The sequence below is a fragment of the Microbispora sp. NBRC 16548 genome, assembly GCF_030268985.1.
Lineage (GTDB): Bacteria > Actinomycetota > Actinomycetes > Streptosporangiales > Streptosporangiaceae > Microbispora > Microbispora catharanthi.
Map to the genome: position 1 here is coordinate 56,050 of NZ_BSSF01000017.1, position 105,294 is coordinate 161,343.

A 105,294-nucleotide genomic window follows, 5' to 3' on the forward strand; every position below is an offset into this window, starting at 1 on the left:
CGGGCCCTGATACCAGTACAGGTGGTCGGTCTGCCGCCCGTTGCCGTTGAACGCGCTGACCACCCGCGCCCACCGGTCCACGCTGTCGAAGATCACCGCGTACGGCAGGTAGCGGGAGAACAGCTCCACGCGCTGGCCGGCGGGGACGTCGTCGATGCTCGCCCCGGAGAGGTACTCCCGGAACCCGAGCGTGTGCGCCAGGGCCGCGGCGCCCTTGGCCGTCTTGGCCGGCATGTACTGGGCGCCGAAGGCCAGCGCGGCTCCGGCGATGATCAGGGCGAGTCCCAGCAGGCCGTACGTCGTGAGCCAGGCGAGCAGGACGGTGGCGATCACTCCGAGCGCGACCACGGCCAGACCGAGGGTCGTCCAGCGCGACCGGGTGGAGTCGGGCCGCCGGGCGAACCAGCCCTGCGCCACGACGTCCTGATACAACGCGTCGCGCACGCCGGCCAGGCGGGCGGCGAATGACCCGTGCAGCTCCGACAGCAGCACCCTGTCGCGGCCGTCGAAGATCGCGTCGTAGACGGCGCGCTCGTACGGCAGCAGCTGGCCGACCGGGGCGCCGGGCAGTTTGACCAGGCACCAGTCGGGGGTGTCGTAGGTCTGGCGCGGCCGCTCGTCGATCCGCAGGAAGTTGCGCACGGCGAGGTCCACAATGGTCGCGGTCACGTCGACCACATCGGCCTGCTCGTCGAACAGCGTGCCGATCTGTCCCGGGCGCACGCCGTCCGGCGGGCTGAAGTGCCCGTCGCGGTGGCCGCTGACCGGGCCGGACTCGCTGCCGACCATGCGGGCGTCGCGGCCCCGCGTCCAGTAGAGCAGCCCCACGCCGCCCAGCAGCAGCACCAGCAGCGCCGCCAGCGAGCCGCCGGTCACCGCGTTCAGCGTGAACGCGGTGGACAGCTCGAACCTGCGCTCCAGGATCGGCCGGGCCCCCGTGGCGCCCTTCGGGTAGCCGACGACGACCGTGAGCGTCTGGCCCTCCCCGAGGCCCTGCTGTTCGAAGGTGGAGGTGGTGCCGGTCTCCTCGGTCGAGGCGCTGGTGCAGGCGATGGCCGCGCTCAGCTCGCCGGCGAAGCAGGACAGGTTCTGCACCCGGCCCGGGCCGGTCACGGTGACGACCGCGTCCTGCACGGGGCCGGACACCGCGAACCACCGCAGTTCCTCGCCCGACGCCGTGGGCGTCACGGCGCCCGTCACGTCGTACTCCACCGTGCCCTTGAACGTCAGGGTCTCCCCGTCGTACGAGCCGCCCTTGACGTTGGAGATGCGGTAGACGCGGTCGTGGCCGTCGTCGAAGCGGGTCCGGGTGGGCGGCGTGCGCCTGACCGTCTCGCCCGCGGGGGCGATCGTCTCCTTCACATGGAGCACGCCGTTCCCGCGGAGCTCCATCGTCACCTCGTCCTTCGCCGGAGGCGCGGAAGCCGCGGTGACGGCGTGCGCGGGGGAGGCGGCGAGGACGGCGAGCGCGGGGGAGGCGGCGAGGACGGCGAGCAGGGCCGCCAGTCCGAGCCGGCGCGCGAGATCCACCATGAGCCGCAACTCTATCGGTCCCGGTGCTCCAACCGGGGATCGGATGCGGGCCCCCGGACCGGTCAGGAATCGAGAAGCGCGGGGAACACCGCCGGCCGTAGCGTCATCGGCATGGAACTCACCCTTCACTACTGCTACATCACGGTCGACGACGGCGACGCGGCGCTCGCCTTCTACCGGGACGTGCTCGGCCTCGAACTGCGCAACGACGTCGGGTACGGAGGCGCCCGCTGGCTGACCATGGGCCCGTCGTCGCAGCCGGACGTCAACATCGTCCTCGAGACCGTCAACGCCGACCCGAGTATCTCGCCGGAGGACCTCGCGGCGCTGACCGACCTGCTCGGAAAGGGCAGGATCCGCGCCGTCGTCTTCGCCACCCCGGACTGCGACGCCACCTTCGAGAAGATCCGCGAGTCCGGCGCCGAGGTCCTGCAGGAGCCGATCGACCAGCCGTACGGCGTCCGCGACTGCGCCTTCCGCGACCCGGCGGGCAACATGGTCCGCTTCCAGCAGCTCGGCAAGGGCTGATGCGGCGGCGCCGCCGGTGGCCGGTGCCGTGCGAGACGGGGGCGTCCTCCTGGGTAGGCCCGGGAGGGCGCCCCCTTCGGCGGCGTCCGCCGGATCGGTAGGGTTGCCGTCCATGGGACACACCCGGTTGTACCGGAACGGAACCCTGGAGGCCGAGGGCTTTCCGGTCGCCGACGTCTCCGAGCTCGTCGAGGACCCGTCGGCGGTGGTGTGGTTCGACATGTGCGCCCCCACCGAGGAGGACCTCCACGCCATCAGCGAGGAGCTGGGACTGCACGCCCTGGCGGTGGAGGACGCGCTGCAGCACCGGCAGCGGCCCAAGCTCGACGTCTACGACAGCCACATGTTCCTCAGCGTCTACGCGGCGGCCTTCGACAGCGAGTCGGGCCAGGTGCGGATCGCCCCCGCCGCCGCCTTCATCACGAAGAACGCGCTGGTCACCGTGCGCCAGTCGGACGACTTCTCCATCAAGGAGGTGATCCGGCGCTGGGACGAGGGGGCGGCCCTGTCCCGGCACGGCGTCGCGTTCCTGCTGCACGGCCTGCTCGACTACGTGGTGGACAGCCACTTCGAGACCGTCGAGGCGATGGACGAGCAGGTCGAGGACCTGGAGGGGACGGTGTTCGGCGACCGGCCGGTCAGCCCTGAGGACCAGCGGCGCACGTTCGAGTTGCGCAAGAGCCTGGTCACGCTGCGCCGGATCGTGATGCCCATGCGGGAGGCCGTGAACACGCTCCTGCGCCGCAACGGCCTGAGTGACGACGGTGAGATGACGCCGTACTTCCAGGACGTGTACGACCAGGTGCTGCGGGCCACGGAGTGGACGGAGTCGCTGCGCGACCTGGTCAGCAACATCCGCGAGACGCACCTGACCATGCAGAGCAACCGGATGAACCTCATCATGAAGCGGGTGACGAGCTGGGCCGCGATCATCGCGGTGCCCACGCTGATCACCGGCTTCTACGGCCAGAACATCCCGTTCCCCGGCTTCGGGCACTCTTCGGGCTTCTGGACGTCCATCGTGCTGATCGTCGTCGCCTCGGCCGCGCTCTACCGGGTGTTCCGAGCCCGCGACTGGCTCTGACGGCAGGTCACCAGGGCCCGTACGGCCCCTGGTTGCCGCCACCCCGGTAACCGTTGACCGCGGGCTTCACGTCGGCGAGGTAGATGCCCGCCGCGATGACGGCGGCGATCGTGAAGATGTTGGGCAGCCCCATGCCCATGCCCAGGTAGTTGATCGCGGCGGCGAAGGTGAACAGCGTCGCCAGGCCGAGGATGATCAGCCAGAGCCGCTTGGTCTGCTTGCCGGCCGCGGGGAAGGCGCCTGCGGGGATCCGCAGGGCGTGCACCAGCGCCCAGCCGGACAAAACGAAGGCCCCGACGGAAAGCAGCCAAAAGACGATGTCGAGGATGCCGTACAGCCCGAACATGGACTCTCCCACACGGTCACAGTCACTGACGCCCCCAGACTAATGGGCGGTGCCGACAGGTGGCGCGGGCGCCGAGGGCCGGTCTCGGTGAACATCCCGACCGGCAGCCGCGAACGTCCGTGAAACGGCGGCGGCCCGCCTCCCCCGGAGGGAAGGCGGGCCGCCGCCGTTTCGTTCGCGTGGGCCGCGGATCAGCCCTGGCTTGTGGTGGCGCGGGCGCGCCCGGTCCGCTTGGAGGTGGTCTCGGCCGCGATCGCCGGCTCGGCGGTCTCCGAGACCTCCGTCAGCTCCAGCGCGGCCTCGCCGCTCACCCGGCTGACGACCTTGCGGCCACGGCTGGCCAGGTCGTCGTACAGCCGGTTGAACCGGGCGGTGGCGGCGTCGGCGTAGCCCTTCGCCTTCTCCGGCAGCTCGCGCGCGACGACCTCCGCCTTGTCCTGCACGGTGGAGGCGTAGGCGCGGGCCTTCTCCACGGCGTAGTCGCCGGCGCCCGTGAGCGCGTAGAACGGCTTGGACTCCGTGATCTTCTTGGCCTGGGTCGTGATGGTCATGGGCTATCCTTCCCTCGAATCCGGTGTAATGCCGTCGCGTGGGAGAACCGGGTCGTCCCCGAGATGCTCAGCCGATTGCGGCGGCTGGGCGGTGTCGGCCCGGTTCTCCTTACGGAACGACTCGTAGATGTCGATCAGCACCTGGCGTTGCCGCCCGGTGAGTGTGACGTCGGCCCGGATCGCGGCCAGCACGTCGCTGTGCGGCTCGCGGTCCTCGATGAGACCGGCCTGGACGTAGAGCGCCTGGGCGGAGATGTGCAGACCCTTCGCGATCTGGTTCAGGATCTCCGCGCTCGGCTTGCGCAGGCCCCGTTCCACCTGGCTCAGGTAAGGGTTGGACACACCTGCCTGCGCGGCGAGCTGACGAAGCGAGATCTTCGCCTGCTGCCGCTGCTGGCGGATGTACTCACCGAGCGAGGCGACCTTGGGCAGTTCCATATCCCCAGTCTGCATCGCACTGCTTGCAATTGCAAACTCGACGGATAATTCCAGCTAGCACCCATGGTTCATCCAGGAAGCAGCCAAAGCAGCGGGGCGCTGGTGGCGAGCACCACCGAACCGGTCAGGATCAGGAAGCGGTGGGCGGCCGGAAGCGCGACCTCGGGCCGTACGAGCCGGTCGACCCGGGCCATCACGCTGGACGGCGCGGACACGCCGAGCGCGCCCTGCGGCGTGGGCAGCGCGGCCGAGGTGCCGAAGCGCAGCAGGGCGGTGGCGAGCCTGCGGGGGCAGCACCGCTGCAGGGCGCGGTCGTCGGCGGCCATCTCGACCAGCAGCTCGACCGACGCCTGCGCGTCACGGACCAGCTTCGACCACGGCAGCGCGCGGCGCAGCGCGGCGAACGGCAGCAGCACCAGGTCGTGGCGCTCCCTCACGTGGGCGGCCTCGTGCGCCAGCACGGCCTCCAGCTCCGCGGACGACAGCAGGTGCAGCGTCCCGTCGCTGATGACGACCTGCGACTTGAGCCCCGGCAGGCAGTAGGCGGCGGCCCCGGGGAAGTCGACCACCCGCACGCCGGGCACGGCCGGCTCGTCCCTGGCGACCAGCGCGAGCAGGAGCCGGTGCCGGCGGCGGGCACGCAGCGTCTGCGCCCCGGCCGCGAGGGGCAGGGCCACCAGCACCGCGAGCAGCGACAGGCCCGCGATCAGCGCGGCCAGCCGGAGGTAGTCGTACGGCTGGCGCGTTCCGAACTCCACGCTCAGCAGGAACTCCGCGAGCCCGTGCACGACGCCCTTGCGGTAGGGGTCGAGCGCGAAGGCGAGCAGGGCGCCGATGGAGGCGAGTCCCCAGGTCAGCCCGAGCGACTGCCACAGCAGGATCGCCGTGCGCGGGGCACGCCAGGTCCAGCGCGCGAACGTCAGCCGCCACGCGGCCACCGCGCAGATCATCGCGAGCGCCGCTAAGACCGCCGCCGCGATCACTCTTCCTCCAGCTCCGTGAGGGCTTTCAGCAGGATCTCGGCCTCCGACCCGGAGACGGCGCGGGCGAAGCGGGTCAGCGCCGCGTCGCGGTCGCCGGTCAGGTCCAGGGCTTCGAGCATCAGCTCGGCGACGTACGCGTCACGGCTCGCGGCGGGCTGGTAGCGCCAGGCGCGGCCGTCGCGGGTGCGGGTGAGGAAGCCCTTGCGGGCCAGCCGGTCGAGCACGGTCATCACGGTCGTCGGCGCGAGGTCGCGGTCCTCGATGAGGCGTCCTACCTCGCGAGCCGTGAGCGGGGTGTTCTCCGCCCAGAGGATGTCCATGATGCTGCGTTCAAGCTCTCCCAGTCCCTTCACGTCTTTCAGCCTACCCGGGGTAGTACTACGTCCTGTAGAGAGGTGGGCGGCATGAAAATCGTTCTGGTCGAAGGCGACATCACCGAGCAGCGGGTGGACGCGATCGTCAACGCGGCCAACTCGTCCCTCATGGGCGGCGGAGGGGTGGACGGCGCCATCCACCGGCGCGGCGGCCCCGAGATCCTCGAGGAGTGCCGGGCGCTGCGCGCGTCCCGGTACGGCAGGGGACTGCCGACCGGTCAGGCCGTCGCGACCACCGCGGGGCGCCTGCCCGCGCGATGGGTGATCCACACGGTCGGGCCCGTGTACTCGCGGAGCGAGGACCGATCCCATCTGCTGGCCTCCTGCTATCGGGAGTCGCTCGTCGTCGCCGACGCGCTGGGCGCCGGCACGGTGGCGTTCCCCGCGATCTCCACGGGGATCTACCGGTGGCCGGTCGAGGACGCCGCCCGTATCGCGATCACCGCGATACGGCAGGCCGCCCCGACCGTGGTGGAAGAGGTGCGCTTCGTGCTGTTCAGTACCGCAGCCTATTCGGTGTTCGATTCGGCCCTACGGGACATCGGATAAGCATTAGGCCAAAACTTTCAGAGCCACTTGAGCATGTAGATCTCGTCGCGGTCGTCACCGGGGGCCACCCGGATCGAGCGGGGCACCCGGCCGACCTCCCGGTAGCCCACGCTCGCGTAGAAGCGGTCGACCCCGGTGCCGCCGCGGCAGGTGAGCTGCAACGCCTCCAGGCCGAGCGACCTGGCGGCGTCGTCGGCGGCGAGCAGCAGCGCCCTGCCGTACCCCTTGCCCTGGTGCTTGGGGTGGACCATGACCCGCAGCAGCCATCGCCAGTGCGCCCGCAGGCCCGAGCCGTTGTCGCCCAGGATGAGCCAGGCACCCGCGGCGCCGTCGTCACCGAACCCGACGAGGAGGCTGTCGGGGGCCTCCGGCCCGGCGGCCGCGCGCGTGCGGGCGAACGCCTTGTCCGCCGTCGGCTTGACGTCGTCCGGCGTCACGGGAGGGACGAAACCCACCGCGCCGCCCGCGTTGGTCACCTCCGCCCAGCAGCTCAGGAGCTCCTCGAAGAGCTCGGGGGTCAACTCCGGGTCGAGGACGAAACGCATGGGCGGGACGTTATCAACCGCCGGACTCATCGATCGCGGGGGGAGACGCCGCTCCAGGGCAGGGTCAGTTCGCCGAGCCGCCAGCGGCCGGGGCCGCCGGTCGGCGGGGTCGCCTCCACCGGCCAGTCCCGCGCCAGCAGCTCGGCCGCCCTGATCCAGCGCTGCCGCGTGCCGTACGCGCCGAAGGAGGCGCAGGTCGCCCAGGCGCGGTCCCAGTCCGTCAGGAACGCGTGGATGCGCTCGCCCGGGACGTTGCGGTGGATCAGCGTCTTGGGCAGGCGCTCGGCCAGGTCGGAAGGGCGTTCGAAGCCGGTGAACCGGGCCGCGAAGGTGAGCGTGCGCGGCCCCTCGGCGCCGAGCGCCACCCAGGTCGCCCGGTGGCCGACCTCCGAGCAGGTGCCCTCCACGAGCACACCCGAAGGGTGCAGACCGCCCCGCAGCCGGTCCCAGTGCTCCCACGCCTCGGCCTCGCCGTACTGCCGCAGCACGTTGAAGGCGCGCACGATCATCGGCGGGCGGGGGACCGGCAGTTCGAAGCCGCCCCTGACGAACGACAGCCCCTCCCGCTCGTACGGCTTGGCCGCCGCGACCCGCTCGGGGGCGATCTCCACGCCCACCACCTCGACTGTGGGGCAGACCCGGCGCAGCCGCGTGAACAGCTCGGTCGTCGTGGTGTGGGACGCGCCGTAGCCGAGGTCCACCACCAGCGGCGCCGCCCCCGCCCGGGCCGAGCGCAGCAGCGGGCCGTACACGGCGGCGATCCAGCGGTCGCAGCGGCGCAGCCGGTTGTGCCCGGTGGTGCCGCGCGTGACCGTCCCCACGGGACGGCCGGGCCGGACCGGCCTCATGTCCCCGCGCTCATGTCCCCGCGCTCATCTACCCGCGCTCATCTACTCGGCGCGACCCGGTGCACCTTGTGCTGGGCGGCCTGCGCGCGCGGCCGGACGACCAGCCTGTCGATGTTCACGTGCGACGGGCGGGTCACGGCGAAGGCGATCACGTCGGCGACGTCGTCGGCGCTCAGCGGGTCGGCGACGCCCTCGTACACCTTGGCGGCACGCTCGGCGTCGCCGCGAAAGCGGGTCACGGCGAACTCCTCGGTCATCACCATGCCCGGCGCGATCTCGACGACCCGCACCGGGTCGCCGCACAGCTCCAGGCGGAGGGTCTCGGTCATCGAGGTCTGGGCGTGCTTGGCCGCGCAGTAGCCGCCGCCCCCCTCGTACGACACGAGCCCGGCCGTCGAGGTGAGCATCACCAGCACGCCGTCCCCCGACTCGATGAGCTTCGGCAGCAGGGCCCTGGTCATGCGCAGGGACCCGAGCACGTTCACGTCGTACATCCGCTGCCAGTCGTCCACCCGGCCCTCGGCCACCGGCTCGAGCCCGAACGCGCCGCCCGCGTTGTTCACCAGGACGTCGCAGCGGTCCAGCGAGGCGGCCAGCGCGTCCACCGACGCCTGGTCGGTCACGTCCAGCGTCACCGGGCGCACGCCGGGCACCTCGGCCGCGAGCTTGTCGAGCCGGTCCCGCCGTCGCGCCGCCGCCACGATCCGGTATCCCTCCGCGGCGAGCCGGCGGGCCGTCGCCTCGCCGATGCCGCTGCTCGCGCCGGTCACCACCGCGGTCTTGACCACGGTCTCGGTCGCCGCGGGATTGGTCATCGTCACCGCCATCGTCCTTCCACATCGCCTCGATCGGCAGGCGACATCCTCTCAGGACCCCCGGTTCTCACCGATGTCGGGGAATCCAGTGATGATTTTGGTGGTTATAACGCTTTCGGAGGTGGTTCGGGTGTCGGTGTTACGGCGTCGGGTCAACCGCGTCGCGACCATCAGCGTGCACACGTCCCCGCTGGACCAGCCGGGTACCGGCGACGCGGGTGGCATGAACGTCTACATCCTCGAGGTCGCCAAACGTCTCGCGGCGTTGGGCATCGAGGTGGAGATCTTCACCCGCCGCACCGCCCGTGACCTGCCTCCGGTCGCCGAGCTGAGTCCGGGGGTGCTCGTGCGCCACGTCACCGCCGGGCCGTACGAGGAGCTCGACCGCGCCGATCTCCCCGGGCAGCTGTGCGGCTTCCTGTCCGGTGTGCTGCGCACCGAGGCGATGTACGACCCCGGCCGGTACGACGTGATCCACTCGCACTACTGGCTGTCGGGCCAGGTGGGCTGGCTGGCCAAGGAACGCTGGGGCGTGCCGCTCGTGCACACCATGCACACCATGGCCAAGGTGAAGAACGCGCTGCTCGCCGAGGGCGACAAGCCCGAGCCGGCGATGCGCGTGCTCGGCGAGGAGCAGGTCGTGGAGGTCGCCGACCGCCTGGTCGCCAACACCGCCGCCGAGGCCGAGGAGCTGATCAGCCTGTACGGCGCGCCGCGCGAGCGGGTGGCGGTCGTCAACCCCGGCGTGAACCTCGCCGTCTTCCAGCCCGAGTCCAAGGGCGCCGCGCGCCGCCGCCTCGGCCTGCCGCAGGACGCCCACGTGCTGCTGTTCGTGGGCCGCATCCAGCCGCTCAAGGCCCCCGACGTGCTGCTCAGGGCCGCCGCCCGGATGCTCGTGGAGGACCCCTCGCTGCGGTCGCGGCTCGTCGTGGCCTGCGTGGGCGGGCCCAGCGGCAACGGTCTCGCCCATCCCTCCCTGCTCAGCGACCTCGCGGCCGAGCTGGGCATCGCCGACGTCGTACGGCTCGCGCCGCCCGCGCCGCAGCCGGAGCTGGCCGACTGGTATCGGGCCGCCGACGTGACCGTGGTGCCCTCGTACAACGAGTCGTTCGGGCTGGTCGCGCTGGAGTCGCAGGCGTGCGGCACGCCCGTCGTCGCGGCGGCGGTCGGCGGCCTGCGCACGGCCGTCAAGGACGGCGTGTCCGGCGTGCTGGTGGCGGGACACGACCCGCACGACTGGGCGCGCGAGCTCGCCGTGCTGGCCAGGCGCCCGGACCGGCTCGCCGAGCTGGCCGCCAGCGCCGTGCAGCACGCCACGGGCTTCGGCTGGTCGGCGACCGCCGCCCGGCTGGCCGACGTGTACGCCGGCGCCATGGCCCAGCTCCACCGGACCCCCATCGCGGTCAACTCATAGGGTGGTCGGCATGAGACCGGATCTGGAAGCCGTCATCGCGTCGGCGCTGGAGTCCGCCGAGCTGTCCTACGAGCGGCCGAAGCCGGGCGCGTTCCTGGTCAGGCTGCCGGGCCAGCACAAGCTCGCCACGCTGACCTGGCTCGTCGTCGGCGACCAGGCGCTCAACATCGAGGCGTTCTTCTGCCGGCAGCCCGACGAGAACCACGCCGAGTTCTACCGCTGGCTGCTTCACAAGAACGGCTCGATGTACGGCGTCCACTTCGCCGTCGACGCCACGGGCGACGTGCACCTGGTCGGCCGGCTGCCGCTGGACGCGGTGACCGAGGAGGAGATCGACCGGGTCCTCGGCTGCGTCCTCACCTACTCGGACGAGTCGTTCGACCGCGCGCTCGAGCTGGGCTTCGCGACGTCCATCAGGCGCGAGTGGGAGTGGCGGGTCAAGCGCGGCGAGTCGCTGGCCAACCTCCGGGCCTTCGCGCGGGTGGTCGAGTCCTGACCAACGGGACGTCTGCCGCACGCCGATAGGATTGGCCGCATGGCGACTTTGGTGCTGCTGCGGCACGGCGAGAGCGAATGGAATGTCAAAGGCCTGTTCACCGGCTGGGTGGACGTCACACTCTCGCCGACCGGCGAGGAGGAGGCGCGGCGCGGCGGTCAGCTGCTCCTGGAGGCCGGCATCCGGCCCGACGTGGTGCACACCTCGGTGCTCACCCGGGCCATCAGGACCGCCAACATCGCGCTTGAGGCGGCCGACCTGCTGTGGCTCCCGGTCAAGCGCTCCTGGCGGCTGAACGAGCGCCACTACGGCGCGCTCCAGGGCAAGGACAAGGCCCAGACCCGCGCGGAGTTCGGCGACGAGCAGTTCATGCTGTGGCGCCGGTCCTACGACGTGCCGCCGCCGCCGATCGCCGACGACGACGAGTACTCCCAGCTCGGCGACGGCCGCTACTCCCTGCTGCCGTCGGAGCTGGTGCCGCGCACCGAGTGCCTCAAGGACGTCGTCGGGCGCATGCTGCCGTACTGGTACGACGAGATCGTCCCCGACCTGGCGGCCGGCCGCGACGTGCTGGTGGTGGCGCACGGCAACTCCCTGCGCGCGCTGGTCAAGCACCTGGAGGGCATCAGCGACGCCGAGATCGCGGGCCTGAACATCCCCACCGGCATCCCGCTGCGCTACGAGCTGGACGCCGACTTCCGCCCGGTGGGCAAGGGCGAGTACCTCGACCCCGAGGCCGCCAAGGCCGCCATCGAGGCCGTCGCCAACCAGGGCAAGAAGTAACCCTCACGTCTCTCACGAAGGCCGCGTCCCACAGCGGGGGCGCGGCCTTCGGTCATTTATGGACGACGGGCTTCTTCGCCGTGCCGGGGAAGACCATGACCAGGAGTTCGGCGGCCCGCGATGAAACGCGGAAAGCCCCGGCCCCCCGAGGACCGGGGCTTTCGCGCCCCCCGTACGCCGCTGCGTCAGCCGGCGAGGGCGTCCGCGTCGCGCGTACCCGTGACGAGGTACACGACGTCGCGGGCGACGCGTACGGCGTGGTCGGCGTACCGCTCGTAGTAGCGGCCGGCCAGCGTGATGTCGATGGCGGCCTCGATGCCGTGCTCCCAGTCCTTGGAGAGCAGGACGCGGAACAGCCGCCGGTGACGGCGGTCCATCGCGTCGTCGTCCGCCTCCAGCTCCTTGGCGAGGTCGACGTCGCGGGAGGCGATGCAGCTGCCCGCCTTGGTGATCAGGTTCTCGGCGATGGCGCCCATCTCGACGAACGTGTCACGCAGCTCGGCCGGGATGGCGGACTCGGGGTGGCGCATCCGCGCGAGCTTGGCGATGTGCTCGGCCAGGTCGCCCATACGCTCCAGATCGGCGGCCATCCGCAGGGCGGTGATGACGGTACGCAGGTCGACCGCCACCGGCTGCTGCGTGGCCATCAGCTCGAAGATCGAGGCCTCGAGTTCCTGGTGCAGTCGGTCGACCTCGGCGTCCTGGGAGATGACGCTCTCCGCCAGCTGCAGGTCGGCGTCGAGCAGGGCGGTCGTCCCCCTCGACATGGCCGACCGCACCAGGCGGGTCATCTCCACCAGGCGGTCGGTCAGGGCCGCAAGCTCTTCGTGATAGGCGTCGCGCATGGCCGCCACGCTACGCGCGCGTCGATGAACGAATCCCGACCGCCGGATGAACTTTTCCGGAAACAGGGCCGTCGTGCCAGGTAGGACAGGTGGAAGAACCAGAAATGCCGCCTAGGCTGCTGAATGTGAACGAGTTGCTGGCGAGCCTGGCGGCGATGGGCGGATTCGTCCTCGGCTCCTTCGTCATGCTCGCGATCCGACGGCAGACGGACAAGCCCCGCACACCGGAACCGGTGGACGACGGCCTGCCTCCGGGGGTGGCGTCGGTGCTCGCCGTGCTGCCCTCCTCGGCGGTCGTCCTCGACCGCGAGGACCGGGTGCTGCGCGCCAGTTCGGCCGCGCGCGCCTTCGGCCTCGTACGCGGTGAGTCCCTCATGGCCGCCGAACTGCTCGCGCTGGCCAGGAAGGTCCGCAGGGACGGCGAGATCCGCGAGAGCGAGATAGAGACCGCCGGCCGCAAGTTCGGGCAGGAGTCCACGTCGTTCGCGGTGCGGGTGGCTCCGCTCGGCTCCCACGGACAGGTGCTCGTGCTCGCCGAGGACCAGACCGAGCGGCAGCGGGTCGAGGCGGTGCGCAGGGACTTCGTCGCCAACGTCAGCCACGAGCTCAAGACGCCGGTCGGCGCGCTGAGCCTGCTCGCCGAGACCGTCCAGGACGCGGCCGACGACCCCGAGGCCGTGAAGCGGTTCGCCGGCCGGATGCAGCACGAGGCCGCCCGCCTGACCTACCTGGTGCAGGACCTGATCACGCTGTCGCGGATCCAGGGCGGCGAGCCCATCCCGGCGCCCGCGCAGGTGCCCGTGGACGAGACCGTCCACGAGGCCATCGACCGGTGCAACACGAAGGCGTCGGCGAAGGACATCGCGCTCGTCGCGGGCGGCGCGGAGGGCTTGAAGGTCTGGGGCGACGAGGAGCTTCTCGTCACCGCGCTGCGCAACCTCATCGACAACGCCGTCGCCTACAGCCCCGAGCACACCCGCGTCGTGATCAGCGCCAGGCCGGCCGGGAACGCCGTCGAGGTGAGCGTCAGCGATCAGGGCATCGGCATCCCGGAAAGCGCCCAGGAGCGCATCTTCGAGCGGTTCTTCCGCGTCGACGCGGCCAGGTCCCGGGCCACCGGCGGCACCGGGCTCGGCCTCGCGATAGTCAAACACGTGGCCGTCGCCCACGGCGGCGAGGTCGCGGTGTGGAGCAAAGAGGGCTCCGGTTCGACCTTCACTCTTCGCCTTCCCGCGTTCGGCGGTCAGGCGGTCCCCGTACCAAGCACGACCATCCCCCAGGAGGCCGCTAAGTGACTCGGGTACTCGTCGTCGAGGACGAGGAGTCGTTCTCGGATGCCTTGTCGTACATGCTCAGGAAAGAGGGATACGAGGTCGCGGTGGCGGCCACCGGCCCCGACGCGCTGGACGCGTTCGACCGCAACGGCGCCGACCTCGTCCTGCTCGACCTGATGCTCCCTGGCCTGCCCGGAGCCGAGGTGTGCCGCTCGCTCAGGCAGCGTTCGAAGGTGCCGGTGATCATGCTGACCGCGAAGGACAGCGAGATCGACAAGGTCGTCGGCCTCGAGCTGGGGGCCGACGACTACGTGACCAAGCCGTTCTCGTCCCGCGAGCTGGTGGCGCGCATCCGCGCGGTGCTGCGCAGGCAGGGCGACATCGAGGAGGTGGAGTCGGCCGTCCTGACCGGGGGACCGGTCCGCATGGACGTCGACCGGCACATCGTGGCCGTGCGCGGCCAGCAGGTGCAGCTCCCGTTGAAGGAGTTCGAGCTGCTCGAGGTGCTGCTGCGCAACGCCGGGCGGGTGCTCACCCGCGGCCAGCTCATCGACCGGGTCTGGGGCGCCGACTACGTGGGCGACACAAAGACACTCGACGTGCACGTGAAGCGGCTGCGGGCCAAGGTCGAGGCCGACCCGTCCAATCCCCGCTGCATCCTCACCGTGCGCGGCCTCGGCTACAAGTTCGACCCCGCCGACGAGTGAGCCCGTAGGGGCGCGTACGGCTCGCGCGGCCCCGTCCGCATGAAAGGAGCCCCTGTCCGGCCGGACAGGGGCTCCTGCGCGTCTACACGGCCGCTAGCCGGCGTTCGCGGCGGGCGACTCGGAGGGAGCGGCCCCGGTGGTCTCCGGGGTGGCGGTGTCCGACGGCGCCGGGCTTCCGGTGGCGAGCGGCGCGGCCGTCGGAAGGGCCGTCGGCGCGGGCGGCAGCGTCGCGAACTCGCGGCTGCGGGCGACGACCGGGACGGTGAGCGCGACGTCGCCGGCGTTCTTGAACTGGAGCGTGAGCTTGATGCTCTCGCCTCCGCGCAGCGCCGTCTTCAGTCCCTCGACCGTGACCCCGGGGGTCTTGGCGAGCGTGCCCGGCTGGAGGTCGATGGGGCTCTGCACCTTGACCGAGGTGGCCTTCTGCTCCTCGGGGACGATGCTGGTGAGCTGGTCGGCGGTCCCCGTGCTGTTCAGGAGAGTCAGGTAGAGCGGCGCCGACCCGCCGGCGGCGAGCTGCTGGCCGGAATCCGGCCCGAGGATGAACGCCTGCGGGATCATGACGCCGTTCTTGCCGTAGGCCTTGCCGGCGCCGTCGCCGTCGTAGAGGACGCCCGCCTCGTTCGGGGCGTACGGCACATTGGTGTTGGCGTCGAAACCGGCGCCACACGCGGCCAGTGCAGGGATGGCGGCGGCGAGGAGCGCGGCAATGGCGATCGCCCTGCGACGGCTGCTGCTGGTCACGGTTCCAGGTCTCCTTGGTACGCACGTGTATGGGCAGCAATCACCTTATCCGCGCCGGTCACCGGTCCGGCGTCGGCTCCCGGTCCATACGCCGCAGCAGCGCAGGTCATCCGGTATGTCCCATATGCCGATTCACAGAGTGAGCGGCTTGTCAAGTCCCAAAACGAGGCTTTGACCTGCAGTTATGTTCATTTCACTGTTCCGGGAGGCGGTAACCGCGTGGTACTCTGGAGTACAGCGGAAGGGGTACTCGTCACATGACTTTCCAGGTCGGCGACACTGTCGTCTACCCCCACCATGGGGCTGCTCGGATCGAGGCCATCACGACCCGAACCATCAAGGGTGAGGAAAAGACCTACCTGGTGCTGAAGGTCGACAAGGGCGACCTGACCGTACAGGTACCAGCGGAAAATGCCGAGCTCGTCGGTGTGCGCGACGTCGTCGGCCAAGAGGGGCTCGAGCGGGTGTTCGACGTGCTGCGTATGCCGCACACGGAGGAGCCCACCAACTGGTCCCGCCGCTACAAGGCCAACCTTGAGAAGCTGGCGTCGGGGGACGTCAACAAGGTTGCCGAAGTGGTGCGCGACCTGTGGCGGCGCGACAAGGAGCGCGGCCTGTCCGCCGGTGAGAAGCGCATGCTCGCCAAGGCACGCCAGATCCTCGTCAGCGAGCTCGCGCTGGCCGAGAAGACCAACGAGGACAAGGCGGAGGCCCTGCTCGACGAGGTGCTGAACTCCTGAACATCACATCGCCAAGGGTGGGCGTCGGGGTCGACGTCCACCCTTTCGCGTCTGACAGGGAGCTTCACCTCGCCGGACTGTTCTGGCCGGGCGAGACCGGGCTGGCCGGCCATTCCGACGGCGACGCGGCGGCACACGCGTGCTGTGACGCGCTGCTGTCGGCCGCCGGGCTCGGAGACGTGGGCGCGCTCTTCGGCACCTCCGATCCCCGCTGGGCGGGCGCCGCGGGCGTGACTCTCCTGGAAGAGGCGGCCCGCCAGGTGCGGGCGGCCGGATTCGAGATCGGCAACCTGGCCGTCCAGATCATCGGGAACCGCCCGAAGGTCGCACCTCGCCGCGCGGAGGCGGAGAAGGCCCTCGGGGCCGCCGCAGGGGCGCCGGTGAGCGTCAGCGCGACCACGACCGACGGCCTCGGGCTCACCGGCCGCGGTGAGGGCGTGGCGGCCATCGCGACCGCCCTGATCCTCCCGGCATGAATGTTCCGTTCCAATCGGACATGCCAACCTGAATGAGACCCGGAGCGTCTCACTAGCACGTGGGCGGCGGCTCGAACCAAGGCGCGGAATCGAGCCGCCGCCCTCTTTTTTCTATCATGGGACGCATATTTCCCTTCCGTGGGGTATCCCACAGTCCGAGGATGAAAGGGTCACCCTCATCGGGAGGTCGATATGACAATCGAGTCCATTCTCGGCGCCATCGTCATCGGTGCGGTCATCGGCGCTCTGGGCCGCCTGTTCCTGCCGGGCCGGCAGCCGATCGGCTGGCTGCTGACGATCGTCGTCGGTATCGTGGCGGCGCTCATCGGTACCGCGATCGCCCAGGTCATGGGCGTGGCCACGACGGATGGCATCGACTGGATCGAACTGGTCATGCAGGTCGTACTGGCCGTCGTGGGTGTCGGCATCGTCGCCGGCCTCAAGCGAGGGTCGCGGGTGTAAGGCACTCGCTCGGTGGGGCGGCCCCCGCCCTCACCCCATAGCGCGCAGGCCCGTCCGGCTCCCCAGCCGGGCGGGCCTGCGCGTGTACGTACGGCGCGGCGCATCGGATCGCACCTCGGCCGGTGGCCCCACGGGGGGCTTCCGCGGGCGCTGTCAGGCGGGCGGGCGGGGCGTGCTGCGCATCCGGCCCGACGGAGGCGGCATCGGCACAGTTCCCTCCCCGGCGCCCTCCTCCGCGCCCCCGGATTCCGGCGCACCCCGATGGCCGTCTTCCGTGGCGTGCGGCCCGCGCTTTCCGTCCTGCTCGACCGGGTCGGCGCAGTCCGACGTGTGGGCGGGGTCGGGCACGTCCCTGATCTGACGGAGCGGCTGGGTGTCGACGCCCGCCTCGTCTTCGGGCCGCTCCGGCTCGTCGTCGGCGGGCTCGTCCGGTCTGGGGCGGGGGTGCACGAGGACGTCGCCGGTGTGCGGCCGTACGAGGTCGCCCCAGCGCACGGGACGGTTGCGGCGGGGCTGCGCCGGGCGGTCATCCGTCTCGGCGGGAGCAGGCGCCTCCGGGGTGGGCTGGGCGGCCGTCCCGGCGACCGACTCTGCCACGGCCGGTTCTGTGACGGCCGGTTCTGTGACGGCCGGTTCTGTGGCGACCGGATCGGCCTGCTCCGTGACGGGCGGGGTGCGAGGCGCCGCCGTCGGAGGTACGACCGGCAGGACCTCGGGCTCGTCCGGCGTCTCGTCCGGCGTCTGGTCCGGTATCGCCTCGGACCCGGTCTCGGGCGTGGCTTCGGGGACGGTTTCCGGGACCGCCTCGGGCGGTAGCCGTACGCCGTCCTCGTCGGTGTCGGGCGTGATGCCGCGGGGGGCGGCCTCGTCCTCGGCCTGCGGAGGGGTGACGGGCAGCGGCGGGGCGTACTCGGGTGGCGCGACGGTCTCGGAGACCGGGCTGACCGGCAGCGGGGGGACGTAGCCGGGGGGCGCCACGGCCTCGGGAACCGGCTGCAGGGGCGGCGCGCCGTGCTCTTCGGTGACGGCGTGCGCGGGCGCGGGGCGCTCCTGCGCGGCCACCGGATAGGGGGCGGTGACGGCGGCCCGGGGTTCGCGCGCGCCGTCGAAGGGCACCAGGTCGTCGTCGGAGTCGTCGTCGTCGTCGTCCAGGTCGGCCCGATTGGTGCGCACGTGCTTCATCAGGAGCAGCAGCAGCCACAGCCCGATGGCGAGCATCACCCAGGGCGACAACGCGACGACGAGAGCGGAGGCCTCGGGGTCGAAGGAGACGCCGATGGCGGTCGAGGCGTTCGCGGCGGCGGCCGACGCCAGGAGCAGGAGCAGGACGAAGCCCGCCTGTAACCGGACCAGGAAACGCGCGCCCCGCAGCAACGGCACGCTGACCAGGGCGACGACCAGCAGAACGTCGAACGCCGCGGGATACAGGTAGGCGAGCCGCGGCTCGGCGCGCCCGGAGACGGCCAGAGCCCGCAGGTCGTCGAAGGACAGCGCGCAGGCGACCCCCGCGAGCACCGCGAGGGCGGCGCCCGCGAGGCCGATGGCCAGGCGGCGCAGCACCAGCGGGATTCCGGAGGGGGTGTTTCGGGACGGGCGGGAGGCCGTGCCTGCCGCGCCGGGGGGAGTCACGTCCATGGCGTTTCGAGCCTACAGAATCGGAGTGACGATCGATCACACCTGCGTGATCACCTGTTTGGTGTCGGAAGCGGAGAGTCCGCCGGGAACCTCCGGCGGGGTCCCGGCCCGGTGCGTCCCCATCGATCGTCTCCGGTCGCGCCCGGGGCGGCCCGGCGACGCCGCGTGTCCGGCCGGGCCCTGCGGGAGGCGGGCGAAGCCCGCGCGGACCGCTGTACAGATCGTTACGGGTTTTGTTTCGGGTTATATCGGGACTTATGTGTCGCAAGTTTCCATGATCGGCCACACCATGCCGTTCACAGGCGCCCAAGTAGCCCTGTGCCATGCTGTCAGGCGTTAGCCTTGCCTTCGTGAGCCTGCACCTCTACGACACCAGCACGCGTACGGTCCGTGAATTCGTACCGGTCGAGCCCGGCCGGGTTTCGATGTATCTGTGTGGTGCGACCGTTCAGGCTCCGCCACACATCGGGCACATCAGGTCCGGAGTGAACTTCGACGTCCTGCGCCGGTGGCTGCTGCGGCAGGGCTTCGAGGTGACCTTCTGCCGCAACGTCACCGACCTCGACGACAAGATCATCAGAGTCGCCGCGAACGAGGGCGTGCCCTGGTTCGTCGTGTCCGAGCGCAACCAGCGTGCCTTCACCTGGGCGTACGACCAGCTCGGCTGCCTGCCGCCCACCGTCGAGCCCCGGGCCATGGGCCACGTGCCCGAGATGGTCGAGCTGATGCGGCGGCTGATCGACAAGGGGCACGCGTACGCGTCGGGCGGCGACGTCTACTTCGACGTGGTCTCCTACGCCGACCGGTACGGCAAGCTCTCCAACCAGAAGCTGGAGAACATGCGGGCGGCCGCCGACACCGAGACCGACTCGCGCAAGCGCGACCCGCGCGACTTCGCGCTGTGGAAGGGCGCCAAGCCCGGTGAGCCCACGTGGCCGACGCCGTGGGGCAAGGGCCGTCCCGGCTGGCACCTGGAGTGCTCGGCCATGGCGACCAAGTACCTCGGCGGCACGTTCGACATCCACGGCGGCGGGGTCGACCTGATCTTCCCGCACCACGAGAACGAGATCGCCCAGTCGCAGGCGGCGGGCGACGGCTTCGCGCGTTACTGGCTGCACAACGGCATGCTCAAGCTCGGCGGCGAGAAGATGAGCAAGTCGCTCGGCAACTCGCTGCTGATTCCCGACATGCTCCGCAAGGTGCGCGCGGTCGAGCTCCGCTACTACCTGGTCGCGGCGCACTACCGCTCGGCGATCGACTACTCCGACGAGGCGCTCCAGGAGGCGGCGGCCGGATACCGCCGCATCGAGGGCTTCGTCACGCGGGCCGCCGAGGTGATCCACGACGTGGACGCCGCCGCGCCGCTGCCCCAGGCGTTCGTGGACGCGATGGACGACGACCTGAACGTCTCGCAGGCACTCGCTGTGATCCACGAGGTCGTCCGCGAGGGCAACGTCGCGCTGGCCCAGGGCAACAAGGAGCAGGTCGCCAGGCTGCTGGCCGAGACGCAGAACATGCTCGACGTGCTGGGCCTCGACCCCAGGTCGGAGCAGTGGCGTACGACCGGCGACTCGGGCCTCCGGGAGGTCGTGGACGCGCTCGTGGCCGTGGCGCTGGAGCAGCGGCAGGCCGCGCGTGCCCGCAAGGACTACGCGGCGGCCGACGCGATCCGCGACCAGCTCGCGGCGGCCGGCATCGTGGTCGAGGACACCCCGCAGGGTCCGCGGTGGGAGCTGGCACAGTAGGCGTGGCCCTACGCTAGAGACCATGGCGGGTAGGGCTTCAGGGAAGCCGTCGAAGAAGCAGGGGCCGACCAAGGGCACGGGCGGCAAGGTCAGGCGCTCCCTGGAGGGCAAGGGAGCGACGCCGCCCGCGCACATGCGGCACTGGTACAAGGACAAGGCGCGCGCCGAGCGGATCGAGCGCGAGTCGCGGGGCGGTGGGAGTTCGGCCTCCCGCGCGCCGAGCCGTACGCGCCGGGAGGACGCCCCCGAGGTCATCGGCGGCCGCAACCCCGTGGTCGAGGCGCTGCGTGCCCACGTGCCCGCCACCGCGCTGTACGTGGCGCAGCGGGTCGAAAGCGACGACCGCGTCCGCGAGGCCATCAAGATCGCGGCTGACCGTGGCATCGCGCTGCTTGAGGTCAGCAGGGACAAGCTCGACCGGCTGACCGAGAGCACCGTCCACCAGGGCATCGGCCTGCAGGTCCCGCCGTACGACTACGCGCATCCTGAGCAGCTTGTGGAGCGGGCCAGGGACGCCGCCGAGGTGCCGTTGATCGTCGCCCTGGACGGCGTGACCGATCCGCGCAACCTCGGTGCCATCGCGCGCTCGGCGACCGCCTTCGGCGCGCACGGGCTGCTCGTCCCCTCTCGCCGCTCGGCGGGCGTCACCGCCGGCGCCTGGAAGACCTCGGCCGGCACGCTCGCGACCCTCCCCGTCGCCCGCGCGTCGAACCTCACCCAGACCCTCCAGGCGTACCGGGAGGAGGGCCTGTTCGTGGTCGGCCTCGACGGCACCGCCACCGTGGACATCGCCGACGTCGAACTCGCGGCAGAACCGCTCGTCGTGGTCGTCGGTTCGGAGGGCAAGGGCCTGTCCCGCCTGGTCAGGGAGGCGTGCGACCAGATCGCCCGCATCCCCATGAACGCCGCCGCCGAGTCGCTGAACGCCGGTGTGGCCGCCGGGATCGCCCTCTACGAGGTCGCCCGTCACCGTCGCCGGTGATTTCACCGTGACGGTACGGCCCTCGGCCCACTAAACTCGTCTGGGTAACAGGCCGCCTTAGCTCAATCGGCAGAGCATCTGTCTTGTAAACAGAAGGTCTGGGGTTCGATTCCCCAAGGCGGCTCCAGCTCAGAGGCCCCCTCCCATCATCGGGTGGGGGCCTTTCTGAAGTCCGCCCGCACTGGTGACCTCCTGAGCTGAGCGAAGGGCCGTCAGGGACAGCGCATCCACTCGTAATGAGCTGATCACTCGTTGGTCAGTGCCGCTCGCCAGTCGTTGAACCGTGACCGGAGCAGACGGACTTCGGGCTCAGCCAAGCCATAGGCGAGAAATTCGCTGTCCGGGTAGAGCTCCAGGGCGGAGAGCATTTGGGCGAAGATGCTCGGTCGAAGCCAAGATCGCGGGACGCAGCGAGGTCGAGCAGTTGTTCGCGGGTGAACCGGCCGGTGGACAGGAAGGCGTCGACGTCTATGAAGTCGCGGACCTCGGCTCGGGTGAACAAGGCTTCGACCTTCCCTCCCGCGACATCATCGAGGTGGACGACCGGGCCGATCTCCATGGTGACCGGTGGGTGCGAGCGGAGATCCGCGGCCAGTTCCACCTTGCTGGTCCGGCCCGTTGCGGGCTCGGAGACGCTGAGCCGTACGAACTGGGGACTGTCGACGTCAACCTTGATCGCCAGGCCGTGTTCGATATAGGCGTCGCAGATCTTCGCGACTCCTTCGGAGAAGTCGTCGCGCAGGCTGGAGGTGAACAGGTCGATGTCCTCGCTGGGCCGTTCGAGCACGCCGTGAGCCTGTACGGCGTGAGCCTGTACGGCGTAGCCGCCTGCCAGAGCGAACCCGTGATCGGCAGCTGCCGCCAGGGCGATGCCAGCCAGACGACGGTGGAAGTCGTCCATCAGGCGGCTTGACGCTGCAGTTCGGGGAATCGGTCGAGCCACAGAGCGCGGACGCGAGGGGGTAGGACCAATTCAGGCCAGAGCTTGCGCAGGAGCGAGGCGTTGAGGAAGCGTCGCAGGTCCTCAGGAGTGGCGCTTTCCCGGATCACCCGCATGTACAACAGTCGTGCATCGGAGATCTGGTCCAAGTGGTAGCGGCGCTCCGGCCCCCAATCGAGATGTCTGGGCAGCACGATGACGCCCTCTGCCGGCCCGGTGAGCTCTTCCAGAGTCACGGGAACGACGTAAGGGCGGAGCGCCCCGTATCCCTTGGCGTCCATGCATCCAGTGTGACCGATTCGGCGCTGATCGTCAGGTCGATCTTGCTAACGCGGTTGCTAACAACAGCCCTGGACCGGCATGGACGGTGCCGGAACGACGCACCTTTGAAAGGGGGCAGCGACGGAGGCATAGTGACAGCTGTGGACGGCGGTGGACGACCTTGATCCTGCTTGTAAACAGAAGGTCTGGGGTTCGATTCCCCAAGGCGGCTCCAGCTCAGAGGCCCCTTTCCATGATCGGAAAGGGGCCTCTGGTGTCGGTACAGCACCGTCCTTCGTCGCTACCAGCGCTCCTCTGGGCTCGATGGGTGGCAGAAGGCCAACGAGGAGCATGCTGTCAGCTTCGGGGATCGCAAAGGACTGACCTAGCCTCTGCTGGCGAGTTTGTTCATGGTCCGACTGATCGCCCTGGCCGGTCTCAGCAACTGGCCTGGGCGAAAGGGGCGGGTTTCCCCTGATGGACCGGAGTCACGACGCCTATCGCGGTGGCCCGGACGACAGAAGGGCCCTGGCCGCCTATCTGCTGAAGAACTCGCCAGTCAGTGCACCAGCGGCGACCGGGTCACCGTCCGATGAGCATCACGTGAACGAGTCGGTCGCCGGGTGGAATCTCTTCTGCCCGGCGACCAGTGAACCCGATCCGGTTGGGTCCGGTCGCGGCCGTGGAGGAACTTTAAGGGACGCTGTAAAGGAACCAGAGGTTGTACTGGTAATCACAGTGATACCAGTTCCAGAGGTGGTTCTGGACGCCGTAGTCCCCGTACCGATAGCAGTCGGACGAGGAGTAGTAGACGTTACGAAGCGTATCGGCATGCGCGGGGACGGCGTTCGCGATGACTGCCAGCCCACTGACCAAAGCGCCGGCGACGGCTAAAGCTCTGATTTTCCGCACTTACTCTCCTTGCAGTGGATGTCGCGCCGAACTTCCACTGCGAAGCATTGCAGCGCGGGCGATATCAGTACAGGTCACGTTACCCGCCATCATTCCCCTACAAGGTGACCTGCGACTATGCCGGACAAGGGCTGAAACTTTCCCTGCGGATCTTCCACGCTGACACCCGGTTTGGGAGACCCCGGAACATGGCCCGACCATGAGTGCCAGGCTGACCAGGTTGTTGTCGACGTGCTCCAGGCGGGGGAGGCTCTCAGCCAGGCCGGTGATCTTGCTAACGCGGGATCGAAGCAGGCTGGCCACGAGCGGTGGGGGCGGCAGACCTGTGGGGTGCCGTTCTTGCTGGGGCCGCGGTGGGCCGTCCGCCTCTTGTCGTCATCTCCGGGCTTGGTCGGCACCGGGTTAGGTTGGTCGGGTGGGGACCTATGAGGATCTACCGGCGGAGCTGGCGACCGAGCGGCTGCGGTTGCGGCGGTGGGCGCCGTCGGATGCCGAGGAATTCCGCGGGTTATGGCTTGAGCGGGATCCACGAGCGGTACGTCGGATTGACGCCGAGGGACGCCCGACGGTCGAGGACATCCGCGGCTGGCTCCGCAACAATCCGCTGATGGCGGATCCAGGGCTCGGGTTGCTGCCGATCGAGCTGCGAGACACCGGTGAGTTCATCGGGTACTGCGGATTGACCGTCGGCCAGGGATCTTTCGACGAACCTGAGATCGCGTACGAGCTGGCACGACGAGCTCACGGCCATGGTTACGCGACAGAAGCCGCCCGTGCGGTCATCGAAGCCGCGACGCGAACAGGACGTCGACGACTCTGGGCGACCGTGCGGGAGTGGAACGCACCCTCGTTCCGCGTCCTCGAGAAGCTCGATTTCCACCGAAGCGACCGCGTCACCGAGGACGCCGAACGCGGCAACACGATCTGGATGACGCGCGTACTCGATCCGAGGGAGAGACGTTAGCACCGGCCGCGATCCACTCCCCGAAGAGCACCCATTAGGTGATCTTGCTAAAGCGTGGCCGTAGACGTCACGAGCCTCTCGCAAATCGGTAGAGACAAGTGCACATAGATCACTAAGGTGGCGTTTTGGTCACTCGTAGAGATCTTGAAGGTGCATATGGCCCCGCGTCCGAATCGGCTTCTGAGGTTCTTTGTCGCGTTTTCGTGTGTGGCGGTAGCGGCCGGTTGCGGCACACGTGAAGAACCTGTTGTGGCTCCGACTGTCGCCGCGCGCGCCGGTGCCGTCGTCGACGACTTGGTCGAACTGGAGTGGGATGGCACCGTCCGCATAGCTCAGCTTGATGTGGCAGGCCCGACGTTGGAGATCTACGAGGACTACCAGTGCCCGGTCTGCCTGGAGTTCGAGCAGGGCGACAACAACGCGCTCGTGCGAGAAATGGTTGTCAAAGGGGCGATAGCCGTCATGATCCACCCGTTGACCATCTTCCGGGATGACAAGCCGATCACTCGGGAGAACTCGCGACGGGCTCTGATCGCCTCACTTTGCGTTCGGGATCCGCGCAAGTGGCTGAGGTATCACGATGAGCTGTACGCCCATCAGCCGGACGAGTTCCAGAAGGGCGGATTCCCCAATGAGCAGCTTGTGCAGCTCGCAAGGAAGGTCGGCATTCCGGTCGCGGAGTTCACAGCGTGTCTCAAATCTCCAGAAACCGCGGAGCGGGCCGACGCCGTCACCGCGCTGGCCCTCAGCCGAGGAGTGACAGGTACCCCCACGATCCGATATCAGGGCCAAGACCTCGATTGGACGTCAAGCTGGCGTGAAGCGGGGCAAGGATGACGTGCCGCTCGCGTCAGAGCGAATAGGCGTCCTCCAGTTCGTGGGGGAGGACCAGGTCCACGGAGCTTGGCGACGCTCGTGCGGCCGGGTGCTTTGCCCGAGCGGTAGGGGCTGTGGAAGACGCCCACCGGCCGGTAGGGTCGTCCGCGTGGATCTTGACGATACCGCCGCCCGGCTCGGGGTACCCGTCGAGGACGTCGAGCGCGTGCATCGGCTCGCCGGCGACCGGCCGTCGGCGCCGCTGCCCGCCAAGGCCGACGCGCCCGCGATCCTCGATCGGCTCGCGGTGCGGCCGGACGACGCCGCCGAAATCATGGCGGGCTGGCCCGACCCCGACTCCCCGCTGTGGACTTCGGAGCTGCGCTGGTTGCTCGACCGATCGATCGCCCTGGTCCGCGCCGATCTCGGGGGCCATGACTGGCTGCCGCCCGGTCCGGAGCTGCCGCGCGAACGGGGCCCCGCCTGGCGGCATCTCTACGTGTACGCGTACCTGGCCCTGGTCGACGTCGTCATGGGGTACCACCGCGACCACGGCATCCCCGATGCCGTGTCGTGGGTGACCCTCGCGGACCTGGGCCGCAACCTCGCGATCGACCGGCGGATGCACCGCGAGGGCTGGCCGGTCATGCAGAGCTGGCTGACGCTGCACGCGCGCGGTGGCGTCTACGAGCTGGGCCGGCTGCAGTATCAGCGCGGCGACACCGCCATCGGCCTGCACATCCCCGAGTCGGGGCCGATGACCCCGGAGGCGATCGCGGCGTCGCTCGACGAAGCCCGCGCGTTCTTCCCGCGCCACTTTCCCGACGAGCGCTACACGGCGTTCTCCTGTGGTTCGTGGCTGCTCGACCCGCAGCTGCTGGAGTACCTGCCCAAGGACTCCAACATCGTCCGGTTCCAGCGAAGGTTCGAGCTGGAGCCCTACGAGGAACCGGAAGGGATAGACGCCGACGTCGAGGTGCTGCGATTCGTGTTCCGCACCCTGACCACGCCGCTCGACCAGTTGCCGCGCCGCACCGTGCTCCAGCGCGCGATCGTCGACCACCTTAAGGCCGGCCGCCACTGGTACTGGCGCCGCGGCCGCTTCCCGATCTAGCCACGCCCCTAGGTTCTGTCTCGCGGATATCCCGCCGCATCCTGGCCGAGCAGGGCCGCGACGATGTGGACCGGGACGCCGGTGAGTCGCGGATGTGCCGGAGATCGTGCAGCCGGGCGCGGATGAGCGGTGCGATCGGTGCAGCAGTCAGGTATTTCAGTCGTGATCCAGTCACGCGATCAATAGCGTATCCCCATGCCAGGTCGAAGCGGGAGAAGTAGGAAGGCGGGCGTTGCGAGGCTGCGCCACCATGCGGACTTGGTTGCACCATTCGAGGGTGCGGAGCTGGTGAGGGCGGCGGCAGGTCCCGAGGGAGAGCTGGTTGTCGTGTGGGCGTCGCGGGAGAACGCCGATGCCCTGACGGCACGGACCGTCCGACCAGATGGGGGGTCTTTTCCTCATTCACGTACGGCCGCGCCCGTCCCGGTACATGTCGCAACGTACAGCCCCCACCAGACGACGATGGTGTCCGTCGCCGGGCAACCACTCGCGCACAGCCATGTCCAGCCGCTGCCGGACGGGGGCGTGCTCCTGGTGGGCGCGCGATGCCGCTGGCGCAACGGGACGGCCGAGTCCAACGCCGCCGTCTACGATGCCGACGGGAAGCTCCTGCGGAAGGGCGTGCTGGGAGACGGGATCGCCGACGTGCAGGTGACACCTTCCGGCGAGATATGGGTGAGCTATTTCGACGAAGGCGTGTACGGCAACTTCGGATGGGGAGAGGCGGACAGTCCTGAACCTATCGGCTCTCCTGGGTTGATCCGCTTTCGGCCGGACCTCGGCATCGCGTGGCGTTACCCGTATGACGGCGAGTTCGGTGCGATCTCCGACTGCTACGCGTTGAATGTGGCGGGTGAGGAGGCTTGGGCCTACTACTACACCGACTTCCCGATCGTGCGGATCCGAGCTGCTGCGGTCGCCGGATGGTCCACGGAGGTGCATGGCGCTAAAGCGCTTGTGGTCGCCGATGACCGAGTCGTTCTCGTCGGCGGCTATGGCGGGGACCGGCATCGGCTGGTGACCGGGCGCATTCAAGGAGAAGCCTTTTCGGTGGGTCGTCCCGCACGGCTGGTGATGCCCGATGGGCGACCGGTCCCCAGGACGGCGACTGTGCTGGGGCGAGGCGGCGAGCTTCATGTCGTCGTGGGGCAGAGCTGGCTGAAGCTGGGCTTCGAGGATCTCGACACAAGATGAGCGATCGCCGGCGAGCGTCCTCATCGCCCGCGAAGCCGGAGCCATCGTCACCGCCGGCGGCGGCTCGGGCCGCTTCCACCTACGAGCCATGATCTACCATCGCCGAATGCTCGTCGTGCTCGTGAACGGCCTGCCCGGCTCGGGTAAGACAACCCTCGCCAAGGGCCTCGCCAACATTCTCGGTCTCCCTCTCCTCAGCAAGGACCGCATCAAGGAAACCCTCGCCGACACACTTGGCATCACCGCACCACAAGGCTTGACCGCTCGGCAATGGAGCCAGAGACTCGGTGCCACAGCAGGCGAAACCCTCTGGGCACTCCTCGCCGACGCCAGGTGCGGTGCAGTGCTCGAAAGCCCATGGCTTGCGAATATGCGGCCAATCGTCGTCGTCGGCCTGCAGAAAGCCGACGTCACCGCCATCCAGGAGGTGTGGTGCGACATCCCCGCACATCTCGCTCGCCGGCGATACGAGGAACGATCCGCTGACCGGCATCCCATCCACCATGACTCCCAGGCTGATGATCAGCAGTGGAAGGAATGGGCGCGCCAAGCCAGACCACTCGCCCTCGGCTTCGTCCACCGTGTGAACACCACCGAGGTCGTGGACATAGCCGAACTGGCAGAACAGATACGCCGAAGATCAATGAACAACGCCTCCGGCGGTAGCGCCCGGGGTGATCACCAAGGGCCTGCTCAGCACGCGGTCGCAATGCTCGAATGGCTCCTGGAGCACGACGTCAACGCCCTGCTCAGGGTCGACGCCGAGCGCGGAGGCGCCCGGTCATGGACGTTCCACGCGAGCGGTGGAGGGCAGAGCCAGGAGAGATGGACTGTCCGAGCCGACGCAGGCTCCGCGGAAGAATGTGTCCACCGAGCTCGCAAAGCGCTGAAGGCGCATGGCCTCGATCTGCCCGACTAGGACTCGGTTGCGAGGACCGACCCGTCCGACATCGCCGTTACGATCGCCTGGCGGCGGCTGGTGCGAAGACGGCTGCTGACCAGTTCCGGACCGGCGTCACGTCACGGTTGAGGCCGCAGCAGGGCTACCGTTCTGGTCCCGATTTTGAAGGACGCGCACGTACGCAGGCGGTCGGCGCGCGGTGCCTTGCGTCCGCGGACCGCCACCGCGATCACCGCGTTGTCGCCGAGCACCGAGCCCAGGGTGTTGAGCATGCCCGCGGCCCCGTCGGCGCCGTTGGGCCCGTGCCAGGACGTCTGCTCGCCGTAGGGCACGTCCGCGATCACCACGTCCGGCGGGCGTCCGTCGAGGATCTGGCGGAGCCGGTCGGCGTCGAACACGTCGGCCTGATACACGGCGTTGGGCACGTCACCGCCGTCGGCGCTCAGAGTGGTCGCGATCCGGTGTGCCGCCTCGGCCGCCGCTGCGTGGGAAGCGCGGCCCCAGCGCTCGGCCTGCTCGGCGAGATGGACGGCACGAGCCGCAAGCCCGGCTCGCGTCAGCAGGGCCAGATTCCGTTCCGCGAGCCCGACGGCAGCCGGATCGATGTCAGAGGCCAGCACGGCCGAGATCCGGCGACGATGCAGCAGGCCGATCACGGTCAGCAGGTAGCCGCTGCCGCAGCACGGATCCCACACGGTGGCCCGGCCGCCGCCCCGCAGCTCCATCGCGCGCAGGAACATCTCGCTGGCCAGCCGGACGGGAAAGGCGGGAAACCCCGGAGCCGAGTGCAGCACCGCGCCGCTGGCCAGATCGGCGTAGTCGCCCCGGACCGTCGCGTGCCGATAGGTCACGACGCGGGGCCGTTCTCGTGACGCCTCACCAGCACGCCGCCCGCACCACCGGTTGCGTCCAGTCCGACGGGTCGTCCGGCGACAACCCGCTTCGCCGCCGCAGCAGCTCCCTGGTGGCGTCGCCGGCCTCGCGCGGGACCACCGCCTCCACCTTGGCGAATCCGTCTGCGACGAACCGGTCAACGTCGAGGATTGTCACATCTTGGGACGATATCGGCGCTGTCCACCGATTTTCGTGGCTCCTCGCGCGGCGTCCCTCAGGCTCAGCGGTCGCGGCGGCGACGGAACCTGCCGCTCACTCCGCCGAACAGCGCCAGGCCCTTGATCACGACCACCGGTGCCGACGGGTCGACGTCCGGGCTGTTGTGCACGTCGTAGCCGCCGAAGACGCCGACGCCCTGGCAGCGCACCTCGACGCCCTCCGGGAGGATGATCTCGGCCCCGCCGAAGATGGCGTTGATCGTGATCTCGACCTCTTTCGCCTCGAACTCGGCTTCGGTCAGGTCGAACCGCACGCCGCCGAAGACGGCCAGCGCCTTGGTCTGCCGTCGTACCCGCCAGCGGCCCCTGCGGTCGGCGCCGCCGAAGACGGCGATGATGTTGTCGGGCTCGGTGCTCGCGCTCGGCGCATAGGACACCGGGCTCGCGGCCGGTCGCTGCCGCTCCACCTGGAGGTCGTGGGTGAGGACCTCGAGCTCTCCCACGGTCTTGGCCTGGTAGAGGCTGTCCAGCCGCTCGGAGTACTCCTCGTGGCTCAGCTGGCCCGTGCTCAGGGCTTCCCCGAGCAGGGCGGCGACCTGGTCCCTGTTGCTGTCCGAGGCGCGCAGGTGGGACGTCGGGGAGTCCCGGCGCTGAGGGGGATTTTCCATGCTGGTCACGATAGTTCTCATTCGACCCGACAGGGAGTTCGTCCCGCCTCGAAATGTTCTTGTAGCCGGTGGTCGAGGAACCGGGTGATGCCGCGGACGCGGTCGCCGCTCAGCGTGAGCACGATGACCCCGGTGGGTTCGCCGTCGAGGGAGCAGGTGAACGCCGGTTGCCCGTTGGCGCGGGTGGGTCCCAACTCGAGGCGCCGGCCCGCCCGCCACGCGGCGCTCGCCCGCAGGAACGAGGCGATCGCCACCACACCGTGGTATTCGTGCGGCGCGGGCGGCATGGACAGCCACGCGTCGTCGGTGAGCAGGGCGACCAGAGCGTCGATGTCGTCGCCGGTGAAGGCCTCGGCGAAGCGGCGGACCAGATGCCGCTCCTGCGCCGACCCCCGCTCCGACCCCCGCGCCGGTGGCTCGGCACGGTGATGGCCGAGCGAGGCCCGTGCCCGCTGCAGCAGACCCTTGACGGCGGTCGAGCTGGTGCCGAGCATCGGCGCGACCTCGCTCAGCGGATAACCGAGCACGTCGCAGAGCACCAGGACCGCGGCCTGCCGCGGCGGGATCCGCTGGAGCGCGGCGACGAAGGCCAGCTCGACCGCCTCCCGTGCCGTGTAGCGCGCCTCGGGACCGGGGGCGGCGTCCGGCACGAACTCGAGCAGGGCGTCCGGGTACGGCTGCAGCCACCGTACGTCGCCGTGGCGGCTGGGCTCGGGCGGCTGGAACGGCGGGCTGGGCGCGGGCGGCATCCGCCTGCCGCGGTCGCGTAAAGCGTTGAGGCACCGGTTGGTGGCGATGCGGTAGAGCCACGACCGCGACGACGCACGGCCCTGGAAGCCGTCCAGGCCACGCCAGGCCGCCAGCAACGTCTCCTGCAGCACGTCTTCCGCGTCGGTCAGCGAGCCCAGCAGGCGATAGCAGTGCAGCAGCAGTTCCTGCCGGTACGCCGTGAGCTCTTCGAACGCGATTTCCGCCACGACCGTTCCGTTCCGCGGGTCTTCGGTGTCGTACAAGGCAGCACCAGAAGGAGACATGATGACCAGCTCAGCATTGCAGATCGCGCTCGCCTACCACCGCGCGTGGACCGGGGGGGACCTCGACCTCGCGACCGGCTACATCGCCGACGACGTCGTGCTCGACGCCCCGGCGGGACGGCTCGTCGGGATCCAGGCGTACCGGGACTTCCTGGCGCCTTTCGCCGAACGGTTCCTCGTCAGGGCGGAGATGATCGCGGCGTTCGGTGACGACGACAGGGCCCTGATGATGTACGACGCGGAGACGATCCCGGCGAAGAGCGCGCCCGCGGCCGAATGCGTCACGGTCCGTGACGGGAAGATCGTCTACAACCGGTTCGTCTTCGACCGCACGCCGTTCGACGAGTTCCGCCGCCGGCAGGCCCAGGCCGGCGCCGTTCAGGGCTAGGGAGTGTCTGACAAATGCTGCCCGTCGCGAGCGTGGATCCAGGTGGATGCATCGCAAGGCGGAGGAGGAGCCGATAACAGCGTTATCGGCGACGACGACCCCGGGCCCCGCGGAAATTCTGAGCCTGCGAGGAATTTTCGTGGGTGGGGCAACGCAGCGAGGCGCCGCCTGGGCCACGCGCAGCAGGGCCATGATTTGTCAGACACGACCTAGTGCCAACGCAGGTGATTCCGCCGATTACCCGGCCGGGCGGGGCGGGCGACACTGTGCCTCCCCGACATTCGTCTCACGGAGGTAACCCGTGCGCGTACCCGTCCGGTCCCCCCGGCGGCGGATCACCGCCGCTGCGCTGGGGGCGGCGCTCGCCGCCGCCCTCCTCGGCGCCCCGCCGGCCGCCCAGGCCGCGGCAGCGAGCCCTGCCATCAGCGTCCCGGCCGCCGGCGACCACGGCTTCCCGTTCCTCGCCGCGGCGGAGGACCTCGGCTCGTTCGGCTTCACGGAAAGCGAGTACTTCATCGAGGGCACCGCCACCTCCTACGCCAAGTCCGGCATCTGGACCTCGGACGGCCGGTGGAACGTCCGGGCGGCCGGCCGCGCCGCGTACAAGACCCGGCTCCTGGTCCGCCGGCCTGTCGACCCGGCGAGGTTCAACGGAACGGTCGTGGTCGAGTGGCTCAACGTCAGCGGCCAGATCGACCTGTCCCCGGACTACTGGTTCGAACGCGACGAACTGCTGCGCAAGGGCTACGCGTGGGTGGGCGTCTCGGCGCAGGAGGTCGGCGTCAACGGCGGCCTCGGCGAGATCAGCGGTCTCAAGGGCTGGGACCCGGCGCGGTACGGCAGCCTCGTCCACCCCGGCGACGCCTACGCGTACGACATCTTCTCCCAGGCCGGGCAGGCGCTGCGCACGCCGAACGGGCCCGATCCGCTCGGCGGCCTGCACGTCACGACGCTGCTCGCCGACGGCGAGTCGCAGTCGGCCGGCTTCATGACGACGTACGTCAATGCGGTGCAGCCCGTGTCGAAGATCTACGACGGCTTCATGATCCACAGCAACGGCGCGGTCGGCTCCCCGATCAGCGGCAGCCTGATCGACGTGGTGGCGATGCCGAACCCGAGCAGGATCCGTACGGACCTGCCAGTGCCGACGTTCGTCGTGCTCACCGAGACCGACGTCCCGACGGCGTTCGCGGCCCGGCAGCCGGACACCGACCGGGTGGTGCACTGGGAGCTGGCCGGTACGGCCCACGGCGACCAGTGGGCGTACGACCTCGGTGACCCGACGGTGCAGAAGTCGGCGGGCTCCGCCGCGCCGCGGGCCGACTGCGCCGCCGGGTCGGCGCCGTTCAACGACGGACCCGGCCACTACTCCATGAACGCCGCGCTGCGTCACCTGGCCGCCTGGGCGAGAGGCGGGCCCCGGCCGCCGAGCGGGGCGTTGCTGCACCCCGATCTGCGCGACCCGGCCACGGGCCTGGCCACAGGCGGCGTCCGGCTCCCCGACGTGGCGGTGCCGACCCGCACGCTCACGGGGGAGCGGGACACCAGCGGCAGTGGCGTCTTCTGCGGCCTCTACGGCGCCCGCGACCCGTGGAACGGCGACGCCGATCCATGGGACCGGCACAACCTGGGCGACCCGTCCGACCCGTTCCTGCCGCGTACGGCCGAGCCGGTGCTGGCCCGGCTCTACCCGACGCACGCCGACTACGTGAGCAAGGTGCGGGCGGCCGCACAGGCGTCGGTGAGCGCCGGATACCTCCTGCCGGAGGACGCGACCACGATCGTCACCACCGCGGAGAACTCCGGCGTCGGCGGCTGACGCGGCCACCGGGGCGAAGGCCCCTTCCCTTGACGGCGCAGGCCCCTTCCCGCGCCCGGGAAGGGGCCTGCGCAGTCCGGATGCCGGCTTCCGCCGGGCTCCCTCACGCGACGGCGGCGGCAGCCCAGAGACCGTCGATCGCCTGCTCCGCCGCCGCGAGGCTCTTGTCGGCCAGCGGAATCAGCTCGGTCATCGACGGTGTGACGTAGGCGAGGGTGAGCTCGGCCGTGATGAAGCGGGGCCGCAGGCCCGTCATGGAGAGGCCGTGCGGCAGCCACGGCTCCGCGTGGTCCCATCCCTCGCGGGGTGTCCCCGCCCCGTAGCCGCCGCCGCGACTCGCGAGGACCAGGAGGTCACGCCCTCCCAGCAGGCCCTCGCCCGTCGCGGGGTCGTACGACAGTCCGGGGGCGATGAGGTGGTCGACCCAGGACTTGACGGCGCTGGGCGCCCCGAAGTTGTAGAGCGGGAGCCCGAGCACGATCGTGTCGGCCTGCCTCACCTCGCCGACCAACTGTTCCGTCAACCTCCACGATGCCGCCTGGGCCGCGGTGTGCTGCTCCCGCGGGACCATCCGGGCCAGGCCACTGTCCTGGTCGAGATGCGGGAGCGGGGTGCTGCCCAGGTCGCGGTAGGTGACGGTGCCCCCGGGATGCGTGGCGCGCCAGGCGGCGACGGCCCTCGCGGTGAGCTTGCGGCTGACGGAACGCTCGCCCTGGATGCTCGTGTCGATGTGCAGCAGATGGGACATTTCCTCGCCTTCCACAGATAGTTTGTGTTGGGTCAATGATTAGCCTCCCGTCTATCGCAGGTCAAGTCGGCTAGAGTTGGACCATGGCGTCCCTGCCCGTCGTCAACCAGCCGGTGCACCGGTGCGGCGCGCTGCTCGACCACCTCGCGCGCCGTCTGCGTCTACGTTCCGAGTCGGTGCTCGCGCCGCTCGGCCTGCGTCCCCGCCACCTCGTCGCCCTCACGGTGCTGCGGGACCGCGGCGGCAGCACCCAGCAGGCGCTCGCGAGCACGCTGGAAATGGACGGGACCAATGTCGTCGGGCTGCTCAACGACCTGGAGGCCGAGAAGCTGATCGAGCGGCGGCGGTCGCCGGAGGATCGCCGCAGGCACCTCGTCGAACTCACCGAAGCCGGCGCGAAGCGGCTCGCGAAGGCCGAGTTCGCGCTGGCGGCGGTCGAGGACGAGGTGCTCGGTGCGCTCGACCACGACCAGCGTGAGACTCTCTACGGCCTGCTCCAGCAGGTGGCCGGCGGCAGCGCGGAGGCCTGCGCCGAAGTGGCCGCCTGCGACGAAGTCCCACCCTGCTGAGGGCGGCAGGGCCGCCTGCCTCCAGCAAAAGATCGCAAGATCTGGAAGTACGTACTAATCTATGTTCTTACTATGAAGGACGTAGATACCTATGAGAACGATCCGGACGGCTTCCTTTACGACCCGCGAGCCAGGGCGGCGATGGCGTGGATCGCCGGTGACGACGGTGATCTGCCCGCGTTCGAGGCGAGCGCGGCCGTCCGCACCGCCTATCACGCCGTCGAGCGCCTCCGCTCCCACGGCTCCGAGGGCAGAGGAGTCAGCGCGGGCGCTCTCGACCTGCTGATCCGGCTCGCCGCGAGCGAGCGGGGGATCAGCATCGGCGAGCTCGCCCGGGCCGCCGGGGTCAGCTCCCGCAACGTCACCGGCCTGGTGGACACCCTCGAACGCGACGGGCTGGTCCGCCGGGTCCCCGACCCGAGTGACCGGCGTTCGGTCCTCGCCGAGATCACCCCGGCCGGCCGGGCGTGGATCGACGACTTCCGCAAGCCGTCGAGGCTCGCCATGAAGGCGCTGTTCCAGGGGTTCGCGCCCGAAGAACTGGTCGTCCTGCGCGACCTGTGCCTGCGCCTGGCCGCCAACCAGCAGCGCCTCTCCGCCCACCTCCGTCAGATCGGATCCCAGCCGTGAACGCCACGCAGGAACAGACGCGCCGCGCCGTACGCGGGTATCACGAGGCCCGTTTTCGCGGGGACGCGACCGCCGCCGCGGCACATCTGGGGGAGCCCTTCCGGTTCCAGAGCCCGTTCTTCAGTTCCGACGACAGGGCCGGGCATCTGGCGACGTTGCCGGGGTTCGTGTCGATCGTGACCGGGGTGGACCTCATCAGCGAGCTGTACGGCGAAGCCGAGGCGACGCTCGTGTACGACGTGCACACCGCGACGCCGGCCGGCACGCAGCGCACGGCCGAGCACTTCCGCCTGGACGACGGCACAATCGTCTCGATCATGCTGGTGTTCGACGCCTCGCCCTGGCAATCGATGCGCGCCGAGATCGAGCCGTGACCACCAGGTCGCCTGTGGTGAACCCGCGGGGCCCCGGGCACGAAGGACCCCGCGGGAGTACGGGTCAGCCGTTGACCTCCAGGGCCACGCGTACGGCCGACTCCAGCGCGCCCTCGATCCAGGAGTGCTTGAGCGAGGTGTGCTCGCCGGCGAAGTGCAGCGGGCCCTCGGGGACGGCGATGGCGGGGTGGACCTCGGTCATCTGGCCGGGCGTGAAGACCGCGGCCTCGCCGAAGGCGTAGCGGTTGCGCATCCAGCTCTGGGTCTGGCCGCGGCCGGTGTAGAACTCCGCGATGCGGTCTCCGTACACCTCCTGGAGCCCGCGCAGCGCGTAGCCGTACCGTTCCTCGTCGTCCATCGAGTCCCAGCGGGTCGCGTCGTCGGCCCACGAGTAGCTGGCCAGCACGACGCCGCCCTCGCTGCCAGGCACGGGGTGCGAGGGGAAGTAGATGAACCGGTTGGCGTTGTCGCAGACCGACCCGCCGCCCATCGTGTGCGCCACGGGCCCGGGCCGGTAGCGGCCGCCGAGCTCGCGCTTCCAGTCCTCCTCGGTGAACTCCCACCAGCGCCTGCGGAACTCCAGCAGCACCTTCGTCGCGGAGTCGTAGTGCAGTTCCATGATCGAGCGGCGCTTACGGTAGGACATGGCCGGCGCGATCTCGACGTGGCGCAGCGCGGAGAACGGGACCGTGATGATCGCCACGTCTCCCTCGAACGTCTCCCGCGGCGTCTGCCGGGTGAACTCCGACTCCGTGCTGCCCGCCTCGCTGACCGTCGAGATGCGCACGCGCCGTCCGGACGTCTCGATCCGTACGGCCCTGCGGTCCATGCGGATCTCGTCGCGCAGGCCCGGCTCCAGCGCGTACGGCAGCTCCCTGCTGCCACCGGTCATCTCCCAGTAGGTCACGGCCGGGTTCACGAGGCTGCGGGTGAGGAACGTGTGCATGAACGACAGCGGCAGCCGGGAGGTGAGGTTCTCCAGTGTGCCGATGGCGTCGATCGCCTCGTCGCCGAGCTTCGCGTGCTCCTTGAGGTAGGCGTACATCGAGTAGCCGTCGAAGTCGTACAGCAGCCGGGCCCATCCCTCGATCTGCTCGGGCAGCGGCTTGTCGATCCGCTTGTCGCCTCTGCGTACGGAGAAGTAGTCTCTCGCCGGGTCCAGGGCGGTGTCGAGGATCTCGGCAGCGGTCCGGTCGTCCCTGAGGCCGAACGACGCGTTGATCCTGCGCGGATCCCTCGCGTACTCGTCACGCCGCTGGGTGATGCCGTTGACGTGGATGAACGTGTGGTTCACGCGCGGGGGCGCCGTGAAGGCGCCCTTGGACGGGCCGGAACGCCACTCCTGTCCGGTGTACGAGGTGTATACGACCGGCGGCACCGGTCCGCGGGGGACGGCGCCGGGCGGCACGTCGACGTTGTAGAAGGGCCGGCGCGTGATCCCCAGCTTGTCGATGAGCGCCAGCGTCAGCGGGTGGAAGTCCGGGATGCGCATGGCCCCCGCTTCGGCGTACTGCCGCCTGTCCCGGAAGCCTGTCTGGAAGGTCTTGATCCGGCCGCCGATCCGGTTGCCGTTGGCCTCGATGACGGTGACGTGGTGCCCGGCCCGCTTCAGCAGCGTCGCCGCCACCAGGCCGGAGATCCCGGCCCCGACGATCAGGACCTTCTTGGGCGCGCGGGTCCTGGGCAGGCCGTTGTCGATGAGCACCTGCAGGTATCGGTGCTTGAGGTCGTTGCCGTCCCTGTCGACGAGCAGGTGGTCGCGCGCCACCTGAAGACAGGTCTGCCAGCGCTCTCCCGCGTACGGCGCGCGCGCCGCCGAGGCGGGGGCCGTGCCCAGGGACGGACTCATGACCGATCCCACCGCGCCCAGCCCGGCCAGCTTGGCGAATCCCCGACGGTCGATTGAGACCACGAACTCCTCCTCCGCGAGTCGATTACGGAGAGTGAGTTTCGGGGTCAAGGTCATACGACGGCACGCGACGCGCCGGGGTCGGGCAACTGGTGTCCCAGGCAATGGTCAAGACGAGGGCGTGTCGTCCAGCATTCGTTCCCAGAACACCTCGTCATGCCATGCGCCGTCGAGGAAGATGTGGGCGTGGGCGATCCCCCAGGGGCGGAAGCCGTTGGCGCGCAGCACCCGCTGCGAGGCCAGGTTGTCCATCCGGGTGTGCGCCTCGGCGCGGTGCAGCCCGAGCTCCTCGGTCATCACGGTGAGTATCTGACTGACCGCCCGGGTCGCGTGCCCCCGGCTGTCGAAGGCCGAGGCGACCCAGTAGCCCAGGAAGCCCTTCCGGAAGGGGCCGCGCAGGATCGTGCTCACGGTCACCTGACCGACGACCTCGCCGCCCGCGAGGATGACCGCCGGCCAGCGCTCGCCCCGGTCGTGCTCGGCGAGCAGCGTCTCGATGCGCCGGCGCTGCCCGGCCGCCGTGTAGAACTCGTCCGGCTGGGCCGGTTCCCAGGCGGCGTACGCCCGCCTGTCGCGGGCGCGGTGCGCCGCGATCACCTCGGCGTCGTCCACCCGGATGAGCCGGATCGTGGTGTCCTGGTCCGCCATGCGGTCGTTGCCTCCGCTCGTGTACCGTCCGCGCTGCCGGGCGATCGTATCCCTGCCGGTGTCGTCCGGTGGGCCGGGAAAGTCACGGCTGGACCGGTTCAAGCCGTCTCTCTAGCATTGGCCCGTGCGGCTGAACGTCCTCGGTCCCATGGAACTCGTCGTGGCCGGGCAGGCCGTGCCAGCCGGTCCGCCCAAGCAGCGAGCGCTCCTGGCCCTCCTCGTGATGAACGCCGATCGGGTGCTCCCGGCGGACGTGCTGGCCGACCGGCTCTGGGGCGGCAGCCCGCCCGCGAGCGCCCAGGGCAGCCTTCAGGTGTACGTCTCCAACCTGCGCCGCCGCCTGGAGCCCGGCCGGAAGGCGGGGGCGCCGGCCACGGTCCTGGTCAGCGCGGCGGACGGGTACGGCCTGATGACCGGCGAGATCGGCCTCGACACGCGGGACTTCGACGCGCTCGTGTCCACGGGGTCGGGACACCTGGACGAGGGGCGGCACGAGCAGGCGGCGGCCGTGCTCACCGAGGCGCTCGCCCTGTGGCGGGGCGACGCGTACGCCGACGCGCGGTCCGAGGAGTGGGCGCGGCCGGAGATCGCCCGCCTGGAGCAGCTCCGGCTCGACGCGGTCGAAGGGCTGGCGGGGGCACTGCTGGAGCTGGGCCGCCACACGGACGTGGTCGCGCGGCTCGAACCGTTCGTGCACGACCACCCGCTGCGGGAGCGGGCCTGGGAACTGCTCGCGCTGGCGCACTATCGGTCGGGCCGTCAGGCGGCGGCGCTGGAGTGCTTGCGCAGGGTGCGCGAGGTGCTGGCGGGCGAGCTGGGCATCGATCCGGGGCCCCGGCTGCGCGAGCTGGAGACCGCCGTGCTGCGCCAGGACGCCGCGCTGACCGCGGCGGCACGGCCCGCGGCGGCGAGACCCGCCGCGCCGCCCCCACGACGGCCCGGCCCCGCGCGACGCGCGGACGACGGGCCGTTCGTGGGACGTGAGAGCGCGCTGGAGTTCCTGGCCGGCGCCGTGAAGGCGGCAGCCACGGCCCGGCAGGTCGTGCTCGTGGACGGCGAGCCGGGTGTGGGCAAGACCAGCCTGCTCAGGAGGTTCCGCGCGACCGCCGGCGTCCCGGTGGGATGGGGATCGAGCCCCGACCACGAGACGGCGCCGGCCCTGTGGCCGTGGGAGCAGGTGCTGCGCGACCTCGCGGACGCGGCACCCGGCGCCGTCCTGCCCGAGGAGGTCCGCACGTTCCTGTCGGGCGGGGTGGAGGCGATCCCGGCGTACGACGCGCAGGGGGCGCGGCTGCGGTTCTTCGAGGCGGTCGGGGCGTTCCTGGCCGATCTCGGCCCGGTGGCCGTCGTCCTGGAGGACGTCCACGCAGCCGACGACGCGACGCTGCGCCTGCTGGTCCACGTCGCGTCCACCGCGCGGCCGGGCCTGCTTGTCGTGGCCAGCTTCCGGCGGCACGAGGCGTCGGTGCTGACCGCCACCCTGTCGGCGCTGTCCCGGCTCGGCGCGCGCAGGCTGGGGCTCGACGGGCTCGCGACCGAGGAGGTGCGCGCGCTCGTGCGGGAGCTGTCCGGCCGCGACCCGGGCAGCAGGAAGGCCGGGGAACTGCGCGGCCGCACCGGGGGGAACCCGTTCTTCCTCGCCGAGCTGGCCCGGGCGGGCGAGGAGCTGCCGCAGGGTGTGCTCGACGTCGTGCTGCATCGGGTGGCCGGGCTGGGGGAGGAGACGGCCGCCCTGCTGGAGCTGGCCGCGGTCGCGGGCGACGAGTTCGAGGCGCGGGTCATGGCCGAGGTCGCCGGGCGCGACCTGGGCGACCTGGTGCCGTCGCTGGACGCGGCGCTGGCGGCCGGTCTGATCCGAGAGTCGGGCGCCAGACTGGGTGGGTACGTGTTCGCGCACGCCCTGGTGACCGACGCGTTGCTGTCGCGCCGCTCCCGCCTCTGGCGGGCGGGCGTGCACGCGCGGCTGGCCGGCGTGCTCACCCGCGCGTACGGCGATCGGGACGACCAGGCGGCGACCATCGCGCGGCACTGGCTGGCGGCGGCCGAGCTGGGCCCGCAGCCGGCCCGCATGGCGATGGACTATGCCGCCCGTGCCGCGCGTGCGGCCATGCGCAGGCACGCGCTCGACGACGCGGCCACCTCATGGCAGGAGGCGCTGGCGGCGGCCGAGCTCGCCGGGGCGGAGGCGGCCGAGCGGTTCGAGCTCGCGGTCGGCCTGGCGGACAGCCGCTACGCCGCCGGGCGGTACGACGAGGGCTACGAGGCGATCGAACAGGCGCTGGCCCTCGCCGGAGACGACCTGGAGCAGGCCGTCAGGGCCGCCGACATCGCGATGGGGCACGGTGTCTGGGTTCCCTTCCGGCATGGCCTGGACGTGCGCGTCCTGCGCGAGTCGATGGACCGCGCCGTGCGCGAGCTGCCGCGAAACGCCTCCGCCTGGGCGTCCGCGCAGGCCGTGCGGGCCGTCGTGCTGGCCCAGACCGGCGGCGAGGACCAGGTCGACCGGGTCTCGTCGCAGGCCGTGGCGGCGGCGGAGCGACTGGGCGACCCCATGCTGCTGCGGCGCGTGCTCCACCTGCGGTTGCTCGCCATGCAGGGGCAGGACTTCATCGACCAGCTGGCCGAGACCTCGCGGCGGCTGCTGGCGGAGCCGGATCTGTCGTCCCAGTTGCAGGTGATCGCACAGCTCCACCTCGTCGCTCATCTCGTCGAGTACGGCCGGGTGGCGGAGGCGCGCGAGTTGCTGACGGAGACCGACGCGCTGCTGCGCGGCCTGCACAACCCGACGCTGGCGCTGCAGGCGGCGATCGCGCACGTGGGGCTCGACCTGTTCCAGGGCGTGCCGGAGCCGACCCGCCACTTCGAGCCCGTCAGGGCGACGTTGTCCTTCTCCGACCTCGCGTACTTCGAGGTGGGCATGCTCGCCGTGCGGGCCGAGACGCTCCTGCAGGAGGACCGCCTCGGCGCGGAAGTGGAATGGATCGAGGAGATGTTCCGGCGTACGGGCCTGGCGGGGCTCGCCTACGTCCTGGCGTACGCGCTCGCGGACCTGGGCGAGCGTGAGCGTGCTCTGCGGCTGCTGCGTGAGACCCCTCCCCCGCCGCGCGACTACCACTGGGCGATGGCCACCATGTGCCGGCTGCACGCGGCGATCCGGCTCGGCGAGCTGGACGTCGTGCGGGAGGTCTACGACGCGTTCCGTCCCTTCGCCGGCCTGCTGCACGTGAACGGCACCTGCACCACTGTCGACGGGGCGTACGACGGCCACTTGGGCGAGGCGCTGCTGGCGCTGGGGGACCGTGCGGGAGCGCGGGCCCATCTGCGGGAGGCGGTGCGCGTCCTGGAGGAGGCGGGCGCGGGCTACTGGCTGTCAAGGGCCCGACAAGCCCTCGACAAGTGCTCATAAGGGCAGGAAACGCACGCTGTTCCCACACAAGTGAGGGAGCAGATGATCACACAAGAACACCTCGCCGGTTTCCTGCTGATGCACGCCGGCTTCCGGGCGGAGTTCGGCCGCCTCGCCGAGGCGTGCCGCGCCCCCCGGGACCGCGAGCACGAGGAACTCCTGGAGGAGCAGCTCGCACTCCTGCTGGAGATGCTCCACGCCCACCACACCCACGAGGACACCACGCTGTGGCCCACGCTCGTCGCCCACGCCCCCGAGGCGGGGGACGCGCTGGCCGAGCTGGAGTCCGAGCACGCCGTGCTCGACCCGCTCGTGGCGGTCGCCGCCGACCGCGCGGCGCCCCTGCCGGAGCGCGTTCCCGCTCTGCGGCGGCTGCACGAGCTGCTCAACGAGCACCTCGACCACGAGGAGCGCACGGCCGTGCCGCTGATGCTGCGGCACCTCACACCCGACGACATCGAGGCGGACAAGCGCAAGGCGATGGCCGACTTCGGCCGCCGCGTCCCGACCGTCTTCGGGTGGCTCGTCTCCAGCGCCGACCCCGCCCTGCTCACGGCCGCGTTCGCGGACCTGCCGGTCGTGGCCCGGCTGATGTTCCGCCTGTTCTGGTGGCCCGCCTACCAGCGGCGGTTCGCCCGGCTGTACGGCGCGTCCATCTCTCTGCCCGCACCCCTGGAGTCATGATGACCACCCTGACCACCTGGCCGCGCGAGGCCGCCGAGCTGTTCGGCCGCGCCGTCGTCTGCGAGTACGCCTCGCTCACCCGGGACGGGCGGCCCGTCACCTGGCCGGTGACGCCGTACGTCGGCGCGGGCGGCACGCTCGACGTGAGCACCGGCCTCACTTATCCCGACAAGGCGGAGCGGGCCCGCCGCGACCCGCGCGTCGCCCTGCTGTACTCCTCCGCCGAAGGCAGCGGCCTCGACCGGCCGCCCGTCGTCCTCGTGCAGGGCCGGGCCGCCGTACGCGACGCCGATCTGCAGGCCAACACCGACAGGTATGTCCGGGAGTCCCTGGCCAAGGCGGGCTCCGGGTTCGCCGGGATGCCGTGGTTCCTGACGAAGCGGCTGGCGTGGTACTTCGCCCGCGTCTACGTGGAGGTGACCCCGGAGCGGATCGTCTGGTGGCCCGAGGGCGACCTGTCCGGGACACCGGAGGTGTGGACCCGGCCCGGTGAGGCGGCCGCGCCCGTCTCCGACCCCGCTCCGAACGGCCCCCGGCTGCCGAGCCGGTCCGTCGCGCCGGCCGACTGGCGGCCCTTCGCCGGTCGCGCGGCCCGCCTGGGCGAGCCCGTCGTCACCCTGGTCGACGCCGGCGGCATGCCGCTGGCCGTGCGCACCCGCTCGGCCGTACGCACCGAGGCGGGGTTCGACCTGCTGCTGCCCGCGGGTGTCGAAGCCGTCGCGGGGCCGGTGTGCCTCACCTTCCATCGGCACGGCCCGGGCGTGGAGTGGCAGGAGAACGTGGTGCTCGTCGGCACCGCGACGGGGGAGGGCGACCGGCTGAGCGTACGGGTCGAGCGGGCCCTGAACGACTGGAGCCTCGCCGGGAGCAGTCGCGAGCGGTTCCGGTCGTTCCTCGGACACGGCAGCCTGCTCAGGAAGCGCCTGAAGGCCGAGGCCGCCCGCCGCGGCCAGCCCGTCCCCAGCGTCCGCCGCCCCCGCACCTGATCTACGTACGGCAGCATGGTGAGGTGGCAGAAGGATCGCAGCTGTGGCGTAACCGGGATTTCTCCGTGTTCTGGGCGTCCCAGACGCTGTCGGTCGCGGGGGACTCGTTCGCCCTCATCGCCGTTCCCCTGCTCGTGCTGCACGTGACCGGGTCGGTCGCGCAGATGGGCCTGCTGACCGGCCTGGCGAGCGCCGCGTCGGTGGCGGCGGGGGTCTTCGCCGGGGTCCTGGTCGACCGGCTCGACCGCAGGCGCCTGCTGATCTGGTGCGATGTGGCGAGGATGGCGCTGTATGGCATCGTCCCGGTCGCCTGGGCCTTCGGGCCGAAGGTCTGGCTGCTCTACGTGGTCCTGCCGCTCAGCGAGGCGATCGGCATGGTCTTCCAGGTCGCGTACGTCACGGCGGTGCGGGGCCTGGTCGACGCGGACCGGATCACCGAGGCCAACGGGCGGCTGGGCGCCACCGCCGCTGCGGCGGGGGTCGGCGGGCCGCTGCTGGCCGGGGTGGTGGCGGGCTGGTTCGGCCCCACGGCCGCCGTCGCGATCAACGCGGCCAGCTTCGGGGTCTCCGCGCTGGGCGTCCTGCTGATCCGGCTCAGGCGGCAGCCGGTGCCCTCGCCCTCGCCGGAGGAAGCACGGGGGCCCTGGCACGAGCTGCTCGCCGGGGCCCGCTTCCTGTGGCGGCAGCCGGTGCTGCGTGCCCTGACCGTCCTGCTGTCGTTCTTCATCTTCCTGACCCTCGGGCTGACCGACGTGCTGATCTATCACCTCAAGCACGACCTCGGCCAGTCCGACGGCGCCGTGGGGGTGGTGCTCGCGGTCGCCGCGCTGGGCACCGTCGCCGGCTCGCTCCTCGTCGGTCCCGTACGCCGCAGGCTGGGGTTCGGCGCCTCCTGGATCGGGGCGATCGCGGTCGCCGGGCTCGCCGTCATGGGGCTCGGCGTGTCCACCGGTGTCCCCGTCGCCGGGGCGACGGCCGCCGCCTACCTCGCCTGCGTCAGCGTGGCCGGGATCTGCTCGATGTCGCTGCGCCAGCAGGTCACCCCCGACCACCTGCTGGGCAGGGTCACCTCGGCCTTCTGGACGATCCACTTCTCGCTGGGCCCGGCGGGGGCGGCCGTGCTGACCTGGGGCGCGCAGCGCCACGGGGTCGAGGTGGTCTGCCTGCTGGCCGGGGCGGCCTGCCTGCTGATCGCGGTCGCCGCGTTCTTCACGCCCATCCGCCAGCAGAACCCGGAGCTGTCCGGCGCCACCGGCTGACGGCTCACGTCCTGCGGCCCGGCCCGGACGGCTCCCAGTCGACCAGGCGGCGGACCAGGTCCACCGCGCCCGCCAGCGTCTCCCGCTCGGCGGGGGACAGCGTGTCCTCGATCGCCTCCGCGAGCCAGTCGGCCCGCCGGGCGCGCACCTGTTCCAGGGCGTCGAGCCCGGCGGCGGTCAGCGAGACGGGGGCCTTGCGGCCGTCGACGGGATGCGTGCCGCGCTCGGCGAGCCCCTGGTCGATCAGCTGGCCGACGGTGCGGGCCATCGACTGCGGGCGCACCCGCCGGGCGGCGGCCAGTTCGCTGGTGGTCATCGGGCCCTGCCGGCCGAGCAGGCCGATCACCGCGGTGATCCCGGGAGGCATCGGGTCGTCCTCGCGCACCCGCCTGACCAGTTGCCCGACCACGAGCCGCAGCTCGGCGGCGACCTCGGACGCGTCCCTCATGGGCTCAGCGTAGCCGAGATGTACAGCCTTGCTGGCAATCTATTCAGCATGGCTGTACAGTTCGGCTGTCTATCTATGAAGGAGCTCGCATGCCCGTCACGCTGCTCGACGACCGTACGGCCGTCGTCCTGATCGACCTGCAGAAGGGGATCACCGCTCTGCCCACCGCGCATCCGGCGGCCGAGGTCGTCGCCAACGCCGCCCGGCTCGCGGGGGCCGCCCGCGAGCGGGGCCTTCCGGTCGTGCGGGTGCGGGTGGCGTTCTCCCCCGACGGCGGTGACGTGCTGCGGGCCCGGACGGACGCGCCCGGGCCCGCGATCGCACCCGCGCCGGACTTCGCCGAGTATGACGAGCGCGTGCCGGACGGGCCGACCGACATCGCGATCACCAAGCGCGGCTGGGACGCCTTCCACGGCACCGAGCTCGACCTGCAACTGCGCCGCCGGAAGATCGCGGGGATCGTGCTGGCGGGGATCTCCACCAGCATCGGCGTGGAGTCCACCGCGCGCGGCGCCCGGGAGCGGGGCTACGAGATCGCGGTGGCCTCCGACGCGGTCACCGACCTGGTCGCCTCGGCCCACGAGAACGCTCTCGGGGTGATCCTGCCGCGGATCGCGCAGATCGACACGACCGAGTCGATCATCGCCGCCTTCGTCTGATCCGCCCAGCGCGGAGCGCGCCGAAAGACTCAGCGCGGAGCGCGCCGAAAGACTCAGCGCGGAGCGCGCCGAAAGACTCAGCGCGGAGCGCGCCGAAAGACTCAGCGGGCCGGGCCGAAGGCGGAGGCCAGGGCAGTACGCAGGGTGTCGCGCTCCTTCGCGTCCGGGTTGGGGGAGTCCGACGCCCAGGCCACGTAGCAGTCCGGGCGCACCAGCAGCGCGGTGGGGAGGCCTTCCCGGCCCGTCTTCGCGGTGACGAGGTCCACCCGGTCGCGCCGGCCGTCGAGGGCCCCGGCGAGCGCGGCGTCCGGCGTCAGGTCGATGAGCAGCGGCCGGGCGGTCCTGGTCAGCTCGGCCAGCCGTACGGAGCCGGTCTCCGTCTCCAGCACCAGGTCGGGGGCCGGGCGCCCGGTGAGGGGGTGGGTTCCCTCGAGGTCATACCTGATGTCCGCCCCGGACATCATGTCCGCGATGTGCTTGGTGGTCCGCTCGTCGCGCAGCAACTCGGTGAACAGCACGCGCAGCGCCGTGACCTCAGGCCCGGGGGCGATGAGCGCCGACTGCGCCTGCGTGTGCATGACCACGCGTTCGGCTGCCGGCCGCCGCTCGGTCTCGTACGTGTCGAGCAGGCCGGGCGGGGCCCAGCCGTGGATCTCGGCGGCCAGCTTCCAGCCCAGGTTGACCGCGTCCTGGAGGCCCAGGTTGAGGCCCGGACCGCCGATCGCGCTGTGGACGTGCGCGGCGTCGCCAAGCAGCAGCACCCGGCCGTTCCTGAAGCGCTCGGCGAGGCGGGTGTTGCCGCCGCTCAGGCGGCGCAACTGGTGCGGGCCAGGGCTCTCGGGCGGGCCGAACGGCAGGTCGACGCCGAGCACCCGGCGCACGCTCTCCCTCAGCTCGTCCAGGGTCATCGGCTCGTCGCCGCCGTCCTGGTTCCACTCGGTGGCGTTCACGAGCGTTCCGGTGGGGAATGGCGCGTACACGAACATGCCGTGGTCGGTGCGGTGGTGCATGAACGGGGGGATCGGTCCGTAGCCGGGCACGTTCAGCCCGCCGGTGACCGGGTCGATCAGCTCGGCGGGCAGGGTGACGTGCGCGCCGCGGGAGACCGAGTCGTCCCTGGTCACCCCGGGAAAGCCGATGCCGCACAGCTTGCGGGTGACGCTGCGCCCGCCGTCCGCGCCGACGAGGTGGCGGGTTCGCAGCCGATAGGGCCCCTCGGGCCCGGCGATCTCCGCGGTGACGCCGTCCTCGTCCTGGGAGAGCCCGGTCAGCTCGTGTCCCCGGCGGATCTCCACGCCGAGTTCGAGGGCACGCTCCTCCAGCACCTGCTCGATCCGGCGCTGCGGCACCTGCAGGCCGTACATCGGATTGTCGTCGAGCCTGCTCAGGTCGAGGGGCATCGCGCCGAACACGAAGGCAGGGGCCGGCCGGGGCGGCTCGGAGCTGCCGCTCAGTCGTTCGTACAGGCCGCGCCGGTCGAGGGCGCGTACGACCTGGCCGACCAGTCCGTTGGCCCGGTTCTCCTCCGTACGCCCGGGCAGGCGTTCCAGCACGATCGGCCGCACTCCGGCCAGGCTCAGCTCGCAGGCGAGCATCAGCCCGTTCGGTCCGGCTCCGGCGATCACGACGTCGGCGGTCATGGCGGTCCTCCTTGGGGATTCGGCGGTCATGGCGAATGGAAGGCGTGGCGAATGGAAGGCGTGGCGAATGGAAGGCGTGGCGAATGGAAGGCGTGGCGAATGGAAGGCGTGGCGGGCGGAAGGCATGGCGGGTGGAAGGCATGGCGAATTCGCGGCATGGCGGATGACGGGACGGCGCGGGTGCTTACCGCGCCTCGTGTCAGGGCGTGAAAGGCCGAGCGGCGTGCCGGCGTGGCACGTCACCTCGCGAGTTCGGGAACGCCCCCGCGGGAGCGTCCATCCGTCAGGGCTCGGGCAGTCCGGCGGAGAGCCGGTCGAGCGCGTCCTCGATGAGCGGTCTGACGGGCACCGGCGGATCGGCCCGCAACCACTGGTCCATCGCCACGCGGATCGCTGCCCCGGCCGCGCCCGCCACCAGGCGCGGGTAGAGATCGCGGGCGACGTCGGTGCCGGTCCGCTCGGCGATGGCCGCGGCCAGCTCGTCCTCGGCGATGGCGTTGGCCTTGAGCATCTCGCCCTGCAGCGAGGGCTCGCTGACCATGAGCCGGATGCCGGTCTGCCACTGCTGGTCCGGCTGCCTGGCGTCGTAGCTCGCGCCCATCGCGAGCTGGGTGACTACGGCGATCTTGATGGCCTCCCACAGGGGCTCCGACGCCGGACGGCGGCGCAGCTCCTGTGCGATCAGGCGGGCGCGTTCGAGGTGCCTGGCGGCGATCGCCTCGCCCTTGCTGGAGAAGTAGTTGTTGAAGGTGCGCGGAGCCACGCGCGCCTCCGCGGCGATGTCCTCCACGCGTACGTTCTCCAGCCCGCGCTCCACGGCGAGCCGGATCGCCGCCCAGCTCAGCGCGATGCGCGTCTCCTGCTTCTTGCGCTCGCGCAGCCCCGGACGCTCGCCTTCCCTGCTCATATGGACCACCATACAACTACGTGCGTGCGACGCAAAGATGCGTGACCCGTAAATTTGCGTAAGGCGCACTTTTTCTGCGCCCGGTGGGCGGGGGCTCTAGTCGCCGGCGCCGGTCAGGCGGATGAACTCCTCCAGGGAGAACCGGCCGTCGGCGTCCACGTCGGCGTCCCGGTCGAGCGCGCCGATCGCCTCCGGCGGCAGGTCGGGAAAGTACGACCGCAGCTCCGCCTCGGTGATGAAGCCGTCGCCGTCGCCGTCGATCGCCTCGAATTCACGCTTGAGGGTCTCGAACCGCTCGTGGCTGAGATCTTGAGTCACAAGGACCTGCCTTCGCACCGGGGGAGGACACCAGACAACCTATGCCGTACGGCGCGAAAGATCGATGGCAGGCCAGCTTTGCGAACGGCGGCCTCAGCGGCTCACGGCGGTCTCCCGCTCCACATGCGACAGCTTCTCGGGATTGCGCACGTGGTACACGCCGGTGACGTAGCCATTCTCGAGCAGCCCCGGGCCGCCGTTGATCTGTACCGGCTCGACCGACCTGTCGGCGTCGCGCCGCCACCAGCCGACGGCCAGCAAGCGAGCCACCTGGCCGACCCCCACGAGGGGCCGAAGCAGGGCGTGTTTGATTCCGCCGCCGTCCCTCAGGGCGACGACGTCCGGCGCGAGGATGTCGAGCAGGCTCTGCAGGTCGCCGGTTTCGACCGCTCGCTGGAAGGCCTGGAGTGCGGCTCGGGTCTCGGCCGGAGAGGCCATGCCGCGTGGCCGGCGCGCGGCGACGTGCGCCCGTGCCCGGTGGGCGATCTGGCGGACCGCGGCCTGGCTCTTACCGACGGCATTGGCGATCTCGTCGTAGTTCAGGTCGAAGACCTCACGCAGCACGAACACCGCCCGCTCGGTCGGTGCGAGCGTCTCCAGCACCAGCAGCATCGCCATCGAGACGCTGTCGGCCAGCTCGACGTCCTCGGCCACGTCGGGCGTGGTGAGCAGCGGCTCGGGCAGCCAGGGGCCGGCGTAGGACTCCCTGCGGCGGCTGAGCGTACGCAGCCGGTCCAGCGCCTGCCGAGTGACGATCCGCACCAGAAAGGCGCGTTCCTCCCGCACGGTGTCCAGATCGACGCCCGCCCATCGGAGCCAGGTCTCCTGCAGGACGTCCTCGGCGTCGGCTGCCGAGCCGAGCATCTCGTAGGCGACGGTGAACAGCAGGTTGCGGTGGGCGACGAACGCCTCGGTGGCGGAATCCACGGCGTCCACGGGGCTGGGACGCCACGTCGTCGACGTCCTCGCTGAACGGGGCTACCAGGTCGTTCCGATGTCCCGAGCCACCGGCGTGGACGTCATCACCGGTGAAGGCCTCGCCGAGGCGCTCACGGGGGTCGACGTCATCATCGACGTCGCGTCGTGGCACGCCTCAGAACAGGAGGCGGCGACGGAGTTCTTCCGCACGTCTGCCCGCAACCTGCACGAGACCGGCCGGAAGGCGGGAGTCCGCCGGATCGTCATCGCATCCATCATCGGCATGGACAAGGCCACCGCCGGTTTCGGCGTCGCCAAGCAGGTGCACGAGGAGCTCAACCTGTCCGGCCCGCTGCCCGCTCGCATTCTGCGGGCCGCGCAGTTCCACGAATTCGTCGGTCAGCTCCTGGACTGGCAGCAGGGCGAGGTCGCCTACATCCCGAACTGGCCCAGCCAGCTCGTGGCCTGCCGCACCGTGGCCGAGGAGCTGGTCGACCTGGCCGCCGACCCGGACGCCCCCGCCCAGCCCGCTCCCGGAACGCCGATCCCCGAGATCGCCGGGCCGCGCAAGGAGATCGTGTCCGAGGCGGCCGGGCTCCTCGGCGCCCGCCGGGGCATCGAGGTCGTCGGCGTCGACAACCCCGGCCTGCCCGATGCCGAGTACGCCGCCGGCGGCGGCCTCCTGCCCAGCCCTCACGCCAAGCTCGCCGGCCCCACCTTCCAGGAGTGGCTCGACACCCAACCCTGACACGGACGGAGCCGTCCGGGCATCCAGCGCTCCCCAGGCAGCGGTCCCGCCCGCGAGGGTCAGGTCGTGGCGCGGACCACCAGGCGCGTGGGGAGGACGACGGAGCTGGTGTGGCGGCCGTCGAGGCGGGACAGGAGCAGTCGCGCCAGGGCCAGGGCCTGGTCCGCGGCGGGCACCCGGACGGTGGTGAGCGCCGGGGTCGTGCAGGAGGCGGCGTGGATGTCGCCGAAGCCGACGACCGCCAGGTCTTCCGGCACCCGCAGCCCCTTCTCACGCGCCGCTTCCATCGCGCCGATCGCCAGCTCGTCCGAGGTGGCGAACACGGCGTCCAGGTCCTGGTCGCCGGACAGCAGCTCGCGGGCCGCGGCGGCGCCCGACCCGCTGTCCAGGCCGGCGAGCGCGATCACCGGCCGCAGTCCGTCCTCGTGGAGCGTGGCCAGGTGCCCGGCGAGGCGGTCCTGTACGGCGACGAGGTCCATGGGGCCGCAGATCACCCCGATGCGGCGGCGGCCCCGGTCGAGAAGGTGCCGGGTGGCCTCCCTCGCGCCGCCCGCGTTGTCCACGTCCACGTGCGGCACAAGGGAGGCGATCGCGGGCTTGCCGAGCAGCACGACCGGCACCCCGGTGCGGGCGAGCCGCTCGGTGAGCGTGTCCGGGCCGTCCGGGGGGACGAGCACGACCCCGTCGACCTGCCGCGCCTCCACGTGCCGGATGATGCGCCGATGGCTCTCGGCCGTGTCGGCGAGCATGAGGGTGATCTGCTTGCCGGCTCCTTCCAGGACGCTGGTGACGTACTGAACCACGGCGGAGGTCAGCGCCTCGCCGCCGTGCCGGGGGACCGACAGGACGAGCGCGACCGAGTCGGTCCGCCGGGTGACGAGGCTCCTGGCGGCGGCGTTGGGCACGTAGCCCAGCTCCTGTACGGCGCGCAGCACCGCGGCGCGTACATCGGGGCTGACCCGCGCCTCCCCGTTCACGACCCGTGAGACCGTGGCCCGGGAGACGCCCGAGCGGGCGGCGACGGTCTCGAGGGTGGGCCGCTTCGGCCGCTCCGCGCCGAGCCCGTTGCGCTTGATGACGTCGCGATACCACAGCGCGCTGTCCTTGAGCAGCCGCCGCTGGGTGGTGAAGTCGACGTGGACGATGCCGAACTTGCGCCGGTAGCCGTCCGCCCATTCGACGCAGTCGAGCAGCGACCACAGCAGGTAGCCGCGGACCCGGGCGCCCTCGTCGATCGAGGTCCGCAGGGCCCGCAGGTGCTCCTCGACGAAGCTGATCCGGTCGACGTCGTGGATGCCGTCGCCGGTCACGACGTCCTCGAAGTCGGCGCCGTTCTCGGTGATCATCAGTTCGGTCTCGGGATACTCCTCGGACAGGCGCCGCAGGAGCAGGGACAGGCCGCTCGGCATGATGGGCCAGCCCATCGCGGTGACGGCCGTGGGCACGCTGCAGAACAGGACGCCCTCGCTGCCCGGGAAGGCCGGGTCGGCCGGGGCGCTGGGCTGGGCCTGCACCGCGATGGGGGTGTAGTAGTTGACCCCCAGCAGGTCGATGGGCCGCCCGATGACGTCGAGGTCCCCGTCGCGGATGTGGCCGAGCCCGGCGGTCTTCTCGATCAGGGGCAGCAGCTCGGCGGGGTAGCGGCCACGCAGCAGCGGCTCCAGGAACTGCCGGTTGTGCAGGGCGTCGATCCTCGCCACCGCCTCGGCGTCCTCTTCGGGGATGCCGGTGGACATGTCCCCGAGCTGCGCGGGGGTGAGGACGGGGGAGAGGTTCAGCACGACGCCGGCCCTGGCGGCGCCCTGCGCGCGCAGCGCCTCCAGGCCGAGCCCGTGCGCGAGCAGCATGTGGTGGGCGCTGACGAAGGCGTCGGCCGCCGACCGCAGGCCCGGGGCGTGCACCCCCGAGCCGTGGCCGAGGAAGGCGGCGACCCACGGCTCGTTGAACGTGAACCAGGTGTCCACGCGGTCGCCGATCCTGTCGTACACGACGCGGGCGTAGTCGGCGAAGCGGCGGGGCACATCGCGCGAGGTCCACCCCCCGCCGTTCTGCAGCGCCTGCGGCAGGTCCCAGTGGTACAGCGTCGCGTACGGCGCGATGCCCGCCTCCAGCAACTCGTCCACGAGCCTGTCGTAGAAGTCGAGCCCCGCGCCGTTGACGCGGCCGTGGCCCTCCGGCAGCACCCGTGGCCAGCTGACCGAGAACCGGTAGGCGGCGATGCCCAGGTCCTGCATCAGCCGGACGTCCTCCGGGTGGCGCGCGTAGTGGTCGCAGGCCGGGTCGCCGTACGCCCCACCCGCGAAGGCGTCCCAGATGGAGGGGCCCCGGCCGTCGCGGTCGGTGGCGCCCTCGATCTGGAACGCGGACGTGGACACTCCCCAGACGAAACCCTCTGGGAACAACGCGGTGCGCATCTACGCGAAACCCCCGGTGACTCGGTGAGCGCTCAGTCTGCCGCGTCGCGCGCCGGACCCGCCACTCAGACGGCCGCCGCCGGTCCCGGCCGGTGAGACGCGCCCGGCGCGGCGAAGGCGGGGTTGGGGCGGGTCGTCGGCACATAATGAAGGGCGATGGATACGGAGAGTGACCAGCGCGCCGATCGGGGGATCGACGTCAGCGTCGTCGTCCCGGCGTACAACCGCCGGGCGTCACTCGACCGTTGCCTCACCTCGCTGCTCGTGCAGCGGGTCGCCAAGGAGATCATCGTGGTCGACGGCGGCTCGCGGGACGGAACCCGCGCGCTGCTCGGCCTCTACGCCGCGCACCACCCCCGGCTGATCACCGTGATCCGGGACGCCCAGCCCGGCACGCCCGGTGGCGCCCGCAACCGCGGACTGGAACGAGCGGCCGGCAGATACGTCTTCTTCTGCGACGCGGGGGACCACCTCGCCCCCGACGCGCTGGCCCGCCTGGTCGCCGCGGCCGACGGGAACGGCGCCGACGTCGTCGTGGGGAAGGTCGCCGGGGCGCGCCAGGGATTGCGGGAGAGCGCCGGCAGGGCCTCCTTAACGGCCGTCTACGATGACCTGTCCTGCTTCAAGCTCTTCCGCCGGGACTTCCTGGAACGGCACGCCATCCGCTTCGACGAGACGCAGCGGCGCGGAGAGGACATGACCTTCGCCGTCCACGCGTACTGCCACGCGCGGGTGATCTCGGTGGTCGCGGACGGCGACTGCTACCACGCGGAGGGCGGGGGTGAGGCGTCCGCGCGGGATCCGCTCGGCTGGCTGCGTGTGGTCCGCACGCCCATCGAGGTCATGGCGCGGCACGTGCCGCCCGGCGCGCTGCGCGACCGCCTGCTCCTGCGGCACCTGCGCCGCGACGTGCTGGCTCAGCTCGGGGTGCCGTTCCTGGCGGCCGGTGAGGCCGAACGCGAGAAGATCGCCGTCGAGGTGGCCGACATCTGCGGCCAGTGGCTGACGCCGGGCGTGCGCGCCGGTCTCGACGGCGTGGACGCCGCCCGCGTCGCCGCGCTCGACGACCCCGACCGGCTCGTACGGCTCGCGCTCGTCGAGGCGGCGCCGCTGCGGCATCGGCTGACCGGGATCGAGTGGCGGGGCGACCGCCTGGTGATCGAAGGGTGGGCCGCCCTCGCCCGGACGGACGGCGTAGCGGACAGCACGGGGGTGACCGGCGCCGCGCTGACCGGCGCCGCGCTGACCGGCGCCGCGCTGACCGGCACTGTGGGCCTGGTGTTGCGCGAGCGCATGTCGCGTGAGGAGCGCGTGCCCTCCGTGACCCGTGGCGGGACCGGCGCCGCCGGATCCTTCACCGCCGTGCTCGACGTGGCCGCGCTGCCGCCCGGAGTGTGGGACGTCCACGTGGCCGTCGAGTGCGAGGGCGCGCGCAGGCTCGCCCGGCTCGGCTCCCGCCGCGAACCCGGCGCCGGCGTTCCACCCGCCCATCTGGTGGGCGGGGTCGTCGCGGTGCCCTTCCTCACCCGGTCGCACGGCCACCTCGGCCTCGACGCCGGGGGGCACGTCGTCCGGGTTCCCGCCGTCGTACGGCTGACGCGGGCGTGGTGGCGGGGCAGGCGGCTGCGGGTCGAGGGACAGGCGCTGGTGGGCGAGGAGGCCGCCGCCGCGGCCGTACGGCATCTGATCTGGCGCGAGCGGGCGTCGGGGCGGGAACACCGTGCGCGGGCGGTGGCGGTCGGGCCACGGGAGTTCGCGGCCGAGACGGCCGGCCTGCGGCCCGGCACCTGGGACGCCTACCTCGAACTCGTCCTCGGCGGTCCTCCGGTGCGCTTCCCGGTCAAGGTCGCCGACGCGGACGCGCTGGGCCGGCCCCTGCGGTGGTGGTGCGGCGCGCTGAGATGGGGAGTGGCGCAGTGGACCGTCCGGCCGTACGCCACGGCGGTCAACCGGCGGCTCAGCGTGTCGGTGCGGGTGGCGACCCCGTTGACCGTGGTCAGGCGGATGGTCAGGATCCTACGGCAGCACTAATTGCGAATCATTTGCAACTACAACCCGGTGCTCTAAAGTGGGAGGAGATTCGCCCGTTTCGAAGGGGTTATAGCCGTGCACGTGCCCGATGGGTTCTTTGACGTCCCCGTGTCCGTCGGTGCCGGGGTTTTCGCGGCCGCCGGGGTGGCGGTCTGCCTGCGGGGCGCCAAACGGGAGCTCGACGACCGGACCGCCCCCATGGCGGGCCTGGTGGCCGCGTTCATCTTCGCGGCGCAGATGCTCAACTTCCCCGTGGCGGCCGGCACCAGCGGTCACCTGCTCGGCGGGGCCCTGGCGGCGATACTCGTCGGGCCGTACACCGCCGTGTTGTGCGTCGCGGTCGTGCTGCTCGTCCAGGGATTCTTCTTCGCCGACGGCGGGCTGACCGCGCTGGGCGTCAACATCACGCTGATGGCGATCGTGACCGCGGTCGTCGGCTGGGCGGTGTTCCGGCTGATCGCCCGGGGCGGGCCGCGCGGGCGGGCGACGCTGGTGGCCGCGTCGTTCGTGGCGGCGCTGGTCTCCGTCCCGGCGGCGGCGCTCGTGTTCACGGCCCTGTTCTGGCTCGGCGGCACCGCGCCGATCGAGGTGGGCTCGGTGGCCGCCGCGATGGGCGGTGTGCACCTGCTCATCGGGCTCGGCGAGGGCTTCATCACCGCGCTCACCGTGAGCAGCGTGCTGGCCGTGCGTCCCGATCTCGTGTACGGCGCGCGCGGGATGACCAGGGCGCTGACGCTGCGCACCGCCGATGGGGAGGTTCAGGTCGGGCCGGCGGCTCGGGAGGCTCCCTCGGCCGGGATCGGCCTGCGTCCGGTCCTGGTAGGCGGTGCGCTCGTGGCCGTGCTGCTGGCCGGCGTCGTCTCGTTCTACGCCTCCAGCGCCCCCGACGGGCTGGAGAAGGTGGCGGCCGACAAGGGCCTGAGCGCGCAGGAGAAGCCGCACGCGGCGGAGGGCGGCCCGCTGGCCGGATACAGCGTCAAGGGCGTGGAGAACCAGCGGATGTCCGGCGGCCTGGCCGGGGTGGCGGGTGTCGCGCTGACGGTCGTGGCCGGAGGCGGTGTGTTCTACGTCATCCGCAGGCGCCGGCGCGCGGCCGACGCGATGACGCCCGCGAGTGCCCAGTGAGTCCCCTGAGTGTGCTGAGTTCGATGAGCACCGCGCCGATGAGGCCGTGAGCGCCCTGCCCGCATGCTGGGCGGGGCGGGTCGGCGATGATGAGACTGTGAGTGCGAAGTGAGCGCCGGGCACCATCACCCGATCTACCGGCCCGCCGACACGCCCGTCCACCGGCTGCCGCCCCAGTGCAAGCTGGCGGCGGTCGTCGCCTTCGCGGTGTTCGTGGTCGCCACGCCGCGCGAGCGCTTCTGGGCGTTCGCCGTCGACGCGCTGCTGCTGGCCGCCGTGGCGGCCGCCGCCCGGGTGCCGGCGGGCGCGATCGTGCGGCGCATGGCGATCGAGGTGCCGTTCGTGCTGTTCGCGCTGGCGATTCCGCTGATCGGCACGGGTGAGCGGATCCAGGTGGCCGGCCTGTCGTTGAGCGCCCCTGGCCTGTGGGCGGCCTGGAACATCCTGGCCAAGGCCTCGCTGGGCGTGGTCGCCTCGATCCTGCTGGCGGCCACGACCGAGCCCCGGATGATGCTGCTCGGTGCCGAGCGGTTGCGGCTGCCCCGGCTGCTCGTGCAGATCGCGACGTTCATGCTGCGCTACCTGGACGTGATCCTCGACCAGATGCGGCGCATGCGGATCGCCAGGGAGTCGCGGGGATTCGTCGCCCGGGACCTCAGGCAGGCCCCCGTGCTGGCGAAGTCGGCGGGCGCCCTGTTCATCCGCTCGTACGAGCGGGGGGAGCGGGTCCACCTCGCCATGCTGAGCCGCGGCTACACGGGCGAGATGCCGACGATTAGGGATATATCGGCGACTGGGCGAGACTGGGCGGTGGCGGGCATGCTGCCTTGCCTCGCCGCGGTGACGGCCCTACTGGCGTGGAGCACGACATGACCTCCGGCAGCACCTCGCTCACGGTGAGCAGGCTCGCGTACGCCTACCCCGACGGGACGCAGGCGTTGTACGGCGTGGACCTGACGATCGAGCGGGGGGAGCGGGTCGCCCTGCTCGGCCCGAACGGCGCGGGCAAGACCACGCTCGTCATGCACCTCAACGGCATCCTCGCGGCCGGGCACGGGACGGTGGAGGTGGCCGGGCTTCCCGTGCGCGCGGACACCCTGCGGGAGATCCGCCGCCGGGTCGGGCTGGTGTTCCAGGATCCGGACGACCAGCTCTTCATGCCGACCGTACGGGAGGACGTCGCCTTCGGCCCGGCCAACCTCGGGCTGCGCGGCGCGGAACTCGACCGCCGCGTGCGCGACGCGCTGGAGCGGGTCGGCATGCTGGACGCGATCGACCGGCCGCCGCACCACCTGTCCTTCGGCCAGCGCCGCCGGGTGGCCGTGGCCACGGTGCTGGCGATGGAGCCGGAGATCCTCGTCCTCGACGAGCCGTCGTCCAATCTCGACCCGGCGTCCCGCCGTGAGCTGGCCGAGATCCTGAAGAGCCTGGACGTGACCGTGCTGATGGTCACCCACGATCTGCCGTACGCGCTGGAGCTGTGCGAGCGTTCGCTCATCATGTCCGAGGGGGTGATCGCCGCCGACGGGACGACGCACGCGCTGCTCGCCGACGAGCGGTTGCTCGCCGCGCACCGGCTGGAACTCCCCTACGGCTTCGCCGTCCCTGCTCAGCAGGGGTGATGGATAAGTAAAGTGGGCCGGAGCTGAGGAGGTCCCGAGGATGAAGCTGCGGCTCGCACGCCAATCGCTTTCCAATGCCGTGGTGGTGGCCGTGGAGGGGGAGCTCGACCTGTTCACGGCCCCGTTCCTGCGTGACGAGATACGAGACGCCATACGCGACGACGGCCCGACGCTCGTGCTGGACCTCGGCGCGCTGTCGTTCATGGACTCCAGCGGGCTCAGCGTGCTCATCGAGGCATGGCGGCTCGCCACGAGCGAGGGCGGCGGGGTGTGCCTCGCCTCACCGCAGCCTCCGGTGGCCCGCATCCTGCGCACGACCGGCCTGGACCGGCGGATCAAGGTCTACCCCGACGTCGATACCGCGATTTTGCAGCACCCCGAGTAGAACTTCATTCGGTTCGCGCGTTAAGGTCCGGCTATGGATCTGAACGGAGCAGCAGCAATCATCTCGGGCGGTGCCAGCGGCCTCGGCGAGGCCTCGGCCCGCGAGCTGGCCCGTGTCGGCGCGACCGTGGTCGTGGCCGACCTGAACGCGGAGCGCGGCAAGGCGCTGGCCGACGAGATCGGCGGCGTGTTCGCCCACACCGACGTGTCCGACGAGGCGTCGGTGCAGGCCGCGGTGGAGGCGGCGGTCGCCACCGGCAAGCCGTTGCGCGCCGTGATCAGCAGCGCCGGCATCGGCTGGGCGCAGCGCACCGTCGGACGGGACGGCTCGCCGCACGACCTGGCGTCCTACCGCAAGGTGATCGACGTCAACCTGATCGGCACCTTCAATCTCATGCGCATCGGCGCGGCGGCCATGGCCAAGACCGAGCCGGTGGACGAGGACGGCGCCCGCGGCGTCGTCATCAACACCGCGTCGGTCGCCGGCATCGAGGGCCAGACGGGCCAGGTGGCGTACTCCGCGTCCAAGGGCGGCATCATCGGCATGACCCTCCCCGCGGCCCGCGACCTCGCGGCCATCGGCGTCCGCGTGCTGACCATCGCCCCGGGCATCATCGACACCCCGATCTACGGGAAGATCGGCGACAAGAACGCCGAGGAGTTCAAGGCCAAGCTCATCGGGCCGGTGGCGTTCCCCAAGCGGCTCGGCAAGGCCGCCGAATTCGGCCACCTGGTGCGTGCGCTGATCGAGAACGACTACATGAACGGCGAGGTCATCCGTTTCGACGGCGGCATCCGCTTCCAGCCCAAGTAAGCCGAGTGAGGTCAGGTGTCCGAGGTGAACTCCGGGCCGGCCGCTGAGCCGGACGAGGTACTCGTAGAGATCGTCGACGGCGGCGTGGCCGTCGTCACCATCAACCGGCCCAAGGCCAGGAACGCCGTGAACGGCGCGGTGGCGCGCGGCATCGCGGCCGCCCTGGACGAGCTGGACGAAAGCCCCGACGTGTCCGCGATCGTCCTCACCGGGGCCGGCGGCACGTTCTCGGCAGGCATGGACCTGAAGGGCTTCCTCACCGGGGACATGCCGGTGGTCGAGGGCCGGGGCTTCGGCGGCATCACCGAGGCGCCGCCGAAGAAGCCGATCCTCGCCGCGGTCGAGGGGTACGCGCTGGCCGGCGGGTTCGAGCTGGCGCTGTCGTGCGACATCATCGTGGCGTCCGAGGAGGCCAAGTTCGGCCTGCCGGAGCCCAAGCGCGGCCTGGTGGCCGGCGCGGGCGGGATCATGCGGCTGCCGCGCCGGATCCCCTACCACGTCGCCATGGAGATCGCCCTGACCGGCGATCACTACCCGGCCGCCCGGCTGTACGAGCTGGGGCTGGTCAACCGGATCACGTACCCGGGCGAGGCGCTCAACGGCGCGCTCGAACTGGCCCGCACGATCGCCGCGAACGCGCCGCTGGCGCTCGCCGCGACCAAGCGGGTCATCGTCGAGTCGGCCGACTGGTCGCTCGACGAGATGTTCCGCAAGCAGGGTGAGATCGTGAGCCCGGTCTTCATCTCGAAGGACGCGATGGAGGGCGCGGCGGCCTTCGCCGAGAAGCGCGCCCCCGTCTGGAAGGGCGAGTAACCCTCGCGTCGTAAGGCCGCTCGGGGCGCTCCGCGCAGTGCCCGCTCGGGGCGCTCCGCGCAGGGGCGCCCCAAGTCATGTCCGGGGGCGTCGGCGGCGTCGCCGTGCGGACTCGGGACGGTTCCCGGGACCGGTGTCCCCTGCGTGTCCCCGCCGGGGGGCGGGACCTCGGGGTAGTGTCCGGGTCCGGTTGGGCCGCTGTCCTAACCCGCATGACGGACGGCGCATCGGCCGCTCTGGTGACGCGGAGCCCGGGTCCGCCCGCCTACCTTCTCTCGTGAAGATCATCACGAAGGGGAGACAGATGAATCTGCGAACAGGGCGTGGGACCTGGCTGGCGGCCGGGGCGGTGGCGGGGCTGCTCGTGGGCGGCGGGGGAATCGCCGTGGCCACGACGGCGGCGACGACCTCGTCGATCGTCGCCTGCGTGGGAGCCGACGGCGTGATGCGAATGGCCGGGGAACTGGAGTCGGCCCAGGCCGGGGCAGCGGGGCTTGCCGCGCCCACTCCCTCCGCCACGGCGCCCGCGTCGGTGTGCCGCGTCGGCGAGCGGACGGTCACCTGGAACGTCGCCGGCCCTGAAGGCCCTCAGGGCCCGCAGGGCGCGACCGGCCCCCAGGGCGCGACCGGCCCCCAGGGCCCCAAGGGGGACAAGGGCGAGCCGGGCGCCGCCTACGGGCAGACCTACATCGCCCAGAAGAGCCCCACCTACGAGAGGGGAACGCGGGTCGAGGTGGTGCGGATCCCCCAGGTGCCCGCGGGAGACTACGTAATACAGACCAGCGTCAACACCAAGATCGTCGCCCCGTCTCCCGGGAGCCAGACCGCCACCTGCGAGGTCAGCACACCCACGGGCGTAACCTCCGCGCTGCCGCGGCAGTCCGGCTCAAGCAAGTCGGACGGCGGCATCCTGCTCGCCTTCTTCGTCACAGCCAAGCTGGACACGCCCGGCCCGGTGGTTCTCACATGTGAGCTCTCTTCGGAGTACTCCGTAAGGGTCACCTCCGAGAGCAGGCTGATGGCGACCAGCGTGCCCGAGGTCGTCACGACCTCGCCGACCCCCACGCCGTCCGTTCCTCCGACCCCCACGCCGTCCGCTCCTCCGACGGCAACGCCGACCGCAACGCCGTCCGTTCCTCCGACCCCCACGCCGTCGGCCCCTCCGACGGCAACGCCGACCGCAACGCCGTCCGTTCCTCCGACCCCCACGCCGTCGGCCCCTCCGACCGCAACGCCGTCGCACTGACGAAGCAGTAGGACGGCTCAGCGCAGGCGAGGAGGCGCTCGACGGAATCGCTCTCGCCTCCGGCGGGCGAGAGCGAGGCCAGGTCAGAGCGGGTCGCCGAGGGGGCCGTGCTCCTCCTCCAGGACGTCGGCCCAGTGCGCAGCCCAGTCTGGCCGGGTGCCGTCCGCGTCGGTGAAGCCGTACTCCTTGTACAGCCCCCAGGTGGCCAGGGCACGTCCGGTCTTGGCCATGACGCCGGGGTCTGCGGCCAGGGCGGCGACGGCCCGTCCCAGGTAGGCGGGGGTCTCGGAGTGGGCGAAGTGCGGGTCCTTGCGTGCACCGTCACGCCAGTTGGCCTCGGTCACGCCGAAGTGCTCCAGCATGGCTTCCGAGCGCAGAAAGCCCGGCGTGACGGCGACGGCCGCGACGCCGTACGGCTTGAGCTCCGCCGCCTGCGCCACGGCCAGGCGGATCACGGTGGACTTGGCGATGTCGTAGAAGAACGAGCCGCGATAGCGGGCGGTGTTGCCGTCGGTGACCTCCACGACCAGGCCGCTCCGGCGGGCGACCATCAGCGGAAGCGCGAACCGGCTCGTGACGATGTGGGTCTCCACCGCCCGGCGCAGCAGTCGCAGGCCGGTGTCGAGGTCCTGCTCCCACAGGGGATGCTCCCAGTCGGTCAGCGCGTCGCCGCCCCACACCGAGTTGACCAGAACGTCGAGCCGCCCGTCCTGCTCGGCGGCGATCCGGTCGGCCAGGGCACGCACCTCCTCGGGGTCGCTGTGGTCGGTGCGCACCGCGATGCCGGTGCCGCCGGCCGCGGTGACCCGCGCGGCGGTCTCCTCGATGGTCTCGGGACGGTCCAGGTCGGAGCGGCCCGCCGTGCTGCTGCGGCCGGAGACGTAGACCGTGGCGCCCGCGGCCCCGAGTTCGACGGCGATCCCGCGGCCGCCGCCCCGCGTGCCTCCCGCGACCAGGGCGACCTTCCCGGCGAGCGGCTGTCCGTCGTTCACGACATCTCCTTCGAACGGGTATGAGGCGACAGGAGGGCGGTGACCGCCCGCCGGAGCCGCTCCGGCAGCGTGTCCTGCCGGTCGAGAGCCCACGTCAGGCCGGTGCCGGCGATCAGCGCCTGGACGGCCCCGGCCAGCGCGGCGGTGTCGGTGCCGATCCGCAGCTCTCCCTCGGCCACCGCCTCGTCGAGCAGGGCCAGGATCGCCCTTCGCTGCGCCTCGTGGATGGTCAGGGCGTACTCGTGCAGCTGCGGATCGGTGAGATCCATGCACAGGAACGCCAGGTGATTGGCGAAGCGCTCCGGGGTGTCCATGAGGGACATCGACTCCTCGGCCAGCGCCACCAGCGCCGCCAGCGGGGAGGGACGCCCCTGCCGCAGCCGCTCGTGGTGTGCCTCCGCCTCGTGGGCGGACTGGCGCGCCAGTGCCACCAGCAGGCCGCGTTTGGACCCGAAACGCTGCACGAGGGTGCCGGGCACGAGCCCCACCTCGTCGGCGACCGCGGCGAGGGTCAGCCCCGCGGGACCCACCCGGCCGATCACTTCGGCCGCCGCACGCAGGATCACCGAATCGTCCACTCCGCGGGGGCGTCCCGCCACCGGTCCCTCCTCGTTTATAAATGACTGTTCATTTATTAATACAGCTGCCCGCCTCTCCTGGCAACCCGATGGCATGATCCGGGCGGATCGGGGCAGTCCGCTCGTTCGTGAGCGGGACTGCGTACGGTGAAGCCATGAGTGATTCCGGGCCCGGGCTCCCCCGGCCGGGCCGGTCGATGCGGGAGCGGACGTCCGCGCTGCTCACCGGTGCCCTCGGCAGCGCGATCCTGATGATCGTGCTCGTGGCGGTGATGTGGGCGATCGAGATCGTCGACTACGTGGAGAACGGACGGCTCGACAGGTACGGCATCCTGGCCCACGAGCCGGACGGCCTGCCCGGGATCCTGTTCGCGCCGTTCCTGCACGCCGGGTTCGGCCATCTGATGGCGAACTCGGTGCCGCTGCTGATCCTGGGGTTCGTGGCCGCCATCAGGGGGATCGGCAGGTTCCTCGCGGCGAGCCTGGTCATCATCCTGGTCAGCGGGCTGGGTGTGTGGTTCACCAGCCCGCCGGACACGCTGACGATCGGCGCGAGCGGCCTCGTCTTCGGATATTTCGGTTATGTGGTGGCCCGGGGGTTGTTCGACCGCCGGGCCCTCGACATCGTGCTCGGCGTCGTGGTCGCCGTGCTGTACTACTCGATCCTGTGGGGGGCCCTGCCCACCCAGCCGGGTGTCTCCTGGCAGGGCCACCTGTTCGGCCTCATCGGCGGCGTGATCGCCGCCTGGCTGCTACGCCGCCGCACGACCTGACGCGCGAACGGCTGCCGCACCCCGGCACGGGACCGGAAAACGAAAAAGCCGACGGTCCGGAGACCGTCGGCGAGATCGGCGGCCGCCGGAGAGGCGGCCGCCGTGGAACCACTAGAGACGCTCGACCACGTAGTCGACGCAGGAGGTCAGCGCCTCGACGTCGGCGGGGTCGACCGCCGGGAACATCGCGATCCGCAGCTGGTTGCGGCCGAGCTTGCGGTAGGGCTCGGTGTCCACGATGCCGTTGGCCCGCAGCACCTTCGCGACCGCCGCGGCGTCCACGGCGTCGTCGAAGTCGATGGTCCCGACGACGTTGGAACGCTGCGCCGGGTCGGCCACGAACGGCGTGGTGTACGACGTCTTCTCGGCCCAGGTGTACAGCCGCGAGGCGGAGTCGGCCGACCGGCCGGTGGTCCAGGCGAGGCCGCCCTGGGCGTTCATCCAGTCGATCTGGTCGGCCAGCAGGAACAGCGTGGCGACCGCCGGGGTGTTGTACGTCTGGTCCTTGACCGAGTTGTCGATCGCGGTCGGCAGGCTGAAGAACTCGGGCACGAACCGGCCGCTCTCGGCGATCTCCGTCACCCGGGCGAGCGCCTTCGGCGAGAACAGCGCGATCCACAGGCCGCCGTCGGAGGCGAAGCTCTTCTGCGGGGCGAAGTAGTAGACGTCGAACTCCTCGGCGGAGACCGGCAGGCCGCCGGCGCCGCTGGTGGCGTCCACGAGGACGAGCGACTCGTCGTCCGCGCCACCGCTGGTCGGCCGCTTGATGGGCATGGCGACGCCGGTGGAGGTCTCGTTGTGGGTGAGCGCGTAGACGTCCACGCCCTCCTCGGCGACCGGCAGCGGGTGGCTGCCCGGCTCCGACTTGATCACCGAGGGGTCGGCGAGCCAGGGAGCCTTCTTCGCGACCGTCGCGAACTTCGAGGAGAACTCCCCGAAGTTCAGGTGCTGCGACTTCTCCCGGATCAGCCCGAAGGACGCGATGTCCCAGAACGCCGTGGTGCCGCCGTTGCCCAGCACGACCTCGTATCCCTCGGGGAGGGAGAACAGGTCGGTGAGCCCGGCGCGGACGCGGGCGACGAGGTTCTTCACCGGCTTCTGCCGGTGGGAGGTGCCCATCACCTTCGCCCCGGCGTCGGCGAGAGCGGCGAGCTGCTCGGGGCGTACCTTCGAGGGCCCGCAGCCGAAGCGGCCGTCGGCGGGCTTGATGTCAGCGGGAATCACGATGTCAGCCACGGTTCAAGCGTAGTGAGACCTGCGGATGCTCTAGACCATGGTCCGGATGGTGAGACATCATGGTCTCGTTTTAAGATCACGCACCACCTCAAGAATGGACTCCACCCCCCGGGAGACATCCGCGTGGCCGACCCGCACGCCGTCATCGAGGCACTGGTTCGCAGGCCGTTCTTCTGGCGCTCCGACCGCCCCCTGCCCCTCGTCCTCGTGGTCGGCCGCGACGGCGGCGCCTTCGACGCGGCCCGGCGGCTCGCCGCGCCCTTCGAGGACTCCCTCCCGCAGGCCACGGTCAGGGCGGGGGAGTACGACACGCTGCGTGAGCTCGTCGCGGCGCTGGCAGGGGAGCGCGGCCAGCTCGGCATGCCCGTCGGCGGCTCGTTCCTGCCCCCGCCGCGGTTCCCGCTCGTCCAGTTCGTGCTGTGGGCGCGGCGCCAGCGCGAGGAGCCGCCTCCCGGGGAGCCGGTCGACGTGCCGGGCCGGATCTGGCCGCCCGACCCGCAGTCGCGTACCGGCCAGGAGGAGTTCAAGGAGCGCCTCAAGGACTGGCGCAGGGGCAGGTACGGCGGCGACCGGGGGCGCAGGACCGCGGCGGACTTCCTCGGCCGCGCGGCCACCACCTGGGTGCCGGTGGGCACGCTCGCCGCCTGGGGGCTCGGCGGCGCCTCCGACCTGGTCGGCCTGATCCCCTGGGCGCTCGGCGTGCTCGTCGCCGTCGTCGGCACGTTGATCCAGGCCATGCTCTCGATCAGGGGGTCCCTCTTCAACGGCTGGTTCAGGAAGCAGCCCTACCTGAGCAGGAAGCCCTTCGAGCGCCTGGCGAAGTACGCGCTGCGCGTCGCCAACGCGAGCGAGGCGGAGGTCGAGCGGCTGCTCGTCCACGCGTTGTGCCGGGACCTGCGCCAGGCCTACCAGAAGTGGCTGATTCCGTGGCCGAGCTGGGGGCGCGGCCTGTACGCGATGCTGGTCCTCGACGCGCGGTGGTCCGGCGACGTCAACGAGCGGTTACTGCGCACGTTGGAGGAGACGGTCGAGGAGACCGGGCTGCTGCCGCCGCTCCTGGTGCTGGCCGCGGTGCCCGAGTCGTTCGCCCCGGGCAGCCGGCCGGTCACTGCGGGCCGGCTGTCGGACCTGTCCGCGCTGGTGGCGGCGTGGCGGACGGCGGCGCGGCGGCGGGTGCCGCCGCTGCGGCTGATGGTCAGCGCGCCCGCGATCCCGCCGGACGACGACTACCGGCCGCACCTGATGGGCAGCCGGATGCGGGCGATCGGCTACTGGTGCGTGATGGCGCTGCTGGTCATCGGTCCTGTCGTCCTGCTCGGGCGCATCCAGCAGGACCGGAACGCGCACTGCGGCGGCCTGTCCTGGGTCGAGCGCGTCGGCAAGGAGTGCGTGGGCGTCGTGAACGCCGACGGGACCACCCCGGACGGGCTCTTCCCGTCGGACGAGTTGACGAGGCTCGTCGCCCGGATCGACCACAACAACGCCCTGGCCAGGGAGGCCGGGACGTACGTGAGCGTGGTGCTGTTCGGCGAGTACTCCGTCGCGCAGGATCAGAGCGACAGCGCGTTCGTCGGGGCCCGGGCGGAGCTGACGGCCGTGGAGGAGTACCAGCGCGGCGTCTCCGGCGCGCCCCGCCTCCAGGTGCTGGTGGCCAACGCCGGCACGAACTTCGGCCAGGGGCGGCGTACGGCGGAGCTGGTCAGCGAGATGGCGGCCGAGGACCCCCGGGTGCTCGGGGTGATCGGTTTCCAGCGCAGCGTCGGCGGCGTCGAGGAGGCCATCCGGACGCTGGACGCGGCGAAGATCCCGATGCTGGTGACCACCGCGACCGCCGACCGGCTCGGGTACCTGTCGGACGACCCCGCCCGGTCCGGGTCCGGCTACCCCTCCCCGTACGTGTTCCGCCTGGGGCCGTCGAACCGGCGGCAGGCGCGGCTGGCCGCCAGGTTCGCCCGCGACCGGCTCCTCGGCGGTGTGCCCAAGCCGTCCGCGGTGGTCGTCCAGGACCAGACGGACGACGACAACTACACGAACAACCTCGCCGCCGACTACGCGGACGAGGCCGGCGCGGTGGGGATCACGGTCGGCGACCGCGTCGCGTACAAGGACCGGGGAACGGGCATGGACCTGGCGGTGAGCCGGGCCTGCGGACACGGGCCCGACCTGCTCCTCTACGCGGGGCGCGCGGCCGACTTCCTCGACTTCCTGCGCTACGTCGAGGGCAAGGACTGCGGCAAGGAGCCGATCAAGGTCCTCGCGGGCGACGACGTCATCAAGGCGGTGGCCAACAGCGGCGCGGTGATCGGCGACTACCGGCGCGTCCAGGTCTACTACGCGGCGCTGGCGAGCCGTGAGCTGTGGCGCGACGGCGCCGCGGCGCCGACGGGCTTCGTGCAGAGCCTGCTGAGCGGCCGGCACGCGAAGGAGTCCGACGACAACCTCATCCTCAGCTACGACGCCGTGAAGCTCTTCTACGAGCGCGTCAACGCGGCCTATCGGGGCGGGCTGCCCAGCAGGGGAGACGTGCTCTACCAGATCTCACTCGTCTCCCCGCGCGACAGGTGGAACGGTTCGGGCGGGGTGATCTCCTTCGGCGCCGCCGCCCACGAGCCCGAGAACAAGACCATCGCGATCCTCAAGGTGAACGACTCCGGCAGGTCCGAGGTCGCGGAGCGCTGCGGGCGCCTGGCGACCACCGAGCCCGAGGACACCAAGGAGATCTGCCGGAACCTCGACGGGGACGCCGGGGAGCGCGCGGCCCGAAACGCCCCGGCGGCGGTCTCGTCCGTGAGCCCGTCCGTGAGCCCGTCCGTGAGCCCGTCCGTGAGCCCGTCCGTGAGCCCGTCCGTGAGCCCGCGCAAGGACGCCGCCGACCCTGGCCGGTGACGCGGGGGCGCCCGGTGACGCGGAAACGGCCCGCCCCCGGAAAGGGGCGAGCCGTCACGGGTTCTGACGGTGCGCGGGCGGGCCCGGCGGCCTCTCGGAGCTTGTGGCACGCCGCAGGGCCACGACCCGCGCCGAGGCTCAGACCTTGCCGACGACCTCGGCGGCGCCGGGCACCTCGTTGATGGAGCGCTGCTTCGGGCCCACGTAGTCGGCGCTGGGGCGGACCAGCCTGCCCGTGCGCTTCTGCTCCAGGATGTGGGCGGCCCAGCCGGCGGTCCGGGCGCAGGTGAACATCGAGGTGAACATGTTCGACGGCACCTCGGCGAAGTCGAGGACCACCGCGGCCCAGTACTCCACGTTGGTCGCGAGGACCCGGTCCGGCTTGCGGGCGTGCAGCTCCTCGAGCGCGGCGGTCTCCAGCGCGGCGGCGACCTCGTAGCGCGGCGCGCCCAGCTCCTTGGCCGTACGGCGCAGCACGCGGGCGCGCGGGTCCTCGGCCCGGTAGACCCGGTGGCCGAAGCCCATGAGCCGCTGGCCCTTGTCGAGCTCGCTCTGGACGTACTTGCGGGCGTCACCCATCTTCTCGACGCCCTCGATCATGTGCAGCACCCGCGCGGGCGCGCCGCCGTGCAGCGGGCCGGACATCGCGCCGACCGCGCCCGACAGGGCGGCCGCCACGTCGGCGCCCGTGGAGGCGATCACGCGCGCGGTGAACGTCGAGGCGTTCATGCCGTGCTCCGCGGCCGACGTCCAGTAGGCGTCGATGGCCTTCACGTGCTTGGGATCGGGCTCACCGCGCCAGCGGACCATGAAGCGCTCGACGATGCTCTCGGCCTCGTCGACGCGCTTCTGCGGGACCATGGGCAGGCCCAGGCCACGAGCCGACTGCGCGACGAACGACAGAGCGGTCACCGAGGCGCGTGCGAGATCGTCGCGGGCCTGGTCGTCGTCGATGTCGAGCAGCGGGCGGAAGCCGTACGAAGGCGCGAGCATGGCCAGCGCGCTCTGTACGTCTACTCGGATGTCGCCGGAATGGACGGGAAGTGGGTACGGCTCCGCCGGGGGCAGGCCCGGCTGGAACGTGTTGTCGACGAGCAGGCCCCAGACGTGTCCATAGGAGACATTGCCCACGAGCTCTTCGATGTCGACGCCCCGGTATCGCAGGGCGCCCCCTTCTTTGTCCGGTTCCGCGATCTCGGTCTCGAACGCCACCACGCCTTCGAGCCCGGGTTTGAAGTCGGACATTCTCGGCCGCCTCCCTCTCTTGTGAAGTCCAGAGCCTTGATGTCGAGATACCGGCGGGTCAATTTAACCCGCAGCGCCCGACTGTCGCGCCCCCGGCCCTACCCAACGGGGTTCTCCCAGGTAGGGGCCACCGAGCGAGACGTATGCCGAGCACGCGAGAATACCTTTCCGTGGACAGCGCTTCGCACCTCCCCGGGCTCCGGCACAGCTATGAAGGTGAGCCCCTGCTCGAATCCGGTATGGCCGCCGACCCGGTGACGCAGTTCGCGCTGTGGTTCGCGGACGCGGTCGCCGCGGGCCTGCCCGAACCGAACGCCATGGTCGTCGCCACCAGCTCCGCCGGTGGCCGTCCCTCCGCCCGCACCGTCCTCCTCAAGGGCTTCGACGAGCGCGGGTTCGTCTTCTTCACCAACTACGAGTCTCGCAAGGGCCGCGACCTCGGTGAGAACCCGCGCGCCTGCCTGCTGTTCCCGTGGCATCCCATCAGGCGGCAGGTCCGTGTGGAGGGCTTCGTCGTACGGCTCCCGCGCGAGGACAGCGCCGCCTACTTCCACTCTCGCCCGTACGGCTCCCGCATCGGCGCGTGGGCCTCCCGTCAGTCGGCGGTCGTGGAGTCGAGGGAGCAGCTCGACGCCAGGTTCCGGGAGCTGGCCGAGCGCTGGCCGCAGGACCCGCCGCTGCCGGACTTCTGGGGCGGATTCCGGGTGGTGCCGGCGGAGGTCGAGTTCTGGCAGGGCCAGACCGACCGCATGCACGACCGGCTCCGCTATCGCCGGACCGGCGGAACCTGGACGCTGGAGCGTCTCGCCCCCTGAGGTCCCGCCCCCAGATCCGATGAGAGCAGCTCCGATGAGGGCAGATCCGATGAGAGCAGCTCCGATCAGGGCAGCCCGGCCGCGACCGTGATGTCGGCGAGGAAGCCGGAGTACGCCTCGTCCCGGTCGGGCGCGCGCAGGATCGCCGAGGGGTGGATCGTCGCCACGTAGTACGCCCCCTCGCGCCGGGGGACCGGCTCTCCCCGATGCCTGGTGACGCGGAAGTCCGGGCCCAGTAGGGCCCGGGCGGCCGTGGCCCCCAGCACCACCGTCACCTCCGGGTCCACCAGGCGCATCTCGGCCTCGAGCCAGGGCCGGCAGGCGTTGATCTCTCCCACGGTGGGCTTCTGGTGGATTCTGCGCTTGCCACGAGGTTCGTACTTGAAGTGTTTGACCGCGTTGGTCACGTACACCGCCTCGCGCTCGATGCCCGCCTCTTCGAGCGCCTTATCGAGGATGCGCCCAGCGGGCCCGACGAACGGCGCGCCCTCGCGGTCCTCCTGGTCGCCCGGCTGCTCGCCGACCAGCATGAACCGTGCGCCGGGAACGCCCTCGCCGAAGACCGTCTGCGTGGCGGCTCGGTAGAGGTCGCAGCCCTCGCAGTGTCGTGCGGCCTCCCTGAGCGCGGGCAGGCTGATCTCCGCCGGAAGGAATCGCTGGGCTCCGATGTTTCCCACCCTGGGTCGCTTCCCCAATAAGGTCGGCTGCGAACACGCGGGGAGGTCGTAGCATCGATTTACAAGGACTGGAGGAGCCTTGACCGCACACGGCCTGATCGACACGACGGAGATGTATCTCCGGACGATATTCGAGCTCGAAGAGGAGGGCATCGTCCCGCTCCGCGCTCGGATCGCCGAGCGCCTGCAGCAGAGCGGTCCGACCGTCAGCCAGACGGTGGCGCGCATGGAGCGCGACGGCCTGGTCAAGGTCGAGGGGGACAGGCACCTCAGCATGACCGCGCTGGGCCGCACGCTGGCCATCCGCGTCATGCGCAAGCACCGCCTGGCCGAGTGCCTGCTGACCCAGGTGATCGGCATGCCCTGGGAAGAGGTCCACATCGAGGCGTGCCGCTGGGAGCACGTCATGTCGGAGTCGGTGGAGACCCGGCTCGTGAACCTTCTCAAGAACCCCCGGGTGTGCCCGCACGGCAACCCGATCCCCGGTCTGGACGAGCTGGGGGTGCCTCAGTCCGGTTCGGCCGGAGATGAGATGGTGTCTCCCATGGTGACCCTCGCGGGACAGGCCCCCGTGCCCGTTGTAGTGCGCCGAATCAGCGAACAAGTGCAAAGCGACCCCGCCGTGATGCTTAAACTCAAGCAAGTTGGGATACAACCCGGACGCGAGGTGACGCTCGCGGCGAGTGACAACGGTGTAACGGTGACTGGTGATGGTGAGGTGGGAACCACGACCGCGGACCTTCCGAGGGACGTCGCCTCACACGTTTTTGTCACCAGACGATGACGGAATGAGTTGTGCCTGGTTGAATCCCCTAGGGAGTCCTTTCATTTCTCGCGACCCAGCCTTCGCAGGAGCGCCCGTGCCCGGCATAGCGAACCCACCTCGTCAAGGGACGGCCGTGGCATGAGGCGATGGGGAGATCTGTCACAGGACGCCGACGACCACCTTTCCGCCGGTTCCGTGCTCGACCACGCGGAGATGGCCGTGGTCGTGACCGACCGCTTCAGCAATGTCCTGTACTGGAACCCCTTCGCCGAGCAGCTGTTCGGCCGCGTGGGCGCGTCTCCGGGCAAGGAGTCGCTGCACACCCTCGGGATTTCGGAGAAGGACCATCCGCTCACGGCCGAACTGGCCAAGCACGTGCTGCGCGGCGGTGTGTGGGAGGGCACGTTCGACGTGGCCCGCGGCGACGGCTCCATGATCTACGTACGCGCGCAGGCCGTGCCGCTGCGGCACCCCTCCGGCTCCGTGAGCGGCATCGTGATCACCGCGCGCGAGGCGATGCGCAGCAACGAGCGTGAGAAGGACCGCTTCGGCCTGCTCGAGCGGATCGGCGAGCGGCTCGCCGGCTCCCTGTACGTCGAGGAGACGCTCAACCGGGTCGCGGAGATGCTCGTCCCGCAGTTCGCCGACCACTGCTTCATCGAACTGGTCGAGGGCGACCGCCTGGTGCGCAAGGTCTCCACGCACGTGAACGGCTGGACGCCGCCGCCGGACACCTGGCGGCCGGTGGGCGCGGAGATCAGATACCCCCTCGGGCACTACGCCGAGGCCGCCGTGCGCCGCCAGGAGACGATCCTCGTCGAGGACCTCTCCCAGGTCAGCTATCCGGCGCCGAGCGAGGGCGCGGCCCGGCTGTGCGGCGAGATCGGGATGACCTCGGCCATCGTCGCCCCGCTGTGCGTGCGCGGCGAGACGCTCGGCCTGATGTACCTCGGCCTGTCGAACCTCACGAACCGGCGCTCGCCCCACTACGACACCTTCGACCGCGACTTCGTCGGCGCCATCGCCACCCGCGTCGCGCTCGCCGTCGACAACGCGCTGCTGTTCGAGGAGGAGCGGCACACCGCCGAGTCGTTCCAGAAGCACCTGCTCCCGCGTCAGCCGCTGCCCTCGCTCGACGGCCTGGAGATCGCGGTCCGCTACTACCCGGCCGCCCCGCTCGCCTCGCACGGCCAGGGCATCCAGACCCAGGTGGGCGGCGACTGGTACGACGTGATCCCGCTGTCGGCCGGCCGCGTCGGCATCGTGATCGGAGACGTCGAGGGCCGGGGAGCCAAGGCGGCGGCGGTCATGGGCCAGCTCAGGGCCGCGTTGCGGGCCTTCGCCCAGGACGACAAACCGCCCGCCGACATCCTCGCCCGCCTGGACGAGTGGACCAGGATCGTCGCCGCGCCGGAACACGACGACTTCGGCGCCGACATCACCAACCCGCCGATCGTCACCTGTCAATACATGGTGTACGACGCGTGGTCGAGGCAGCTGTCGTTCGCCAACGCCGGGCACGCGCCGCCGCTGCTTATCGTGGACGGCGAGGTCAGAGACCTGGACATCACCGAGGTCGGCCAGCCGCTCGGAGTTCGGGCCAAGGGCATGCACGCCGACCTGGTCTACAAGGAGGAGACGAGGGTGCTGCCGCCCGGCGCGACCCTGCTTCTCTACACCGACGGCCTGGTCGATCGCAGGCCGCCGCGCGACTCCGCCACGGGCGTCCCCGGCGACGACGAGGCGCTCGACATCCTGCGGGAGAAGCTCGCCAAGGCGTCGGGAGAGTCCGTCGAGCGCATCGCCGACCTGGCCACGGTGGCCGTCCCCGGCGAGATCGACGACGACATGGCCATCCTCGTCGTCCGTTCTGCGGGCACGGAGCTGCAGTCCCAGGAGCGGACGTTCCCGGCCCAGCCGATCATGGTGAGCGAGGCGCGGCGGATGGCGTCGGAGGCGTTCGCGGGTTGGCAGGTGCCCGAGGAACGCGCGGAGCTGGCCTGCCTGCTCGTCTCCGAGGTCGTGACCAACGTGGTCCTGCACGCCGCCAGCGCCAGTGTGCCGCGCCGCGAGCTGGTGCTCGACGGGCCGCCGCTGCCGTTCGACGAGTCGTGGGACGTGCCGGGCTTCGAGGAGGAGATCGCGGGCGACAAGGAGTTCACCCTGCGGCTGCGCAGGGGCGGGGAGTCCGTCTGGGTCGAGGTCTTCGACCAGGACCTGCGCCTGCCCCGCATCCGCAGCGCGGGGGAGAACGACGAGGGCGGCCGTGGCCTCTATCTCGTCGACCAGCTGGCGCGACGCTGGGGCTCCCGCCCGACCCGCGAGGGCAAGGCGGTCTGGTTCGAGATTCCCATCGGCGGTCGTTAGGTCGTGACGCGCCCCCGGTGCGGGGGCACGTCACGGTCAGTTCTTCTGCTTCATGCAGCTGTAGCCGCTCGGGCGTTCGGGTTCGAGCGTCACCTGCCGCAGCACGGTCGCTTCCATGGAGATGCGGAAGGTCTCCTGGTTCGCGCAGTCGTACAACGCGTACGCGCCCTCGCGTTCGCCGAGCAGCAGCACCTCCACACCGCCGCGCAGCACCTTGCCGCTTTCGCGGTCGTTGAGCACCACCCACTGGTCCTGGAAGCCCACCATCGACAGGAGCATGCTGGCGGGCCTGCCCTTCTCGGCGACGGCGAGCGCGTCGCTCTCCATCTGCCCCATCAGCGCGAAGCCCAGCCCGATGCCGGTGAACGCGGCCACCACGATCTTCATGCCCGCGCGGCCGGCAGGACGCCGCCGCAGCAGCCGGAACGGCACGAGGAAGGCCAGGGCGCCGATCACCACCGCGGTGATCACGATGCCGACCAGCGACGCGCCCTCTCCCAGCCCGAGGTAACCGAGAAAGCCCCAGTAGCTCGCTCCGCACCACAGCGCGCCGGCGGTCGCGGCGGCCCACGGGCGCACGCGTACGGCCTGGGCCAGGCGGAACAGATGGCCGAGGGTGGCCTTGTCGAGCAGCCAGACGGCCGCCACGATGACGCCCGCGAGCAGCGCGCCGGCGATGATGAGCAGGATCAGCGTCCCCACCAGGCGGCCGAACATGGTGGCCTGGTCGATGCCCGCCTGTTCCGGGCTGATGTTGAAGATGCCGTACACCTGCTGGATGCCGAGATAGAGCAGCGCGTAGAGGGCGATGCCGATGGGCACCACGACCGATCCGCTGCGTTCCAGCAAGTCGATGACGCCGGCTTTCACGTCCGGCTCCGGCAGGTCGGCGAGGCCGGTGTGTTCCTCCGGCTTAGTCATGGTCATTTGTCGGTTCATTTCGTCTTCAATCAATGCGACGGAACATGATTGCAGCCCGCGCGGACGAGCACGCACGGGATCCGCCTCAACGGACGGACGGCGGACGCGACACGCTGCGCGCTTCTTTCCGGCCGTCCCTGGTGCTTGACTCGGACGCATGGAGCTCGCCCACGACCGTCGCGGCAGCGGCCCGCCGCTGGTCCTCCTCCACGGCATCGGTCACCACCGCCAGGGCTGGCTGCCGGTCCTCGATCTGCTCGCGGAGCGGCACGACGTCATCGCGGTTGACCTGCCCGGCTTCGGCGAGTCCCCGCCGCTGCCGTACGGCACGCCGTACAACGTGGAGACACTGGGGCGGGCGGTGCGGGAGTTCTGGACCGGGCTCGGCCTGAGCCGGCCGCACGTCGCGGGCAACTCGCTGGGCGGCTACATCGCGCTCGACCTGGCGTCCTCCGCCGACGTCCGCACGGCCGTCGCGCTGTCTCCCGCCGGGTTCTGGTCCCGGCCCGAGCACGCGTACGCGCGGGCCGTGCTGCGCCTGCTGCGGCTGGCGGCACGGGCGGACGGACTGCCCGCGCTCGCGGCCCGCACGGACGAGGGGAAGGCGTTGGCCTTGGGCCTGTTCGTGGCCCGTCCGGAGCGGCTGGCGCGTGAGGCCGTGCTCGCGGCGGCCACGGCGCTGCGCGAGTGCGTGGGGTTCGAGGAGACGCTGGACTCGCTGGCGTGGGTCGCGCCGCCCGCGCCGCCCCAGGTGCCGGTCACGATCGCCTGGGGCGACCGCGACCGGCTGCTGCCACGCCGCCAGGCCGTACGGGCGGCGCGGTGGGCGGGGCAGCGGACGCTGCTGCTGCGGGGCTGCGGCCACGTGCCGATGAGCGACGACCCGGAACTGGTCGCGCGGGTGATCGTCGAAGGCAGCAGCCTCGAAGGCGGCGAAGACCCTCGCTGAGTCTCCCCGCGCTGCTTGTGCCGAGGGACACGCGGGGGCGGGGAAACCCGCGCATACTGATCAGTGTGGATACCGGACTCATCCTTCTGGTCTTCCTGGCGCTCCTGTTCGCGTGGCTGCTGAACAAGGTGCGCCGGTTCTTCCGGCTGAGCCCGGTGGCCTACGGAGGCGTGATGGTCGTGTTCGTGGTGGCCATGCTGCTGATCTGGGGACAGCAGCACAGCTGATCGGCCGGCGGGGGTCAGAAGCCGAAGGACCGGCCGATGATCTCCTTCATGATCTCGGTGGTGCCGCCGTAGATCGTCTGTACGCGGCTGTCCAGCCAGGCCTTGGCCACCGGATACTCCAGCATGTAGCCGTAGCCGCCATGGAGCTGGACGCATCGGTCGACGACCTTGTTCTGCAGCTCGGTCGTCCACCACTTGGCCTTCGCGGCGTCCACCGCCGTGAGCTCCTTGGCGTTGAGCGCTTGCACGCTCTTGTCCACGTAGTGGCGGGCGATCTCCACTTCGGTGGCCAGCTCGGCCAGCAGGAACCGGGTGTTCTGGAACTTGCCGATGCTGCGGCCGAAGGCCGTACGGTTGCGGCAGTACTCGATCGTCTCCTCCAGCACCGTCTCCGCCGCGGCCACGGCCGCCACCGCGATCGACAGCCGCTCCTGCGGCAGGTTGTTCATGAGCTGGAAGAAGCCCTGACCCTCCTCGTCGCCCAGGAGATTGGCCACCGGCACCCGGACGTTCTCGAAGAACAACTCGGCGGTGTCCTGCGCGTGCATGCCGACCTTCTCCAGGTTGCGGCCGCGGGTGAAGCCCTCCATGCCGCGCTCCACGACCAGCAGCGAGGTGCCCCGCGCGCCCGCCGAGGGGTCGGTCTTGGCCACGACCACGACGAGGTCGGAGTTGATGCCGTTGGTGATGAAGGTCTTCTGCCCGTTCACCACGTAGTGGTCGCCCTCGCGGACGGCGGTGGTGCGGATGCCCTGCAGGTCGCTGCCGGCCCCCGGCTCGGTCATCGCGATGGCCGTGATCAGCTCGCCGGACGCGAAGCCGGGCAGCCAGCGCTGCTTCTGCTCGTCGTTGGTCAGATCGACCATGTACGGCGCCATGATGTCGTTGTGCAGGCCGAATCCCAGGCCGCTGGCGCCGACGCGGATGATCTCCTCGACGATCACCACGTTGTAGCGGAAGTCGGTGATCCCCGAGCCGCCGTACTCCTCCGGCACCGAGAAGCCGAACATGCCCAGCTCGCCCGCCTTCTTCCACACCTCGCGGGGGACGATGCCGTCCTTCTCCCACTGCCCGTGGTGGGGGACGACCTCGCGGGCCATGAACTCACGGACGGTCTCGCGGAAGAGGTCGTGCTCCTCGTCGAAGAGGTCTCGCCGCATCGGGTACGCCTTCCGGCTCAGAATCTGTTGGCCGCACCAGAATACGATTCTGGTCCTCCGCTGGTCGATCGGCTTCATGTTGTACGGACGGTCACAACTCCGAAACCATCGCGATAACGACCCCTTTGACCGCTTCGGTTGCCCCTAAGATCTACCTTCGGTTTGCTATAGGCCCGCCAGGGCGGACCTGTGATCGGAGTATGTGGTGATTCGGTGGAAAGCTGGTCTTCCTAGGACCGTGGCTGCCTTGGCCCTCGGCCTGGCTGGTACGGCGGCGATTGTCGTACCGGCGGTGACGGCGCAGGCCAATACCGCCGATCTCGTGGTGGACTACGCCTGTCAGCAAGGCATCGCCGGCACGGGCTCGGGCACCGTCTATCTCCGGACGAAGCTCACCGTCCCGACGACGCTGAACGTGGGCGATCCGCTCACCGTCGCGTGGAAGCTCGGCTACAAGGACGCGACGCGCTTCGGAGCGCCCGCGCGACTGCCCAACGGCGGCCGGACCGAGGTGACCGGGAGGGTCAACCTCACCGGCAGCTGGATCGGGCAGCTTCAGCCCAAGGGATCCGTGGACCAGCCGGGCGCGATGATCAAGGGCACCCCGCTCAAGCTTCCCGACGGCATCGCCGACTTCGCCTACACGGATCGGGAGGGCACCCTCACGGTCAAGCCCGGCAAGCTGTTCGTCGACTTCCGTCCCCCCGCCTCCGAGGTCATGGTCAACGACGACGACCCGGCGATCACCTACAGCGGCGGCTGGGAGAACCTCGAGGGGCAGCCGAGCGGGGACAACGACTATCACCTCGACCTGCACCGGACCACGGTGAGCGGCGCCTGGGCGTCCCTCACCTTCACCGGCACCGGAGTGGAGTACGTCGCGCAGCGGGACCGGCGTGCGGGACCGATCGACATCGACGTCGACGGTCAGCCGGGTACACCGCCGCGGATCGACCCCTCGACGAACGACGACGGCACCCCGGTGAACGACGCCAACAAGGGCGGGCAGACCCTGTGGAAGTTCCACGGTCTCAAGTACGGTGAGCACACGATCACGATCAAGAACGTCGAGGACGGCAAGTGGGGCCAGCTCGACGCGTTCCGCGTGGTCACCCGGGAGCTGGCCAACCCGCCGCAGGAGTACCGCGCCGAGTGCACGCTCATCAGCGCACCGGTCGCCGTTCAGGTGACGATCGGCGGCGGGACGAACAGCAGCCCGTCGGCTTCGGTGGAGCCGAGCGAGTCGCCGGACAGCTCGCCTTCTCCGGACAGCTCGGCCAGCCCTTCGGGAAGCGTCTCGCCGAGTGCGTCGCCCACGGCCACGCCTTCGGGGTCGCCGAGCGGCGACCAGTCTCCGTCGGCCTCACCGTCGCCGTCCGCGAGCAGGAGCCCGAACCTGGCGCCGACACAGAACTACGTCGTCACCGTGGTCACAGTGCAGGGCAGTCCGTCGCCTACGGCGACGAAGACGGTCACGCTGACCGCGACGCCGAGCGTGGCGCAGGTGGCGATCACGCCGCAGGGCGGTGCGCAGACCGGTGAGGCTCCGGAGCGCGTGTCGTCCTCGGGCATGCTGCTGATCGGCTCGGGCGGCGCGCTGTTGATGATCGGCATGCTCAGCGGTGTGGCGATGCTCCGGCGTAGGGCGGCGCACTCGGGCGAGCGGGGCTGAGGAGGATGACGATGAACGACACTCCTGACGGCGGGGCTCCCGAGCAGGGCAGCACGGGCACCGACGCCAAGAAGACGCGCAAGCCGCTGCCCCAGCCGGTCCTCGCGGGCCTGCTCGTGGCCGGGTCGTTCGGCGGCATCGCGGCGGTGATGGCCGGGATGCTCGCCGTGCTGAGCCCCTCGGACTCCCAGGAGAGCGGGCCGGTCCCGGGTGCGGTGAACGTCCAGGACGCGGGCAGCGTGGCCTTCCTGCCGCCGACCGTCGGCCCGGGCGGGCCGGGTGTGGCCCTCACGGCGGCGGACCCGACCGCGCCGCCGCCGGCTCCGGCGATGCAGCCGATCGCCCCGCTGACCCTCACGAGCGTGGCCTCGTCGTCCTCGAAGCCGCTGTCGTCCTCGTCGTTCAGTGCGAAGACGACGACGACCAAGAAGGTCACCGGCAGGCCGCTCAAGATCAGCATTCCCGCGATCGGCGTGAAGGCCGCGGTGGGCTCGGTGGGCGTGGACAAGTCCGGCGTCATCCAGACGCCCCCGCTGAGCAAGCCCAGCCTCACCGGCTGGTACCGCTTCGGACCGGCCCCCGGCGACCAGGGGCCGGCGATCATCCTCGGGCACGTGAACACCCGTAAGGGCGCCGCCGTCTTCAGCCGCCTGCGCGAGCTCAAGCGCGGCAACAAGATCGCCGTTCTCCGTGCGGACGGCAAGATGGCGATCTTCACGGTGGACGGGATCGAGCAGGTCAGCAAGTCGACGTTCCCGACCAAGCGGGTCTACAGCAACACGATCACATCGTCGCTGCGGCTGATCACCTGTGGCGGGGTCTACAACGCCAAGCAGCACCACTACACCGACAACATCATCGTCTACGCGACGCTGACCGAGACCAAGGGCAAGTGATCGCGGGGTGATCAGCCCGTGCTGATCACTTCTTCGCCCTCTCGCGCCTCGCGCTCGGGCGGATCGTGCGGCCTGCGCCGTACGGCCGTCCGAGCCGCGCGCTGGACCAGCAGCGTGCCCGCCACCGCCGCCACCGCGACGGCGAGCAGCGCGTACGGCTGACGCCACGGCGAGGAATCACCGACGGCCGCAGCGGCCTGGGCCGGCTGGGTGGCGCGGTCCGGTTCGATGGTCCGGGCCGGCTGCGCGGACGCGGCGGGCGTCGCGGCCGGAAGGCGGTTGGGAATGACGGCCGCCGCCTTCCAGGGGAACCCGGGCGGCTTCACAGGCCCCCAAAAATCCATGACCTCGGTGCCTGCGGGCACCGGAAACTGCGGCGGAGCCGCCTTCAGCCCGCCCGGCACCGTGAGCGTGCCGATCTCGTACGGCGCGAACATGCCCTGCAGACCCTGCACCCGCCACCGTCCGGCCGGCACCGTGATGGACGTGGCGTAATGGGCGGGTTCCAGCAGCGGTGTCCCGCCGAACGTCAGGGTCGTGCCGTCCTCCCCGGTCAGGCGCAGGCCGATCGGTTCGAGGCCGCCGGGCCCCTCGTACGGATGGGTGCCGTGCTGGAGCACCCAGAAGCCCACCGTGTAGGAGACATCGGGCCGCACCTCGGCGGGAAGCGGGTCGAGTTCGGTCACGGCCCAGAAGCCGGCCCGCGCGTGAGCGGGCAGGGCCGGCGCGAGGATCGCGGCCATCGTTGCGAGAGCCACGAGCAGTCGTCTCATATCACTACCTCCACACCTCCCTACCGTGGGAGGGCGATGAAGGTTCCCTGAGAATTTCCTGACATACGGCGCCTACCGGTTATGTCGGTGGTCAACTCCTGGGAGACTGTTCGCTACTTCGTACGTGACTGCGGTGGCAGGAGAGACGTCGTGCCCGACCCCAGTGCCCGGCGCAGGAGTGCCAGGCGTCGCATCGCGGCCCGGACGGCGGCGGGAGCGACGGCCGCGCTGGCCCTGATGACGTGGCCGGTGCTCGCGGCGACCGAAACCGCGACCGTGCCGTATTCCTGCACTCCGGCCGGCGGCGCCGCCGCGACCTACCCGGTGAACGTGACCCTGGTCGCGCCCGACGACCCGGTGGTGAGCAGCACGGCGACCGTGACCTGGCGGATCGCTCCCGCGTCGCCGTCGAGCGGCCAGAGCGCGATGGTGGCACCGGCGACGGGCATCGCGGCGAACGACGTCATGGTCGCCGAGGGCCTGGTGGAGGTGACCGGCGCTCCCGTCGTGAGCGAGTCCGCCACTCCCAGTCCGTCGCCGACCCCCACGCCCTCTCCATCCGCCTCGGCCTCGCCTTCTGCGTCGCCTTCGCCCTCGGCTTCGCCTTCCCCGGAAGACACCGAGTCGGCCGGCGGCGCGGAGTCTCAGGTGGCGGCGGACACCTCCGCGACCCCCTCCGCGAGTGCGTCACCCTCCGCCAGCGCGACTCCCTCCAGCGAGGACACGGACGACACGGAGACCGGCACGCAGGAGGAGAGTCCTTCGGTCATCACGCTGAGCCCGTCCGCCTCCACGGTGCTTCCATCGTCTGTCTCACCGTCGGCCACGCTGACGCCGATCCCCGAACTGCTCGTCACGCTGACTCCGACGGCGGTGGGCACGGTCGGCGTCGCGGCAGGGAACTTCACGCTGAAGCTGCGCCCGGCTGGGGACACCACCGGCACGGGCGAGGCGCTCTACACGTGCACGCTGCCGGCGACCGCGACCCGGGCGTCGCTCGCGCTCACCGTCGTCGCCTCCTCGTCCACCTCGCCGTCCCCCTCACCGTCCGCTTCGCCTTCCCCCTCGCCGAGCCCGACCGGCAGCGACGACGCGGACGGCAACACGAGCAGCTCGCCCACTCCCAGCGCCGGAGCGTCGACGACCCCGACCACGAGGACCACGGCGACCACCACGGTCACGGCGACCGCGACGGTCTCCCGTACGTCGACCAAGCAGATCAAGACGACGCCGCTCGGCGGCGCGCAGACCGGGGCCGGGGGCGACGCCGGCCCGGACGCCCGGCTTGTCGTGCTCACCGGCCTGGCGTTGATGGCCGCGGCCGCGGCTGGAGGGCTGCTGCTCCGGCGCTTCGGTCCGAACCCCGGCTCATACAACCCCGGCTCGTACGGCAGGCACTAGCGTCCGGCGGACGCGGACATGCCGAGAACGCGAGAAAGTTTGAGCAAGAGGAGGCGGTCTTGGGGTTTTTGTCCGTAAGATCTCTACCTGACCGTGACCGTATGCTGGCATGCTGGTACGCCTGTTGACTGCGAGCATGGAAGTGGAGAGAAGTCAGTGCTGAAGTCAAAGGCGCGGGGCCGTGTCGCCGGAAGGGCCGCCGCGGCCGGAGTGGTCAGCGCGGGCCTTCTCCTGGGCCTGGGCGCGCTCGGCGCGCGAGCCGACACGAAGACCGTGACGTACACCTGCACTCCGGGCACGGGCGGCACCGCCGTCACGCACGATTTCACGGTGACGCTCACCGCGAGCACCTCGGCGGTGACCGGCACCCAATACACCGCGACCCTGAACATCCAGCCGGTCACGACTTCGGCGTTCCCCGCACCGGTGCAGATCGCGAGCGGGGCGGCGATCGAGTTGCAGCCCACCGTGTCGGCGTCGGCGCTGCCGGCCGGCATGACCGCGGGCGTGTCCACGCCCTCGCCGACCGGCACGGCGTTGACCGCGTCCGTCGCGGCCCAGGGGCCGATGCCGTCGCTCCCCATGGCGACGCTGACCGTCACGCCGGCGACCGGGGCCACCTCCGTCGTGCTGACGGCGAAGGACTTCAAGATCAGCATGGTCGCGCCCGCCGGCACCGGCACGACCACCACCACGACGCCCACCGCGCTCTACAACTGCGTGGTCGCGACGACGGGCAGCACGCTGCCGGCCGTGGCGACGATTCCGGTGACGAGCGCCTCGGCGTCCCCGAGCGCGAGTGCCAGCGCCAGCGCCAGCCCCAGTGCCTCCGCGAGCGTCTCGCCCACGCCGCGTAACACCAGGACGGTGTACGAAACGGTCTTCGCGTCGCCCACGCCGTCCAAGACGAAGAAGACGAGGTCCGCCCAGGTCGAGAACACTCCCGGGGGTGGCGCGGCCACCGGCGGTGGAGGCGACGCGGGCCCCGACGCCCGCCTCTTCGTCCTCACCGGCGTCGCGCTCATGCTGGCGGCGGGGGGCGGCGGACTCGTGCTCCGGACCCGGCGCCGCCCGGTGAGGCAGTAGGACGAGCCATGACCACCCCGCCACCTGGACAGTACCCGCCGGGCCAGCCGTACGGCATGCCTCCCGGGCCGGGCGGGCAGGGCTACCCGCAGCCGGTTTACGGCCAGCCGGTCTTCCAGCCGGTCATGCTGCCCCAGATGCAGCACGTGCAGCCGGTGCCCCCGCCGCAGCCGCCGGAGGAGAAGCCTCCCCGCGACGGCGCGGAGGCCATCCGGCGGGTGCTGATCACGGCGGCCATCCTGGGCTTGGTCGTCGTGATCGTGGGCGTCGTGATCATGGTGAACAACCCCGACGAGTACGCCGCGCCGACCCGCTCGACGGTGAAGCTCGCGGCGCCGCAGAACGGGCTCGCCCCCTCCGTGGGGCCGGGCGGCGCCGGGCAGCCGCTGACGCAGGCGGTCGCCACCGCGCCTCCGCCGGTTCCGAACATTCCGGCGGCTCCGGCGATGCAGCCGTCCACGCCCAAGCGCCTGGTCATTCCCAAGATCGGCGTGAACGCCCTGATCAAGTCGGTCGGTCTCGACCGCTCCGGTGCGATCCAGACGCCCCCGATCAGCAACCCGAACCTGGTCGGCTGGTATCGCGGAGGCCCGACGGCGGGTGAGTCGGGCCCGGCGGTCATGCTCGGCCACAAGGACACCACCTCGCGCAGCGCCGTCTTCACTCGTCTGCACGAACTGGCGTACGGCGACAAGATCGAGGTGTACCGCCTCGACGGGACCGTGGCCATCTTCACCGTGGGCGGTATCGAGCAGGCGAACAAGCAGACGTTCCCCACCAACCGGGTGTACGGGCACGCCGACAACGCCGAGCTCAGGCTGATCACCTGTGGCGGCAAATACAACTATTCGACCGGTCACTACTTCGACAATGTCATCGTCTACGCCACGATGACCGGAACACGTCTGGCGAAAACGACGTCCTGAGCCGGGGCACCTCGCCGGAAGGGCTCGTGGCCGGCGGCCGTCGGGGCTATGGTCTCTTCGACCGATCATGAGGAGGGCCTATGGGCTGGTTCTCGAAACTCCTGCTGCCCGGTCGGCTGCGCACAGGGCCCACGGCGCTGCTGCCCGCCCGGCCGGATCCGAAAACGCTGCTGGCGGTCGCACAACTCGCCGATCCCGAGGCGAGAACCGACGGCGACGACATCCTCGCGGGCGGGGCGCGCATCGAGCCGCCCGTCGAACTGACCGGAGACGTCCTCGCCAAGCTCGGCGTGCCCGACGAGGACAGGCTCTGGGCGTGCCGGATCGCCGCCGAGGGCCCGCTGCCGGTGGACTTCTTCGACAAGAGCATGGCCGAGGGCATCGCATACCGCCTGGGCGGCTGGTCACTCTGCCAGGGCGAGCCGCTCGATCCGGCGGAGGACGACGGAGACCCGCTCGTCTACCTGCCGGCCGTGCCGGAGCCCGAGGAGATCTTGCCGATCCTCGCCGAGTCATTGCGGCACGCCGACGCCGTGGACACCGAAAGGTGGCCGGAAGGTGAGCTGATCGAGGGCGTCGTCCACGTCCCCGTCCGCCGTGGCAGGGTGGCCGACGTCTACGCGGGCGCCGACGTGCTGGTCACGATCGAGGAGGGGCACCGCATGCCGCCCGCCGCCCAGGTCCGCTGGCCGTACCTCACGGAGATCGCGATCGCCCGGGTCTCCCCGGTCGCGCGTACGGAGGAGACGGGAGGCGAGGACGCCGAGCTCGCCGATGCGGCCTCCGGAGATGCGGCCGACGGCCGGACGGAAGAGGTGACGAGCGCGGACGAGGCGCAGGGGGCGCTGCTCACGCGGGCGGCCGTGGCGCTCGCGCTCGCGGACGGGCTCCGGGGGATCGCGGCCGACGGCCGGGGTTTCCAACTCGCCGAGGCCGACGACGTGCTGCCCGGACGATACGCCTGAGCCCTGCCCGTCGACCACGCCCATACCGTCGCCTCCCCCGACGAAAGTTCTGATGTAACCTCTCACTAACCGAACATTGCTCGGTTTCCTATGGAGGCACTGTGGCAGAGGCGTACATCGTCGGGGCGGTCCGCACGCCGGTCGGCAAGAAGAAGGGCGGGCTCTCCGCGGTCCACCCGGTCGACCTGGCCGCCCACACTCTCTCCGCGCTCGTCGAGCGCACCGGCGTCGATCCCGCCGCCGTGGACGACGTGATCATGGGCTGCGTCATGCAGTTCGGCCCGCAGTCCATGGACATCGCACGCAACGCGTGGCTCAGCGCGGGCCTCCCGGAGACCGTGGCCGGGGTCACGATCGACCGGCAGTGCGGCTCGTCGCAGCAGGCCATCCACTTCGCCGCGCAGGGAGTGCTGTCGGGCACGCAGGACCTGGTCGTGGCGGCCGGCGTCGAGTCGATGTCCATCGTCCCGATGGGGTCGAGCATCACGGCGGCGCTGGAGAAGGGCATGCCGTTCCCGTTCGGCGACAAGTGGGTCGAGCGGTACGGCAAGCAGGAGATCTCCCAGTTCCGCGGTGCGGAGCTGATGTGCGAGAAGTGGGGCCTGGAGCGTGACGAGCTGGATCGCTACGCCTACGAGAGCCACCAGCGGGCCGCGAAGGCGATCGCCAACGGCCACTTCAAGGACCAGATCGCCCCGGTCGACGGCGTGACCGACGACGAGGGCCCGCGGCCCGACACCACGCTGGAGAAGATGGCCGAGCTGAAGACCCTGCGCGAGGGCGGCCGGATCACCGCGGCCACCTCCTCGCAGATCTCCGACGGCTCGGGCGCGCTGCTCATCGCCTCGGAGCAGGCGGTGCGCGACCACGGGCTGGTCCCGCGCGCCCGCATCGTCACGCTCGCGCTGACCGGTGACGACCCGATCTACATGCTCACGGCGCCGATCCCGGCCACCCGCAAGGCGCTGGCCAAGGCGGGGCTCGCGATCGGGGACATCGACGTCGTCGAGATCAACGAGGCGTTCGCCCCGGTGCCGCTGGCCTGGCTCAAGGAGATCGGGGCCGACCCGGCGCGGACCAACCCCAACGGCGGCGCCATCGCGCTGGGGCACCCGCTGGGCGGCACCGGCGCGATCCTCATGACCAAGCTCCTGCACGAGCTTGAGCGCACCGGTGGGCGGTATGGCCTGCAGACGATGTGCGAGGGCGGCGGCCAGGCCAACGTCACGATCATCGAGCGTCTCTGACCGTTCCGCACGAAAAGGGCACCCCGGATCACCCCGGGGTGCCCTTTTCGCGCAGGAGAGCAGTGTGGTGTGCCCAGAGCCGTACGGCTCTCGCGCCCGTCCTCAGACGCGGGGGCCGAGGAAGGTGCCGCCGGTGGCGTCGATGAGGTCGCCGGTGATCCAGCGGGCGTCGTCGGAGGCGAGGAGGGCCACGACGTCGGCGATGTCGGACGGCTGGCCGATGCGGTTGAGCGCGGAGGCCGTCGCGGTGAGCGCCTCGATCTCCGGGCTGGAGTGGATCCAGGCGTTCGGTTCGGTGTCGGTGACACCGGGCGCCACCGTGTTGACCGTGATGCCTCGTTCGCCCACCACATGGGCCAGCGTCCTGCCGAGCACGTTGATCGCGCCCTTGGCCATCGAGTAGGCGAGTTCGTGGGCGATGGCGATGCGCGTGTCGGCGGAGGAGATGTTGATGATGCGGCCGCCGTCGCGCAGCAGGGGCAGCAACGTGCACGCGCCGTTCGCTATCCGGCCCTGGTCGCGGCCATGCAAGGTGGCGGCTACTCCCAGCCCGCGGCCGAGCCCCTGGAATTCGGGCTGCGCTGCCTGCTCGACGGGCTCGAGAAGCTCCTGGCCGAGGCGCCGGGCCGTTGATGTGGGGAAAGGGCACCCCGGATCACCCGGGATGCCCTTTCGGCCGCGAAGCGGCTTACCTGGCTCTCGGCAGCCGCCGCGGCTGCCGCACCGGCCGCATGGGCGGGGCCGGGATCTGACGCGGCGGCGGGAAGGAGCGCTGGGGCTGCGGCGTGCGCGGGTTCTGCTGCTTGCCGCCCTTGCTGGACGCGCGAGTACGCATACGGGATCTCCTTGTACGTCGGGAACGCGGCACCGAGGTGCCGTCACTCAGCTGCCGCGTCGGATGGACAGGGCCGGGAAAGCTGAGCGGATCAGCGGCTCAGAGGGCTGATCAGCGGTCGCCGTACAGAATCCACATGCCGGTGACCCTAACAACGCGCCACAACCGGGGACAAAGGGTTTTTCGCACCGAAGCGTCCAAGCGGCGTGCAAGTCGGATACCAGATCGCGACAAGTGGGTTCCTGTGTACTCAAACACGTCAAAGAGACTTTCCTTGCACAGGAGATACCCGTGAAGTCGATCAAGCGCGCTGCGGCCGTTCTCGCCACCACCGCCGTCGCCGTCACCACCTTCGGCGTCCTGTCCAGCCCGGCGCACGCGATGCAGCCCGGTGACGGCTGGTACCGCTGCTACATCTCGGGCTACGGCTGGATGTGGTGCTACGACGTGTGAGTCACACCTCGGACCACGGCCCCGTCCCCGCGCTCGCGCGGGGACGGGGCCGTGGCGTTCAGCCGATACGCCGGTGGACGTCGTCGAACATGGACGGCCCGGTGCGCTGAGGGGCGATCCACGGGCCCTCCAGCGACGGGTCGACGATCCCGTCCTCCATGAACGTGTAACGCCCGTCGAGCACCCGCCGGGCCAGCCGTACGTCCCTGGCGTCGGTGTTGTCCCACAGCCGGTCGAACAGCGCCTCGGCCCGCTGCCTGGCCTGGTGGCAGAAGGTGTCGGCCAGCTCGTACGGCTTGCGCCCGAACTCGGCCGAGTCCTCCTGGGCGCGCACGCAGACCGCGGTGATGGCGAACAGCTCGGCGCCGATGTCCACGATCCGCGACAGGAACCCCTGCTTGTGCTCCAGCCGCGCCTGCCAGCGCGACATGCCGTAGAACGTCGATCTGGCGAGCTTGCGGCTGGTCCGCTCGACATACCGCAGGTGCTGGGCCAGCGGGCCGAACTCGGCGTACGACGTGGGCACCTGGCCGGGCCCGGTCACCAGACTCGGCAGCCACCTGGCGTAGAAGGCGCCGGCCCGGGTGGCCGCCCGCCCCTTGGCCCGCAGGCCGGCCTTCGGATCGACGAGCTCGCCCGCGACCGACAGGTGGGCGTCCACCGCCTCGCGGGCGATGAGCAGGTGCATGATCTCGGTCGAGCCCTCGAAGATGCGGTTGATCCGCAGGTCGCGCAGCATCTGCTCGGCGGGCACGCCGCGCTCGCCGCGGGCGTGCAGCGACTCGGCGGTCTCGTAGCCGCGCCCGCCTCTCATCTGCACCAGCTCGTCCATCAGCCGCCAGGCCATCTCCGTGCTGTACAGCTTGGCGAGCGCGGCCTCGATGCGGATGTCGTTGCGCTCGTCGTCGGCCATCCGGCTGGACAGGTCCACCACCGACTCGAGCGCGTACGCGGTGGCGGCGATGAAGGCGACCTTGCGGGCGATGGCCTCGTGCTGCCCGACCGGCCTGCCCCACTGGACCCGCTCGCACCCCCACTCGCGGGCGATCTTGGTGGCCCACTTCGCCGCGCCGACGCACGTGGCCGGCAGAGACAGGCGCCCGGTGTTGAGCGTGGTCAAAGCGATCTTCAGGCCCTGGCCCTCGCGGCCGATCAGGTTCTCCACCGGTACGCGCACCTGGTGGAAGCGCGTGACGCCGTTCTCGATGCCGCGCAGGCCCATGAACTGGTTGCGGTGCTCGACGGTGATGCCGGGCGAGTCGGCCTCGACCACGAAGGCCGAGATCTTGGTGCCGGTCCGGGCCATCACGACGAGCAGGTCGGCCACGACGCCGTTGGTCGTCCACAGCTTCACGCCGTTGATCACGTACGCGTCGCCGTCGCGGACGGCGGTCGTCGACAGCCGGGCGGGGTCGGACCCGACGTCCGGCTCCGTCAGCAGGAAGGCGGAGATCTCGCCCCGGGCGCAGCGGGGCAGGAAGCGGCGCTTCTGCTCGGGGGTGCCGAACAGCCGCAGCGGCTGCGGAACCCCGATGGACTGGTGGGCCGACAGCAGCGCGCTGAGCGCGGGGGAGCATGACGTCACGAGTGCCAGCGCGCGGCAGTAGTACAGGTGGCTCAGCCCCAGCCCGCCGTACTCCTCCTCGGTGGTCATGCCGAACGCGCCGATCGCCGCCAGTCCCTTGACCACCTCGTCCGGAATCACGGCGGTGCGCTCGATGAGCGAGGGATCGACCTTCTCCTGCAGGAACGCCCGCAGCGCGCGCAGGAAGTCGTCTCCCTTCTTGATCTCCTCCTCGGTGAGGCGGGGGGCGGGATGCACGAGGTCCAGCCGGAAGTCCCCGAGGAAGAGCTGCTTGCCGAAGCTCGGGCGGGTCCACTCCGTCTCGCGCGCCTGCTCGGCCACCTCCCTGGCCTTGGCGTAATCGGTCGTCATCATCGACCTCCTCGGCGGTGAAACGAGCTGTCCTCGTTAACTACCCGCCAGTAGCCTCTTGCATCGCGGGAAGCGCGATGTGTACGGCCGTCCCTTCGCCGGGGGAGGAGACGATCCGGCACCGGCCGCCGTGCGCCTCCACGATGGCCTTCACGATCGACAGGCCGAGCCCAGCCCCGCCGTAGAGGTGGTCCTCTCCGCGCTGGAAGCGGTCGAAGGCGCGTTCGGCCTGCTCCGGGCTCATCCCCGGCCCGGTGTCGCGCACCTCGATCGTCACCGACTCCGGGGCGCGCAGCAGCCGTACGGCGGCCCGGGTGCCCTCGGGGGTGTGCGCCCGCACGTTGCCGAGCAGGTTGACGAGCACCTGGCGGACCCTGGCCTCGTCCACCGTCGCGACCAGGGACGGCGGCGCCTCCACCGTGACCGGGTGCGCGAGGTCGAGGGCGGCCGAGTCGGCGGCCACCTCACGGGCCATCTCGGCCAGGTCGACCTCGTTGAGCGCGAGCGCGGTGCCCCGGTCGAGCCGCGCGAGTTCCAGCATCTCGCCCACCAGGCGGCCCATGCGGTTGGCCTCGGCCTCGATCCGCCCCATGATCTTGGGCAGGTCCTCGGCCGGGATCGCCCCGGCCCGGTACAGCTCCGCATATCCGGAGATGGTCGACAGCGGGGTGCGCAGCTCGTGGGAGGCGTCGGCGGCGAAGCGGCGCACGCGGTCCTCCGACGCCTGGCGGTCGCGGAAGGCGCCGGCGATCCTGTCGAGCATGAGGTTGATCGCGGCGCCGAGCCTGCCGACCTCCGACGGCCCCTCGGGCATCCGGGCCGACAGGTCGACTCGCTCGGCCACGAGATGGGCGGTGCGCGCCATCTTGCCGAGTGGCGCCAGGCCGCCGGCGATCAGCAGCCGGCCGCCCGCGGCCAGCAGCAGGATCAGCACCCCGCCGGTCGCCAGTTCGCTGATCAGCAGGTGGCGCACCGGGTCGTCCACCGCGTCCAGAGGCACCGCGATGACCATCAGGCGCAGACCGCTCGGCGACATCGCCGCGGCCGCGATCAGCTCGTGGCCGCCGCTCGGGTCGAGGTCGAAGGTGCGGCCCTGCGCCGCGTACGCCAGCAGCCTGTCCTTGCCCAGCGCCTCGGTCAGGCCGGGCACGGCCGCGGCCTCGTCCGCGTCGCCGCTGACCAGGTGCGCGTGCTGCTCGGAGAGGTTGTAGACCGCGAGGGCGTAGGTCGAGCCGGTCAGCGCCTGCGCGAGCGGGTCCCCCTCGACCACCCGGCGCGCCGCCGTGACGGTCGCCGCCACCACCTGTCCCTCCAGCCGCGTACGCAGGTGGCCGCGCAGGACGACGACGCTGACGAGGGAGAACACGACCAGCAGGACCGCGCTCACCCCGAGCAGCCCGGCGAGCAGGCGCGTCCTGAGCGACATCACCGGTCCGTCACATGTCCTGGGCCGGGCGCAGGGAGTATCCGATGCCGCGCTGGGTGTGGATCAGCGGTGGGCCGAGCGGGTCGAGCTTGCGGCGCAGGTAGGAGATGTAGGTCTCCAGCACCTGCGAACTCCCGCCGTAGCCCCAGACCTCCTCAAGCAGGCGCCGCTTGGTCAGCACCAAGCCGGCGTTGGCCATCAGGAAGGCCAGCAGGCGGAACTCGGTCGGCGACAGCTCCACCGGGACGCCGCCGCGCCGCACCTCCCAGCGCGCCTCGTCGAGCTCCAGGTCGGCGACCCGGAGGATCGGCCCGTGCGCCCGCTCGGCCGCCTCCGGCACGGTCGTACGGCGCAGCACGGCGCGGATCCGCGCGACCAGCGCCTCGACCGAGAACGGTTTGGTGACGTAGTCGTCGCCGCCGAGGGTCAGCCCGCGCACGGTGTCGGCGACCGCGTCGCGGGCGGTCAGGAAGATCACGGGAGGGTGCACGCCGTCGGCCCGGATCCGCCGGCACACCTCGAAGCCGTCGATGTCGGGCAGCATGACGTCGAGGACGACCAGGTCGGGCTGGTTCCTCAGCACCTCGCCGAGCGCCGCGGCCCCCGTGCCCACGGCCGTCACCCGGAAGCCGTGGAACCTGAGGGCGACTTCCACGATGTCCCGGATGTTTGGCTCGTCCTCGACGACGAGGATCCTGGTTTCACTCATGGGGGACCCATTGTGCAGGTAGAAGGCATTTGTCGCACAATTCGGGTCTCCGTGGCCGCTCCGCGCGGCACTCGTGCGTCAGCGCGGGACGCGGGCCACGCAGAACACGGTCTGGCCGAACGGCGGACGGACGAACCGCTCGATGAGCCGGGTCAGCGGCACGACCGTGCGGTCGTAGATCTTGACGAGCCGGGGGTCGGGGTAGCCCACGCCACCCCGCCGCACGGCCGCCCACCAGGCGATGCCGCCGAGGAAGTTGATCGGCTTGAGCACCTGCACGTCGAGGCCGGCGTCGGTGACCGTCTTGCGCAGCGTGGCGGGGGTGTAGCGGGTGACGTGCCCCACCTTGCGGTCGAAGTCCCCGTAGAGCTGCATGTAACCGGGCACCCAGATGATGATCCGGCCCCCGGGAGCGGTCACCTTGGCCAGTGACCGCAGCGCCTCGGCGTCCTCCTCGATGTGCTCGAGGACGTTCATCATGACGACGGTGTCGACCGGGTCGGCCAGGGGGATCTCGGTCGGCAGGCCGAACTGGAGCACCGACACGTCGTCGCGGTCGGCGAACCTCTTGCGCAGTTGCTCCACGCAGTAGGGATCGAAGTCGCTCACCACGAGCCTGTCCAGGCGCGGCAGGAACTGCTCGGCGAAATGCCCGAGACCCGACCCGATCTCCAGGAGCGACCGCCCGACGTGCGGCGCGACCATGTCGAACTCGTACTGCCGGTAGTTCTTGGCCTCGTCGCCGCCGAGGTGGTTCTCCAGAGCCTCGTCCCCGGCCGCCGGCTGGACTACTCGGTCATACCCAGACATAGGATCCTCGATCTGCACGCTGACGGTCGTGGAAAGTGTAGTGCCCGCCCCATCGGCGGGCGTCCGCTTCGCCGGAGGGGCCGCCGACGGGAGCTTCGGGCGGCACGGTTGTTTCGGCAGCACCGGCGGCACTGTGAATCTTTCCGCGGCACCGTTCTTTCGGATCTTTTGGCCGGCGCTGTGGACGGGATGCCCGCCTGATCGTAGGCTTCACCTCCGTCCCGACCCCCGATTGCCCCCTTATGGACGACGACGAGGCAGTGACCCGCGCCCTGGCCGGTGACCTTGACGCCTACGAGGTGCTGGTCACCCGATACAGCGCGGTCGCCCACCGTACGGCGAGCCTGCTCGGGGCGGCCGACGAGGCGGAGGACGTCGTCCAGGAGGCGTTCGTCAAGGCGTTCCGTCACCTCAAGGGCTTCCGCCGGGGTTCGTCCTTCCGTCCCTGGCTGCTGCGCATCGTGGCCAACGAGACCCACGACCTCACCCGGTCACGCGGCCGCCGCTCCGACCTCGCCGTACGGCTGGGCCGCGAGCGGGAGCCGTACGGACCCGGGGATCCCGAGGACCCGGAGGGCGCGGCCGTGGACGCCGACGGCAGGACCCGCCTGCTGGAGGCCGTACGCGCGCTGCCCGACGGGGAACGCGAAGCCGTGGTCTGCCGGTATTTCCTGCAGTTGTCCGAGGCGGAGACGGCCGAGGTCCTCGGCGTGCGGCTCGGCACGGTCAAGTCGCGGACGTTCCGGGCCCTGCGGCGCCTGCGGGAGGAGGTGGGCCGTGAGCACTTCGGATGACAGCGATCCGATCGCACCGGAGGACCTCGAGGCGCGGCTCCGGGCCCTCGGCGAGGGGCTGGCCGTGCCCCCCGTGCCGCCTCCCGCCGACGTGGCGCGTGCCGTACGCGCCCGCATCGAGGACAGCGGGGCCGACGACAGGGCACGGCGGCGGGCCCCGTGGCGGCCGTCGCCGCGCGTCGCGGCAGCGGCGGTGGCGGTGCTGATGGCCGTGCTGCTCGGGGCCACCCCGCAGGGCCGGGCCGCGGTCGTGTCGGTGCTGCGCTTCGCGGGCGTGGAGATCCACGTGGGCGGCGCCGGACCGGTGCCCACGGGAGTGCCGAGCCCGTTGCCCGGCGAGCGCCGGGTGACGCTGGAGGAGGCGCGGCGGACCGCCCGTTTCCCGGTCGCCGTGCCGTCCGCGCTCGGCGAGCCGTCCGACGTCCGCCTCGCCGACGGTGGCCGCGTGGTGACACTCCTGTGGCCGGGCGTCCGGCTCGACGAGTTCGACGGCACGCTGGGCGTCGTCTGGCACAAGGAACTCGGAGAACCGTTCCCGGAGCAGGTGGGCGTCGTCGGCGGATGGTGGATCCCGCGGTCTCACGGCGTGTCGTACGTGCCCGCGGGCGGCGGCGCGCCGCGCGAGGAGCGGGTGGCCGGGCCGACGCTCATCTGGCAGCACAAGCTGGTCGGGCTGCGGCTGGAGGGGCCGGACCGCGCCGAGGCGCTGCGGATCGCCTCCTCGGTCCGATGAACCGGAGACTCACTCGGGGGAGGCGAGCCAGGCGTCGATCTCGCTCAGCAACTCCTTCTTGACCGCGTGGGGCGCCGTCGACGACCGGATCGACTGCCGGGCGAGCTCGGCGATCTCCGCGTCGCCGAAGCCGTAGGCGTCCCGCGCGAGCTCGTACTGCGGCAGCAGCCGGGCGCCGAACAACAGCGGGTCGTCGGCGCCGAGGGCGATCGGCACCCCGGCCTCGAACAGCCGCCGCAGTGGCACGTCCTCGGGGCGTTCCGCCACCCCGAGGCCCACGTTGGACAGCGGGCACACCTCGCAGGTGATCTGCCGGTCGGCCAGCCGCTCCATCAGGCGAGGCGACTCGGCCGCGCGCACGCCGTGGCCGATCCGGTCGGCGCCCAGGTCGTCGAGGCATTCGGCGACGCTCTCCGCGCCCAGCAACTCGCCGCCGTGCGGCACGGCGAGCAGCCCCGCACGCCTGGCGATCCGGAAGGCGTGCTCGAAGTCCCTGGCCCGGCCGCGCCGCTCGTCGTTGGACAGGCCGAAGCCCACCACGCCCTTGCCCTCGTACCTGGCCGCCAGGCGGGCCAGCGTCCTGGCGTCGAGCGTGTGCCGGATGCGGTTGGCGGCCACGATCACCGCCATGCCGATCCCGGCCTGCCTGGCCGCCTTCTCCGTCGCGTCGAGGACGAGTTCGAGTGTCTCGGTCAGCCCGCCGAAACGCTGCGCGTACCCGGACGGGTCGACCTGGATCTCCAGCCAGCGCGACCCCTCCCGGGCCTCGTCCTCGGCGGCCTCGCGCAGCAGCCGGTAGACGTCCTCGGGCCGGCGCAGCACCGACCGCGCGATGTCGTACAACCGCTGGAACCGGAACCAGCCGCGCTCGTCGGTCGCCCGCAGTTTCGGCGGCCAGTCCTCCACCAGCGCGTCGGGGAGGTGGACGCCCTGCTCCCGGGCGAGCTCGATCAGCGTCGAATGCCGCATCGAGCCGGTGAAGTGCAGGTGCAGGTGTGCCTTGGGGAGCGTGTCTAGTGGACGTGCCATCTCCATATGTTGCCGCATGTCACTCTCAACCCGTCGCCGGGTTGGCGCGTTGGGGAGGGACGAAAGGGGAGCTCATGACCGAAGAAGACGAGGCGGCCTTCGACGAGTTCCTGGCCGCGCGCAGCACCGCCCTCCTGCGCACCGCGATCCTGGTCTGCGGCGCCTCGGCGTCCGACGCCGAGGACATGGTCCAGAACGCGCTGGAGAAGGTCTACCGGCACTGGCCGCGCATCCGGCACGACAACCCCGAGGCGTACGCGCGCCGGGTCGTGGTGAACGGCGCGATCAGCAAGGCCAGGCGGCGCAAGGTGCTCCAGGAGATCACCTTCGCCCAGCCGCCGGAGACACCCGTGGAGTCGCCCGACCTCGGCCTGCGGGACGTGCTCGTCACCGAACTCAGGAAGCTGCCGGCCCGGATGCGGGCCGTACTGGTCCTGCGCTACTGGGAGGACCTGTCGGAGGCCGAGACCGCGGCGCTGCTCGGCTGCTCCGTCGGCACCGTCAAGAGCCAGGCCGCCCGCGGTCTGGCACGCGTGCGCGCACGCATGGAAAACCTGGAAGGAGCGTCCGCATGAACGTCGAAGAGGCACTGAGGGATGCCATGGCCGCTCAGGTCGCCGGCGTGCACGCGTCGCCGTCGCTGGGCCAGGCCGTGCGGCGGCGCAGCCGTCGCCACGTCGTCAGGTTTCGTACGGCGGGGGCGGCCGTGCTCACCGCGGCGGTCGCCGTGGGCGTGCCCGTGGCGTTGACCGCCCGGCCCGACACCGCCCCGGCCGCCGGCAGCCTCGCCGGGACCGGCGCCACCGGCCCGGGAGTCCCGGCCGCGTCCGCGGTCTCCTCCGGCGACACGGTCGCCACGCCGGAAGGGGTCGTCCCCGACGTGGTCGGCAAGAGCGCCGCGGAGGTCAACGCCCTCCTGAAGGAGGCGGGCTACACGGTGCGCGTGACGAAGGTCGTCACCGACGAGGCCCCGGCGGGGACGGTCTTCGCCCAGATGCCGCAGCCGGGGACGGCCGCTCCCGCCGGGGCGGCGGTCACGATCACGATCGCCACAACGGCCGGCCCGACCCCCTCGGCCACGGAGGGCGCGCAGGACCCGCAGATGCCCCAGGACCTCGGCGACCTTGGGGACGGCAGGACGCTCGGCGGCGTGCACGTCGGCTACCTGCCCGAAGGGCTTGAATGGGGCAAGTGGTCCGGCAAGGACGGGTTCGGCAAGCGGAGTTACACCACGGGCTGGGTGGAGCCCGGGCTCGAACCCGGCATGTACAGCGTCCAGATGATCGTCTATCGGAAGGACGCCGCGAGCGTGCTGGCCAAGCGCATGCAGGGCTACGCCGCGCAGGGCGCCGAGCCGGTCGGGGCCGGCGGCAGGAAGGCCTACCTGGTCAGCCTGTCGGAGGGCGGCGACCGGATCCTGGACGGCGGCACCCGGACGATCGCGTGGACCCTCGCTCCCGGCGTCGGGGTCGAGGTCATGATCAGCCCTGACTACGCGGCCAAGCTCGGCAAGGCGGCGGCCGACAGGGAGCTCAAGAAGATCGCCGCCGGAGTCACCCTCGACAAGTGACCCTGCCCCGTTCCGCGCCTCCGCGCCCCCAATGGGCCCGGAGGCGCGGCCGTACCGGGCCGCCAGACCGCCGTACCGGGAAGACCACCACGGCACTGCGGCACGTCGAAACGGTGGTGCGGCTTGATCGCTGCCCTGCTGCGGGTGGACGCACAGGCGGTCTTCCGTGACGGCGATCTGCTCGGCCGGTTGCTCGACAGGTCGTCGGCATGACGAAGGCCCGGTCCCAGGTGGTGGGGACCGGGCCTTCGTGCCAGATTCGCGAAGTCCTGGTGGCCTCGATGACGCTCAGTGCGCCTCGGCCAGGAGCTTGGCCACCCGGCTGACGCCCTCGGCCAGGTCGTCGTCGCCCAGCGCGTACGACAGGCGGAAGTAGCCCGGGGTGCCGAACGCCTCGCCGGGCACCAGCGCGACCTCGGCCTCCTCCAGGATGAGCTCGGCCAGCTCGGCCGAGGTCTGCGGACGCCTGCCGCGGATCTCCTTGCCCAGCAGCGCCTTGACCGACGGGTACGCGTAGAACGCGCCGAACGGCTCGGGGCAGACCACGCCGGGGATCTCGTTGAGCATCCGGACCATGGTCTGACGGCGCCGGTCGAACGCCGCGCGCATCTGGGCGACGGCCGACAGGTCGCCGGAGACGGCCGCGAGCGCGGCGGCCTGGGCGACGTTGGAGACGTTCGAGGTGGCGTGGGACTGCAGGTTCGTCGCCGCCTTGACCACGTCGGACGGGCCGATCAGCCAGCCCACCCGCCAGCCGGTCATCGCGTACGTCTTGGCCACGCCGTTCAGCACGACGACCCGGTCGCGCAGCTCGGGCACGGCGGTGGCGATGCTGGAGAACTCCGCCTCGCCGTAGACCAGGTGCTCGTAGATCTCGTCGGTCACGACCCACAGGCCCTTGTCCAGCGCCCAGCGGCCGATCTCCTCGACTTGGGCGGGGGAGTAGACGGCCCCCGTCGGGTTGGACGGCGAGACGAACAGCAGGACCTTGGTGCGGTCGGTCAGCTTCTCCTCGAGCTGCTCGACCGAGGCCAGGTAGCCGGTCGTCTCGTCGGTGACCACGTCGACCTGGACGCCGCCCGCGAGCTTGATCGCCTCCGGGTACGTCGTCCAGTAGGGCGCCACGACCAGGACCTCGTCACCGGGGTCGAGCAGTGTGGCGAACGCCTCGTAGACCGCCTGCTTGCCGCCGTTCGTCACCAGGATCTGGGCGGCCTCGACCTGGAACCCGCTGTCGCGCAGCGTCTTGTCGGCGATCGCCTGCTTGAGCTCGGGCAGGCCCCCGGCCGGCGTGTACTTGTGGAACCTGGGGTTCCGGCACGCCTCGACGGCCGCCTCGACGATGTAGTCGGGCGTGGGGAAATCGGGCTCGCCGGCGCCGAAGCCGATGACCGGGCGACCGGCCGCCTTCATCGCCTTGGCCTTGGCGTCCACGGCCAGAGTCGCGGACTCGGAGATCGCGGATATGCGTGCGGAGATGCGAGGTCGGGTCATGCCTCCATCGTTCCAGACGCGCCGCGCGGTTTCGTCTCCATATCCAGGATGCGGACGGGTTCGCACGGTAGCTTTAGACCGCACAGGAACGGCACCCGGGCCGCCTCCGGGCGGTGTGGCGACCACGTGGTTCGACGGAGTGGTGAAACCCGCGTACACTTCACCGACTAGTGGGCCACGTGAACGCCACGGCGGACGCTTCGACGCGTTTCTCGGGTATCGTGGTGCACGGCTTAGGGCACTAGCGCAATTGGTAGCGCACCGGTCTCCAAAACCGGCGGTTGGGGGTTCGAGTCCCTCGTGCCCTGCGGAGTGCGGTCCGCGCAACAATGGCGTGAAAGCGCGCCGCAACTGCGACGGACACGACGGATCAGGTGAGGACTGTGGCGATCGACACCCGCGGTGAAACCGCTGGCAAGCCAGGCAAGCCGACCAGTGAGAAGAAGGCAAAGCGCACCTCGCCCGCTCTGTTCTACCGGCAGGTCGTCGCCGAGTTGCGCAAGGTCATCTGGCCCCGGCGCAATGACCTGATCTCGTACACGGTAGTTGTCCTGGTCTTCGTTGTGATCATGGTTGGGCTCGTGTTCGGGATCGATACGCTGCTGGGTAAGGCAGTGCTCTGGCTCTTCGGCGGATCCTGATCCCGCCCGAGACGTCACAGCACGTCAAGACACCAAGCGAAGAAGGATGAGTCCCGTGTCCGAGTCCCCGATGCCGGCCGACCGCTCCCATGACGAGCATGACGAGTGGGGCACCGAGCAGGACGAGGCCGTAGCAGAGGTCGAGGAGACCACGGTCGCCGACTCAGACGGCGGTGACGGCGGCGAAGACTCGGCCGAGGCCGCCGCGCAGGTCGACGAGGACGGCGACGTCCTCCCGGAGGTCGACCCGGTCGAGGAGTTCAAGCGTCAGCTTCGCGGCCAGTTCGGCGAGTGGTACGTCATCCACTCGTACGCCGGTTACGAGAACCGCGTGAAGCAGAACATCGAGAGCCGTATCGGGTCACTCAACATGGAGGACTTCATCTTCCAGGTCGAGGTGCCGACCCACACGATCACGGAGTTCAAGGGCGGCAAGAAGACTCCGATCAAGGAGCGCGTGCTTCCCGGTTACGTTCTGGTCCGGATGGACCTGACCGACGAGTCCTGGGCCGCGGTGCGCAACACGCCCGGTGTGACCGGATTCGTCGGCCTGTCCAACAAGCCGAGCCCGCTGAACCTCGACGAGGTCGCCAAGCTGCTCGCCCCGGAGCCTTCCGAGGAAGTCAAGAAGGCCACGGCCAAGACGACCACCGCGACCGTCGACTTCGAGGTCGGCGAGTCCGTCACGGTCATGGACGGGCCGTTCGCCACGCTGCCGGCCACGGTCAGCGAGATCAGCGCCGAGTCGCAGAAGCTCAAGGTCCTCGTCTCGATCTTCGGTCGAGAGACCCCGGTCGAGCTGTCGTTCAACCAGGTCTCGAAGATCTGACCGCCTCGCGTAGACTCGATAGCCGTCCTCACGCACGCCCTCTTTCGGCGTGCCTGTGAGGCTTTTGTAGGACCAAGGACCCGGAGAAGGACAAATGCCTCCAAAGAAGAAAGTCGCGGCACTGGTGAAGGTCCAGCTTCCCGCTGGACAGGCCACCCCCGCGCCGCCGGTCGGTACCGCGCTCGGTCCGCACGGCGTCAACATCATGGACTTCGTCAAGCAGTACAACGCGGCGACGGAGGCCCAGCGGGGCAACATCATCCCCGTCGAGATCACCATCTTCGAAGACCGCTCCTTCACCTTCATCACGAAGACGCCGCCGGCGCCCGAGCTGATCAAGAAGGCCGCCGGTCTGCAGAAGGGCAGCGCGAACCCGCACAAGGACAAGGTGGGCAAGCTGACTCGCGAGCAGCTTCGCCAGATCGCCGAGACCAAGATGCAGGACCTCAACGCGAACGACGTCGAGGCCGCCGAGAAGATCATCGCCGGCACCGCCCGCTCCATGGGCATCACCATCGCCGACTGACTCTCAGCCTCATCAAACGCAGTGGGAGGGCTGGCGCAGGCCCGGACCACGATCTCCACGAGGAGCATGAAGTGAAGCGCAGCAAGAACTGGAAGAACGCGGCGGCCGAGGTCGACCGCGCGGCCCTGTACAACCCGCTCGAGGGCGTACGGCTGGCCAAGAAGACGGCGACCACGAAGTTCGACGCGACCGTCGAGGTCGCCCTGCGGCTGGGCGTCGACCCGCGCAAGGCCGACCAGATGGTCCGCGGCACCGTCAACCTCCCGCACGGCACCGGCAAGACCGCCCGGGTCCTGGTCTTCGCGACCGGTGACCGTGCCGAGGAGGCCCGCGCGGCGGGCGCCGACATCGTCGGCTCCGACGAGCTGATCGACGAGGTGTCCAAGGGCCGTCTCGACTTCGACGCTGTCGTCGCCACCCCGGACATGATGGGCAAGGTCGGCCGTCTGGGCCGCGTGCTCGGCCCCCGCGGCCTCATGCCGAACCCGAAGACCGGCACCGTCACGCCCGCCGTGGCCAAGGCCGTCACCGACATCAAGGGCGGAAAGATCGAGTTCCGGGTCGACCGGCACGCGAACCTGCACTTCATCATCGGCAAGGCGTCCTTCGACGACCGTCAGCTCGTGGAGAACTACGCCGCGGCGCTGGACGAGGTGCTGCGTCTCAAGCCGTCGGCGGCCAAGGGCCGTTACCTCAAGAAGGTCACCTTCACCACGTCCATGGGCCCGGGCATCCCGGTCGACCCGAACGTGACGCGGGCGATGACCGCCGAGATCGACGCCTGAGCCGTCACCCAGGCCGATAACGACGACGGAAGCCCCCGCCCTTTCCGGGCGGGGGCTTCCGCGCGTCTGCCGATAATCAGACGGCGAATAAACTCGGCCCGTGACCGAAGAGCGCAGGGATTCCGTCGATCACATCCTCGACCAGTGGCGGCGCGAGCGGCCCGACCTGGACCTGTCGGCCATGGGGGTCTTCGGCCGCCTCGCCCAGGTGGCCCGGGTGGTCGAGGGCCGGGTCGAGGAGGTCCTCAACCGGCACGGCCTGCGCTCGGGGGACTTCGACGTGCTGGCCGCGCTGCGCCGTTCCGGCCCGCCGTACACGCTGATCCCGTCCGAGCTGTCGGACATGGTGATGATGTCGCGTGCCGGCATGACCAGCCGGCTCGACCGGCTGGAGGCCGCCGGACTGGTCGAGCGCAGTCTCGACCCGGCCGACCGGCGCAGCTTCAAGATCACGTTGTCGGAGAAGGGGTACGAGGTCATCGACGCGACGCTCACCGACCACGCGGCGAACCTCGCCCGGCTCGCGTCGGGGCTGGCCCCAAAGGACGCCGTGACGCTCGATCGGTTGCTGCGCGATCTCCTGACCGCCCTCGCGTAGGCCGCACTCAGGCCCGGCTCTGCCGCACGCCGCGGCGCCAGACCTCGCGGAGGGCGCGCGTGGCGGTGATGTCGCGAGTCGGATCGCCGTCCACCAGCAGCAGGTCCGCGCGCAGGCCCGGCGTGATCCGCCCCCGATCCTGCAACGCGAACAGCCGTGCGGGGACGGCGGTGGCCGCGGCGAGCGCCTCCTCACAGGTGAGGCCCGCCTCGGTGAGCAGCGCCAGTTCGCGGTGCATGCTCACGCCGTGCGGTGGAGCGAGAAAGTTGGCGTCGGTGCCCGCCACCACGGCCGCGCCCGCGGCGTGCAGGGCCCGGGCCGCGCCGAGGGCGTTGACGAGGCCCCGCGGGTGCACCGGGACCGCCCCTGGGTTCCTGCGGGCGGTCCCGGCCGACCCCTCCGGCAGGCGTGACGCGATGCGCTCGTCCTCGAAGACCTCCGCGGCGCCCTCGCCTCCGTTGATCACTTCGATGTAGCTGAGCGTGCTGACCACGAAGACGCCCTGCCGCGCGATGCGCGCGGCAAGTTCGGCCGCGTACGGATCCTCGGGCGCGAGGTCGTGGAAGACGTGGGTGAGCGCGTCGACGCCCGCGTCGAGGGCGATGGCGGCCTCCCGGGCGGTGGCGATGTGCGCGACGGCCATCAGCCCCGCCGCGTGCCCGGCCTCGACCAGGGCGGCCACGACGCCGGGGGACAGGACGGGCAGGTCCAGCCCGGCGGTGGAGCCGTCGTCAATCACGATCTTCAGGTAGTCGGCGCCCTCGGCCAGCCGCGCCTCGACGAACGCCTCGGCCTCGCCCGCGTCCGCGATCGTGTCGAAGGGGCCCACGGCATCGCCCAGGTGCGACAGCCCGGCCGCCTCGGCCGCCATGATCTGGCTGGGGTGCCCTCCCGGCGCGGTCGCGAGCACTCCCGAACTGCGCAAATCGGCCACGTCGTCGCGCTCCGCCGCGAGCCGCCGCTGTCTGGCCAGGTTGGACGGCAGGCAGAACATGTCGAGCTCGGTCGTCACCCCGAAGGCCAGCGCCTGGGCGAGCATGCCGTCGGAGACGTGCGTGTGGGCGTCGAGCAGTCCGGGGAGCAGCGTCCCGCCCGAGCCGTCGATCTCGGCGTCGGTCCGCTCTCCGTCCCACTCCGCGATCCGGTCGTCCTCGATCAGCACGTCTGCCCGGGGAATGGCGCGCTCCCCGTCGAACACCCGCACGTCCTTGATCAGCGTACGCATGGCTCTCCTTCACCGTCCGCTTTTGGTTCCGCGTCAGATAGTACGGAAGCTAACTATCAGGAGGCAAACAAGAGCGATGTGGAGGTTTTGTGCACAGCTCATGGGGGTTTGCGCCGGAGCGGCGCGCTGATGGCGTTAGGCGCATAGGGTCAAGGGCAGGTAAAGGGGGACACCGAAGGGATGGACACAATGCGACGACTACTGGTGGCCGCCGGGGCGGTGGCCGCGATCACGGTCGCGGGATGCGGGACGACCGCGACTCCGTCTCTCCAGAACGCACAGCTCTCGGCGGCCGAGGTCATCCAGCAGACCGCGCAGAAGGCCGACGACGTCAACACCTATGCCGCGGACCTCGTGGTGAACGTCACCGACGCCAAGGGCGGTCAGGGAGGGGTCGTTCAGGGCACCATGCTCTACCAGAAGACCCCGCAGATCGCCTCGGACATCAACCTCAGCCAGGTGGCGTTCAACGGGCAGAGCGTGCCCGGCGGCGTGCGGGTGATCCTCCAGGGCGACGTGGCGTACGTGAAGCTCGACATGCTCAAGACCCTGGTGGGCGCCACCAAGCCGTGGATCAGGCTCGACCTGAAGCAGCTCGGCTCGCAGGCCGGCGTGAACATCGACCAGTACCTCGCCCAGGCCCAGCAGTTCGACCTGAAGACGAGCGTCGCCATGCTCACGGCGTCCAAGGACGTCAAGTCGGTGGGCAGCGAGCAGGTCGGCGGGGTGGACACGACCCACTACTCGGGCTCGTTCCCTGTGGACGAGGCGGTCAAGCAGCTTCCCGAGGACCAGCGCGGCCGCATGCAGGGCGAGCTCGCGAACGCCAAGGACGTCAAGTTCGACGCCTGGATCGACGCCCAGGGCCTGCCGCGCAAGGTCGAGCTGAACGGCGGCAAGCCGGACGCCGGGACGTTCAAGGCCACAGCGATGTTCAAGTCGTTCAACGAGCCGGTTTCGATCGAGGCGCCGGCCGCCGACCAGGTCGGTGAGCTGCCGCAGACGCTGCCGCACACGACGCAGCAGTCGCCCGGCGCCGGAAGCTGATTTGGCGTCCTGCCGGTTGACAACGTAGTCTGTCTCCTGCCGAAGACCGCCGGTCGTCACCGGGCGTGCAGCCCAGTGACCGAAGGATCCACGTGAGTGGACGGCCCGCGTAGGTGTGGAGACGCTTGAGGACGTTCGACGTCCGTCCAAGCCCCGTGCGCCTGCGCCGGGGCTTGTCTGTTTTTCTGAGGGCCTTCGCCGGCGGCACATCTGGAAGGAGGCCCATGGCGAAGGCGGAGAAGAGCGTCGCGATCGCCGAGCTCAAGAGTGAGTTCGAGGGATCCAGCGCCGCCGTTCTGACCGAATACCGCGGTCTCACCGTCGCTCAGCTCAAGCAGCTGCGCGTCTCTCTCGGTGGGAATGCGAAGTTCGCCGTGGCGAAGAACACGCTCACCAAGATCGCGGCCAACAACGCCGGGATCACCGTCCTGGACGACCTGTTCCAGGGCCCGACCGCCATCGCGTTCGTCAAGGGCGACGTCGTGGAGGCGGCCAAGGGTCTGCGTGACTTCGCCAAGGCCAACCCCCTCCTGGTGATCAAGGGCGGTGTCGTCGACGGCAAGTCGATGAGCCCCGACGAGATCACGAAGCTTGCCGACCTTGAGTCCCGCGAGGTGCTCCTCGCGAAGCTGGCCGGCGCACTGAAGGCCAAGCAGTCCCAGGCTGCCGCCACCTTCGCCGCGCTGCCCACCACGATGGCTCGACTGGCCGAGGCTCTGCGCGCCAAGCGCGAAGAGGCCGGCGAGTAGGTCCGCGCAGCGGACGGGGGAAGCGCGCACCGCGGTCCCTTTTCACGTTTTTTGCTAGATCCACTGGAGGAACACATCATGGCGAAGCTCAGCACCGACGAGCTGCTCGAGACCTTCAAGGAGATGACCCTCCTTGAGCTGTCCGAGTTCGTGAAGGTCTTCGAGGACACCTTCGACGTCAAGGCCGCCGCTCCGGTCGCCGTCGCCGCCGCGGGCGTCCCCGGCGCTCCGGCCGCCGCCGAGGAGGCCGAGGAGCAGGACGAGTTCGACGTCATCCTCGAGGCCGCCGGCGACAAGAAGATCCAGGTCATCAAGGAGATCCGCGCTCTGACGAGCCTGGGCCTCAAGGAGGCCAAGGACCTCGTGGACGGCGCTCCGAAGCCGGTCTTCGACGGCAAGGTCAACAAGGAGCAGGCCGAGAAGGCGAAGGCTGCCCTCGAGGGCGCCGGCGCCACCGTCACCGTCAAGTAAGACGGTCTCGTAACACGCTTCATCGAAGGGGCGGGTCCATCCAGGTGCCGGATGGGACCGCCCCTTTCGCATGCCCGGACCCCGTACGGAATCCAGACCCTATGGGCAGGGCGAGCCCGTTGATCTATCGTGCGGAATAGGATCCGCGCGACGTGAACGGGCCGAGACGACCGGGTGCTCAGGAGGTGCGGGAATGCGGCGCGCGCTGACCGTCGGGCTCGTCCTCCTCGTGGCCGCGCTCGCCCTGGCGGTCCACTCTCTCGCCCGGGCCCGTACGGAGGCCCTCGCGGCGGTGCAGGACCGCGAGATGGCCGTACGGGCCGCCGCGGCGCACGCCGTGAGCCTCATGTCGATCGACCACCGTCGCATCGACGACGACATCAAACGCGCCCTGGCGACCTCCACGGGCCCGGAACGGGCGCAGTACGCCGCCGGGCAGACGGCCCTGAGGGCCGCCACGCTGAAGAACAAGGCCGTCCAGACGGGCGTCCTGCGGGCCTCCGCGCTCGCCTCCCTCGACGGCGACCGGCGTACGGCACAGGTGCTGATCGTCGGCGATGCGGTGATCCATTGGGAGGACGGCAGGAAGGCCCCTCCGGAGGAGCGCTACTTCCGCTGGCGCATGGACGTCACGAAGGCCTCGGGCCTGTGGCTGGTCTCGCGGGCGGAGCTGGTGCAGTGAGGCGCCTGCTGCGGGCGCTGGCGGCCCTCGTGGCGGCCGGGCTGGCCGTCGCCGCCGTGTGGCTGCTGCTCGACCTGCGCCGCATCCAGGCCGCTGAGAGGGCGTCCAGGGAGGCCCTCTCGGCCGCCCGATCCTACGCCCCGGACATGTTGTCGTACGACTACCGTACGATCGAGCGGGACATGCTGAGGGCGGGCGCACACGCCACCGGGCAGCTGGCGGAGCACTACCGGACGCTCGCGGCGACGCTCGGGCCGCAGGCGCGCGAGCGGCGGACGGTGCAACACGCGGTGGTGGCCGCCGCCGGCGTGGAGTCGGCGACGCCGGAAGAGGTCCGGGTGCTGCTGTTCGTGAACATGGTCACGACGCGGTCGGGCCCGGGTCAGGAGGAGCCGAAGCAGCAGGTCAGCCAGGGGAGGGCGCGCCTGGTCATGGTGACGCAGGGCGACGGCTGGCGGGCCTCCCGGCTGTCCACGCTCCTGGGTGACACGCCCGTTCCCTGAGCCCGAGGCTAAATTGTTAGCAAAGAAGACGTTTAGGCCGTGCCAGTGGCTGGGTATTCAGGGCATGGCGGCGTCGACCGACGGTCAGCGTTGGGTCGTTCGCGTGACTGAGCGTTACCCGTCTCCGGTCCCGGGTAGGGACTGGATCCCCGGCGCTCGCTCGGTCCCGAGGGCGGGAAAACCCAGCGTGACGCCTGTCGGTTAGGCGAAATGTCGACTCTCGGGCTTGACGTTTCGGCGCTGACGGGTGATGCTGCCACCAACGTGGAGCGCAGAGCGATAGCGGAGTGGACAGGTGTATGCCGATCGGCTACACTGCCCCTTTGCGCTGCCCTTTGACGACCGTCTCTCTGAGTAACTCTTAGTCCTGGTCGTCTGGCGTGCGTGTAGTCAGTCCGCGAGCCCTCGGAAGGACATCTGTTGGCAGCCTCGCGCAACGCCTCCGCCGTACCCGCTGGTCCCCGAACCGTGTCGTTCGCACGCATCGAGGAGCCGCTCGAAGTACCCGACCTTCTCGCCCTGCAGACCGAGTCCTTTGACTGGCTGCTCGGGAACGAGAAATGGAAGGGCCGGGTTGAGGCGGCTCGCCAGGCCGGGCGCAAGGACGTCCCGGCCCAGTCGGGTCTCGAAG

At 70.8% G+C, this 105,294-nt stretch carries 111 protein-coding genes and 2 tRNA genes (1 of these 113 only partly in view); 69 read left to right on the forward strand and 44 right to left on the reverse strand.

Annotation, left to right across the window (positions count from 1 at the left end; all coding sequences use genetic code 11):
- On the reverse strand, nucleotides 1-1,533 hold the 5' portion of the coding sequence (locus tag QSK36_RS35555) for a DUF2207 domain-containing protein (RefSeq protein WP_285785427.1). The gene continues 99 nt to the left of window position 1, outside the view; only the first 1,533 of its 1,632 coding nucleotides appear in the window; the start codon lies at nucleotides 1,531-1,533; the stop codon falls past the left edge of the window.
- A 111-nt stretch (nucleotides 1,534-1,644) separates the two neighbouring features.
- Between QSK36_RS35555 and QSK36_RS35560 the strand changes: the two genes are divergently transcribed.
- Together QSK36_RS35560 and QSK36_RS35565 are read left to right on the forward strand one after the other, a co-directional pair.
- Nucleotides 1,645-2,061, forward strand: a complete 417-nt coding sequence (locus QSK36_RS35560; RefSeq protein ID WP_183534088.1) for a VOC family protein — start codon at nucleotides 1,645-1,647, stop codon at nucleotides 2,059-2,061.
- A 112-nt stretch (nucleotides 2,062-2,173) separates the two neighbouring features.
- Nucleotides 2,174-3,145 carry a magnesium transporter CorA family protein gene (locus tag QSK36_RS35565; RefSeq protein WP_183534090.1) on the forward strand — a complete coding sequence of 324 codons (972 nt, stop codon included), beginning with the start codon at nucleotides 2,174-2,176 and terminating at the stop codon, nucleotides 3,143-3,145.
- 7 nt (nucleotides 3,146-3,152) lie between these two features.
- Here the strand turns inward: QSK36_RS35565 and QSK36_RS35570 are convergent, their stop codons facing one another.
- The 5 genes from QSK36_RS35570 to QSK36_RS35590 form a co-directional block, all read right to left on the reverse strand.
- Complete coding sequence (locus QSK36_RS35570; protein ID WP_240809470.1) at nucleotides 3,153-3,503, reverse strand: DUF2516 family protein; 351 nt, start codon at nucleotides 3,501-3,503, stop codon at nucleotides 3,153-3,155.
- Nucleotides 3,504-3,682: 179 nt separating this feature from the next.
- Nucleotides 3,683-4,042: a hypothetical protein gene (locus QSK36_RS35575; RefSeq protein ID WP_139580405.1), complete on the reverse strand. Its 360-nt coding sequence runs from the start codon at nucleotides 4,040-4,042 to the stop codon at nucleotides 3,683-3,685.
- A 3-nt stretch (nucleotides 4,043-4,045) separates the two neighbouring features.
- A complete protein-coding gene (locus tag QSK36_RS35580) occupies nucleotides 4,046-4,480 on the reverse strand; it encodes a helix-turn-helix domain-containing protein (RefSeq protein ID WP_139580406.1) in 435 nt (144 codons plus the stop codon).
- Nucleotides 4,481-4,548: 68 nt separating this feature from the next.
- Nucleotides 4,549-5,463 carry a M56 family metallopeptidase gene (locus QSK36_RS35585; RefSeq protein WP_183534092.1) on the reverse strand — a complete coding sequence of 305 codons (915 nt, stop codon included), beginning with the start codon at nucleotides 5,461-5,463 and terminating at the stop codon, nucleotides 4,549-4,551.
- Complete coding sequence (locus tag QSK36_RS35590; RefSeq protein ID WP_142564955.1) at nucleotides 5,460-5,816, reverse strand: BlaI/MecI/CopY family transcriptional regulator; 357 nt, start codon at nucleotides 5,814-5,816, stop codon at nucleotides 5,460-5,462. Before QSK36_RS35590 ends, QSK36_RS35585 begins: the two co-directional genes overlap by 4 nt.
- Before the next feature lie 51 nt (nucleotides 5,817-5,867).
- Between QSK36_RS35590 and QSK36_RS35595 the strand changes: the two genes are divergently transcribed.
- Nucleotides 5,868-6,386, forward strand: a complete 519-nt coding sequence (locus tag QSK36_RS35595; RefSeq protein ID WP_285785428.1) for an O-acetyl-ADP-ribose deacetylase — start codon at nucleotides 5,868-5,870, stop codon at nucleotides 6,384-6,386.
- 17 nt (nucleotides 6,387-6,403) lie between these two features.
- On the opposite strand, the gene QSK36_RS35600 is transcribed toward QSK36_RS35595, so the two are convergent.
- Genes QSK36_RS35600 through QSK36_RS35610 form a run of 3 tightly spaced genes read right to left on the reverse strand, consistent with a single transcriptional unit; the run spans nucleotide 6,404 to nucleotide 8,567 of the window.
- Nucleotides 6,404-6,931 carry a GNAT family N-acetyltransferase gene (locus tag QSK36_RS35600; protein WP_285785429.1) on the reverse strand — a complete coding sequence of 176 codons (528 nt, stop codon included), beginning with the start codon at nucleotides 6,929-6,931 and terminating at the stop codon, nucleotides 6,404-6,406.
- Between the two features lie 26 nt (nucleotides 6,932-6,957).
- Nucleotides 6,958-7,779, reverse strand: coding sequence for a class I SAM-dependent methyltransferase (locus QSK36_RS35605; RefSeq protein ID WP_183534104.1), 822 nt, complete (start codon nucleotides 7,777-7,779; stop codon nucleotides 6,958-6,960).
- 38 nt (nucleotides 7,780-7,817) lie between these two features.
- The gene (locus QSK36_RS35610) at nucleotides 7,818-8,567 is read right to left on the reverse strand and encodes an SDR family NAD(P)-dependent oxidoreductase (protein ID WP_285785485.1); all 750 of its coding nucleotides are present in this window, start codon (nucleotides 8,565-8,567) and stop codon (nucleotides 7,818-7,820) included.
- Nucleotides 8,568-8,724: 157 nt separating this feature from the next.
- Between QSK36_RS35610 and mshA the strand changes: the two genes are divergently transcribed.
- From mshA to QSK36_RS35625, 3 genes are read left to right on the forward strand one after another with little or no spacing between them, the layout of a single operon-like run.
- Complete coding sequence (gene mshA / locus QSK36_RS35615) at nucleotides 8,725-10,008, forward strand: D-inositol-3-phosphate glycosyltransferase (RefSeq protein WP_285785430.1); 1,284 nt, start codon at nucleotides 8,725-8,727, stop codon at nucleotides 10,006-10,008.
- Nucleotides 10,009-10,018: 10 nt separating this feature from the next.
- Complete coding sequence (locus tag QSK36_RS35620; RefSeq protein ID WP_182902943.1) at nucleotides 10,019-10,504, forward strand: type III secretion system chaperone family protein; 486 nt, start codon at nucleotides 10,019-10,021, stop codon at nucleotides 10,502-10,504.
- A gap of 39 nt (nucleotides 10,505-10,543) precedes the next feature.
- Entirely contained in the window at nucleotides 10,544-11,287 is a 744-nt protein-coding gene (locus QSK36_RS35625) for a phosphoglyceromutase (RefSeq protein WP_139580413.1), read from the forward strand.
- A 185-nt stretch (nucleotides 11,288-11,472) separates the two neighbouring features.
- Here QSK36_RS35625 and phoU read toward each other — a convergent pair whose 3' ends face one another.
- Nucleotides 11,473-12,132 (reverse strand): phosphate signaling complex protein PhoU, encoded by a 660-nt coding sequence (phoU, locus tag QSK36_RS35630; protein ID WP_139580415.1) that lies wholly within the window; start codon nucleotides 12,130-12,132, stop codon nucleotides 11,473-11,475.
- 104 nt (nucleotides 12,133-12,236) lie between these two features.
- Between phoU and QSK36_RS35635 the strand changes: the two genes are divergently transcribed.
- Together QSK36_RS35635 and QSK36_RS35640 are read left to right on the forward strand one after the other, a co-directional pair.
- Nucleotides 12,237-13,427: a sensor histidine kinase gene (locus QSK36_RS35635; protein ID WP_396781437.1), complete on the forward strand. Its 1,191-nt coding sequence runs from the start codon at nucleotides 12,237-12,239 to the stop codon at nucleotides 13,425-13,427.
- Complete coding sequence (locus QSK36_RS35640) at nucleotides 13,424-14,113, forward strand: response regulator (RefSeq protein ID WP_285785431.1); 690 nt, start codon at nucleotides 13,424-13,426, stop codon at nucleotides 14,111-14,113. The genes QSK36_RS35635 and QSK36_RS35640 overlap by 4 nt, the downstream gene beginning before the upstream one ends.
- 93 nt (nucleotides 14,114-14,206) lie before the next feature.
- Here QSK36_RS35640 and QSK36_RS35645 read toward each other — a convergent pair whose 3' ends face one another.
- Nucleotides 14,207-14,857 (reverse strand): copper chaperone PCu(A)C domain-containing protein, encoded by a 651-nt coding sequence (locus QSK36_RS35645; protein ID WP_285785432.1) that lies wholly within the window; start codon nucleotides 14,855-14,857, stop codon nucleotides 14,207-14,209.
- 257 nt (nucleotides 14,858-15,114) lie between these two features.
- Here QSK36_RS35645 and QSK36_RS35650 point away from each other — a divergent pair, with 257 nt between their 5' ends.
- From QSK36_RS35650 to QSK36_RS35660, 3 genes are all read left to right on the forward strand, one after another.
- A complete protein-coding gene (locus QSK36_RS35650; RefSeq protein ID WP_030510364.1) occupies nucleotides 15,115-15,597 on the forward strand; it encodes a CarD family transcriptional regulator in 483 nt (160 codons plus the stop codon).
- 17 nt (nucleotides 15,598-15,614) lie between these two features.
- Nucleotides 15,615-16,073: a 2-C-methyl-D-erythritol 2,4-cyclodiphosphate synthase gene (gene ispF / locus QSK36_RS35655; protein WP_139580417.1), complete on the forward strand. Its 459-nt coding sequence runs from the start codon at nucleotides 15,615-15,617 to the stop codon at nucleotides 16,071-16,073.
- 192 nt (nucleotides 16,074-16,265) lie between these two features.
- Nucleotides 16,266-16,535, forward strand: a complete 270-nt coding sequence (locus QSK36_RS35660) for a GlsB/YeaQ/YmgE family stress response membrane protein (protein WP_139580418.1) — start codon at nucleotides 16,266-16,268, stop codon at nucleotides 16,533-16,535.
- A 153-nt stretch (nucleotides 16,536-16,688) separates the two neighbouring features.
- On the opposite strand, the gene QSK36_RS35665 is transcribed toward QSK36_RS35660, so the two are convergent.
- Nucleotides 16,689-18,170, reverse strand: a complete 1,482-nt coding sequence (locus QSK36_RS35665) for a DUF2637 domain-containing protein (protein WP_285785433.1) — start codon at nucleotides 18,168-18,170, stop codon at nucleotides 16,689-16,691.
- 350 nt (nucleotides 18,171-18,520) lie between these two features.
- On the opposite strand from QSK36_RS35665, the gene cysS reads away from it, so the two are divergent.
- From cysS to QSK36_RS35680, 3 genes are all read left to right on the forward strand, one after another.
- On the forward strand, nucleotides 18,521-19,915 hold the full coding sequence (gene cysS, locus QSK36_RS35670) for a cysteine--tRNA ligase (protein WP_285785434.1): 1,395 nt from the start codon (nucleotides 18,521-18,523) through the stop codon (nucleotides 19,913-19,915).
- A 22-nt stretch (nucleotides 19,916-19,937) separates the two neighbouring features.
- Nucleotides 19,938-20,897, forward strand: a complete 960-nt coding sequence (gene rlmB, locus QSK36_RS35675; RefSeq protein ID WP_183534110.1) for a 23S rRNA (guanosine(2251)-2'-O)-methyltransferase RlmB — start codon at nucleotides 19,938-19,940, stop codon at nucleotides 20,895-20,897.
- A 51-nt stretch (nucleotides 20,898-20,948) separates the two neighbouring features.
- Nucleotides 20,949-21,024, forward strand: a tRNA-Thr gene (locus QSK36_RS35680).
- Nucleotides 21,025-21,153: 129 nt separating this feature from the next.
- Here QSK36_RS35680 and QSK36_RS35685 read toward each other — a convergent pair.
- Nucleotides 21,154-21,798: a nucleotidyl transferase AbiEii/AbiGii toxin family protein gene (locus tag QSK36_RS35685; RefSeq protein ID WP_285785435.1), complete on the reverse strand. Its 645-nt coding sequence runs from the start codon at nucleotides 21,796-21,798 to the stop codon at nucleotides 21,154-21,156.
- Nucleotides 21,798-22,118: a hypothetical protein gene (locus tag QSK36_RS35690; RefSeq protein WP_285785436.1), complete on the reverse strand. Its 321-nt coding sequence runs from the start codon at nucleotides 22,116-22,118 to the stop codon at nucleotides 21,798-21,800. Before QSK36_RS35690 ends, QSK36_RS35685 begins: the two co-directional genes overlap by 1 nt.
- Nucleotides 22,119-23,425: 1,307 nt before the next feature.
- Between QSK36_RS35690 and QSK36_RS35695 the strand changes: the two genes are divergently transcribed.
- The 5 genes from QSK36_RS35695 (at nucleotide 23,426) to QSK36_RS35715 (ending at nucleotide 28,017) form a co-directional block, all read left to right on the forward strand.
- Nucleotides 23,426-23,974 (forward strand): GNAT family N-acetyltransferase, encoded by a 549-nt coding sequence (locus QSK36_RS35695; RefSeq protein WP_183534118.1) that lies wholly within the window; start codon nucleotides 23,426-23,428, stop codon nucleotides 23,972-23,974.
- Between the two features lie 249 nt (nucleotides 23,975-24,223).
- Complete coding sequence (locus tag QSK36_RS35700) at nucleotides 24,224-24,811, forward strand: DsbA family protein (RefSeq protein ID WP_183534120.1); 588 nt, start codon at nucleotides 24,224-24,226, stop codon at nucleotides 24,809-24,811.
- Nucleotides 24,812-24,959: 148 nt separating this feature from the next.
- Nucleotides 24,960-25,904 (forward strand): acyltransferase domain-containing protein, encoded by a 945-nt coding sequence (locus QSK36_RS35705; RefSeq protein ID WP_285785437.1) that lies wholly within the window; start codon nucleotides 24,960-24,962, stop codon nucleotides 25,902-25,904.
- Nucleotides 25,905-26,366: 462 nt separating this feature from the next.
- Complete coding sequence (locus QSK36_RS35710) at nucleotides 26,367-27,098, forward strand: YxiH-YxzG fusion protein (protein WP_285785438.1); 732 nt, start codon at nucleotides 26,367-26,369, stop codon at nucleotides 27,096-27,098.
- Nucleotides 27,099-27,204: 106 nt separating this feature from the next.
- The gene (locus QSK36_RS35715; RefSeq protein ID WP_285785439.1) at nucleotides 27,205-28,017 is read left to right on the forward strand and encodes a P-loop nucleotide/nucleoside kinase family protein; all 813 of its coding nucleotides are present in this window, start codon (nucleotides 27,205-27,207) and stop codon (nucleotides 28,015-28,017) included.
- Nucleotides 28,018-28,118: 101 nt separating this feature from the next.
- Here QSK36_RS35715 and QSK36_RS35720 read toward each other — a convergent pair whose 3' ends face one another.
- The 4 genes from QSK36_RS35720 to QSK36_RS35735 all read right to left on the reverse strand — a co-directional run bounded on the left by QSK36_RS35720 (nucleotide 28,119) and on the right by QSK36_RS35735 (nucleotide 30,696).
- Nucleotides 28,119-28,850 (reverse strand): rRNA methyltransferase, encoded by a 732-nt coding sequence (locus QSK36_RS35720; protein WP_285785440.1) that lies wholly within the window; start codon nucleotides 28,848-28,850, stop codon nucleotides 28,119-28,121.
- Between the two features lie 25 nt (nucleotides 28,851-28,875).
- A complete protein-coding gene (locus QSK36_RS35725) occupies nucleotides 28,876-29,049 on the reverse strand; it encodes a hypothetical protein (protein ID WP_285785441.1) in 174 nt (57 codons plus the stop codon).
- 64 nt (nucleotides 29,050-29,113) lie between these two features.
- On the reverse strand, nucleotides 29,114-29,719 hold the full coding sequence (locus QSK36_RS35730) for a DUF1707 SHOCT-like domain-containing protein (RefSeq protein WP_183534132.1): 606 nt from the start codon (nucleotides 29,717-29,719) through the stop codon (nucleotides 29,114-29,116).
- A 17-nt stretch (nucleotides 29,720-29,736) separates the two neighbouring features.
- Nucleotides 29,737-30,696: an RNA polymerase subunit sigma-70 gene (locus QSK36_RS35735; RefSeq protein WP_285785442.1), complete on the reverse strand. Its 960-nt coding sequence runs from the start codon at nucleotides 30,694-30,696 to the stop codon at nucleotides 29,737-29,739.
- A 58-nt stretch (nucleotides 30,697-30,754) separates the two neighbouring features.
- Here QSK36_RS35735 and QSK36_RS35740 point away from each other — a divergent pair, with 58 nt between their 5' ends.
- Both QSK36_RS35740 and QSK36_RS35745 read left to right on the forward strand, forming a co-directional pair.
- Nucleotides 30,755-31,141, forward strand: coding sequence for a nuclear transport factor 2 family protein (locus tag QSK36_RS35740; protein ID WP_285785443.1), 387 nt, complete (start codon nucleotides 30,755-30,757; stop codon nucleotides 31,139-31,141).
- Between the two features lie 301 nt (nucleotides 31,142-31,442).
- Nucleotides 31,443-32,960 (forward strand): alpha/beta hydrolase domain-containing protein, encoded by a 1,518-nt coding sequence (locus QSK36_RS35745; protein ID WP_285785444.1) that lies wholly within the window; start codon nucleotides 31,443-31,445, stop codon nucleotides 32,958-32,960.
- 103 nt (nucleotides 32,961-33,063) lie between these two features.
- On the opposite strand, the gene QSK36_RS35750 is transcribed toward QSK36_RS35745, so the two are convergent.
- Nucleotides 33,064-33,708: an FMN-dependent NADH-azoreductase gene (locus tag QSK36_RS35750; RefSeq protein ID WP_183534140.1), complete on the reverse strand. Its 645-nt coding sequence runs from the start codon at nucleotides 33,706-33,708 to the stop codon at nucleotides 33,064-33,066.
- Nucleotides 33,709-33,791: 83 nt separating this feature from the next.
- Between QSK36_RS35750 and QSK36_RS35755 the strand changes: the two genes are divergently transcribed.
- From QSK36_RS35755 to QSK36_RS35765, 3 genes are all read left to right on the forward strand, one after another.
- Complete coding sequence (locus tag QSK36_RS35755; protein WP_183534142.1) at nucleotides 33,792-34,277, forward strand: MarR family winged helix-turn-helix transcriptional regulator; 486 nt, start codon at nucleotides 33,792-33,794, stop codon at nucleotides 34,275-34,277.
- 72 nt (nucleotides 34,278-34,349) lie between these two features.
- Complete coding sequence (locus QSK36_RS35760; protein WP_285785445.1) at nucleotides 34,350-34,907, forward strand: MarR family winged helix-turn-helix transcriptional regulator; 558 nt, start codon at nucleotides 34,350-34,352, stop codon at nucleotides 34,905-34,907.
- Nucleotides 34,904-35,281: a hypothetical protein gene (locus tag QSK36_RS35765; RefSeq protein WP_285785446.1), complete on the forward strand. Its 378-nt coding sequence runs from the start codon at nucleotides 34,904-34,906 to the stop codon at nucleotides 35,279-35,281. Before QSK36_RS35760 ends, QSK36_RS35765 begins: the two co-directional genes overlap by 4 nt.
- A 64-nt stretch (nucleotides 35,282-35,345) precedes the next feature.
- Here the strand turns inward: QSK36_RS35765 and QSK36_RS35770 are convergent, their stop codons facing one another.
- Nucleotides 35,346-37,193: a flavin monoamine oxidase family protein gene (locus QSK36_RS35770; protein ID WP_221263390.1), complete on the reverse strand. Its 1,848-nt coding sequence runs from the start codon at nucleotides 37,191-37,193 to the stop codon at nucleotides 35,346-35,348.
- A gap of 105 nt (nucleotides 37,194-37,298) precedes the next feature.
- Nucleotides 37,299-37,940 carry a GNAT family N-acetyltransferase gene (locus tag QSK36_RS35775; protein WP_285785447.1) on the reverse strand — a complete coding sequence of 214 codons (642 nt, stop codon included), beginning with the start codon at nucleotides 37,938-37,940 and terminating at the stop codon, nucleotides 37,299-37,301.
- A 22-nt stretch (nucleotides 37,941-37,962) separates the two neighbouring features.
- On the opposite strand from QSK36_RS35775, the gene QSK36_RS35780 reads away from it, so the two are divergent.
- From QSK36_RS35780 to QSK36_RS35795, 4 genes are read left to right on the forward strand one after another with little or no spacing between them, the layout of a single operon-like run.
- Nucleotides 37,963-41,244, forward strand: coding sequence for an ATP-binding protein (locus tag QSK36_RS35780; RefSeq protein ID WP_285785448.1), 3,282 nt, complete (start codon nucleotides 37,963-37,965; stop codon nucleotides 41,242-41,244).
- A 42-nt stretch (nucleotides 41,245-41,286) separates the two neighbouring features.
- The gene (locus QSK36_RS35785) at nucleotides 41,287-41,928 is read left to right on the forward strand and encodes a hemerythrin domain-containing protein (RefSeq protein ID WP_183534150.1); all 642 of its coding nucleotides are present in this window, start codon (nucleotides 41,287-41,289) and stop codon (nucleotides 41,926-41,928) included.
- Nucleotides 41,925-42,914, forward strand: a complete 990-nt coding sequence (locus QSK36_RS35790; protein WP_183534152.1) for a pyridoxamine 5'-phosphate oxidase family protein — start codon at nucleotides 41,925-41,927, stop codon at nucleotides 42,912-42,914. The genes QSK36_RS35785 and QSK36_RS35790 overlap by 4 nt, the downstream gene beginning before the upstream one ends.
- A gap of 23 nt (nucleotides 42,915-42,937) precedes the next feature.
- Nucleotides 42,938-44,173 carry an MFS transporter gene (locus QSK36_RS35795; protein ID WP_285785449.1) on the forward strand — a complete coding sequence of 412 codons (1,236 nt, stop codon included), beginning with the start codon at nucleotides 42,938-42,940 and terminating at the stop codon, nucleotides 44,171-44,173.
- A 4-nt stretch (nucleotides 44,174-44,177) separates the two neighbouring features.
- Here QSK36_RS35795 and QSK36_RS35800 read toward each other — a convergent pair whose 3' ends face one another.
- Nucleotides 44,178-44,621 carry a MarR family winged helix-turn-helix transcriptional regulator gene (locus tag QSK36_RS35800; protein WP_285785450.1) on the reverse strand — a complete coding sequence of 148 codons (444 nt, stop codon included), beginning with the start codon at nucleotides 44,619-44,621 and terminating at the stop codon, nucleotides 44,178-44,180.
- Between the two features lie 89 nt (nucleotides 44,622-44,710).
- Between QSK36_RS35800 and QSK36_RS35805 the strand changes: the two genes are divergently transcribed.
- Entirely contained in the window at nucleotides 44,711-45,280 is a 570-nt protein-coding gene (locus QSK36_RS35805; RefSeq protein ID WP_285785451.1) for an isochorismatase family protein, read from the forward strand.
- 101 nt (nucleotides 45,281-45,381) lie between these two features.
- On the opposite strand, the gene QSK36_RS35810 is transcribed toward QSK36_RS35805, so the two are convergent.
- The 4 genes from QSK36_RS35810 to QSK36_RS35825 all read right to left on the reverse strand — a co-directional run bounded on the left by QSK36_RS35810 (nucleotide 45,382) and on the right by QSK36_RS35825 (nucleotide 49,009).
- Nucleotides 45,382-46,920 (reverse strand): FAD-dependent monooxygenase, encoded by a 1,539-nt coding sequence (locus tag QSK36_RS35810; RefSeq protein ID WP_285785452.1) that lies wholly within the window; start codon nucleotides 46,918-46,920, stop codon nucleotides 45,382-45,384.
- A gap of 283 nt (nucleotides 46,921-47,203) precedes the next feature.
- Entirely contained in the window at nucleotides 47,204-47,827 is a 624-nt protein-coding gene (locus QSK36_RS35815; RefSeq protein ID WP_183534160.1) for an acyl-CoA-like ligand-binding transcription factor, read from the reverse strand.
- A gap of 96 nt (nucleotides 47,828-47,923) precedes the next feature.
- Nucleotides 47,924-48,145: an EF-hand domain-containing protein gene (locus QSK36_RS35820; protein ID WP_183534162.1), complete on the reverse strand. Its 222-nt coding sequence runs from the start codon at nucleotides 48,143-48,145 to the stop codon at nucleotides 47,924-47,926.
- Between the two features lie 93 nt (nucleotides 48,146-48,238).
- The gene (locus QSK36_RS35825) at nucleotides 48,239-49,009 is read right to left on the reverse strand and encodes a sigma-70 family RNA polymerase sigma factor (RefSeq protein ID WP_502883406.1); all 771 of its coding nucleotides are present in this window, start codon (nucleotides 49,007-49,009) and stop codon (nucleotides 48,239-48,241) included.
- Between the two features lie 49 nt (nucleotides 49,010-49,058).
- Here QSK36_RS35825 and QSK36_RS35830 point away from each other — a divergent pair, with 49 nt between their 5' ends.
- A complete protein-coding gene (locus QSK36_RS35830; protein WP_285785454.1) occupies nucleotides 49,059-49,811 on the forward strand; it encodes an SDR family oxidoreductase in 753 nt (250 codons plus the stop codon).
- A 59-nt stretch (nucleotides 49,812-49,870) separates the two neighbouring features.
- Here QSK36_RS35830 and QSK36_RS43620 read toward each other — a convergent pair whose 3' ends face one another.
- Entirely contained in the window at nucleotides 49,871-52,225 is a 2,355-nt protein-coding gene (locus tag QSK36_RS43620; RefSeq protein ID WP_352241502.1) for a GH1 family beta-glucosidase, read from the reverse strand.
- 156 nt (nucleotides 52,226-52,381) lie between these two features.
- Between QSK36_RS43620 and QSK36_RS35845 the strand changes: the two genes are divergently transcribed.
- The 8 genes from QSK36_RS35845 to QSK36_RS35880 all read left to right on the forward strand — a co-directional run bounded on the left by QSK36_RS35845 (nucleotide 52,382) and on the right by QSK36_RS35880 (nucleotide 60,260).
- Nucleotides 52,382-54,256 carry a glycosyltransferase family 2 protein gene (locus QSK36_RS35845; RefSeq protein ID WP_285785455.1) on the forward strand — a complete coding sequence of 625 codons (1,875 nt, stop codon included), beginning with the start codon at nucleotides 52,382-52,384 and terminating at the stop codon, nucleotides 54,254-54,256.
- Nucleotides 54,257-54,331: 75 nt separating this feature from the next.
- Nucleotides 54,332-55,381, forward strand: coding sequence for an energy-coupling factor ABC transporter permease (locus tag QSK36_RS35850; protein ID WP_285785456.1), 1,050 nt, complete (start codon nucleotides 54,332-54,334; stop codon nucleotides 55,379-55,381).
- A 108-nt stretch (nucleotides 55,382-55,489) separates the two neighbouring features.
- Nucleotides 55,490-56,254: a cobalt ECF transporter T component CbiQ gene (cbiQ, locus tag QSK36_RS35855; protein WP_285785457.1), complete on the forward strand. Its 765-nt coding sequence runs from the start codon at nucleotides 55,490-55,492 to the stop codon at nucleotides 56,252-56,254.
- A complete protein-coding gene (locus QSK36_RS35860) occupies nucleotides 56,251-57,003 on the forward strand; it encodes an energy-coupling factor ABC transporter ATP-binding protein (RefSeq protein ID WP_285785458.1) in 753 nt (250 codons plus the stop codon). The genes cbiQ and QSK36_RS35860 overlap by 4 nt, the downstream gene beginning before the upstream one ends.
- 40 nt (nucleotides 57,004-57,043) lie before the next feature.
- Entirely contained in the window at nucleotides 57,044-57,388 is a 345-nt protein-coding gene (locus QSK36_RS35865) for an STAS domain-containing protein (RefSeq protein WP_182902905.1), read from the forward strand.
- 33 nt (nucleotides 57,389-57,421) lie between these two features.
- On the forward strand, nucleotides 57,422-58,201 hold the full coding sequence (locus tag QSK36_RS35870; RefSeq protein WP_183534178.1) for an SDR family NAD(P)-dependent oxidoreductase: 780 nt from the start codon (nucleotides 57,422-57,424) through the stop codon (nucleotides 58,199-58,201).
- A 15-nt stretch (nucleotides 58,202-58,216) separates the two neighbouring features.
- On the forward strand, nucleotides 58,217-59,014 hold the full coding sequence (locus QSK36_RS35875; RefSeq protein ID WP_285785459.1) for a crotonase/enoyl-CoA hydratase family protein: 798 nt from the start codon (nucleotides 58,217-58,219) through the stop codon (nucleotides 59,012-59,014).
- Nucleotides 59,015-59,318: 304 nt separating this feature from the next.
- On the forward strand, nucleotides 59,319-60,260 hold the full coding sequence (locus QSK36_RS35880) for a hypothetical protein (protein WP_285785460.1): 942 nt from the start codon (nucleotides 59,319-59,321) through the stop codon (nucleotides 60,258-60,260).
- Between the two features lie 83 nt (nucleotides 60,261-60,343).
- On the opposite strand, the gene QSK36_RS35885 is transcribed toward QSK36_RS35880, so the two are convergent.
- Both QSK36_RS35885 and QSK36_RS35890 read right to left on the reverse strand, forming a co-directional pair.
- Complete coding sequence (locus QSK36_RS35885; RefSeq protein WP_285785461.1) at nucleotides 60,344-61,252, reverse strand: SDR family oxidoreductase; 909 nt, start codon at nucleotides 61,250-61,252, stop codon at nucleotides 60,344-60,346.
- The gene (locus tag QSK36_RS35890) at nucleotides 61,249-61,851 is read right to left on the reverse strand and encodes a TetR/AcrR family transcriptional regulator (RefSeq protein WP_285785462.1); all 603 of its coding nucleotides are present in this window, start codon (nucleotides 61,849-61,851) and stop codon (nucleotides 61,249-61,251) included. Before QSK36_RS35890 ends, QSK36_RS35885 begins: the two co-directional genes overlap by 4 nt.
- Before the next feature lie 134 nt (nucleotides 61,852-61,985).
- Here QSK36_RS35890 and QSK36_RS43770 point away from each other — a divergent pair, with 134 nt between their 5' ends.
- Complete coding sequence (locus QSK36_RS43770; RefSeq protein WP_502883402.1) at nucleotides 61,986-62,603, forward strand: rhomboid family intramembrane serine protease; 618 nt, start codon at nucleotides 61,986-61,988, stop codon at nucleotides 62,601-62,603.
- A gap of 111 nt (nucleotides 62,604-62,714) precedes the next feature.
- Here the strand turns inward: QSK36_RS43770 and serC are convergent, their stop codons facing one another.
- Entirely contained in the window at nucleotides 62,715-63,839 is a 1,125-nt protein-coding gene (serC, locus tag QSK36_RS35900) for a phosphoserine transaminase (RefSeq protein WP_183534188.1), read from the reverse strand.
- Nucleotides 63,840-63,962: 123 nt separating this feature from the next.
- On the opposite strand from serC, the gene QSK36_RS35905 reads away from it, so the two are divergent.
- Nucleotides 63,963-66,725, forward strand: coding sequence for an ABC transporter substrate-binding protein (locus QSK36_RS35905; protein WP_285785463.1), 2,763 nt, complete (start codon nucleotides 63,963-63,965; stop codon nucleotides 66,723-66,725).
- A 138-nt stretch (nucleotides 66,726-66,863) separates the two neighbouring features.
- Here the strand turns inward: QSK36_RS35905 and QSK36_RS35910 are convergent, their stop codons facing one another.
- Nucleotides 66,864-67,970, reverse strand: coding sequence for a citrate synthase 2 (locus tag QSK36_RS35910; protein WP_182902897.1), 1,107 nt, complete (start codon nucleotides 67,968-67,970; stop codon nucleotides 66,864-66,866).
- Nucleotides 67,971-68,113: 143 nt separating this feature from the next.
- Here QSK36_RS35910 and pdxH point away from each other — a divergent pair, with 143 nt between their 5' ends.
- The gene (gene pdxH / locus QSK36_RS35915) at nucleotides 68,114-68,785 is read left to right on the forward strand and encodes a pyridoxamine 5'-phosphate oxidase (RefSeq protein WP_502883403.1); all 672 of its coding nucleotides are present in this window, start codon (nucleotides 68,114-68,116) and stop codon (nucleotides 68,783-68,785) included.
- A gap of 65 nt (nucleotides 68,786-68,850) precedes the next feature.
- Here the strand turns inward: pdxH and QSK36_RS35920 are convergent, their stop codons facing one another.
- Nucleotides 68,851-69,462: a UdgX family uracil-DNA binding protein gene (locus QSK36_RS35920; protein ID WP_285785465.1), complete on the reverse strand. Its 612-nt coding sequence runs from the start codon at nucleotides 69,460-69,462 to the stop codon at nucleotides 68,851-68,853.
- A 79-nt stretch (nucleotides 69,463-69,541) separates the two neighbouring features.
- On the opposite strand from QSK36_RS35920, the gene QSK36_RS35925 reads away from it, so the two are divergent.
- Complete coding sequence (locus tag QSK36_RS35925) at nucleotides 69,542-70,246, forward strand: iron-dependent transcriptional repressor DtxR (RefSeq protein ID WP_139580490.1); 705 nt, start codon at nucleotides 69,542-69,544, stop codon at nucleotides 70,244-70,246.
- Between the two features lie 120 nt (nucleotides 70,247-70,366).
- Nucleotides 70,367-72,595, forward strand: coding sequence for an ATP-binding SpoIIE family protein phosphatase (locus QSK36_RS35930; protein WP_182902895.1), 2,229 nt, complete (start codon nucleotides 70,367-70,369; stop codon nucleotides 72,593-72,595).
- 36 nt (nucleotides 72,596-72,631) lie between these two features.
- Here QSK36_RS35930 and QSK36_RS35935 read toward each other — a convergent pair whose 3' ends face one another.
- The gene (locus QSK36_RS35935; protein WP_285785466.1) at nucleotides 72,632-73,522 is read right to left on the reverse strand and encodes a hypothetical protein; all 891 of its coding nucleotides are present in this window, start codon (nucleotides 73,520-73,522) and stop codon (nucleotides 72,632-72,634) included.
- A 151-nt stretch (nucleotides 73,523-73,673) separates the two neighbouring features.
- Between QSK36_RS35935 and QSK36_RS35940 the strand changes: the two genes are divergently transcribed.
- Together QSK36_RS35940 and QSK36_RS35945 are read left to right on the forward strand one after the other, a co-directional pair.
- Complete coding sequence (locus QSK36_RS35940) at nucleotides 73,674-74,465, forward strand: alpha/beta fold hydrolase (protein ID WP_285785467.1); 792 nt, start codon at nucleotides 73,674-73,676, stop codon at nucleotides 74,463-74,465.
- 65 nt (nucleotides 74,466-74,530) lie between these two features.
- Nucleotides 74,531-74,692 carry a hypothetical protein gene (locus tag QSK36_RS35945; protein WP_167538831.1) on the forward strand — a complete coding sequence of 54 codons (162 nt, stop codon included), beginning with the start codon at nucleotides 74,531-74,533 and terminating at the stop codon, nucleotides 74,690-74,692.
- A gap of 14 nt (nucleotides 74,693-74,706) precedes the next feature.
- Here QSK36_RS35945 and QSK36_RS35950 read toward each other — a convergent pair whose 3' ends face one another.
- Nucleotides 74,707-75,852, reverse strand: a complete 1,146-nt coding sequence (locus QSK36_RS35950) for an acyl-CoA dehydrogenase family protein (RefSeq protein WP_285785468.1) — start codon at nucleotides 75,850-75,852, stop codon at nucleotides 74,707-74,709.
- Between the two features lie 238 nt (nucleotides 75,853-76,090).
- Here QSK36_RS35950 and QSK36_RS35955 point away from each other — a divergent pair, with 238 nt between their 5' ends.
- Complete coding sequence (locus tag QSK36_RS35955) at nucleotides 76,091-77,524, forward strand: hypothetical protein (RefSeq protein ID WP_285785469.1); 1,434 nt, start codon at nucleotides 76,091-76,093, stop codon at nucleotides 77,522-77,524.
- Between the two features lie 11 nt (nucleotides 77,525-77,535).
- Nucleotides 77,536-78,420: a class F sortase gene (locus QSK36_RS35960; protein WP_285785470.1), complete on the forward strand. Its 885-nt coding sequence runs from the start codon at nucleotides 77,536-77,538 to the stop codon at nucleotides 78,418-78,420.
- Between the two features lie 11 nt (nucleotides 78,421-78,431).
- Here the strand turns inward: QSK36_RS35960 and QSK36_RS35965 are convergent, their stop codons facing one another.
- A complete protein-coding gene (locus tag QSK36_RS35965; protein ID WP_285785471.1) occupies nucleotides 78,432-79,193 on the reverse strand; it encodes a hypothetical protein in 762 nt (253 codons plus the stop codon).
- Nucleotides 79,194-79,343: 150 nt separating this feature from the next.
- Between QSK36_RS35965 and QSK36_RS35970 the strand changes: the two genes are divergently transcribed.
- The 5 genes from QSK36_RS35970 (at nucleotide 79,344) to QSK36_RS35990 (ending at nucleotide 84,818) form a co-directional block, all read left to right on the forward strand.
- Nucleotides 79,344-80,594, forward strand: coding sequence for a hypothetical protein (locus tag QSK36_RS35970; RefSeq protein ID WP_285785472.1), 1,251 nt, complete (start codon nucleotides 79,344-79,346; stop codon nucleotides 80,592-80,594).
- Nucleotides 80,595-80,750: 156 nt separating this feature from the next.
- On the forward strand, nucleotides 80,751-81,680 hold the full coding sequence (locus QSK36_RS35975) for a hypothetical protein (RefSeq protein ID WP_285785473.1): 930 nt from the start codon (nucleotides 80,751-80,753) through the stop codon (nucleotides 81,678-81,680).
- A gap of 8 nt (nucleotides 81,681-81,688) precedes the next feature.
- Nucleotides 81,689-82,606 (forward strand): class F sortase, encoded by a 918-nt coding sequence (locus QSK36_RS35980; RefSeq protein WP_285785474.1) that lies wholly within the window; start codon nucleotides 81,689-81,691, stop codon nucleotides 82,604-82,606.
- A gap of 80 nt (nucleotides 82,607-82,686) precedes the next feature.
- On the forward strand, nucleotides 82,687-83,571 hold the full coding sequence (locus QSK36_RS35985) for a hypothetical protein (protein ID WP_183534218.1): 885 nt from the start codon (nucleotides 82,687-82,689) through the stop codon (nucleotides 83,569-83,571).
- A gap of 101 nt (nucleotides 83,572-83,672) precedes the next feature.
- Nucleotides 83,673-84,818, forward strand: a complete 1,146-nt coding sequence (locus QSK36_RS35990; RefSeq protein ID WP_285785475.1) for an acetyl-CoA C-acetyltransferase — start codon at nucleotides 83,673-83,675, stop codon at nucleotides 84,816-84,818.
- A gap of 102 nt (nucleotides 84,819-84,920) precedes the next feature.
- Here QSK36_RS35990 and QSK36_RS35995 read toward each other — a convergent pair whose 3' ends face one another.
- Nucleotides 84,921-85,349, reverse strand: coding sequence for an SDR family oxidoreductase (locus QSK36_RS35995; protein ID WP_285785476.1), 429 nt, complete (start codon nucleotides 85,347-85,349; stop codon nucleotides 84,921-84,923).
- 157 nt (nucleotides 85,350-85,506) lie between these two features.
- Nucleotides 85,507-85,653: a hypothetical protein gene (locus QSK36_RS36000; protein ID WP_182902880.1), complete on the reverse strand. Its 147-nt coding sequence runs from the start codon at nucleotides 85,651-85,653 to the stop codon at nucleotides 85,507-85,509.
- Between the two features lie 291 nt (nucleotides 85,654-85,944).
- Between QSK36_RS36000 and QSK36_RS36005 the strand changes: the two genes are divergently transcribed.
- Nucleotides 85,945-86,106, forward strand: coding sequence for a hypothetical protein (locus QSK36_RS36005; RefSeq protein ID WP_183534226.1), 162 nt, complete (start codon nucleotides 85,945-85,947; stop codon nucleotides 86,104-86,106).
- A 58-nt stretch (nucleotides 86,107-86,164) separates the two neighbouring features.
- Here the strand turns inward: QSK36_RS36005 and QSK36_RS36010 are convergent, their stop codons facing one another.
- The 4 genes from QSK36_RS36010 to QSK36_RS36025 form a co-directional block, all read right to left on the reverse strand.
- The gene (locus tag QSK36_RS36010; protein ID WP_285785487.1) at nucleotides 86,165-88,042 is read right to left on the reverse strand and encodes an acyl-CoA dehydrogenase family protein; all 1,878 of its coding nucleotides are present in this window, start codon (nucleotides 88,040-88,042) and stop codon (nucleotides 86,165-86,167) included.
- Between the two features lie 40 nt (nucleotides 88,043-88,082).
- A complete protein-coding gene (locus tag QSK36_RS36015) occupies nucleotides 88,083-89,468 on the reverse strand; it encodes a sensor histidine kinase (RefSeq protein WP_183534228.1) in 1,386 nt (461 codons plus the stop codon).
- 10 nt (nucleotides 89,469-89,478) lie between these two features.
- A complete protein-coding gene (locus QSK36_RS36020) occupies nucleotides 89,479-90,177 on the reverse strand; it encodes a response regulator transcription factor (protein ID WP_139580506.1) in 699 nt (232 codons plus the stop codon).
- 78 nt (nucleotides 90,178-90,255) lie between these two features.
- A complete protein-coding gene (locus QSK36_RS36025; protein ID WP_076438510.1) occupies nucleotides 90,256-90,987 on the reverse strand; it encodes a class I SAM-dependent methyltransferase in 732 nt (243 codons plus the stop codon).
- Between the two features lie 242 nt (nucleotides 90,988-91,229).
- Here QSK36_RS36025 and QSK36_RS36030 point away from each other — a divergent pair, with 242 nt between their 5' ends.
- Complete coding sequence (locus QSK36_RS36030; RefSeq protein ID WP_182902876.1) at nucleotides 91,230-91,781, forward strand: RNA polymerase sigma factor; 552 nt, start codon at nucleotides 91,230-91,232, stop codon at nucleotides 91,779-91,781.
- Complete coding sequence (locus tag QSK36_RS36035) at nucleotides 91,765-92,514, forward strand: hypothetical protein (RefSeq protein ID WP_285785477.1); 750 nt, start codon at nucleotides 91,765-91,767, stop codon at nucleotides 92,512-92,514. Before QSK36_RS36030 ends, QSK36_RS36035 begins: the two co-directional genes overlap by 17 nt.
- A gap of 9 nt (nucleotides 92,515-92,523) precedes the next feature.
- Here QSK36_RS36035 and QSK36_RS36040 read toward each other — a convergent pair whose 3' ends face one another.
- On the reverse strand, nucleotides 92,524-93,543 hold the full coding sequence (locus QSK36_RS36040) for an adenosine deaminase (protein ID WP_182902874.1): 1,020 nt from the start codon (nucleotides 93,541-93,543) through the stop codon (nucleotides 92,524-92,526).
- A gap of 74 nt (nucleotides 93,544-93,617) precedes the next feature.
- Here QSK36_RS36040 and QSK36_RS36045 point away from each other — a divergent pair, with 74 nt between their 5' ends.
- Nucleotides 93,618-94,118 carry a SigE family RNA polymerase sigma factor gene (locus QSK36_RS36045; protein WP_079319144.1) on the forward strand — a complete coding sequence of 167 codons (501 nt, stop codon included), beginning with the start codon at nucleotides 93,618-93,620 and terminating at the stop codon, nucleotides 94,116-94,118.
- Entirely contained in the window at nucleotides 94,115-95,113 is a 999-nt protein-coding gene (locus QSK36_RS36050; RefSeq protein WP_285785478.1) for a PASTA domain-containing protein, read from the forward strand. The genes QSK36_RS36045 and QSK36_RS36050 overlap by 4 nt, the downstream gene beginning before the upstream one ends.
- Before the next feature lie 288 nt (nucleotides 95,114-95,401).
- On the opposite strand, the gene QSK36_RS36055 is transcribed toward QSK36_RS36050, so the two are convergent.
- Nucleotides 95,402-96,607, reverse strand: coding sequence for a pyridoxal phosphate-dependent aminotransferase (locus QSK36_RS36055; protein ID WP_183534233.1), 1,206 nt, complete (start codon nucleotides 96,605-96,607; stop codon nucleotides 95,402-95,404).
- A 235-nt stretch (nucleotides 96,608-96,842) separates the two neighbouring features.
- Between QSK36_RS36055 and QSK36_RS36060 the strand changes: the two genes are divergently transcribed.
- The 6 genes from QSK36_RS36060 to QSK36_RS36085 all read left to right on the forward strand — a co-directional run bounded on the left by QSK36_RS36060 (nucleotide 96,843) and on the right by QSK36_RS36085 (nucleotide 99,986).
- Nucleotides 96,843-96,915 (forward strand) — tRNA-Trp (locus QSK36_RS36060).
- Between the two features lie 75 nt (nucleotides 96,916-96,990).
- Nucleotides 96,991-97,248, forward strand: coding sequence for a preprotein translocase subunit SecE (secE, locus tag QSK36_RS36065; RefSeq protein ID WP_030510284.1), 258 nt, complete (start codon nucleotides 96,991-96,993; stop codon nucleotides 97,246-97,248).
- A gap of 55 nt (nucleotides 97,249-97,303) precedes the next feature.
- Nucleotides 97,304-98,077 carry a transcription termination/antitermination protein NusG gene (gene nusG, locus QSK36_RS36070; RefSeq protein WP_240809483.1) on the forward strand — a complete coding sequence of 258 codons (774 nt, stop codon included), beginning with the start codon at nucleotides 97,304-97,306 and terminating at the stop codon, nucleotides 98,075-98,077.
- A 94-nt stretch (nucleotides 98,078-98,171) separates the two neighbouring features.
- Nucleotides 98,172-98,603, forward strand: coding sequence for a 50S ribosomal protein L11 (gene rplK, locus QSK36_RS36075; protein WP_139580512.1), 432 nt, complete (start codon nucleotides 98,172-98,174; stop codon nucleotides 98,601-98,603).
- A gap of 71 nt (nucleotides 98,604-98,674) precedes the next feature.
- Nucleotides 98,675-99,388: a 50S ribosomal protein L1 gene (gene rplA / locus QSK36_RS36080; protein ID WP_182902871.1), complete on the forward strand. Its 714-nt coding sequence runs from the start codon at nucleotides 98,675-98,677 to the stop codon at nucleotides 99,386-99,388.
- A gap of 100 nt (nucleotides 99,389-99,488) precedes the next feature.
- On the forward strand, nucleotides 99,489-99,986 hold the full coding sequence (locus QSK36_RS36085; RefSeq protein ID WP_183534235.1) for a MarR family winged helix-turn-helix transcriptional regulator: 498 nt from the start codon (nucleotides 99,489-99,491) through the stop codon (nucleotides 99,984-99,986).
- Nucleotides 99,987-99,993: 7 nt separating this feature from the next.
- Here the strand turns inward: QSK36_RS36085 and QSK36_RS36090 are convergent, their stop codons facing one another.
- Nucleotides 99,994-101,211 (reverse strand): amidohydrolase family protein, encoded by a 1,218-nt coding sequence (locus QSK36_RS36090; RefSeq protein WP_285785479.1) that lies wholly within the window; start codon nucleotides 101,209-101,211, stop codon nucleotides 99,994-99,996.
- A gap of 189 nt (nucleotides 101,212-101,400) precedes the next feature.
- Here QSK36_RS36090 and QSK36_RS36095 point away from each other — a divergent pair, with 189 nt between their 5' ends.
- From QSK36_RS36095 to QSK36_RS36120, 6 genes are all read left to right on the forward strand, one after another.
- A complete protein-coding gene (locus tag QSK36_RS36095; protein ID WP_285785480.1) occupies nucleotides 101,401-102,258 on the forward strand; it encodes an SCO4651 family lipoprotein in 858 nt (285 codons plus the stop codon).
- A gap of 224 nt (nucleotides 102,259-102,482) precedes the next feature.
- Entirely contained in the window at nucleotides 102,483-103,007 is a 525-nt protein-coding gene (gene rplJ, locus QSK36_RS36100) for a 50S ribosomal protein L10 (protein WP_139580517.1), read from the forward strand.
- A gap of 78 nt (nucleotides 103,008-103,085) precedes the next feature.
- A complete protein-coding gene (gene rplL, locus QSK36_RS36105; RefSeq protein WP_183534242.1) occupies nucleotides 103,086-103,478 on the forward strand; it encodes a 50S ribosomal protein L7/L12 in 393 nt (130 codons plus the stop codon).
- A 193-nt stretch (nucleotides 103,479-103,671) separates the two neighbouring features.
- On the forward strand, nucleotides 103,672-104,160 hold the full coding sequence (locus QSK36_RS36110) for an Rv1363c family protein (protein WP_183534244.1): 489 nt from the start codon (nucleotides 103,672-103,674) through the stop codon (nucleotides 104,158-104,160).
- The gene (locus tag QSK36_RS36115) at nucleotides 104,157-104,663 is read left to right on the forward strand and encodes an Rv1363c family protein (protein ID WP_285785481.1); all 507 of its coding nucleotides are present in this window, start codon (nucleotides 104,157-104,159) and stop codon (nucleotides 104,661-104,663) included. Before QSK36_RS36110 ends, QSK36_RS36115 begins: the two co-directional genes overlap by 4 nt.
- Before the next feature lie 420 nt (nucleotides 104,664-105,083).
- The coding region (locus tag QSK36_RS36120; protein WP_285785482.1) for a hypothetical protein at nucleotides 105,084-105,294 on the forward strand (211 nt) is incomplete at its 3' end.

Excerpts from the sequence above, each read along its gene's own strand:
- QSK36_RS35650 (WP_030510364.1), top strand. The coding sequence starts at position 15,115 with ATGACTTTCCAGGTCGGCGACACTGTCGTCTACCCCCACCATGGGGCT.
- QSK36_RS35825 (WP_502883406.1), bottom strand. The coding sequence starts at position 49,009 with ATGCTCGGCTCGGCAGCCGACGCCGAGGACGTCCTGCAGGAGACCTGG.
- rplJ (WP_139580517.1), top strand. The coding sequence starts at position 102,483 with ATGGCGAAGGCGGAGAAGAGCGTCGCGATCGCCGAGCTCAAGAGTGAG.
- QSK36_RS35985 (WP_183534218.1), top strand. The coding sequence starts at position 82,687 with ATGGGCTGGTTCTCGAAACTCCTGCTGCCCGGTCGGCTGCGCACAGGG.
- QSK36_RS36045 (WP_079319144.1), top strand. The coding sequence starts at position 93,618 with ATGACCGAAGAAGACGAGGCGGCCTTCGACGAGTTCCTGGCCGCGCGC.
- rlmB (WP_183534110.1), top strand. The coding sequence starts at position 19,938 with ATGGCGGGTAGGGCTTCAGGGAAGCCGTCGAAGAAGCAGGGGCCGACC.
- QSK36_RS35815 (WP_183534160.1), bottom strand. The coding sequence starts at position 47,827 with ATGAGCAGGGAAGGCGAGCGTCCGGGGCTGCGCGAGCGCAAGAAGCAG.
- QSK36_RS35580 (WP_139580406.1), bottom strand. The coding sequence starts at position 4,480 with ATGGAACTGCCCAAGGTCGCCTCGCTCGGTGAGTACATCCGCCAGCAG.
- QSK36_RS35800 (WP_285785450.1), bottom strand. The coding sequence starts at position 44,621 with ATGAGGGACGCGTCCGAGGTCGCCGCCGAGCTGCGGCTCGTGGTCGGG.
- QSK36_RS35565 (WP_183534090.1), top strand. The coding sequence starts at position 2,174 with ATGGGACACACCCGGTTGTACCGGAACGGAACCCTGGAGGCCGAGGGC.
- QSK36_RS35690 (WP_285785436.1), bottom strand. The coding sequence starts at position 22,118 with ATGGACGCCAAGGGATACGGGGCGCTCCGCCCTTACGTCGTTCCCGTG.
- QSK36_RS35910 (WP_182902897.1), bottom strand. The coding sequence starts at position 67,970 with ATGTCCGACTTCAAACCCGGGCTCGAAGGCGTGGTGGCGTTCGAGACC.
- QSK36_RS35870 (WP_183534178.1), top strand. The coding sequence starts at position 57,422 with ATGGATCTGAACGGAGCAGCAGCAATCATCTCGGGCGGTGCCAGCGGC.
- phoU (WP_139580415.1), bottom strand. The coding sequence starts at position 12,132 with ATGCGCGACGCCTATCACGAAGAGCTTGCGGCCCTGACCGACCGCCTG.
- QSK36_RS35660 (WP_139580418.1), top strand. The coding sequence starts at position 16,266 with ATGACAATCGAGTCCATTCTCGGCGCCATCGTCATCGGTGCGGTCATC.
- QSK36_RS36020 (WP_139580506.1), bottom strand. The coding sequence starts at position 90,177 with ATGAGTGAAACCAGGATCCTCGTCGTCGAGGACGAGCCAAACATCCGG.
- QSK36_RS35755 (WP_183534142.1), top strand. The coding sequence starts at position 33,792 with ATGGCGTCCCTGCCCGTCGTCAACCAGCCGGTGCACCGGTGCGGCGCG.
- QSK36_RS35790 (WP_183534152.1), top strand. The coding sequence starts at position 41,925 with ATGATGACCACCCTGACCACCTGGCCGCGCGAGGCCGCCGAGCTGTTC.
- QSK36_RS36000 (WP_182902880.1), bottom strand. The coding sequence starts at position 85,653 with ATGCGTACTCGCGCGTCCAGCAAGGGCGGCAAGCAGCAGAACCCGCGC.
- QSK36_RS35935 (WP_285785466.1), bottom strand. The coding sequence starts at position 73,522 with ATGACCATGACTAAGCCGGAGGAACACACCGGCCTCGCCGACCTGCCG.
- QSK36_RS35965 (WP_285785471.1), bottom strand. The coding sequence starts at position 79,193 with ATGAGACGACTGCTCGTGGCTCTCGCAACGATGGCCGCGATCCTCGCG.
- QSK36_RS43770 (WP_502883402.1), top strand. The coding sequence starts at position 61,986 with ATGAGTGATTCCGGGCCCGGGCTCCCCCGGCCGGGCCGGTCGATGCGG.
- QSK36_RS35665 (WP_285785433.1), bottom strand. The coding sequence starts at position 18,170 with ATGGACGTGACTCCCCCCGGCGCGGCAGGCACGGCCTCCCGCCCGTCC.
- QSK36_RS35940 (WP_285785467.1), top strand. The coding sequence starts at position 73,674 with ATGGAGCTCGCCCACGACCGTCGCGGCAGCGGCCCGCCGCTGGTCCTC.
- QSK36_RS35715 (WP_285785439.1), top strand. The coding sequence starts at position 27,205 with ATGCTCGTCGTGCTCGTGAACGGCCTGCCCGGCTCGGGTAAGACAACC.
- QSK36_RS35860 (WP_285785458.1), top strand. The coding sequence starts at position 56,251 with ATGACCTCCGGCAGCACCTCGCTCACGGTGAGCAGGCTCGCGTACGCC.
- QSK36_RS36095 (WP_285785480.1), top strand. The coding sequence starts at position 101,401 with ATGCGACGACTACTGGTGGCCGCCGGGGCGGTGGCCGCGATCACGGTC.
- QSK36_RS35930 (WP_182902895.1), top strand. The coding sequence starts at position 70,367 with ATGAGGCGATGGGGAGATCTGTCACAGGACGCCGACGACCACCTTTCC.
- QSK36_RS35620 (WP_182902943.1), top strand. The coding sequence starts at position 10,019 with ATGAGACCGGATCTGGAAGCCGTCATCGCGTCGGCGCTGGAGTCCGCC.
- QSK36_RS35600 (WP_285785429.1), bottom strand. The coding sequence starts at position 6,931 with ATGCGTTTCGTCCTCGACCCGGAGTTGACCCCCGAGCTCTTCGAGGAG.
- QSK36_RS36110 (WP_183534244.1), top strand. The coding sequence starts at position 103,672 with ATGCGGCGCGCGCTGACCGTCGGGCTCGTCCTCCTCGTGGCCGCGCTC.
- QSK36_RS35575 (WP_139580405.1), bottom strand. The coding sequence starts at position 4,042 with ATGACCATCACGACCCAGGCCAAGAAGATCACGGAGTCCAAGCCGTTC.
- QSK36_RS35950 (WP_285785468.1), bottom strand. The coding sequence starts at position 75,852 with ATGCGGCGAGACCTCTTCGACGAGGAGCACGACCTCTTCCGCGAGACC.
- QSK36_RS35710 (WP_285785438.1), top strand. The coding sequence starts at position 26,367 with ATGGTGTCCGTCGCCGGGCAACCACTCGCGCACAGCCATGTCCAGCCG.
- QSK36_RS35805 (WP_285785451.1), top strand. The coding sequence starts at position 44,711 with ATGCCCGTCACGCTGCTCGACGACCGTACGGCCGTCGTCCTGATCGAC.
- rplL (WP_183534242.1), top strand. The coding sequence starts at position 103,086 with ATGGCGAAGCTCAGCACCGACGAGCTGCTCGAGACCTTCAAGGAGATG.
- QSK36_RS36055 (WP_183534233.1), bottom strand. The coding sequence starts at position 96,607 with ATGACCCGACCTCGCATCTCCGCACGCATATCCGCGATCTCCGAGTCC.
- QSK36_RS35560 (WP_183534088.1), top strand. The coding sequence starts at position 1,645 with ATGGAACTCACCCTTCACTACTGCTACATCACGGTCGACGACGGCGAC.
- QSK36_RS36050 (WP_285785478.1), top strand. The coding sequence starts at position 94,115 with ATGAACGTCGAAGAGGCACTGAGGGATGCCATGGCCGCTCAGGTCGCC.
- QSK36_RS35880 (WP_285785460.1), top strand. The coding sequence starts at position 59,319 with ATGAATCTGCGAACAGGGCGTGGGACCTGGCTGGCGGCCGGGGCGGTG.
- QSK36_RS43620 (WP_352241502.1), bottom strand. The coding sequence starts at position 52,225 with ATGCGCACCGCGTTGTTCCCAGAGGGTTTCGTCTGGGGAGTGTCCACG.
- QSK36_RS35605 (WP_183534104.1), bottom strand. The coding sequence starts at position 7,779 with ATGAGGCCGGTCCGGCCCGGCCGTCCCGTGGGGACGGTCACGCGCGGC.
- QSK36_RS35730 (WP_183534132.1), bottom strand. The coding sequence starts at position 29,719 with ATGGAAAATCCCCCTCAGCGCCGGGACTCCCCGACGTCCCACCTGCGC.
- QSK36_RS35635 (WP_396781437.1), top strand. The coding sequence starts at position 12,237 with ATGCCGCCTAGGCTGCTGAATGTGAACGAGTTGCTGGCGAGCCTGGCG.
- QSK36_RS35845 (WP_285785455.1), top strand. The coding sequence starts at position 52,382 with ATGGATACGGAGAGTGACCAGCGCGCCGATCGGGGGATCGACGTCAGC.
- QSK36_RS35750 (WP_183534140.1), bottom strand. The coding sequence starts at position 33,708 with ATGTCCCATCTGCTGCACATCGACACGAGCATCCAGGGCGAGCGTTCC.
- QSK36_RS35785 (WP_183534150.1), top strand. The coding sequence starts at position 41,287 with ATGATCACACAAGAACACCTCGCCGGTTTCCTGCTGATGCACGCCGGC.
- QSK36_RS36030 (WP_182902876.1), top strand. The coding sequence starts at position 91,230 with ATGGACGACGACGAGGCAGTGACCCGCGCCCTGGCCGGTGACCTTGAC.
- QSK36_RS36010 (WP_285785487.1), bottom strand. The coding sequence starts at position 88,042 with ATGACGACCGATTACGCCAAGGCCAGGGAGGTGGCCGAGCAGGCGCGC.
- rplK (WP_139580512.1), top strand. The coding sequence starts at position 98,172 with ATGCCTCCAAAGAAGAAAGTCGCGGCACTGGTGAAGGTCCAGCTTCCC.
- QSK36_RS36025 (WP_076438510.1), bottom strand. The coding sequence starts at position 90,987 with ATGTCTGGGTATGACCGAGTAGTCCAGCCGGCGGCCGGGGACGAGGCT.
- pdxH (WP_502883403.1), top strand. The coding sequence starts at position 68,114 with ATGCCGAGCACGCGAGAATACCTTTCCGTGGACAGCGCTTCGCACCTC.
- QSK36_RS36090 (WP_285785479.1), bottom strand. The coding sequence starts at position 101,211 with ATGCGTACGCTGATCAAGGACGTGCGGGTGTTCGACGGGGAGCGCGCC.
- QSK36_RS35960 (WP_285785470.1), top strand. The coding sequence starts at position 77,536 with ATGAACGACACTCCTGACGGCGGGGCTCCCGAGCAGGGCAGCACGGGC.
- QSK36_RS36040 (WP_182902874.1), bottom strand. The coding sequence starts at position 93,543 with ATGGCACGTCCACTAGACACGCTCCCCAAGGCACACCTGCACCTGCAC.
- QSK36_RS35685 (WP_285785435.1), bottom strand. The coding sequence starts at position 21,798 with ATGGACGACTTCCACCGTCGTCTGGCTGGCATCGCCCTGGCGGCAGCT.
- QSK36_RS35625 (WP_139580413.1), top strand. The coding sequence starts at position 10,544 with ATGGCGACTTTGGTGCTGCTGCGGCACGGCGAGAGCGAATGGAATGTC.
- QSK36_RS36015 (WP_183534228.1), bottom strand. The coding sequence starts at position 89,468 with ATGTCGCTCAGGACGCGCCTGCTCGCCGGGCTGCTCGGGGTGAGCGCG.
- QSK36_RS35760 (WP_285785445.1), top strand. The coding sequence starts at position 34,350 with ATGAAGGACGTAGATACCTATGAGAACGATCCGGACGGCTTCCTTTAC.
- QSK36_RS35740 (WP_285785443.1), top strand. The coding sequence starts at position 30,755 with ATGACCAGCTCAGCATTGCAGATCGCGCTCGCCTACCACCGCGCGTGG.
- QSK36_RS35980 (WP_285785474.1), top strand. The coding sequence starts at position 81,689 with ATGACCACCCCGCCACCTGGACAGTACCCGCCGGGCCAGCCGTACGGC.
- QSK36_RS35810 (WP_285785452.1), bottom strand. The coding sequence starts at position 46,920 with ATGACCGCCGACGTCGTGATCGCCGGAGCCGGACCGAACGGGCTGATG.
- QSK36_RS35865 (WP_182902905.1), top strand. The coding sequence starts at position 57,044 with ATGAAGCTGCGGCTCGCACGCCAATCGCTTTCCAATGCCGTGGTGGTG.
- QSK36_RS35595 (WP_285785428.1), top strand. The coding sequence starts at position 5,868 with ATGAAAATCGTTCTGGTCGAAGGCGACATCACCGAGCAGCGGGTGGAC.